This is a genomic window from Pseudomonas sp. SJZ080, assembly GCF_007828295.1.
Taxonomy (GTDB): domain Bacteria; phylum Pseudomonadota; class Gammaproteobacteria; order Pseudomonadales; family Pseudomonadaceae; genus Aquipseudomonas; species Aquipseudomonas migulae_A.
In genome coordinates this window covers 54,214-169,556 of the sequence record NZ_VIUK01000012.1, presented here as the reverse complement: position 1 = coordinate 169,556, position 115,343 = coordinate 54,214, and the positions used below count along the sequence as shown (strand labels likewise).

The window sequence follows — 115,343 nt, the reverse complement described above, 5'->3', positions numbered from 1 at the left end:
CATCGAGCGTCAACTGCGAGAAGCGCGCGGTCAGGGTCTGGGATTTTTCCAGCAGTTGAGTCAGACGTGCCACGTCCTTGTCATCGGCGTGGGCCGAGAGCGTGGTCAAAGCCAGTACCGGCAGCAACAGCATGCGGATAAGACGCATGGGAGTCCTCATAACATTCGTGGGAGTTCGGACGGTGCGTCACCGCACCATCCTTGCAAATCAAATCAGTCGCGTACCGGGCCAGGCGCCAGGACTTCACGCGAACCGTTGGTATTCATGGACGTCACGACCCCGGCCATTTCCATGGCTTCGATCATGCGTGCGGCCCGGTTGTAGCCGATTTTCAGTTTGCGCTGAACCGCAGAGATGGATGCACGACGGCTTTCCAGCACGAACTGCACCGCTTCGTCGTACAGCGCGTCGGTTTCGGCATCGTCATCACCGCCACCGCCGCCGTTCTCAAAGCCACTGCCAGCCTCTTCGACACCGGCCAGGATCTCGTCGTTGTATTCCGGCGCACCGCGCAGCTTCCAGGCTTCAACCACCCGGTGAACCTCGTCATCGGACACGAACGCACCGTGAACCCGAATCGGCAGACTGGTGCCCGGCGGCATGTAGAGCATGTCACCGTGGCCCAGCAGTTGCTCGGCGCCGCCCTGGTCGATGATGGTCCGGGAGTCGATCTTGCTCGACACCTGGAATGCCATGCGCGTCGGAATGTTCGCCTTGATCAGACCGGTGATCACGTCAACCGACGGACGCTGGGTCGCAAGGATCAAGTGGATACCGGCCGCACGGGCCTTCTGGGCGATACGGGCAATCAGCTCTTCAACCTTCTTGCCGACGATCATCATCATGTCGGCAAATTCGTCGACGACCACAACGATGGTCGGCAGCTTGGTCAGCAGCGGAGCTTCGTCGTGAATGCTTTCGCGCTTGTACAACGGGTCGGTCAGCGGCGTGCCGGCGTCCTGGGCTTCCTTGACCTTGGCATTGAAGCCGGACAGGTTTCGCACGCCCATCTTCGCCATCAGCTTGTAGCGACGCTCCATCTCCGCCACGCTCCAGCGCAGGGCGTTGGCCGCGTCCTTCATGTCGGTCACGACCGGGCACAGCAGATGCGGAATGCCTTCGTAGATAGACAGCTCAAGCATTTTCGGGTCGATCATGATCAGCTTGGCGTCTTCCGGGCCGGACTTGAACAGGATCGACAGGATCATTGCGTTCACACCCACCGACTTACCGGAACCGGTCGTACCAGCCACCAGCAAGTGGGGCATTTTCGCCAGGTCGGTGATGACCGGCTTGCCGCCGATGTCGTGGCCCAGGGCCAAAGTCACCGGGGACTTGAAGTTGTCGTATTCAGGGGTCGACAGCACTTCGGAGAAGCGCACGATCTGCCGGTCTTCGTTCGGAATCTCGATACCGACGGTGGTCTTGCCCGGAATCACTTCCACCACCCGCACGCTGGTCACGGCCAGGGAACGCGCCAGGTCTTTCGCCAGGTTGGCGATACGGCTGACCTTGACCCCGGCCGCAGGCTGGATTTCGTAACGGGTAATCACCGGCCCCGGATGAATCGAATCCACCGAGACTTCGACGCCGAATTCCTTGAGCTTGATTTCCAGCAAATGGCCAACGGCTGCCAGGGATTCAGGCGAGTAATTGAGTTGTTTCTTTTCCGCGGGATCGAGAATCGAGATCGGCGGCAAAGTGCCTTCGACGGCACTGTCGACGAACAGCGGCGCCTGTTTCTCTTTTTCCACGCGCTGGCTTGGCGCGGCGGGTTTCGACGGTGCGGGGGCAATCACCGGCGGCACCTGCTTCTCGCGATCCGACATGTGCTTGCTCAGGGCCTGCTCGCGCTCGATCAGGCGTTCCTTGACCTTGGCTTGCTCACGCTTGTCGGTAACGGTCGGCGCGACCACGTCATGCACGCGATCGTCGACTTCACGCAACTGCGCAACCAGTTGCTTGCGCTCGACACGGGCGGCCCACCAGCGATTGGCCGCGCCCTGGAACAGTTCGAACAGGTCGAGGGTGATCTTGCCGGTGACGTCCATCACCTTGAACCACGACAGGTCGGTGAATACCGTAAGGCCGAACAGGAACAGTGCGATGAACAGCAAGGTGCTGCCCTGAATGTTCAACGCGTTCCTGGCCAGGTCGCCAAGACTTTCGCCCAGCGCACCGCCCGCACCGGCCGGCAGACCGGTCGCGGCATGGAAATGGATATGCGCGAGCGCCGCGCCCGACAGCACGAGGAACACCAGACCGATCAGACGCCAGGAGAACAGCCAGCCGCTCCACTGCCACGGCTCGTGGCGTTGACGGAAGATCTGATAGGCCTTGATCGCCAGCAACAGCGGGAAGATGTAAGCGAAGTAACCCAGCACCATGAACAGGATATCGGCGCTGTAGGAGCCGACCGGTCCGCCGAAGTTTTGAACATCGTCGATCTTGCTGTTATGGCTCCAGCCCGGATCGTCCTTGCCGTAAGTCAACAAGGCCATCATCAGGAACAGGCACAAGCCGCCGATGGCGATCAATGCACCTTCCTTGAGTCGGTAGTGCAAATGCTGGCGCCAAAGCGGAACGACGGCTGGTTTAGGTGCTGCGGTGGATTTCTTCAAAACGCTTCTTTTCCTGCGCCTTTGGCGCGTCCATCTGTTGAATGACTATAAAAAACTGCCCAATCCAGGCAGGTAAAAAAGTTAACAGGCGCAACTGGGACTACTTTTAACACTGCACTCCGGTTTTTATAAACACGGCGTGCACTGAATATTCAAGTGACCGGCTCGCATTGTACGGGTTTGTTCGTACGATGCCATGCTGGCAGGCTATGGATCAGCATAGCTAACCGCGCACCACCTGCGATTCAATTTGAGCACGCATTCTCTTTTGTGACAAAGGCTTATGAGGTGTTTTATGAGCGAATCCAAGCATTGCCGCCTGATCATTCTGGGTTCCGGCCCTGCCGGTTACAGCGCGGCCGTTTATGCCGCCCGCGCCAACCTCAAACCGGTGGTCATTACCGGGATACAGGCAGGTGGCCAGCTCACCACCACCGTCGAAGTCGACAACTGGCCCGGCGATGTCGAAGGCCTGACCGGGCCGGTACTGATGGAACGCATGCAAAAACACGCCGAGCGCTTTGACACAGAGATCGTTTACGACCACATCCACACAGCCAAGTTGCAACAACGCCCGTTCGAACTTACCGGTGACGGCGGCACTTACACGTGCGATGCACTGATTATCGCCACGGGCGCTTCGGCGCAATACCTGGGCCTGCCCTCGGAAGAAGCCTTTGCCGGCAGAGGGGTTTCAGCCTGCGCGACGTGTGACGGGTTCTTCTATCGCAATCAGGTGGTCGCCGTCATCGGTGGCGGCAATACCGCCGTTGAAGAAGCGCTGTACTTGTCCAACATCGCCAAGGAAGTTCACCTGATCCATCGACGCGACAAGTTGCGCTCGGAGAAAATCCTTCAGGACAAACTCTTCGAAAAAGCCGCCAATGGCAATATTCGCCTGCACTGGAATCAAAATCTCGACGAAGTCCTGGGCGATGCCAGCGGCGTGACCGGCGCCCGCCTGCGCGACAGCCATACCGGCGAAACCAGCGAACTGTCGCTGGCCGGCGTGTTCATCGCCATCGGTCACAAGCCCAACACTGACCTGTTCATCGGTCAACTGGACATGCACGACGGCTATCTGCGCGTCAGGGGCGGCAGCGAAGGCGATGCCACGGCCACCGAGATCCCCGGCGTGTTTGCCGCCGGCGATGTAGCGGATCACGTTTATCGCCAGGCCGTCACCTCCGCCGGGGCCGGTTGCATGGCCGCGCTGGACGCCGAAAAATACCTCGACGACATTCCGACCGTTTGACGGCAAACTTCACGGTGGGCGCACCCGCCCACCATTGCCCTCCCCTTCTGTAAGCCCGGATGCCATGCTGACTTGGTTACAACGCAACACCCTGACGTTCCCGCCGCTGGAAAAAGCCATGCGCGATCCCAACGGATTGCTGGCTGCGGGCGGCGATCTGTCCGCCGATCGCCTGATTCAGGCTTATCGCCACGGCTGTTTTCCCTGGTTCTCGGAAGGCCAGCCGATTCTCTGGTGGTCGCCGGATCCGCGCACCGTGCTGTTTCCCGACGAACTGCATGTTTCGCGCAGCCTCAACAAACTGCTGCGTCAGCAACGCTATCAAGTGACCTTTGATCAGGATTTTGCCGCGGTCATTCGCGCGTGCGCTGCACCGCGCGATTATGCCGACGGGACCTGGATCACCGAAGCGATGCAAAACGCCTATCTCGCGCTGCACCAGCGGGGCTACGCGCATTCGGTGGAGGTTTGGGATCAGGGTGAACTGGTCGGCGGGCTCTACGGCCTGGCGATGGGTCAGCTGTTTTTCGGCGAATCCATGTTCAGCCGCGCCGACAACGCCTCCAAATTCGGCTTTGCCACCCTGGTCAAACATCTGAAAGACTCGGGTTTCGTACTGATCGACTGCCAGATGCCCACCGACCATTTGCACAGCCTGGGCGCCCGCGCCATTCCTCGTCGCGAGTTTGCCCGCTATCTTGCGCAGCATCTGGACCAACCCAGCCGTGCCACCTGGGTTTGCTGAGCGACTTTTGCATCAGTGGCTTACACTTAATTCAAAGCTTATCCCCGAGGGTTGATCATGACCGAGTTGGCGCGTTTGAAGTTTTATGCCACTCAGCCCCACTCTTGCAGTTATCTGCCCGAGGAGCAGGCCACAACGCTGTTCCTCGACCCTAGCCAGCCCATGGATGTGCATGTCTATGCAGACCTGTCTGAAATGGGTTTTCGTCGCAGCGGCGATCATCTTTATCGGCCACATTGCCAGAATTGCAATGCGTGCGTGCCGGCGCGTATTCCGGTGGCGCAATTTACGCCCAACCGCCAGCAGAAACGCATTTTCAAGCGCAACGCTGACTTGCAGATACGCCCTGCCAAACCCAAGTTCAGCGAAGAATACTTCGACCTGTATCAGCGCTACATCGAACAGCGCCATGCCGATGGCGACATGTACCCACCGAGTCGTGACCAGTTCTCGACGTTCCTGGTGCGTGACCTGCCGTTTTCGCGTTTTTACGAATTTCGCCTGGAAGGCCAACTGCTGGCGGTGGCCGTCACCGACTTGCTGCCGAACGGTCTGTCGGCGGTCTACACCTTCTACGAACCCTCTGAAGAACGCCGCAGCCTGGGGCGCTATGCGATCCTCTGGCAAATCGCCGAGGCGCAGCGCCTGGGGCTTGAAGCGGTCTACCTCGGATACTGGATCAAGAACTGCAAAAAAATGAGCTACAAGACCCAATATCGCCCGATCGAACTGTTGATTAATCAGCGCTGGGTCATCCTGAACTAGAACCCCTTGGCTTAAACCCCATTTTTCGGGCACAATGCACGCCGCTTTTGCCTGGCGCAGTTGCACCGGGCCATTCATTGGACACCGAGGGCTTTACTGCATGTCGAAAGAAGACAGCTTCGAAATGGAAGGCACTGTCGTCGACACCCTGCCCAACACCATGTTTCGTGTGGAGTTGGAAAATGGGCACGTCGTAACCGCGCATATCTCCGGCAAGATGCGCAAGAACTACATTCGTATTCTTACCGGTGACAAAGTGCGCGTCGAGCTGACGCCCTATGACTTGAGCAAAGGGCGCATCACTTACCGCGCTCGCTAATCAAGTCAATACAAGACGCCCGGCTTATGCCGGGCGTTTTTGTGTCTGCGTGATTTAAGGCTGCACACTCGACCAATGTGGGAGCCGGCTTGCTCGCGAAAGCGGTGTATCAGTCGACACTTGTATTGGCTGATACACCGCTTTCGCGAGCAAGCCCGCTCCCACAGGGGATCGGTATACATCCGGCATACAGCAAAAAGGCGCCTTTCGGCGCCTTTTGCTTTGTTGCGATTTAACGTCAGGCCATTTCAGCCGTGGTTTCGAACTCGAAGGTCAGCTCGCCGTCCTTCAGGTCGATGTGTACCACGCCGCCATGGTCGGCCAGTTCGCCAAAGAGAATCTCTTCCGCCAGCGGACGCTTGATCTTGTCCTGGATCAAACGCGCCATTGGTCGAGCACCCATTGCCGAGTCGTAGCCGCCCGCCGCCAGCCAGCTGCGGGCCGCGTCGGTCACTTCCAGCTGCACGCGCTTGTCTTCCAGTTGCGCCTGAAGCTCGGTAAGGAACTTGTCCACCACGCTTTTGATGACCTCATGGCTGAGGCGACCAAACTGGATAATGGTGTCCAGGCGGTTGCGGAACTCCGGCGTGAAGCTCTTCTTGATCACTTCCATCGCATCGGACGAGTGGTCCTGATGGGTGAAACCGATCGAAGCACGCGCTGCAGTCTCGGCACCGGCGTTGGTCGTCATGATGACGATCACGTTACGGAAGTCCGCCTTGCGCCCGTTGTTATCGGTCAGCGTACCGTGGTCCATGACCTGCAGCAGCAGGTTGAAGACTTCCGGATGCGCCTTCTCGATCTCATCGAGCAACAGCACGCAGTGAGGCTGCTTGGTGATGGCTTCGGTCAGCAGACCGCCCTGATCGAACCCGACATAGCCAGGAGGCGCACCGATCAGACGCGATACGGTGTGGCGCTCCATGTACTCGGACATGTCGAAGCGAACCAGCTCGATCCCCAACGCCTTGGCCAACTGACGCGCCGCTTCGGTTTTACCGACGCCGGTCGGGCCTGCGAACAGGAACGAACCGACAGGCTTGTCAGGTGACTTGAGGCCGGCACGGGACAGTTTGATCGCAGTCGACAGCGAGTCGATTGCAGCATCCTGACCAAATACCGTCAGCTTCAGGTCACGCTCGAGGTTACGCAGCAGTTCTTTATCGGAACTGGTGACATGCTTGGGCGGAATCCGCGCGATTTTCGCGACGATGTCCTCGACCTGAGGCACTTCGATGCGTTTCACGCGTTTCTCGATCGGCTGCAGACGCTGGTAAGCGCCCGCCTCGTCGATCACGTCGATGGCCTTGTCCGGCATGTGCCGGTCATTGATGTAACGCGAAGCCAGTTCGGCAGCGGCGCGCAGGGCTTCATCACTGTATTCGATATTGTGATGGAGCTCGAAACGCCCTTTCAGGCCGCGCAAGATGCCGATGGTGTCTTCCACCGACGGCTCCGACACATCCACTTTCTGGAAGCGTCGTGCCAGGGCACGATCCTTCTCGAAGATGCCGCGGAATTCCTGGAAGGTGGTCGAACCGATGCAACGGATATCACCGGACGACAGCAGCGGCTTGAGCAGGTTCGAGGCATCCATGACGCCACCGGACGCAGCACCCGCACCGATGATGGTGTGGATCTCGTCGATGAACAGGATTGCCTGCGGACGTTTTTTCAGCTCGTTGAGCAACGCCTTGAAGCGTTTCTCGAAATCGCCGCGGTATTTGGTCCCGGCCAGCAAGGCGCCCAGATCGAGGGAATACACCACGCTGTTGGCCAGCAGGTCCGGCACCTGGTTGTCGACAATGCGTTTGGCCAGGCCTTCGGCAATCGCGGTTTTACCCACGCCCGCCTCGCCCACCAGCAGCGGATTGTTTTTGCGACGGCGCGCGAGGATCTGCGCGACACGCTCCACTTCGAGCTCACGACCGACCAGCGGATCGATACGACCCTGGCGCGCGAGTTCGTTGAGGTTACTGGCATAAGCATCCAGAGGATTGCCTGAAGAAGAAGACTCACCGCCCTCGTCGTCCTGCATATCTTGCTCACCTTCAGAGTGATCGCCATGCCCCGGCACTTTGGAAATGCCGTGAGCGATGTAATTGACGACATCAATGCGTGCAACGCTCTGCTGTTTCAGCAGGAACACTGCCTGACTTTCTTGCTCACTGAAAATGGCAACCAGCACATTGGCGCCAGTCACTTCGCGTTTGCCCGAGCTCTGTACGTGGAAAACAGCACGCTGCAGAACACGCTGGAAGCCCAGGGTAGGTTGGGTCTCGCGATCCTCGTCATGAATGGGGATCAGCGGCGTGGTGGAGTCGATGAACTCCTGCAGATCATGCTTGAGTTTGTCGAGGTTGGCGCCGCAGGCACGCAAAACGGTGGCGGCAGCCTCATTGTCCAATAAGGCCAGCAGAAGATGTTCGACAGTCATGAACTCATGACGCTTCGAACGGGCCTCCTTGAAGGCAAGATTGAGGGTGACTTCGAGCTCGCGGTTTAACATAGCTTCACCTCATACCCAAGTGGTCGGCGATTAACCGTCCTTCTCGATTTCACAGAGTAGCGGATGCTGGCTTTCCCTGGCGTACTGGTTGACCTGCATGGCCTTGGTCTCGGCAATGTCGCGGGTAAACACTCCACATACTGCCCGCCCTTCTGTGTGGACGGCCAGCATGACCTTGGTCGCCAGCTCGCGATTCAGGTTAAAAAACACCTCGAGCACTTCGACGACGAAATCCATCGGTGTGTAGTCATCATTGAACAAAACCACCTTGTACATCGGCGGCGCCTGTAAAGCAGGCTTGGCCTCCTGAACAGCAATGCCTGCGGAATCGTCGTCGTGTAAATCAGGGCGATCCTGATTGAATGTTAGTCGAATCTGGCTGATTGCATGCATGGAAAGAAAGGTTCGTCAGTTGTGCGAATACAGTAGTGGGGCCTGTTGTGAACGATTTCAACACCGACTGCCCGGTCACCTTGACTATCGGCAAAACGGTGTTACAACCAATAGAGCCCACAGTGGGTAAAAAAGGTCCGCGGAGTCAATCTTATTTACAGGATTCGACTGCGGATGTACTGGATGATACTCCAGTGATGGAGTCTGTTGCAGAGGGATATGAGCATGGCGGTCGGTAAGGTGAAATGGTTCAACAATGCCAAAGGGTTCGGTTTCATTAACACCGACGCCAGAGAAGGTCGTGACGAGGATGGTAAGGATATCGATTTCTTTGCCCACTATTCGGCCATTGAGATGGACGGATACAAGACCCTCAAGGCCGGGCAAATCGTAAATTTCGAGATCATCCAGGGCCCCAAAGGCTTGCACGCCGTGAAGATCACGGCAGCGCCTGCTGAGCATGATCACGCCAAGCCCTCCCATCATGGCCACCATGAAAAGGTATCGAACTGACGCGACCGATCATCCAGTCATAAAAAAACCGCCCGAAGGCGGTTTTTTTGTGCCAACTCGCTTACATGTGCGAAATCAGCGCGTCGCCGAAGCCGGAAGAAGACACCAGTTTGGCGCCCTCCATCAGACGTTCGAAGTCATAGGTCACGGTCTTCGCGGAGATCGCACCATTGGTGCCCTTGATGATCAGGTCGGCGGCTTCGGTCCAGCCAAGGTGACGCAGCATCATCTCGGCGGAAAGAATCAGCGAACCCGGGTTGACCTGGTCCTTGCCGGCATACTTCGGCGCAGTACCGTGGGTCGCTTCGAACATGGCGATGGTGTCGGACAGGTTGGCACCCGGCGCGATACCGATACCGCCCACTTCCGCCGCCAGGGCGTCGGAGAGGTAGTCGCCGTTCAGGTTCAGGGTCGCGATCACATCGTATTCGGCCGGGCGCAGCAGGATCTGCTGGAGCATGGCGTCGGCGATGGCGTCCTTGACGATGACGTTCTTGCCGGTTTTCGGGTTTTTGAACTGCATCCACGGACCGCCATCGAGCAGGGTCGCGCCGAATTCTTCAGCCGCCACTTCGTAGGCCCATTCCTTGAAGGCACCTTCGGTGAACTTCATGATGTTGCCTTTGTGCACGATGGTCAGCGAGTCGCGATCGTTGTCGACCACGTACTGCAGAGCCTTGCGCGCCAGACGCTTGGTGCCTTGCAGGGACACCGGCTTGACGCCGATACCGCAATTTTCGTCGAAACGGATCTTGGTGACGCCCATTTCTTCTTTGAGGAACTTGATGACCTTGGTCGCTTCCGGCGAACCGGCCTTCCACTCGATACCGGCATAAATGTCTTCCGAGTTTTCGCGGAAGATGGTCATGTCGACGTCGCCTGGTTTCTTGACCGGGCTAGGCACGCCTTCGAACCAGCGCACCGGGCGCAGGCAGACATAAAGGTCGAGTTGCTGACGCAGGGCCACGTTCAGGGAACGGATGCCACCGCCGACCGGCGTGGTCAGAGGGCCCTTGATGGAAACAACGTAATCCTTGACCGCGTCCAGGGTTTCCTGAGGTAGCCAGGTGTCCTGATCGTAAACCTGAGTCGCTTTTTCCCCGGCGTAGACTTCCATCCAGGAAATTTTGCGCTCGCCGCCGTAAGCCTTCTTAACAGCAGCATCGACAACCTTGATCATGACCGGGCTGATATCAACGCCAATACCATCGCCTTCGATGAAGGGGATGATCGGGTTGTTAGGAACATTGAGAGAATGGTCCGCGTTGACGGTGATTTTGTCGCCGACTGCTGGAACCTGAATCTTCTTGTATCCCATGCTGAACTCCATTGTTTGGATTGAACATCTGGCTTCGTTCGAGCGTACCCCAGTTAAATCGGCACGCAAACCCTATGTTCCATCCATCTGCCGCAAAGCTACACAGTTCGCGACGTACAAGCCTGAATGCAAAGGGAAAAGCGCCAAACTCAAGCACGGTGCAAGACTCTACGCCCCACGCTCCCCTGCGACCTTTAGACCAATGGACGAGAATCGTTGCATATGAACCATCGGCAGATTGCCAGCTACCTATGTATAATGCCGCCCGCTGACCACAGAGTCACGACGGCCGACCTCTCTACTACGAGGCTTGGGGCCTGAAAAAGCAGGGTTGTTACCGCAGCCCACCCGCTTGACGCTTGACCGATGCACCCAACATCACAGCAACGAAACCTCGACATTCGGCTCATGGATGACTTTGAACGAACGCGCTTACCCGGCGCCCCTCGAGTTTCTGCGCACGCTTTAGCAAAGAAGAGAGAGTTAATCCGAATATGCCCACCCGCTCGAAGATCATCTATACCTTCACCGACGAAGCTCCCGCCCTCGCCACCTATTCACTGTTGCCTATCGTAGAAGCGTTCACCGCTTCGGCTGATATCGCCGTTGAAACCCGCGATATCTCTCTTGCAGGGCGCATCCTGGCCAGCTTCCCCGAGCAATTGGGTGACAAAGCCGTAGCCGACCACCTCGCCGAACTGGGCGACCTGGCCGTTACGCCTGAAGCCAACATCATCAAGCTGCCGAACATCAGCGCTTCGGTTCCGCAACTGCAGGCCGCGATCAAAGAGCTGCAAGCCCAGGGCTTCGCACTGCCGGACTACCCGGAAACCGTGACCAGCGACGCCGACAAAGAAGCCAAGTCGCGTTACGACAAGATCAAGGGCAGCGCCGTGAACCCGGTTCTGCGCGAAGGCAACTCCGATCGTCGCGCCCCGCTGTCGGTCAAGAACTACGCACGCAAGCACCCGCACAAAATGGGCGCCTGGGCTGCGGACTCCAAGTCCCACGTCGCGCACATGAGCACCGGTGATTTCTACGGCAGCGAAAAAGCTGCCCTGATCGACGCCGCTGACGCCGTCAAGATCGAACTGATCGCTCAAGACGGCACCATCACCGTCCTGAAAGAAAAGACCACCGTGCAAGCCGGTGAGATCCTCGATTGCGCGGTCATGAGCAAAAACGCGCTGCGCAGCTTCATCGCTGCCGAGATCGAAGACGCCAAAGCCAAGGGCGTGCTGCTGTCGGTTCACCTGAAAGCCACCATGATGAAGGTCTCCGACCCGATCATGTTCGGCCAGATCGTTGCCGAGTTCTATAAAGACGCACTGGCCAAGCACGCTGACGTGCTGGCACAGATCGGCTTCAACCTGAACAACGGCATCGGTGACCTGTACGCTCGCATCAAGGCTTTGCCTGCCGAGCAACAAGCGCAGATCGAAGCGGACATCCAGGCGGTCTACGCCGTTCGTCCGTCGTTGGCCATGGTCAACTCCGACAAAGGCATCACCAACCTGCACGTGCCAAGCGACGTGATCGTCGACGCCTCGATGCCGGCGATGATCCGTGACTCCGGCAAGATGTGGGGCACTGACGGTCAGCTGCACGACACCAAGGCTGTGATCCCGGATCGCTGCTACGCCACCATCTACCAGGCGGTGATCGAAGACTGCAAGCAACACGGCGCTTTCGATCCGACCACCATGGGCAGCGTGCCGAACGTTGGCCTGATGGCGAAAAAAGCCGAAGAGTACGGCTCGCACGACAAAACTTTCCAGATCAAGGCAAACGGCGTTGTTCGCGTTACCGACAGCAAAGGCAGCCTGCTGCTGGAGCAATCGGTTGAAGCCGGCGACATCTTCCGCATGTGCCAGACCAAAGACGCGCCGATCCAGGACTGGGTCAAACTGGCCGTCAACCGCGCCCGCGCAAGCAGCACTCCGGCGATTTTCTGGCTGGACCCGATGCGCGCCCACGACGGCGTAGTGATCGAGAAAGTTCAGGCTTACCTGAAGGATCACGACACTGCCGGCCTGGACATCCAGATCATGGCGCCAGTTGACGCGATGAAGTTCACTCTGGACCGTACTCGCGCAGGCAAGGACACCATCTCGGTGACCGGCAACGTATTGCGCGACTACCTGACCGACCTGTTCCCGATCATGGAACTGGGCACCAGCGCCAAGATGCTGTCGATCGTTCCGCTGATGAATGGCGGCGGTCTGTTCGAAACCGGCGCTGGCGGTTCGGCACCGAAGCACGTTCAGCAGCTGCTGGAAGAGAACTTCCTGCGCTGGGATTCCCTGGGCGAGTTCCTGGCTCTGGCCGCCTCCCTCGAGCATCTGGGTGTTACCTACAACAACCCTAAAGCGCTGGTGCTGGCCAAGACCCTGGACCAGGCCACCGGTCAGTTCCTGGACAACAACAAGTCGCCATCGCGCAAAGTCGGCAACATCGACAACCGCGGGAGCCACTTCTACCTGGCGCTGTACTGGGCTCAGGCCCTGGCCGCCCAGACTGAAGACGCGGCACTGCAAGCGCAGTTCGGCGAACTGGCCAAGACCCTGACCGAGAACGAAGCAACCATCGTTGCCGAGCTCAACGCCGTTCAGGGCAAGCCAGTGGACATCGGCGGTTACTACCACGCCAATGCCGAGCTGATCAGCAAGGCCATGCGCCCGAGCAACACCTTCAACGCCGCGATCGCTGCGCTGGTTTAAGGTTGTAAGGATGCAAAGAAGCCCCGGCCCAGTGCCGGGGTTTCTGTTTCTGCCTGCGCCCCCCCCCCCTGCAGGAGCCGGCTTGCTGGCGATAGCGGTCTACCATTCAAGATTTTTATTGATTGACACACCACTATCGCCAGCAAGCCGGCTCCTACAGAGATCAGTTTTCACAATTCAACATTTGAGGAAGCTTCATGGATTGGAAACCCCACATCACCGTCGCCACCATCGTCGAAGACAACGGCTGTTTCCTGATGGTCGAAGAAACCAAACACGGACGAACGGTACTCAACCAGCCCGCGGGTCACCTCGACCCGGACGAAACCCTGATCGAAGCCGCCGTACGCGAAACCCTTGAGGAAACCGGCTGGGACGTCGAGCCGACTGGCGTGGTGGGCATTTACCTCTACACTGCCCCAAGCAACGGCGTGACCTACCAGCGGGTCTGCTTCAGCGCAAAACCCCTCAAGCATCACCCCGACTATCAGCTGGACGACGGTATTGTCGGCGCAAAATGGCTGACACGTGACGAACTGCTGGAACAGCGCGCAAACTGGCGCAGTGAGCTGATCATCCGCTGTATCGATGATTATCTGGACGGCAAACACTTCAGTCTCGAACTGATCCGCCCTTCTCTTTAGCCTTGCGGGCTTCGGCCTGCTAGAATCGCGTCCTTTTTCAAGACACTCATTGAATCCCTATGCGTGATCCAGCCCCTTCTGACACACAAAAGAAGCGCGTCATTGTCGGCATGTCCGGCGGCGTGGACTCTTCCGTTTCCGCTCTCCTGCTGATCGAGCAGGGTTATGAGGTGGAAGGCCTGTTCATGAAGAACTGGGAAGAAGACGATGGAACGGAATACTGCACCGCCATGGATGACCTGGCGGACGCCCAGGCCGTGTGCGACAAAATTGGCATCAAGCTGCACACCGCCAACTTCGCCGCCGAGTACTGGGACAACGTGTTCGAGCACTTCCTCGCCGAATACAAGGCCGGTCGCACGCCAAACCCGGACATCCTGTGCAACCGCGAGATCAAGTTCAAGGCGTTCCTCGACTACGCCATGGTGCTGGGCGCCGACCTGATCGCCACCGGTCACTACGTGCGCCGCCGCGACATCGATGGCCGCACCGAGCTGCTCAAGGGCCTGGATCCGAACAAGGACCAGAGCTACTTCCTGCACGCCGTCGGCGGCGAACAGATCGCCAAGACGCTGTTCCCGGTCGGCGAACTGGAAAAACCCCAGGTACGCGCGATTGCCGAGAAATACGAACTGGCGACCGCAAAGAAAAAGGATTCCACCGGGATCTGCTTTATCGGCGAGCGCCGTTTCAGCGATTTCCTCAAGCAATACCTTCCGGCCCAGCCCGGCGAAATCAAGACCACCGAAGGTGACGTCATCGGCCGCCACCACGGCTTGATGTACCACACCATCGGCCAGCGCCAGGGCCTCGGCATCGGCGGTTTGAAAGACGCCAGCGACGAGCCGTGGTACGTGCTGATCAAAGACCTGGAGCACAACGAATTGATCGTTGGCCAGGGCAATGACCACCCTTACCTGTTTTCCCGCGCCCTGCTCGCCTCGGACATCTATTGGGTCAACCCGATCGACCTGACCGAGCCGCGCAAGCTGACCGCCAAAGTCCGCTATCGCCAGAGCGACCAGCCTTGCACGCTGGAAAAGACTGCCACCGGCTACCGCGCGACCTTCGATGACCCGCAACGCGCGGTCACCCCGGGTCAGTCCGTGGTGTTCTACGACGGTGAAATCTGCCTTGGTGGCGGCGTGATCGAAGTGGCGGAACCGTGGACCAGCAAAGGCACTCTTCAAGGCGCGCAGCAATGAGCCCGACTCAGGAGCAACTGACGGCGCTGGGCGGCGTGTTTCTCGCTGCCGTGCTGGTCGACAAGATCGCCAAGACCGGCCAGACCACCGAAGCCGGCCTGACGTGCATGCTCGGCAGCCTGTTGATTCGCGACCCCAAGGACACGCTGGAAGTCTACGGCGGCGACGACATCAACTTGCGCGAAGGCTACCGCGCCTTGATTGGTGCCCTTGAGCGCGACCCGAGTACCCTTCAGCGCGAACCGCTGCGTTACGCCCTGGCGATGCTCGGGCTGGAGCGCCAACTGGCCAAGCGCAGCGACATGCTGGACGTAATCGGCAAGCGCCTGCCGCAGATTCAGTCTCAGGTCGAGCACTTCGGCCCGGCCCACGAAAACGTGATCGCGGCGTGTGGTGCGCTGTATCAGGACACGCTGAGCACCTTGCGCCAACGGATTCAGGTTCACGGTGACATGCGCAACCTGCAGCAACCGAGCAACGCCTCGAAGATCCGCGCGCTGTTGCTGGCGGGGATTCGCTCGGCGCGCCTGTGGCGGCAGTTGGGCGGTCATCGCTGGCAGTTGGTGGTCAGCCGTCGCAAGTTGCTCAAAGAGCTTTACCCGCTGATGCGCAGCAGCTGAACCGCGCCCGCAACACTGCTTTAAATCTGTAACGCGTAATACGCCGGTCAGTTGGCAACGGACCGGCGGATTTTTTCATGTATGATACGCGCCCCATTTCGTTGCCCGACTGTCCGAGAACACCCCATGCAGCTTTCTTCGCTCACTGCGGTTTCCCCTGTTGACGGCCGCTACGCCGGCAAAACCCAGGCCCTGCGCCCAATTTTCAGCGAATACGGTCTGATCCGTGCTCGCGTTCTGGTTGAAGTGCGCTGGCTCCAGCGCCTGGCCGCTCACCCTGCCATCAGCGAAGTGCCGGCGTTCTCCGCCGAAGCCAACGCAGTGCTGAACACCCTGGCGGAAAACTTCTCTCTGGAGCACGCCGAACGCGTCAAAGAGATCGAGCGCACCACCAACCACGACGTCAAAGCCATCGAATACCTGCTCAAAGAGCAAGCGGCCAAGCTGCCTGAACTGGCTGCCGTCAGCGAATTCATCCACTTTGCCTGCACCAGCGAGGACATCAACAACCTGTCCCACGCCCTGATGCTGCGCGAAGGCCGTGATGACGTGATGCTGCCGCTGATGCGCCAGACCGCCGACGCCATCCGCGAACTGGCCATCCGCTTCGCCGACGTGCCAATGCTGTCGCGCACCCACGGTCAGCCGGCCTCGCCGACCACCCTGGGCAAAGAGCTGGCAAACGTGGTTTACCGTCTGGAGCGTCAAATCGCTCAGGTCGCTGCCGTTCCGCTGCTGGGCAAGATCAACGGCGCTGTCGGCAACTACAACGCTCACCTGTCGGCCTACCCTGAGATCGACTGGGAAGCCAACGCCCGCGCCTTCATCGAAGACGAACTGGGCCTGGGCTTCAACCCGTACACCACGCAGATCGAACCGCACGACTACATCGCCGAGCTGTTCGACGCGATCGCCCGTTTCAACACGATCCTGATCGACTTCGACCGCGACATCTGGGGCTACATCTCCCTGGGTTATTTCAAGCAGCGCACCATCGCTGGCGAAATCGGTTCGTCGACCATGCCGCACAAGGTCAACCCGATCGACTTCGAAAACTCCGAAGGCAACCTGGGTATCGCCAACGCACTGTTCCAGCACCTGGCGAGCAAGTTGCCGATCTCCCGCTGGCAGCGCGACCTGACCGACTCCACCGTCCTGCGTAACCTCGGCGTCGGTTTCGCCCACAGCGTGATCGCGTACGAAGCCAGCCTCAAAGGCATCAGCAAACTGGAGCTCAACGCTCAAAAGATCGCTGCTGACCTCGACGCTTGCTGGGAAGTCCTGGCCGAACCGATCCAGACCGTCATGCGTCGCTACAACATCGAAAACCCGTACGAGAAGCTGAAAGAGTTGACCCGCGGCAAGGGCATCAGCCCTGAAGCGCTGCAAACTTTCATCGATGGCCTGGACATGCCTGCCGCTGCCAAGGCCGAGCTGAAATTGCTCACCCCGGCGAACTACATCGGCAACGCTGTAGAGCAAGCCAAGCGCATCTGATCGACCGCTTTACCCGTTTGAGACGCCCGGCAGCGCCGGGCGTTTTTATTCCCGTCTGAAAAGTGCTTTTTTTCAATAGGTTACACATGAATCCTGATATTCCTCTTCAACTTCTGGGTGGCATCACGGCGCGCGAATTCCTGCGTGACTACTGGCAGAAAAAACCGCTGCTGATCCGTCAGGCGATCCCTGATTTCGAAAGCCCGATCGACGCCGACGAACTGGCCGGCCTGGCGCTGGAAGAAGAAGTTGAATCGCGCCTGATCATCGAACACGGCGAGCGTCCTTGGGAATTGCGCCGCGGCCCGTTCGCCGAAGATGAATTCAGCAAATTGCCGGAACGCGAGTGGACCCTGCTGGTTCAAGCGGTTGACCAGTTCGTGCCGGAAGTCAGCGAATTGCTGGAACAGTTCCGCTTCCTGCCGAGCTGGCGCATCGACGACGTAATGATCAGCTTCGCCGCCCCTGGTGGCAGCGTCGGTCCGCACTTCGATAACTACGACGTGTTCCTGCTGCAGGGCCACGGCAAGCGCAACTGGAAAATCGGCCAGATGTGCAACTCCGAGAGCCCGCTGCTGCAACACGCGGACCTGCGCATCCTCGCCGACTTCGAAGCCACCGATGAGTGGGTACTGGAACCGGGCGACATGCTGTACCTGCCGCCGCGCCTGGCTCATTGCGGCGTGGCCGTTGACGATTGCCTGACCTATTCCGTCGGTTTCCGTGCGCCGAGCGCCGCTGAAGTGCTGACCCACTTCACCGACTTCCTCAGCCAGTTCCTGACGGACGAAGAGCGTTACACCGACGCCGATGCCCTGCCTGCAGTCGATCCGCATCAGATCCAGCACGACGCCCTTGATCGCTTGAAAGGCCTGCTGGCCGAGCACATGAGCGATGAGCGCCTGCTGCTGACCTGGTTCGGCCAGTTCATGACCGAGCCGCGCTACCCGGAACTGGTGGTCGGCCCGGAAGAAATCGAAGAAGAAGACCTGCTCGCCAGCCTCGAGCAAGGCGCTGTGCTGATCCGCAACCCAAGTGCACGCCTGGCATGGTCCGAAGTCGATGACGACCTGCTGCTGTTCGCCAGTGGCCAGAGCCGTTACCTGCCGGGCAAGCTGCGCGAGCTGCTGAAAATGATCTGCGCCGCCGATTCGCTGCACATCGACAACCTCGGCGAGTGGCTGAGCGATGAAGACGGTCGCGGCCTGCTGTGTGAACTGATCAAGCAAGGAAGCCTGGGGTTCGCTGATGAATAAAATTCACGTACGTGTCGCAGACTGGCAAAAGGACAACGCCGAGGTCCGGCGCATTCGTGAGACGGTGTTCATCGCCGAGCAATCCGTTCCGCCCGAGCTGGAATGGGATGCCGATGACGCAACAGCGGTGCACTTTCTGGCCTTCGAAGGCGACTTTCCGATTGGCACCGCCCGCCTGTTGCCCGACGGGAATGTCGGCCGGGTGTCGGTGCTGAAAGACTGGCGTGGCTTGAAGGTAGGCGATGCGCTGATGCAAGCGGTGATCGGTGAAGCCGAGAAGCGCGGGCTGAAACAGCAGATGCTGAGCGCGCAGGTTCAGGCTACGGCGTTCTATGAGCGCCTGGGCTTCAGCCTGGTCAGTGAGGAGTTCCTGGAAGCCGGGATTCCGCATGTGGACATGGTGCGGCACTCGGCTTAAAACCGCGGCGCAGCCTTCGCGAGCAAGTCGAATCGTCGCACCATCGCTCCCACACTGGATTGATGGTGCTGCTGCAATTTGTCACAACACCCTAATCCCTGTGGGAGCAGGCTTGCCCGCGAAGAGGCCCGAAAGAACACCACAAAACGCCCCGCCATTTTCGGATGCCGGGGCGTTTTGCTGCCTGTGGTTCAACTTGCCCCACGACGGGCCGACAAACTGGCAATATCAACACACTCTGTAGGAGCGAGCTTGCTCGCGAAAAATTCACAGGCGCCGCATTTTTCCAGAGAGCACGCGCCATCGTTCACGACCATCGCGAGCAAGCTCGCTCCTACACACAAACCTCAAGGCCGGAGATAACGGATATGTCCCTACGCACCCTGCTCACCACGCTGCTACTGACCTGCAGTTTTTCGGTCATGGCCGCCACCGAGATCGTGCCGTTGAACTACCACACCAGCGCCGACATGCTGCCGATGGCCCAGGATTTCATCGGCAAGGATGGCCAGGTCAGCGCCTACGGCAATCAACTGATCGTCAATGCCGATCAGCGCAAGATCGACGAACTTAAGGCGCTTATCGCCCAACTCGACACTCAGCCAAAGCGTTTGCTGATCACCGTCGACACCAACGAAAACAACTTCCAGGACGACCAGGGTTATTCAGTCAATGGCGCCAAACCGAGCCAGACCCGAATCATCAATCGCAGCACCGAAAGCCGTGACGGCGGCATTCAGCAAGTCCAGGCCAGCGAAGGCGCACCGGCACTGATCCAGGTGGGCCAAAGCGTGCCGCTGACCAGCACGCAGATCGATGCCTATGGCGATCCTCGCAGCCAGACCGAATACCGCAACGTCACCCAGGGCTTCTACGTCACCGCGAGCGTCACCGGCGACATCGTTCACCTGTCGATCAGCACAAACCGTGACCGCATGAGCCAGGAGCATCCCGATGTAGTGAACGTGCAAAGCACCGACACAACCGTCACCGGACGCCTCGGCGAATGGATCACCCTGGCCGGCGTGAACCGCCAGACGCAGGCCGACAAACAGGGCCTGACCCGCAGCTACTCGACTCAGGGACGGGATGACATGACCCTGCGGGTGAAAGTCGATACTTTGGACTAAGCCACCGAAAACTGACTGATTAGTCGTATTAGACCAAAGATGTAGTGCTTGAAAAAAAGCACTACAAAACGTTTGACGAGCCAAAAAAGCGAAGGCATGATGGCCTCGCTCCCGCTAATCAGGGGCCCTGGCAAGGGCCTTCGAAGCGATGCTCGTATCTACCCCGCGAGCCGTTTCGTGTCTGTACCGCCCACAAGGTGTGTTTGACGAGGTTGCCGACTGGAACGAAGTTGTCCCGAGGGACGGAAGCGTATTTAGGTAAACCCGGCATCACACTGAAGTTCGTAAAAAGGCCCACGACGCCCGAATGCGCTCGCCAGTTCGCCCTTACCTGCTCACTTCCCCTCGAGCCCATCGTTCATCCCGTCGCCAACCCCGCCGAATCCGACTTGACCGCCTAAGCTTCTGGTCAGCGAGCAGCCTTTTACGCCTTTCAAATATGCGTAGCTGGCAGGAGCAGGAATTTTCCACCCAAGACCTATGCGACGAGGTTTATCTCCATGGCACTGACACGCGAACAGCAAATTGCAGCCCTCGAAAAAGACTGGGCTGAAAACCCACGCTGGAAAGGCGTGACACGCGCTTACTCCGCTGCTGACGTCGTCCGCCTGCGTGGCTCGGTTCAACCTGAGCACACCTTTGCAAAAATGGGCGCCGAGAAGCTCTGGAACCTGGTAACCCAGGGTGCCAAGCCGTCCTTCCGTCCTGAGAAAGATTTCGTCAACTGCATGGGCGCCCTGACCGGCGGCCAGGCTGTACAACAAGTCAAAGCCGGTATCCAGGCGATCTACCTGTCGGGCTGGCAAGTGGCTGCGGACAACAACTCCGCCGAATCGATGTACCCGGACCAGTCGCTGTACCCGGTGGACTCGGTTCCAACCGTGGTCAAGCGCATCAACAACTCGTTCCGTCGTGCCGACCAGATCCAGTGGAAAGCCGGCAAGAACCCGGGCGACGAAGGTTACATCGACTACTTCGCACCCATCGTGGCTGACGCCGAAGCCGGTTTCGGTGGCGTACTGAACGCTTACGAGCTGATGAAGAGCATGATCGAAGCAGGCGCCGCCGGCGTTCACTTCGAAGACCAACTGGCCTCCGTGAAAAAATGCGGCCACATGGGCGGCAAGGTACTGGTTCCTACCCAGGAAGCTGTACAGAAGCTGACCGCTGCCCGTCTGGCGGCAGACGTTGCCGGTACTCCGACCATCATCCTGGCCCGTACCGACGCTAACGCAGCTGACCTGCTGACTTCCGACTGCGACCCGTACGACCAGCCATTCGTGACTGGCGAACGTACCCAGGAAGGCTTCTACAAAGTGCGCGCCGGCCTGGACCAGGCAATCGCTCGCGGCCTGGCTTACGCACCGTACGCCGACCTGATCTGGTGCGAAACCGCCAAGCCGGATCTGGACGAGGCTCGTCGCTTCGCTGAAGCGATCAAAAAGGAATACCCGGACCAACTGCTGTCGTACAACTGCTCGCCTTCCTTCAACTGGAAGAAAAACCTGGACGACGCGACCATCGCCAAGTTCCAGCGCGAATTGTCCGCCATGGGTTACAAGCACCAGTTCATCACCCTGGCCGGCATTCACAACATGTGGCACAGCATGTTCAACCTGGCGCACGACTACGCCCGCAACGACATGACTGCCTACGTGAAACTGCAAGAGCAGGAATTCGCTGACGCCGCCAAGGGTTACACCTTCGTGGCTCACCAGCAGGAAGTGGGCACCGGCTACTTCGACGACATGACCACCGTGATTCAAGGTGGCACGTCTTCGGTAACCGCGCTGACCGGTTCGACTGAAGAAGAACAGTTCCACTGATCTGACTCACCGAAACAAACGGCCGTTGCGGACCGAATAAAAAGCTAACCGCAACGCCGCGCATCTGACGCCCCGACTGGTTCGGGGCGTTTTTTTGCCCGCGATTTACCTGCCACCACAACACCCTGTGGGAGCGGGCTTGCTCGCGAAAGCGGTTTATCATTCAACATCTCTGCTGACTGGCCTACCGCTTTCGCGAGCAAGCCCGCTCCCACAGGGGGGGGGGTGGTGATTCAGGGAAAATCCTTGATCCAGAGCAGTTTCAAGAGCAGGAAAAAAGGGTAAAAAGACCCCGCCCGCTACTTGCAGTAACGCGCATATAAGACAACTTCCCGGCCGCCCACCCGTTAAACAGTTTAAAAACCAAGCCAAACAATATTGATTATCATTTAGCAACAACTATGTTCGTTACATTCCCTACAAAACATAATTGATGAAAACCCGGCTAATGCCCGCAACGCATGGGCTGCGTGGGTCTGGAGGCTCGCTATGTCCTTATTCCGCTAAATAATTTCGCTATCTGAATTTTACTTGCACGGTGTTGTGCCATAAAATCAGCGGGATTGATTGCTGCGACATATCGTCACTGCTTTGTTTCTTTTCAAGCTCAGAGACCTTTGCTCTCTGTTAAGGATTACCAGCATGCCCGAAGCGACAGGACTCATGGCCCACAACTGGGGCTTTGCCATTTTCCTTCTAGGCGTCGTCGGCCTCTGTGCCTTCATGCTGGGTGTTTCCAGCCTCCTCGGGTCAAAAGCCTGGGGCCGCAGCAAAAACGAACCGTTCGAGTCCGGCATGCTACCTACAGGTGGCGCCCGCTTGCGGCTCTCAGCCAAATTCTATCTGGTCGCGATGCTCTTCGTGATCTTCGATATCGAAGCCCTCTTTCTCTTTGCCTGGTCTGTGTCCGTCCGCGAAAGCGGCTGGACCGGATTCGTCGAAGCTCTCGTTTTCATAGCAATTCTGTTGGCAGGCCTTGTCTACCTATTCCGAGTGGGCGCCCTTGACTGGGCTCCGGAAGCTCGTCGTAAGCGGCAAGCGAAGCTGAAACAATGAGGCTTTGGCAATGCAATACAATCTCACCAGGATCGACCCCGATGCTCCTAACGAGCAGTATCCGATTGGCGAACGGGAAACCGTTTCCGATCCGTTAGAAGATCAAGTCCACAAAAACATCTTCATGGGCAAGCTCGAAGACGTGCTTAACGGCACGATCAACTGGGGGCGCAAGAACTCCCTGTGGCCGTATAACTTCGGTCTTTCGTGCTGCTACGTGGAAATGACCACCGCCTTCACGGCGCCCCACGACATCGCGCGCTTTGGCGCCGAGGTTATCCGGGCATCGCCGCGCCAGGCGGATTTCATGGTTATCGCCGGTACCTGCTTCATCAAGATGGCGCCGATCATCCAGCGTCTCTACGAGCAAATGCTCGAACCTAAATGGGTAATCTCCATGGGTTCGTGCGCCAACTCCGGTGGCATGTACGACATCTACTCTGTCGTTCAAGGGGTGGACAAGTTCCTGCCCGTGGACGTCTACGTGCCTGGCTGCCCGCCCCGCCCTGAAGCTTTTCTGCAAGGCTTGATGCTCTTGCAAGAGTCGATTGGACAGGAGCGTCGTCCGCTTTCCTGGGTCGTTGGTGATCAAGGCGTATACCGCGCCGAGATGCCTTCCGAAAAGGAAAAGCGCCGCGAACAGCGAATCGCAGTCACCAACCTGCGCAGCCCCGACGAAGTCTGATCCAGATCTGCTTCTTTAATAGAACGAGACACTGGCTTCATTCTTTACGTTGACCGAAAGCGATAAATAACCATGACTACAGGCAGTGCTCTGTACATCCCGCCTTATAAGGCAGACGACCAGGATGTGGTCGTCGAACTGAACAACCGTTTTGGTCCCGAGGCGTTCACCGCCCAGCCTACCCGCACCGGCATGCCGGTGCTTTGGGTTGCCCGTGCCAAACTCGTCGAAGTCCTGACCTTCCTGCGCAACCTGCCCAAGCCGTATGTCATGCTCTATGACCTGCACGGCGTGGACGAGCGTCTGCGCACCAAGCGTCAAGGGCTGCCGAGCGGCGCCGACTTCACTGTGTTCTATCACCTGATGTCGATCGAACGTAACAGTGACGTGATGATCAAGGTCGCCTTGTCCGAGAGCGACCTCAGCGTACCGACCGTGACCGGCATCTGGCCGAACGCCAACTGGTACGAGCGTGAAGTGTGGGACATGTACGGCATCAACTTTGCCGGCCACCCGCACCTGACCCGCATCATGATGCCGCCGACTTGGGAAGGTCACCCGTTGCGCAAGGACTTCCCGGCCCGTGCCACCGAGTTCGACCCGTTCACCCTGAACCTGGCCAAGCAACAGCTTGAGGAAGAAGCCGCGCGCTTCAAGCCTGAAGACTGGGGCATGAAGCGTTCCGGTGCGAACGAGGACTACATGTTCCTCAACCTCGGCCCCAACCACCCTTCCGCGCACGGTGCGTTCCGCATCATCCTGCAGCTGGACGGTGAAGAGATCGTCGACTGTGTGCCGGACGTCGGTTACCACCACCGTGGTGCCGAGAAGATGGCCGAGCGTCAGTCCTGGCACAGCTTCATCCCGTACACCGACCGTATCGACTACCTCGGCGGCGTGATGAACAACCTGCCGTACGTGCTCTCGGTCGAGAAGCTGGCCGGTATCAAGGTGCCCGAGAAGGTCGACGTCATCCGCATCATGATGGCCGAGTTCTTCCGGATCACCAGCCACCTGCTGTTCCTGGGGACGTACATCCAGGACGTCGGCGCCATGACTCCGGTATTCTTCACCTTCACCGACCGCCAGAAGGCGTACACGGTGATCGAAGCCATTACCGGTTTCCGTCTGCACCCGGCCTGGTACCGCATCGGTGGCGTCGCGCACGACCTGCCGCGCGGCTGGGAAAAACTGGTGAAAGACTTCGTCGAGTGGATGCCAAAGCGTCTGGACGAGTACCAGAAAGCCGCACTGGACAACAGCATCCTGCGTGGCCGGACCATCGGCGTCGCTGCCTACAACACCAAAGAGGCCTTCGAATGGGGCGTCACCGGTGCAGGCCTGCGTTCGACCGGTTGCGATTTCGACCTGCGTAAAGCCCGCCCGTACTCCGGGTACGAGAACTTCGAATTCGAAGTGCCGCTGGCCGCCAATGGCGATGCCTACGATCGTTGCATCGTGCGCGTCGAAGAAATGCGCCAGAGCATCAAGATCATCGAGCAGTGCATGCGCAACATGCCGGAAGGCCCGTACAAGGCGGATCACCCGCTGACCACGCCGCCGCCCAAAGAGCGCACCCTGCAACACATCGAGACCCTGATCACGCACTTCCTGCAAGTTTCGTGGGGCCCGGTCATGCCGGCCAACGAATCCTTCCAGATGATCGAAGCGACCAAGGGCATCAACAGTTATTACCTGACGAGCGATGGCGGCACCATGAGCTACCGCACCCGGATTCGCACCCCAAGCTTCCCGCACCTGCAGCAGATCCCTTCGGTGATCAAAGGCAGCATGGTCGCGGACTTGATCGCGTACCTGGGTAGTATCGATTTCGTTATGGCCGACGTGGACCGCTAAGCATGAATAGCACGCTTATCCAGACAGACCGTTTCACCTTGAGTGAAACCGAGCGCTCGGCCATCGAGCACGAGCTGCATCACTACGAAGACCCGCGCGCGGCGTCGATCGAAGCCTTGAAGATCGTCCAGAAGGAACGTGGCTGGGTGCCTGACGGCGCGCTCTACGCCATCGGCGAGATCCTCGGCATCCCGGCGAGCGACGTTGAAGGCGTGGCAACGTTCTATAGCCAGATCTTCCGTCAGCCTGTCGGCCGCCACATCATTCGCGTCTGCGACAGCATGGTCTGCTACATCGGCGGCCATGAATCGGTGGTCAGCGAAATCCAGAGCAAACTCGGCATCGGCCTGGGTCAGACCACCTCCGACGGTCGTTTTACCCTGCTGCCGGTCTGCTGCCTCGGCAACTGTGACAAGGCGCCGGCGTTGATGATCGACGACGACACTTTCGGTGATGTGCAGCCTGCCGGCGTTGCCAAATTGCTCGAGGGCTACGTATGACCCTGACTTCCTTCGGTCCTGCCAACCGCATCAAGCGTTCGGCCGAGACTCACCCGCTCACCTGGCGTCTGCGTGACGACGGCGAAGCTGTCTGGCTCGACGAGTACCAGGCCAAGAACGGTTACGCCGCTGCGCGCAAGGCCTTCGCCGACATGGCTCAGGACGATATCGTCCAGACCGTGAAAGACGCCGGCCTCAAGGGTCGCGGCGGTGCAGGCTTCCCCACCGGCGTGAAGTGGGGCCTGATGCCGAAAGACGAATCCATCAACATCCGCTACCTGCTGTGCAACGCGGATGAAATGGAGCCGAACACCTGGAAAGACCGCATGCTGATGGAGCAACTGCCCCATCTGCTGATCGAAGGCATGCTGATCAGTGCCCGCGCACTGAAAACCTACCGTGGCTACATCTTCCTGCGTGGCGAATACACCACCGCCGCCAAGCACCTCAACCGTGCCGTGGAAGAAGCCAAGGCAGCCGGCCTGCTGGGCAAGAACATCCTGGGCAGCGGCTTCGATTTCGAGCTGTTCGTCCACACCGGCGCCGGACGTTACATCTGCGGTGAAGAAACCGCACTGATCAACTCCCTCGAAGGCCGCCGCGCCAACCCGCGCTCCAAGCCGCCCTTCCCTGCCGCCGTTGGCGTGTGGGGCAAGCCGACTTGCGTGAACAACGTTGAAACCCTGTGCAACGTCCCGGCGATCATCGCCGACGGCGTGGACTGGTACAAATCGTTGGCGCGCGAAGGCAGCGAAGACATGGGCACCAAGCTCATGGGCTTCTCCGGCAAGGTCAAGAACCCGGGCCTGTGGGAATTGCCATTCGGCGTCACCGGTCGCGAGCTGTTCGAAGACTACGCCGGCGGCATGCGCGACGGTTACAAGCTCAAGTGCTGGCAGCCAGGCGGCGCCGGTACCGGTTTCCTGTTGCCGGAACACCTCGACGCACAAATGTACGCCGGCGGCATCGCCAAAGTGGGCACCCGTATGGGTACCGGCCTGGCCATGGCGGTGGACGACAGCGTCAACATGGTGTCCCTGCTGCGCAACATGGAAGAGTTCTTCTCCCGTGAGTCGTGCGGTTTCTGCACCCCGTGCCGTGACGGTCTGCCGTGGAGCGTCAAGCTGCTGCGCGCAATCGAGAACGGTGAAGGGCAAGCCGGCGACATCGAGACCCTGCTGGGTCTGGTCGGTTTCCTCGGCCCAGGCAAGACCTTCTGTGCTCACGCACCGGGCGCCGTGGAGCCGTTGGGCAGCGCAATCAAATACTTCCGCCATGAGTTCGAAGCCGGCATCGCGCCTACCAGCGCCGTCGTCCCGCCTCTGGCAAGGCCGATCGTAGTCGGCGCTTAACGCTTAAAAAGGCGAAGGGTCCGTGCCCTTCGCCTTTCGTTCGATGACGCCTTTTATGGGCTGTTTGGATTCGGACGAATAACAAGATTCCATTAGCCACGCCCGCTGACACCGGGCCAACGAAGAACTTTGAACCATGGCCACTATCCACGTAGACGGCAAAGAGCTCGAAGTCGATGGGGCAGACAACCTGTTACAGGCATGTCTGTCGCTAGGCCTCGATATCCCATATTTCTGCTGGCACCCAGCCCTTGGCAGCGTTGGCGCTTGCCGCCAGTGTGCGGTCAAGCAGTACACCGACGAGAACGACAAGCGTGGTCGGATCGTCATGTCGTGCATGACGCCAGCTACCGACGGCAGCTGGATCTCCATCGACGACGAAGAAGCGAAAGTATTCCGCGCCAGCGTCGTTGAATGGCTGATGACCAACCACCCGCATGACTGCCCGGTCTGTGAGGAAGGCGGTCACTGCCACCTGCAAGACATGACGGTGATGACCGGCCACAACGAGCGCCGTTATCGCTTCACCAAGCGTACTCACCAGAACCAGCAACTGGGCCCGTTCATTTCTCACGAGATGAACCGCTGCATCGCTTGCTACCGCTGCGTGCGCTTCTATAAGGACTACGCCGGCGGCACCGACCTCGGTGTGTTTGGCGCCCACGACAACGTGTACTTCGGTCGCGTTGAAGACGGCACCCTGGAAAGCGAGTTCTCCGGCAACCTCACCGAGGTCTGCCCGACCGGTGTGTTTACCGACAAGACTCACTCCGAGCGCTATAACCGCAAGTGGGACATGCAGTTCTCGCCGAGCATCTGCCATGGCTGCTCCAGCGGTTGCAACATCTCCCCGGGCGAGCGCTACGGTGAACTGCGTCGTATCGAAAACCGCTTCAACGGTTCGGTCAACCAGTACTTCCTGTGCGACCGTGGCCGTTTCGGCTATGGCTACGTCAACCGCGAAGACCGCCCGCGTCAGCCTTTGCTGGCCAACGGCACCAAGCTGAGCCTCGACGAAGCGCTGGATAAAGCCGCTGACCTGCTGCGTGGTCGCAACATCGTCGGTATCGGGTCGCCGCGTGCCAGCCTCGAAAGCAACTACGCGTTGCGCGAGCTGGTCGGCGCCGAGCACTTCTACTCCGGTATCGAAGCCGAGGAGCTTGAGCGCATTCGCCTGGTCATGCAGGTGTTGAAAGACAGCCCGCTGCCGATCCCGAACATGCGCGACATCGAAGACCACGACGCGATCTTCGTCCTCGGTGAAGACCTGACCCAGACTGCCGCCCGCATGGCGCTGTCCCTGCGTCAATCGGTCAAGGGCAAAGCCGAAGACATGGCCGATGCCATGCGCGTTCAGCCTTGGCTCGACGCCGCGGTGAAGAACATCGGTCAGCACGAACTGAACCCGCTGTTCATCGCCAGCCTGGCTGAAACCAAGCTCGACGACATCGCCGAAGAATGCGTTCACGCAGCTCCCGACGACCTGGCCCGCATCGGTTTCGCCGTGGCTCACGCCATCGACGCCAGCGCCCCTGCCGTTGAAGGCCTGGACGCTGAAGCCGTTGAACTGGCTCAGCGCATCGCCAATGCCCTGCTGGCCGCCAAGCGTCCGCTGATCATTGCCGGTACGTCCCTGGGTTCCAAAGCGCTGATCGAAGCGGCGGCGAACATCGCCAAGGCCCTGAAGCTGCGCGAGAAGAACGGCTCCATCAGCCTGATCGTGCCAGAGGCCAACAGCCTCGGCCTGGCCATGCTCGGTGGCGAATCGGTCGATGCAGCCCTGCAAGCGGTGATCGAAGGCCGTGCCGACGCCATCGTCGTGCTGGAAAACGATCTGTACACCCGCACCGACAAAGCCAAGGTTGATGCTGCCCTGACCGCCGCGAAAGTGGTGATCGTGGCGGACCATCAGAAGACCGCTACCAGCGATCGCGCGCACCTGGTTCTGCCAGCCGCCAGCTTCGCTGAAGGCGACGGTACGCTGGTCAGCCAGGAAGGTCGTGCCCAGCGCTTCTTCCAGGTCTTCGACCCGAAATACATGGACGCGAGCATCCTGGTTCACGAAGGCTGGCGCTGGCTGCATGCCCTGCGTGCCACCCTGCTGAACCAGCCGATCGACTGGACCCAACTGGACCACGTCACCGCTGCCGTCGCTTCGAGCACACCGCAACTGGCGCGCATCGTCGATGCCGCACCGTCCGCCGCGTTCCGCATCAAGGGCATGAAACTGGCCCGCGAACCGCTGCGTTACTCGGGTCGTACCGCCATGCGCGCCGACATCAGCGTGCACGAACCGCGTACCCCGCAAGACAACGACACCGCGTTCAACTTCTCGATGGAAGGTTACTCGGGCTCGGTCGAACCGCGTCAGCAAGTACCATTTGCCTGGTCTCCGGGCTGGAACTCGCCGCAAGCCTGGAACAAGTTCCAGGACGAAGTCGGTGGTCACATCCGCGCTGGCGACCCGGGCACCCGCCTGATCGAAAGCAGCGGCGACTCGCTGAACTGGTTCGCCGCTGTTCCGCGCGCATTCAACCCGGCGCCGGGCACCTGGCAGGTCGTGCCGTTCTTCCACCTGTTCGGCAGCGAAGAGAACTCTTCGAAAGCCGCTCCGGTTCAGGAACGCATTCCGGCTGCCTACGTGGCGCTGGCCAAGTCCGAAGCCGATCGTCTGGGTGTCAATGACGGCGCCATGCTGAGCTTGAACATCGCTGGCCAGACCTTGCGTCTGCCGCTGCGCATCAACGAAGAGCTGGGCGCCGGTCTGGTTGCATTGCCTGCGGGCATCGCCGGCATTCCGCCAGCGATCTTTGGCAAATCCGTTGACGGTCTGCAGGAGGCAGCGCTATGACTTGGTTCACTCCTGAAGTGATCAGTGTGATCATCTCGGTCATCCAGGCCATTGTGATCCTGCTCGCCGTTGTGGTGTGCGGCGCGCTGCTGAGCTGGGTCGAGCGTCGTTTGCTCGCCCTCTGGCAGGACCGTTATGGTCCGAACCGCGTCGGCCCGTTCGGCGCGTTCCAGATCGCGGCCGACATGATCAAGATGTTCTTCAAGGAAGACTGGACGCCACCGTTCGCCGACAAGATGATCTTCACCCTGGCACCGGTCGTGGCCATGAGCGCCCTGCTGATTGCCTTCGCGATCATCCCGATCACCCCGACCTGGGGCGTGGCGGACCTGAACATCGGCATCCTGTTCTTCTTCGCCATGGCCGGTCTGTCGGTCTACGCGGTGCTGTTCGCCGGCTGGTCGAGCAACAACAAGTTCGCCCTGCTGGGCAGCTTGCGTGCCTCGGCGCAAACCGTGTCGTACGAAGTGTTCATGGGTCTGTCGCTGATGGGCATCGTGATCCAGGTCGGCTCGTTCAACATGCGCGACATCGTTGATTATCAAGCCCAGAACCTGTGGTTCATCATTCCGCAGATCTTCGGTTTCCTGACCTTCTTCATCGCCGGCGTCGCCGTGACTCACCGTCACCCGTTCGACCAGCCGGAAGCGGAGCAGGAACTGGCCGACGGTTACCACATTGAATACGCCGGCATGAAATGGGGCATGTTCTTCGTCGGCGAGTACATCGGTATCGTGCTGATTTCGGCGCTGCTGGTGACCTTGTTCTTCGGTGGCTGGCACGGTCCGTTCGGCATTCTGCCGCAGATCCCGTTCATCTGGTTCGCGCTGAAAACCGCGTTCTTCATCATGATCTTCATCCTGCTGCGCGCCTCGATTCCGCGCCCACGGTATGACCAAGTGATGGATTTCAGCTGGAAGTTCTGCCTGCCGCTGACCCTCGTCAACATGCTGGTGACCGCTGCGATCGTGTTGCTCAACACGCCCGCCGTCGCGGCTCAGTGAGGATAGAGAATCATGAAGTACATATTTGACATCGTGCATGGCTTCTTCACCCAGCTTCGCAGCCTGGTGATGATTTTCGGCCACGCCTTCCGCAAGCGCGACACGCTGCAGTACCCGGAAGAAGCCGTGTACCTGCCGCCGCGCTACCGTGGCCGTATCGTCCTGACCCGCGACCCTGATGGTGAAGAGCGTTGTGTAGCCTGCAACCTGTGCGCCGTGGCGTGCCCGGTCGGGTGCATCTCGCTGCAGAAAGCTGAAACCGAAGACGGTCGCTGGTACCCGGACTTCTTCCGCATCAACTTCTCGCGCTGCATTTTCTGCGGCCTCTGCGAGGAAGCCTGCCCGACCACCGCGATCCAGCTGACACCGGATTTCGAGATGGCCGAGTTCAAACGTCAGGACCTGGTTTACGAGAAAGAAGATCTGCTGATCTCCGGCCCCGGCAAAAACCCTGATTACAACTTCTATCGTGTTGCAGGTATGGCGATTGCCGGGAAGCCGAAAGGCTCCGCGCAGAATGAAGCCGAACCGATCAACGTGAAGAGCTTGCTGCCTTAAGGAAGAAAGATGGAATTCGCTTTCTATTTCGCATCGGGTATCGCTGTGGTGTCCACGCTTCGCGTGATCACCCACACCAACCCTGTGCACGCCCTGCTCTACCTGATCATTTCGCTGATCGCCGTGGCCATGACGTTCTTCGCCCTCGGCGCACCGTTTGCCGGTGTTCTGGAAGTGATTGCCTACGCTGGCGCCATCATGGTGCTGTTCGTGTTCGTGGTGATGATGCTGAACCTGGGCCCCGCCTCGGTTCAGCAAGAGCGCGTCTGGCTCAAGCCCGGCATCTGGCTCGGCCCGGTGATTCTCGGCACCCTGCTGCTGGTTGAACTGCTGTACGTGCTGTTCAGTCACCAGAGCGGCCAAGCCATCGGCCACACCACCGTAGACGCCAAGGCCGTGGGCATCAGCCTGTTCGGTCCGTATCTGCTGGTGGTCGAACTCGCCTCGATGCTGCTGCTGGCCGCAGCCGTCACGGCGTTCCACTTGGGCCGCAACGAAGCCAAGGAGCAATGACGATGCCTGCTATCCCTTTGGAGCATGGTCTGGCGGTCGCCGGCATCCTGTTCTGCCTCGGTCTGGTCGGCCTGATGGTCCGCCGCAACATTCTCTTCGTGCTGATGAGCCTGGAGGTCATGATGAATGCCTCCGCGTTGGCGTTCATCGTTGCCGGTAGCCGCTGGGCGCAGCCGGATGGACAGATCATGTTCATCCTGGTGATCAGCCTGGCAGCCGCCGAGGCCAGTATCGGCCTGGCGATCCTGCTGCAACTGTATCGCCGCTTCCACACGCTCGATATCGACGCTGCCAGTGAGATGCGCGGATGAATCTTCTCTATCTGACTTTCGTATTCCCTCTCATAGGTTTCCTGCTGCTGTCGTTCTCCCGTGGACGCCTCTCGGAAAACCTGTCGGCGCTGATCGGCGTCGGTTCCATCGGTTTGTCTGCCATCGTTACGGCCTACGTGATCTGGCAATTCAACGTCGCGCCACCTGAAGGCGGTCACTACACCCAGGTGTTGTGGCAGTGGATGGCGGTGGAAGGCTTCACGCCTAACTTCGCGCTGTACCTGGACGGCCTGTCCGTGACCATGCTCGGCGTGGTGGTCGGCGTCGGCTTCCTGATCCACCTGTTCGCGTCCTGGTACATGCGCGGTGAAGCCGGTTACTCGCGCTTCTTCGCCTACACCAACCTGTTTATCGCCAGCATGCTGTTCCTGGTGCTGGGCGATAACCTGTTGTTCCTGTACTTCGGCTGGGAAGGCGTGGGCCTGTGCTCGTACCTGTTGATCGGTTTCTACTACAGCAACCGCAACAACGGTAACGCCGCACTGAAAGCCTTTATCGTCACCCGCATCGGCGACGTGTTCATGGCCATCGGCCTGTTCATCCTGTTTGCCCAACTGGGCACGCTGAACGTCCAGGAACTGCTGGTGCTGGCACCGCAGAAATTCCAGGCCGGCGACTTCTGGATGGTCATGGCCACCCTGATGCTGCTGGGCGGCGCTGTCGGTAAATCGGCGCAACTGCCGCTGCAAACCTGGCTGGCGGATGCGATGGCCGGTCCTACCCCGGTTTCGGCACTGATCCACGCCGCGACCATGGTGACCGCCGGTGTCTACCTGATCGCCCGGACCCACGGTCTGTTCACCCTGGCGCCAGAAATCCTGCACCTGGTCGGCATCGTCGGTGGCGTGACCCTGGTTCTTGCCGGTTTTGCCGCACTGGTCCAGACCGACATCAAACGTATCCTCGCCTATTCGACCATGAGCCAGATCGGCTACATGTTCCTGGCGCTGGGCGTGGGTGCCTGGGATGGCGCGATCTTCCACCTGATGACCCACGCATTCTTCAAGGCCCTGCTGTTCCTTGCCTCCGGTGCGGTGATCGTTGCCTGCCACCACGAGCAGAACATCTTCAAGATGGGCGGCCTGTGGAAGAAACTGCCTCTGGCCTACGCCAGCTTCATCGTCGGCGGCGCGGCCCTGGCGGCCCTGCCACTGGTGACCGCAGGCTTCTACTCCAAGGACGAAATCCTCTGGGAAGCGTTCGCCAGCGGCAACAATGGTCTGCTGTACGCAGGTCTGGTCGGTGCGTTCATGACCTCGCTGTACACCTTCCGCCTGATCTTCATCGCGTTCCACGGTGAAGCGAAGACCGAAGCGCACGCCGGTCACGGCATCGCTCACTGGCTGCCACTGTCGGTGCTGATCGTATTGTCCACCGCCATTGGCGCGATGATCGTTCCGCCGCTGCACGGTGTGTTGCCGGAAAGCGTCGGCCACGCTGGCGGCGAAGCCAAGCACAGCCTGGAAATCGCCTCGGGTGCAATCGCCCTGGCCGGTATCCTGCTGGCCGCGCTGCTGTTCCTCGGCAAGCGTCGTTTCGTCACTGCAATCGCCAACAGCGGCATCGGCCGCTTCCTTTCGGCCTGGTGGTTCGCTGCCTGGGGCTTCGACTGGATCTACGACAAACTGTTCGTCAAGCCATACCTGGCGATCAGCCACGTACTGCGCAAAGACCCGCTCGACCAGACCATCGGTCTGATTCCGCGTATGGCCAAAGGCGGTCACACCGCCCTGAGCCGTACCGAAACCGGTCAACTGCGTTGGTACGCGGCATCGATGGCAGCCGGCTCCGTGCTGGTCATCGGCGCCATCGTGCTGGTAGCGGTCTGAATATGAACCTTGCGAACTTGCGAAAGGAATTGAGCCCGTCATGATTCTGCCTTGGCTAATCCTGATCCCCTTCATCGGCGGCCTGCTGTGCTGGATGGGTGAGCGCTTCGGCGCCACCCTCCCCCGCTGGATTGCGCTGATCACCATGTCCCTGTTGCTCGCCCTCGGCCTCTGGCTGTGGGCCAACGGCGACTATTCATTTGCACCAAAGCCTGGCGCCGATCCGACCTGGGTGCTTGAGTTCAAGCACATCTGGATCGAACGCTTCGGCATCAGCGTGCACCTGGCCCTCGACGGCCTGTCGCTGCTGATGATCATGCTGACCGGTCTGCTGGGTGTGCTTTCGGTACTCTGCTCGTGGAAAGAGATTCAACGTCACGTTGGCTTCTTCCACCTGAACCTGATGTGGATCCTGGGCGGTGTCGTCGGCGTATTCCTCGCCCTCGACCTGTTCATGTTCTTCTTCTTCTGGGAAATGATGCTGGTGCCGATGTACTTCCTCATCGCGCTCTGGGGTCACAGTTCTTCGGACGGCAAGAAAACCCGGATCTACGCGGCGACCAAGTTCTTCATCTTCACTCAGGCGTCCGGCCTGATCATGCTGGTGGCGATCCTGGGTCTGGTCCTGGTCAACTTCAACGACACCGGCGTGATTACCTTCAACTACGCCGACCTGTTGAAAACCAAGATGTCGCTGACCACCGAGTACATCCTGATGCTCGGCTTCTTCATCGCCTTCGCGGTGAAGCTGCCAGTGGTGCCGTTCCACTCCTGGTTGCCTGACGCTCACGCCCAGGCGCCAACCGCGGGTTCGGTCGACCTGGCCGGTATTCTGTTGAAAACCGCTGCCTACGGTCTGCTGCGTTTCGCCCTGCCGCTGTTCCCGAATGCCTCGGCCGAGTTCGCGCCGATCGCCATGACCCTCGGTCTGATCGGGATTTTCTACGGCGCGTTCCTGGCCTTCGCACAAACCGACATCAAGCGTCTGATCGCCTTCTCGTCCGTTTCCCACATGGGCTTCGTACTGATCGGCATCTACTCCGGCAGCCAACTGGCGCTGCAGGGCGCGGTGATGCAGATGCTGGCGCACGGTCTGTCGGCCGCGGCACTCTTTATCCTCAGCGGTCAGTTGTACGAACGCACCCACACCCGCGACATGCGTGAAATGGGTGGCCTGTGGTCGAAGATCGCTTACCTGCCGGCCCTCAGCCTGTTCTTTGCAGCGGCGTCCCTGGGCTTGCCGGGTACCGGTAACTTCGTCGGTGAGTTCCTGATCCTGATCGGCACCTTCCCGATCGCTCCATGGATCACCATCATCGCGACGTCGGGCCTGGTGTTCGGTTCGGTCTACTCGCTGATCATGATCCACCGTGCGTACTTCGGTCCGGCCAAATCGGACGCGGTACTGCATGGCATGGACGGTCGCGAACTGATCATGGTGGTCGGGCTTGCGGCGCTGCTGATCTACATCGGCGTGTACCCGCAACCGTTCCTCGATACCTCTGCTGCGACGATGCATGGCGTGCAGCAATGGCTCGGCACCGCCTTCACTCAACTCGCTTCGGCCCGGTAAGAGCGCTATGGAATTCACGACTCAACACTTTATCGCGCTAGCGCCGTTGTTGATCACCAGCGCCACGATCATCGTGGTGATGCTGGCGATTGCCTGGCGCCGCAACCACTCGCAGACCTTCCTGATTTCCGTGGCGGGTCTGAACCTGGCGCTGCTGTCGATCCTGCCAGCCCTGAAAGTCGCACCACTGGCGGTGACGCCACTGCTGCAGATCGATAGCTTCGCCTGCTTGTACATGGCGCTGATCCTGGTCGCCACCCTCGCCTGTGTCACCCTCGCCCACGCCTACCTCGGCGATGGCGGTTCGGGTTACCCGGGCAACCGCGAAGAACTGTACCTGCTGATCCTGATGGCCGCCGCCGGTGGCCTGGTTCTGGTCAGCGCGCAGCACCTGGCCGGGTTGTTCATCGGTCTGGAACTGTTGTCGGTGCCGGTCTACGGTCTGGTGGCTTACGCCTTCTTCAACAAGCGTTCGCTGGAAGCCGGTATCAAGTACATGGTGCTGTCGGCCGCCGGTTCCGCGTTCCTGTTGTTCGGTATGGCCCTGCTCTACGCCGACTCCGGCAGCCTGAGCTTCGTCGGCATCGGCCAGGCCCTCGCGGCCACCGGCCTGCCAAGCTCCCTGGCGCAACTGGGCCTGGGCATGATGCTGATCGGTCTGGCGTTCAAACTGTCGCTGGTACCGTTCCACCTCTGGACCCCGGACGTTTACGAAGGTGCTCCGGCACCGGTGGCGGCGTTCCTGGCGACTGCTTCCAAAGTCGCTGTGTTCGCGGTGATGGTGCGTCTGTTCCAGATCTCGCCGGCGGCGAGCAGCGGTGTACTCAGCGACGTGCTGACCATCATCGCCATTGCGTCGATCCTGTTCGGTAACCTGCTGGCACTGACCCAGAGCAACCTCAAGCGTCTGCTGGGTTACTCGTCCATCGCTCACTTCGGTTACCTGCTGATCGCCTTGGTGGCGAGCAAGGGTCTGGCCGTGGAAGCCATCGGCGTGTACCTGGTCACTTACGTGATCACCAGCCTTGGCGCGTTCGGCGTGATCACCCTGATGTCCTCGCCGTACAACGGCCGTGACGCCGATGCGCTGTACGAATACCGCGGCCTGTTCTGGCGCCGTCCGTACCTGACCGCCGTCCTGACCGTGATGATGCTGTCCCTGGCCGGTATCCCGCTGACCGCGGGCTTCATCGGCAAGTTCTACATCATCGCCACCGGTGTCGAGTCGCACCAATGGTGGCTGGTCGGTTCCCTGGTACTGGGCAGCGCCATCGGCGTCTTCTACTACCTGCGCGTCATGGTCACGCTGTACCTGATCGAACCGAACCTGCGTCGCCACGATGCGCAACTGCACTGGGAACAACGTGCAGGCGGCGTGATGCTGCTGGCCATCGCCGTCCTGGCGTTCTTCCTCGGGCTGTATCCGCAGCCGTTGCTGGTACTGGTTCAGCAGTCGGGGTTGGCGGGTTGATCGCTTAGCGATACCCGGTAGAAAACAGAAACGGCACCTTCGGGTGCCGTTTTTGTTATTGAGTCAACATCAAAAGATCGCAGCCTTCGGCAGCTCCTACTTTGGAACGAGGTACACCCTGTAGGAGCTGCCGAAGGCTGCGATCTTCTAACCTTCATACATTTGACCGTCCATTAGATATCGATTGCCAGAGACGGCCTCTTCGCGGGCAAGCCCGCTCCCACAGTTGATCTGCAGTGACCACAAAACTTGAGTCCGACGCCGATCTAATGTGGGAGCGGGCTTGCTCGCGAAGAGGGCTTAACAGGCACAAACAAAAACGGCACCTTCCGGTGCCGTTCGCCTTTCACAGTACAAACAGGTTACTTACGTGCCGCCTCCCACGACTTCAGCAACTCTGCATAGCTCACGGTTTCACCCTGCGGCTTCTCGTTCGCCAGTTTCGGTTTCGGTGCACCCGGCTGATCGAACCAGTATTGCGCGTCGCGTTCAGGGTTCATCTTCGGTGCGCAGGTGGCTTGTGCCTTCGAGCGTTCCAGACGGGTCATGATCGCGTCCTGATCCTTGGCCAGACCATCAAGTGCCTGTTGCGGGGTTTTCTCGCCACTCGCGGCTTCGGCGATGTGGCTCCACCACAGTTGCGCCAGACGCGGATAGTCCGGCACGTTGGTCCCGGTCGGGGTCCACTGCACACGGGCCGGGCTGCGATAGAACTCCACCAGGCCACCGAGTTTCGGTGCCAGGTCGGTCATGGCTTGCGAGTTGATGTCCGACTCGCGGATCGGGGTCAGGCCGACGATGGTTTTCTTCAGCGAAACGGTTTTCGACGTCACAAACTGCGCGTAGAGCCAGGCGGCGAGTTTCTGTTTCTCAGGCGTGGATTTCATGAACGTCCAGGAACCCACGTCCTGATACCCCAGCTTCATGCCCTCCTCCCAGTACGGTCCACGTGGAGATGGCGCCATGCGCCATTTTGGCGTGCCATCAGCGTTCATCACCGCCAGGCCCGGTTTGGTCATATCGGCAGTGAACGCGGTGTACCAGAAGATCTGCTGGGCGATGTTGCCCTGGGACGGCACCGGACCGGATTCGGAGAAGGTCATGCCTGCCGCTTCCGGTGGCGCGTACTTCTTCAGCCAGTCGACGTATTTGGTGGTGGCAAACACTGCCGCCGGGCCGTTGGTGTCGCCGCCGCGGGTTACGCTGGAGCCGACCGGATGGCAGTCCTCCACGCGGATGCCCCACTCGTCCACCGGCAAACCGTTGGGGATGCCTTTGTCGCCAGCACCGGCCATGGAGAACCAGGCATCGGTGAAGCGCCAGCCCAGGGAGGGGTCTTTCTTGCCGTAGTCCATGTGCCCGTAAACGCGCTTGCCGTCGATTTCCTTGACGTCTTCGCTGAAGAATTTGGCGATGTCTTCATAGGCCGACCAGTTCACCGGTACGCCCAACTCGTAACCGTATTTTTCCTTGAACTTGGCTTTCAGGTCCGCGCGTTCGAACCAGTCGGCGCGGAACCAGTACAGGTTGGCGAACTGCTGGTCGGGCAACTGATAGATCTTGCCGTCCGGCGCGGTGGTGAAGGAGATACCGATGAAATCCTTGATGTCCAGGGTCGGCGAGGTGAAGTTCTTGCCCTCATTGGCCATCAGATCGGTGATCGACTCGGTCTTGCCGTAGCGAAAGTGCGTACCGATCAGGTCCGAGTCGTTGACCCAGCCGTCATAGATGTTTTTGTCCGATTGCATCTGGGTCTGCAGCTTTTCCACCACGTCGCCTTCCTGCAGCAGGTCGTGGGTCAGCTTGATCCCGGTGATTTCGGTGAACGCCTTGGCCAGCGTTTTGGATTCATATTCGTGGGTGGCGATGGTTTCCGACACCACCTTGATGCTCATCCCGCGAAACGGCTCGGCCGCCTTGATGAACCACTTCAACTCTTCGAGTTGTTGTTCGGCCGTCAGCGTAGACGGTTTGAACTCACTGCCGATCCATTTCTTCGCGGCGTCTTCGTAGGCATCGGCCCAGGCCGAAGCGCTCAAACCGCTGAGTGCCAGCATGGCTGCCAATGAAATGCTATGTCGCAGCTTATTGTTTTTGTCGAACATAAGACCTCCTTATTGGTTTTCGGAGCAGGCTCTGTACGAGAGCTGCCTGCGCGTCGATCAGGCTGCGTTAAAAACAGGCTCGGTATGCTCATTGACTGACGTCAACTCCGCTACCTCGCCTGTTTTTGCCTTGCCTGATCGCCGCTCGGCGAGCTCTCGTACAGACCCTAACCCCAACGCATCACAGCCAACAGCCACACCAGGGACAACGCGGACGCTACCCAGATGCTCCAGTCGGTGACGCCGATTACCAGCAAATGCAGGTAGGCGCTGCCGAGAAGACCGATAAACAGCCGATCGCCACGGGTGGTGGCAATCGGCAAAAAACCACGCCGAAGAATGCTCGGCGAACGCAATTCCCAGGTCGTCATGCCGACCAGGATCAAGGCTATGACACAGAAAAACGTTGCCGTCGGGACGGTCCAGCTCATCCATTCCATCATCAGTTCCTCATACCCGGCCCAGGGCAAAGCCCTTGGCCACGTGGTTACGGACAAACCAGATCACCAGCATGCCCGGCAGGATGGTCAACACCCCTGCCGCCGCCAGCACGCCCCAGTCGATGCCGGATGCCGAGACGGTGCGGGTCATCACCGCCGCAATCGGCTTGGCATTCACCGACGTCAGCGTTCGCGCCAGCAGCAGCTCGACCCAGGAAAACATGAAGCAGAAAAACGCCGTCACACCGATCCCCGAGCCAATCAGCGGCACGAAAATCTTCACGAAGAACTTGGGAAAACTGTAGCCATCAATGTAGGCGGTTTCGTCGATTTCTTTCGGAACGCCGGACATGAAGCCTTCGAGAATCCACACCGCCAACGGTACGTTGAACAGGCAATGCGCCAATGCCACCGCGATGTGCGTGTCGAACAGACCGATCGAGGAATACAGCTGGAAGAACGGCAACAGGAACACCGCCGGCGGCGCCATACGGTTGGTCAGCAGCCAGAAGAACAGGTGCTTGTCGCCCAGAAAGCGATAGCGCGAGAACGCATATGCCGCCGGCAACGCCACGCTCAGCGAGATCACCGTGTTCAGACTCACGTAGTACAGCGAGTTGAGGTAACCGGTGTACCAGGCCGGATCGGTGAAGATCACCTTGTAGTTGGCGAACGTGAAATCCTGCGGAAACAGCGTCAGGCCGCTGAGGATTTCGGTGTTGCTCTTGAAGGACATGTTCAGCAGCCAGTAGATCGGCACCAGCAGGAACAGGATGTAGATCAGCAATGGGATCAGCTTTCTCTTGCTCATGATGGGCCTCAGCGGTTGGCGTCAGAGTGAGTCATGGCGGTGTAGAACAGCCAGGACACCAACAGGATGATCAGGAAGTACACCAGCGAGAAAGCCGCCGCCGGGCCCAGGTCGAACTGCCCGATGGCCATCTGCGTCAGGGTCTGGCTGAGGAAGGTCGTGGCATTCCCCGGCCCGCCGCCCGTGAGCACGAACGGCTCGGTGTAGATCATGAAACTGTCCATGAACCGCAGCATCACCGCGATCAACAACACGCTCTTGAGCTTGGGCAACTGGATGTGTCGAAAAACCGCCCAGGCGGATGCCCGATCAATCCGCGCGGCCTGGTAGTACACGTCCGGAATCGCCCGCAAACCCGAGAAACACAACAGCGCCACCAACGACGTCCAGTGCCAGACGTCCATCACCAGCACCGTCACCCAGGCGTCCATGGTATTGGCCGCATAGTTGTAGCTGATGCCCATGGCATTGAGGCTCGACCCGAGCAAACCAATGTCGGCCCGACCGAAAATCTGCCAGATCGTCCCGACCACGTTCCACGGAATCAGCAGCGGAATCGCCAGAATGATCAGCACCAGCGACGACCAGCGCCCCTTGGTCGGCATGGTCAGGGCGATGGCGATACCCAGCGGGATTTCGATCAACAGCACACAGCCGGAATAGATGAACTGACGGAGCAGCGAGTCGTGCAATCGGGGATCGAGCAGCACCTGTTTGTACCAGTCGGCACCGACGAAGTAGCGGCTGGACTGGTCGAAGATGTCCTGCACCGAATAGTTGACCACGGTCATCATCGGGATCACCGCACTGAACGCCACCAGCAAAAACACCGGCAGGACCAGCCACCAGGCCTTGTTGTTCTGCACCTTGTTCATGGCAGTACCTCCAGCAGGTATTCGTCGGCATAAACCATCAGCCACTGCGCCGGGAAGCTGATATACGCGGTGCCTTCCGGCACCGGTTTGTCCTCGGCCAGGCGCACTTTCAACGGCGCGCCGTCGAGGTTCAGGGTCATGATCTTGTAGGTGCCAAGGTCTTCGACGTGTATGACCTGTGCCTGCATCGCGTCATCAAACGGCTCGTCCCACACATGCACGAACTCCGGACGGATGCCGACCTTCAAGGTCTTCCACTCGGACTCAGCGATGCGTTGCTGCTGCGCGTCGGACAACGGCAGGTGCGTCGAGGCGAATCCGACGCCACCCGGTTGCGGCTGCACCTCGATCAGGTTCATCCCCGGGCTGCCGATGAAGTAGCCGACAAACGTGTGGCTCGGCCGCTCGAACAATTCTCGCGGCGTACCGAATTGCACGATCTGCCCGCCGTACATCACCGCAATCTTGTCGGCAAAGGTCGAGGCCTCCAGCTGATCGTGGGTGACGTAGACCATGGTGATGTTGAACTGCTCGTGGATCTGCTTGAGCTTGCGCCGCAGCTTCCACTTCAGGTGCGGGTCGATCACCGTCAGCGGTTCATCGAACAGGATCGCCGACACGTCATCACGCACCAATCCGCGGCCCATGGAAACTTTCTGTTTTTCGTCGGCAGTGAGGTTGCGCGCCTTTTTGCTCAGCAGCGCCTGGAGGTCGAGGACCTCGGCAATTTCCTGCACCTTGCTGTGAATTTTCGCTTCAGCCATGCCCTGATTGCGCAGCGGGAAGGCCAGGTTGTCGAACACCGTCATGGTGTCGTAGACCACCGGAAACTGAAAAACCTGGGCGATGTTGCGCTTCTCCGGGGTCAGGTCGTTGACCGCTTTACCGTCGAACAGGACATGGCCCTGGGACGGACTGAGCAACCCGGAAATGATGTTGAGCAAGGTCGACTTGCCGCAGCCCGAAGGCCCGAGCAAGGCATAGGCTCCGCCCTGCTCCCAGATGTGGTCCATTTCGCGGATCGCGTAATCCTCGGGACTGCTCGGCGTGCGTGTGTAACTGTGGGCGAGGTTCTGCAAACGGATTTCGGCCATCAGGCAACCCTCGCGATACGGCGACCGGGCGCCTGGACCAGTCGTCCCTGCGCGTCGAACACAAACAGTTTATGGGTCGGGATATAGATGCGAATCGGCGCATCGACGTCGTACTCGTGGACCCCGGGCAAATGCAGCACCAGCAGGAAATGCTCGTTGCGCACATGCAGGAAGGTTTCCGAACCGCTGATCTCGGCGACCTCGACGGTCACCGCCAGTTCGAGGTCATCGTCGTTGCTCGGCACCAGCGAGATATGGCTGGGGCGCACGCCAAAGCGAAACTCGCCCTCGCCCACCGGGCGCAAATCCACGTTCAGCGGGAAGTGCACGAAGTTGGCGAAGCTGACTTCGTTACCCGCGATGCGCCCCGGCATCAGGTTGATCGGCGGTTCGGAAAACAGCTCCGCCGCCAGCACGGATTGCGGCTGGTGATAGACCTCGGAGGACTTGCCGCTCTGGATCACCCGGCCTTCATGAAGAATGGTCGTGGTGCCGCCCAGCGCCAGCGCTTCGTTAGGCTCGGTGGTGGCGTAGATGGCGATGGTGTGCCGCGCCTTGAACAGCTCGCGCATTTCCTGGCGCAGCTCTTCGCGCAGTTTGTAGTCGAGGTTGACCAGCGGCTCGTCGAACAGGATCAGCTCGGCGTCCTTGACCAATGCGCGGGCCATGGCCGTGCGCTGTTGCTGGCCGCCGGAGAGTTCCAGCGGGTAGCGCTGCAGAAACTTCTCGATGCGCAGCATCTTCGCGGTTTCCAGCACTTTGCTCTGGATCAGCTCGTTGGAAACGCCGCCCTGGCGCAACGGCGAGGCGATGTTCTCGAACACCGTCATGGTCGGGTAATTGATGAACTGCTGATAGACCATCGACACGTTGCGCAACCGCACCGGGCGTTGGGTGACGTCGACGCCGTTCATCAGGATGCGCCCGCTGTCGGGCTTGTCCAACCCGGCCATCAGGCGCATGAGGCTGGTTTTGCCGGACAGCGTGCGGCCGAGCAAAACGTTGAAGGATCCGGGTTCAAAACTTAGGCACGCATCGTCGATCCAGGTCTGACCCTCGACGGTGCGGCTGACGTGCTCCAGAGTGAGTGACATGGCTCGGCCTTTTTATTATTGGAGTCAAGCGACCGGAGCTACAGAGCGACTTTCGTGCCAGAAATTGCAAGTGATTGATGTGGCTTGGAATTCCTTCAACAAGAGAAAAAACAGGGTTCGTTGCTGAACAGAAATGAACAACCGCGGCTGAACAATTGAACAGTTCAACGGTTGACAATGAACAATAGTGAACAACACTCTACGGACTGTTCACGGTCCCTGCAGGAGCCGGCTTGCTGGCGATGGCGATTTCGATTTCGATGACGCCATCGCCAGCAAGCCGGCTCCTACAAAGACGTGGCGCGTCTGAACCATCACGTGCGAAATTCAATGTGATGTGCAAAAAACCATAAAAACAATAAAAGCTTGCTCAGAGATCGACTGCCATGGCCGCACCCGCCTCGCCGCTCTCCCACGACGCCATCATCCAGGACTCCTGGTCCCGTTGCCGCGCGTTCGGTCTCGATCACCAAAGCCCCCCCGCCTTCGATCAACTGCCGGCCGAAGGCATTGCGCAGTTGCTGGAAAGCCAGCATTCACTGGTGCAAACCACCCATCAGGAAGTCCTGCCCTACTACGAGAACATCCTGAGCAATTCCAATTGCCTGATCATGCTCGCCGACAATCAGGGCCAGGTCCTGACTTCCTGGGGCACCCAGCGGTTTATCGAGCCGAGCCTGACCCGCGGTTTCAGCGCTGGCGCGAGCTGGATGGAACGCTGCAGCGGCACCAATGCGATCGGCACCGCACTGGCCTGCGAGCAGGCGGTGCACATCGAGCACGACGAACATTTCCTCAAGGCCAACCGTTTCATGACCGGTTCCGCCGCACCGATTTTCGATGCCGAACGCAAGGTCATCGCTGTGCTGGATGTGTCCAGCGACAGCTACCTGCCGCCGTCCCACACGCTCGGCATGGTCAAGATGATGAGTCAGACCGTGGAAAACCGGCTGATCCTCAACCTGTTCCATGGCCAGCATTTCCAGCTGACCTTCAACACCGGTTTGAACAACCTCGACAGCCAATGGGCGGGGTTGCTGATTTTCGATGAGAGCGGCCAGGTGCTCTCAGCGAATCGCCGGGCCGACAACTTGCTCGGCATCAGTCTGTCGCGGGTCAGTGTCGAGAGCCTGTTCAAGGTGTCGCTGCTGGAACTGCTGAATCAGCCGGATGGTTTGCCCTTCTCCCTTCAGGCCTCGGGACGTAACCGCTTCCAGTGCCTGTTGAAGCGTCCGAAACAGGCACCGATTCAGGCGCGGCTGTTCTCAGAAACAAAGAGCGTGCAAACCAAGAGCGCTGAACCGGCCACGATCAGCCTCAATACGCTGCACTTCGGTGACAGTCGCGTGGAAAAAGCCGTGCGCCAGGCCGAGCGCTTGCTGGAGAAAGACATTCCACTGTTGATCCACGGCGAAACCGGCGTCGGCAAGGAGGTCTTCGTCAAAGCCCTGCATCAGGCCAGCTCTCGCAGCAAGCAACCGTTCATTGCCGTCAACTGTGCAGCGATCCCCGCCGAACTGGTGGAATCCGAGCTGTTTGGCTACGAGAAAGGTGCGTTCACCGGTGCGAATCAGAAAGGCAGCATCGGGCTGATCCGCAAGGCTGACAAAGGCACGCTGTTTCTTGATGAAATTGGCGACATGCCACTGCCGACTCAGGCGCGGCTGCTAAGGGTTTTGCAGGAACGTTGCGTTCAACCGGTGGGCAGCAGCGAGTTGTTCCCGGTGGATATCCGGATCATTTCGGCCACCAACCGCTCGTTGCGCGAGCAGGTCCAGTTGGGCCGGTTTCGCGAAGACCTTTATTACCGGATCGGCGGCTTGACCCTCGAATTGCCACCGCTACGCGAACGCAGCGACAAGCAGGCGCTGTTCAAGCGTCTGTGGGAACAGCATCGCGAGCCATCGCAGTGGGCCGGGTTGAGCCGCGAGGTGCTCGAACTGTTCGATCGTCATCCGTGGCCGGGGAATTTGCGGCAGGTCAGCAGCGTGATGCAGGTGGCGCTGGCCATGGCCGAGGAACAACCGGTGCGGCCGGAGCATTTGCCGGATGACTTTTTTGTCGACCTGGAGATGGAGCCGGTGGAAACAACGGAGCCGTTGGCAGTGGATTTGAATGATGTGGAGGATTTGAATCGGCAGTTGCAGGCGGCTGGGGGGAATATCTCCCATTTGGCCCGCAGGCTCGGGGTTAGCCGAAATACTCTCTACAAGCGATTGCGCCAATCGGAAAGCTGACTGCTGCGCAGTCAATCGCCAGCAAGCCGGCTCCTACAGGGTCGTGTCGTTCGACATTTACGACGCCTTCCCTGTAGGAGCCGGCTTGCTGGCGAAAACGTCAACCCAAACGCCGCCCCTCTCAAGCCGGCCCCAAAAACAAAAACCCGCACAAGGCGGGTTTTGTTTTGCAGCAATCACAGCAATCAGTCAGCCAGACGCCAGGTCGTTCCGCCCTTGCCGTCTTCCAGCACCACGCCCATGGCGGTGAGCTGGTCGCGGATACGGTCGGATTCGGCCCAGTCTTTAGCCGCACGAGCCGCCAGACGCGCCGCAATCAGCGCATCAACCTCAGCCGCATCGACCCGCCCTTCAGCGCCGGCCTGCAGGAAGTCATCCGCCTCGAGCTGCAACACGCCCAGCACACTGGCCAGTTCCTTCAAGCGCGCCGCCAGACCGGCTGCCGCATCAAGATCGCTCTCGCGCAGACGGTTGATCTCGCGAACCATCTCGAACAGCACCGCACAGGCCTCCGGCGTGCCGAAGTCGTCGTTCATCACCTGGGTGAAACGCTCGACAAAAGCTTCGCCGCCAGCCGGCGCCACGCTCGGCAGGCCTTTCAACGCATGGTAGAAACGCTCGAGTGCGCCTTTGGCGTCCTTGAGGTTGTCTTCCGAATAGTTGATCGCGCTGCGGTAATGGCTCGACACCAGCAGGTAACGCACGACTTCCGGGTGGTACTTTTCCAGCACGTCGCGAATGGTGAAGAAGTTGTTCAAGGACTTGGACATCTTCTCGCCATTGATGCGAATCATGCCGCAATGCATCCACGCGTTGGCGTAGGTCTTGCCGGTGGCCGCTTCGCTCTGGGCGATTTCGTTTTCGTGGTGCGGGAACTCCAGATCGCTGCCGCCGCCATGAATGTCGAAGGTCTCGCCGAGGCAGCAGGTCGACATCACCGAGCATTCGATGTGCCAGCCCGGACGCCCGTCGCCCCACGGCGACGGCCAGCTCGGTTCACCCGGCTTGGCGCCTTTCCACAGCACGAAGTCGAGCGGGTCCTGCTTGGACTCGTCGACTTCGATCCGCGCGCCGATGCGCAGGTCTTCGATCTTCTTGCGCGACAGCTTGCCGTAGCCCATGAACTTGGCGACGCGGTAGTACACGTCGCCATTGCCTGGAGCGTAGGCATAACCCTTGTCGATCAGGGTCTGGATCATGGTCTGCATGCCAGCGATATGATCGGTGGCCCGCGGTTCCATGTCAGGCTTGAGGATATTGAGGCGCGCCTCGTCCTCGTGCATTGCGGTGATCATGCGCTCGGTCAGCACGTCGAACGGCTCGCCGTTCTCCTTGGCCCGATTGATGATCTTGTCTTCAATGTCGGTGATGTTGCGCACATACGTCAGGTTATAACCGCTGAACCGCAACCAGCGGGTCACCAGGTCGAACGCAACCATGCTGCGGCCATGGCCAATGTGGCAATAGTCGTACACGGTCATCCCGCAGACGTACATGCGCACATTGTTGCCATCCAGCGGCTTGAAGACTTCTTTGCTCTTGGTGAGCGTGTTGTAGATCGAAAGCACGTTAGAGGTTCCTTGAATCACTGGCCCCACGAATCACGCAAGGTCACGGTACGGTTGAACACCGGACGACCGGGTTTCGAGTCCTTGATATCCGCGCAGAAGTAACCTTCGCGCTCGAACTGGAAACGGTCTTCCGGCTGTGCATCGCCAAGCGAAGGCTCAGCACGACAACCGGTCAGCACTTGCAGCGAGTCAGGGTTGATGTTGTCCAGGAAACTGGCGCTGTCTTCGGCCTTCTCAGGATTCGGAGAGCGGAACAGGCGATCGTACAGACGCACTTCGCATTCAATGCTGGCCGCGGCCGGCACCCAGTGAATCACGCCTTTGACCTTGCGGCCTTCAGGGTTCTTGCCGAGGGTTTCCGGGTCGTAGGAGCAACGCAGTTCGACGATGTTGCCATCGGCGTCCTTGATCGCTTCGTCGGCACGGATCACGTAGCTGCCGCGCAGGCGCACTTCGCCGTTCGGCTCCAGGCGCTTGTAGCCTTTTGGCGGCTCTTCCATGAAGTCATCGCGGTCGATGTAGATTTCACGGGAGAACGGAAGCTTGCGCACGCCCAGTTCTTCTTTTTGCGGATGACGCGGCAGCTCGAGGTGATCGACCTTGTCTTCCGGATAGTTGGTAATCACGACCTTCAGCGGACGCAGCACGCACATGGCGCGCGGAGCGTTCTGGTCCAGATCCTGACGGATGCTGAACTCAAGCATGCCGAAGTCGACCACGCCGTCGGAACGGTTGGTGCCGACCATGTCGCAGAAATTGCGGATCGACGCCGGCGTGTAGCCACGGCGGCGGAAGCCGGACAGCGTGGACATGCGCGGATCGTCCCAACCGTGAACGTGCTTTTCATCAACCAGTTGCTTGAGCTTGCGCTTGCTGGTGATGGTGTAGTTCAGGTTCAGGCGGCTGAACTCGTACTGACGCGGTTTCGCCGGGACGGGCAGGTTCTCGAGGAACCATTCGTACAGCGGACGGTGGCTTTCGAACTCCAGGGTGCAGATCGAGTGGGTGATGCCTTCGATAGCGTCCGACTGACCGTGGGTGAAGTCGTAGTTTGGATAAATGCACCACTTGTCGCCGGTCTGGTGGTGATGCGCGTGACGGATGCGGTACATGATCGGGTCGCGCAGGTTCATGTTCGGCGAGGCCATGTCGATCTTGGCCCGCAGCACGCGTGCGCCGTCAGGGAATTCACCGGCACGCATGCGGGCGAACCAGTCGAGGTTTTCTTCCACGGAGCGATCACGGAACGGGCTGTTCTTGCCCGGCTCGGTCAGGCTGCCACGGTATTCCTTGGCCTGTTCCGGGCTCAAGTCATCGACGTAGGCCTTGCCGGCCTTGATCAGCTCGACGGCCCAGTCGTGCAGCTGGTCGAAATACTGCGAGGCGTAGCGCACTTCGCCGGACCATTCGAAGCCCAGCCATTTGACGTCGCTTTCGATCGCGTCGATGTATTCCTGGTCTTCCTTGGCCGGGTTCGTGTCGTCGAAACGCAGGTGGGTGACGCCGCCAAACTCCTGGGCCAGGCCGAAGTTCACACAGATCGACTTGGCGTGACCGATGTGCAGGTAACCGTTGGGCTCAGGCGGGAAACGGGTGACGATCTGCGTGTGCTTACCCGAGTCCAGGTCCGCCTGGATGATCGGGCGCAGGAAATTGACCGGCACGGCAGGGCCGGTCTTGGAATTCGAGGTAGGGTCGACAGTGGGCTTGCTCATAGGATCCTTGAACGTACAAGTGCGCGGCCAGTTGGCCAAATCAAAGCGGCGGTTAAATCAAAGGGGCTTATCATAGCCGATGCCGTCAAGTCGCTGACAGAGCAGGCCCGAAAACGGCTGCATTTAATCGGATGCAGATGAAAAACAGCCTCGAAATTCGCGCCCGGCACGCTAAACTGCGCACCTTGGCCGAATCTGGCCGGACCGGTTGAGGGCTTCAATGCCTCGAAACCCACGAATTCATTGATAGAGTACCGATCATGACCCAAGTCAAACTGACCACCAACCATGGCGACATCGTCCTGGAACTGAACGCTGAAAAGGCACCGCTGACCGTTGCCAACTTCATCGAGTACGTTAAAGCCGGTCACTACGAAAACACCGTTTTCCACCGCGTCATCGGTAACTTCATGATCCAGGGCGGCGGTTTCGAGCCAGGCATGAAAGAAAAGAAAGACAAGCGCCCAAGCATCCAGAACGAAGCCGACAACGGCCTGCCGAACGAAAAATACACCGTCGCCATGGCCCGCACCATGGAGCCGCATTCGGCTTCCGCCCAGTTCTTCATCAACGTCGCTGACAACAGCTTCCTGAACCACAGCGCCAAGACCGTTCAGGGCTGGGGCTACGCAGTATTCGGTAAAGTCGTTGCCGGCACCGACGTTGTCGACAAGATCAAAGGTGTTTCCACCACCATGAAATCCGGCCACCAGGACGTGCCAGCAGAAGACGTGATCATCGAGAAAGCCGAGATCATCGAAGCGTGATACTGCTGATTTCAGACTTGCATCTGGAAGAGGAGCGCCCGGACATCACCCGGGCGTTTCTGGATTTGCTCGCCGGACGCGCCCGCTCGGCGAGTGCGTTGTACATCCTGGGCGACTTTTTCGAGGCGTGGATTGGCGACGATGCCATGACGCCCTTTCAGCGTTCCATCTGCCAGGCCCTGCGCGACCTCAGCGACAGCGGCACGGCCATTTTTCTGATGCACGGCAATCGCGACTTCATGCTGGGCCAGGCCTTTTGCAAACAGGCCGGCTGCACATTGCTGAAGGACCCGAGTGTCGTGCAGTTTTACGGCGAGCCGGTGCTGTTGATGCACGGCGACAGCCTCTGCACCCGCGACGAGGCTTACATGAAGCTGCGTCGCTACCTGCGCAACCCGATCACCCTGTTCATCCTGCGCCACCTGCCCCTTGGCACCCGGCAAAAACTCGCACGCAAGCTGCGCAGTGAAAGCCGTGCGCAAACGCGGATGAAAGCCAACGACATCGTCGATGTCACCCCGGAAGAAGTGCCGCGGATCATGCAGGCCAATGGCGTGAAGACGTTGATCCATGGACACACTCATCGCCCGGCGATTCACAAGTTGCAGATTGGCGAGCAAGCGGCCAAGCGCATTGTGTTGGGGGATTGGGATCGTCAGGGCTGGGCGCTGCAGGTGGATGAGCACGGCTTTGCGCTGGCGCCGTTCGATTTCGCCCCGCCGCCGCAACTTCCGGCCCTGTCGAACACAAAACCCTTGTAGGAGCCGGCTTGCTGGCGATAGCGGCTTATCATTCAACAACTTCATTGACTGAAAAACCGCTATCGCCAGCAAGCCGGCTCCTACAGAATTGTGTTGCGCTTAATGGCCGGAGGCCGCAGGCCCCGCCTTCGCTGCAAACGGCGGCTTCGCCAACCACACAATCACGATCAACCCCATGAACGCCCACCCCAGCAACGTGAAGTAATCCACGGTGGAGAGCATGTACGCCTGACTGGTCAGCACATGATCGAGCTGCGCATACGCCGGGTTGCTCGCACCGCCCAGGCTGTTCAACGCCTCGCGGGTCGCGGGTTCATAAGTGCTGATGCTTTCGCTCATGTAGGCATGATGCTGATCCGCCCGGCGAATCCAGATCCAGGTCGTCAACGACGCCGCAAAACTGCCGCCCAACGTCCGCAGGAATGTCGCCAGGCCCGCGCCGTCGGCGATCTGGCTTGGTGGCAGGTCCGACATCAGAATGCTCAAGGTCGGCATGAAGAAAAGCGCCACGCCAATGCCCATGAACAGTTGCACCAGAGCGATGTGCTGGAAGTCCACTTCGTTGGTGAACCCGGCACGCATGAAGCAGCTCAGGCCAATCGCCAGGAACGCCAGGCCCGCCAATAACCGCAGGTCGAACTTATGCGCGTACTTGCCGACAAATGGCGACATCAGTACCGGCAGAATCCCGATCGGCGCCACCGCCAGTCCGGCCCACGTTGCCGTGTAGCCCATCTGGGTTTGCAGCCATTGCGGCAGGATCAGGTTGATCCCGAAGAACCCGGCGTAACCCAACACCAGCACAATCGTGCCGATGCGAAAGTTGCGGTAAGCGAACAGCCGCAGATTGACCACCGGGTGTTTATCGGTCATTTCCCAGATCACGAACACCGCCAGCGCTATCACTGAAATGGCGGCGCCGATGAGGATGAAGCTCGATTCGAACCAATCCAGATCGTTACCCTTGTCGAGGATCACCTGCAACGCGCCGACGCCAATGATCAGCGTAATCAAACCGACGTAATCCATCGGTTGGTAACTGGTTTCCACCGGCCGTGCCTTGAGTTGCTGGCGCACCACCATCACCGCGAAAACGCCGATCGGCACGTTGATAAAGAAGATCCACGGCCAGCTATAACTGTCGGTAATCCAGCCGCCAAGAATCGGCCCGGCAATCGGCGCGACCACCGTAACCATTGCCAGCAATGCCAGGGCCATGCCGCGCCTGGCGGGCGGATAGACCGCGATCAGCAGCGTCTGGGTCATCGGGTACAACGGCCCGGCCACCAGGCCCTGCAGCACCCGAAAGCCGATCAGCTCCGGCATCGAGGTCGAGATACCGCACAGAAACGAAGCGAGCACGAACAGAATCGTCGCCCAGAGAAACAGCTTCACCTCACCGAAACGTCGGCTCAGCCAACCGGTCAGCGGCAACGCGATGGCATTGCTCACCGCAAACGAAGTGATCACCCAGGTGCCCTGCTCCGAACTCACGCCGAGGTTGCCGGAAATCGTCGGCAACGCCACGTTGGCGATGGTGGTGTCGAGCACTTGCATGAAGGTCGCCAGCGACAGGCCAATGGTGCTGAGCAGCAGGCTGGGCGGCGTGAAAGACGCGTTATTGCTCATCGCGAATCCTTTGAGACCTGATAGGCGCTGCGCCCGTTAAAGACACAGCTGGACCCTTGTGGGAGCGGGCTTGCTCCGGGCGGCGTTCCGACGAAGCGGTTTTCTATTCAACATCTCTATTGACTGAACCACCGCTTTCGTCGGAACGCCGCCCGGAGCAAGCCCGCTCCCACAGGGTCGGTGTCAGCGTTGGGCGGTTTTGCTGACCGCTGCGCTGTTGTCGTGGATCAATTGCGTGATCATCGCGTCGGCCTCGGCCAACTGACGGTCGTAGACGCTGGTGCTGAACGAAGCCTTTTGCGGCGGCTGTTGCGCCAGCACCGGGCCGCTCTGGTCGCGCAGGTTCACATCGACCTGAGTGGACAGACCAACGCGCAACGGGTGTTTGGCCAGTTGTTCGGCGTTGATGTGGATCCGCACCGGTACGCGCTGCACGATCTTGATCCAGTTACCGGTGGCGTTCTGCGCCGGCAGCAGGGCAAACGCGCTGCCGGTGCCGGCGCCGAGGCTGTCGATGGTGCCGCTGAACTTCACGTCGCTGCCGTAGAGGTCGGCCTGGATATCGACCGGCTGGCCGATACGCATGTCGCGCAGCTGGGTTTCCTTGAAGTTGGCGTCGATCCACAGCTGATCCAGCGGAATCACCGCCATCAGCGCGGTGCCCGGCTGAACCCGTTGACCCAGTTGCACAGAGCGCTTGGCGACGTAACCGGTCACCGGTGCAATCAAGGTGCTGCGGGAATTGTTCAGGTACGCCTGACGCAATTGCGCGGCGGCCGCCATCACGTCCGGGTGCGACGACACCACAGTGTCATCCACCAGGGCGCTGGTGGTTTTCAGTTGCTGCTTCGCATTGGCGAGGGCGTTTTGCGCCGAGGTCAGGTCATCGCGAGCGTGGGACAGTTCCTCCTGGGAAATCGCCCCGCCAGCGGCGAGATTTTTCCGGCGATTGAAGTTGTCCTGGGCCTTTTGCACTTCCGCCTGCTGGGCGTTGACCTGGGCTTTCATGCCGTCGACATTGCTGTACAAACCGCGCACCTGACGCACGGTGCGGGCCAGATTGGCCTGGGCACTTTGCAGGCCGACCTGTGCGTCGTTCGGGTCGAAGTTGATCAGCACCTGGCCTTCATGGACCAGGTCGCCATCGTCGGCGCCAATGCTGACCACGGTGCCGGTGACCAGCGGCGTGATTTCCACCACGTTACCGTTCACATAAGCGTCGTCGGTGCTCTCGTTCCAGCGCCCGTAGAATTCGTGATAACCCCAGACGCCGACACCGGCGAGGATCACCACGATAGCCAGAACGACCAGCATGACCTTGCGTTTGCGCGGGTTACCGGTGTCTTGCGCGTTGCCAGGGGTTTGGGTGTTTTCTGCAGTGGCCATGACCATTACCTTGAATTAGTTGTGCTGCGTGGCTGGGGATGCGTTGGCCGCGGTCAGGGTTTCGCCCTGAAAACCGCCGCCCAGCGCTTGCATCAGTTGGATCGACAGATCGATCTGCTCGGCATTCAGGTTGGCCAGCTGACGCTGGGCCTGGAGCAATTGCTGCTCGATGCTGAGCACGTCCAGGTAGTTGCCGATGCCGGAGCCGTAACGCTGGACCACGGTGTTGTAAGAATCCTGGGCAATGTCGGTGGCGTGCTGTTGAGCACCGATTTGCCGGCCGATATCGCGCAACTGGTTGATGGTGTCGCTGACATCACCCAGCGCTCTCACCAGGCTTTTGTTGTACTGCGCCACCGCGAGGTCGTAATCGGCGTCGCGGGAATCGAGGTCGGCGCGCAGTCGGCCGCCGTCGAAAATCGGCACCGAGATCGTCGGCGCGATGTTGAAGAAACGACTGGCGGAACCGAACATCGCGTCGCCCAGCAACGATTCGGCACCGGCCGCCGCGCTAAGGTTGAGGTTGGGATAGAAGCGGGTTTTGCTGGCGTCGATGTTCTTGCTCGCGGCCTCGACCCGCCAGCGTGCGGCAACCAGATCCGGGCGACGACCGAGCAACTCGGCGGGCAGGACCGACGGCAACGCGACAGCGCTGGCCTGAAGGATCTTCGGCCGGGCGATGTCGTTGCCACGATCCGGACCTTTGCCGAGCAACACCGCCAAGGCGATTTTCGCGCTTTGCAGGCGTTTCTCAGCGTCGATCAGGCTGGCTTCGGACGTGGCTTCGAGGCTTTCGGTTTGCTGGAACTGGTACTGACTGTCAATGCCGGAGCTCAGGCGACGCTGGCTCAGGTCGAGCATTTGTTTGGTGCGCTTGAGGTCTTCCTGGGCCAGGTCATGGACGATATGCGCCTGCCCCAGATCGCTATAAGCGCGGGCAACGTCGGCGGACAATGTCAGTTGCGCCGCTTGCTGATCGACTTCGGCAGCGCGGGCCTGGCCCAACGCAGCTTCCCAGGCGTCACGCTGACCGCCCCAAAGGTCGAAGTTGTAATTGAAACTGGCACCGATGTTGCGCACGGTGGAGTACGCATCGCCCTCGCCTCGCGGGTCTTGATCACGCGCCAGCCGCGAACGGCTGACGCCGGCGCTGGCATCGAGGGTCGGCATCCGCGCGGCGTCGGCGGCGTACGCAGCCGCACTGGCCTGATGGGCGCGGGCATCGGCGATCTGCATGTCGGGGCTGTCGTGCAGGGCTTCGCGAATCAGACCGTCGAGCTGTGGGTCGCCGAGGCTTTTCCACCAGTCGCTTTTCGGCCAGGCCGCGGGCGACAGGGTCACGCCACTGAGGGATTGCCCGGCCTTGAGGGTTTTCGCATCGAGGCTTTTGCCTTCGGTGGTCAGGCCGCTGTAGCTGGCGCAACCGGCCAGGGTCATGGCCGCCAGTACCAGGCTGAGGCCGGCACGCAAGGTTTTGCTGCTCATTTGTCACCTACCCGCAGCAGCGTGATCGAGTCACCCGCTGCCACCAACATTTTCTTCAGGATCCGCTCCAGGGTTTTCAACTCTTCCGGGGTGATCGCGCCGGCCAGTTCGTTCATGGCGTCGGCGCCGATTTCCGGCAGGCGATCGGTCAACTGCTGGCCTTGCTCAGTTAACACAAGCTGCACCTGACGGCGATCCGCCGCGGAACGCTGGCGGGCGAGAAAACCTTTCTGTTCCAGACGATCGAGCATGCGGGTCATCGAACCACTGTCGAGCGACAGGTGGCGGCACAGCTCGGCCGGGGTATCAACACCGAACTGAGCCATGATGATCAGCACTTTGAACTGCGCGGCGGTGATGCCGTGGGGTTCCATGTGCGTATCGATGATCCGGTCCTTGAGCAGCGCAGCGCGCCCGAGCAAGAGGCCGAGATGGCATGTGTGGAATTCGTCCGGAGTGAAATGTTTCATCTGACCACCAATTAGCTGCCTAGGCAGAGAATGTATGTCGAGATGTTACTGCCTAGGCAGCGAATGTCCAAGCATTAGTTAGCTAGCTTTTTATTTAATTGACAGAAGGTGATCTCCAGGCATGCGGTAATCCCTGCAGGAGCGGGTTTGCCCGCGATGGAGGCCAACGATGACGCGGGCTGCCTGGATGTGCGTGTTGTTCGGGCGCTTTTCGCGAGCAGGTTCGCTGTTCTGTGCAGAGGGCACCGCGCAAGGGATGCCGCGGCAGCCGCCCCGGCCATGGATGGCCGACGGCGGCGGGTTCACGGAGCAGGATCGGAGAGTGGAAACCCTGCCCAGACGAAGGGCCGGACGTCAGGGGCGAGGCCTGTTGGTTACCTTTGGGCCGCAAAGTGACCCGCCGTAAGCGAGGAAACCTTAGCGACCGTAACCGCAGGAATGGATATGTACACCAGCAAGAGCAGGGTCGGCTGCCTGGCCGCCATCGAGAAGGCTCACCCCCACGGGGTTCGCCTTTTCGGTGGGGGTCGGGTTACAACAACGGAATCGAATAACTCACGAACAATCGATTCTGGTCCTGATCACGTGCAACCTCGCTTCGGGATAAGCCGTTACGCCAGCCAAAGCCCACGTTCTTCAACGGACCACTTTGAATCACATAGTCCAGCGAGATATCGCGCTCCCACTCGCTCGCATCTTGTCCTCGGGCGGTTTTGATGTTGTCGCCTTTGAGGTACATGACCGACGCCTTCAACCCGGGAATACCCAATCCCGCAAAGTCGTAGGCGTATTGCGCGAAGGCCGTGCGCTCGCCGGCCTGGATGAAGGTCTGCACGGTTCGGTCGGTGTACAAGTAAAGACTGGCACCGCCCTCGCCTTTGCCGACCAGCCCACCCTGATTGAGTTGGGTGAAGTTACTGTCATCGGAAACACTTTGATAACCCGCCGTGATGGCATGGCCACCCAATGAATAGATGAACGCCGCACTCCAAGTGTCGTTATCGATTTCACCGGTTCCGCCCTTGGTGTAACCGCCAAGCTTGTAACCACTGGCGCGACCGGCAGCACTGCCGTTCTTGCCATCAGACGTGGTCTTGAAATAGCGCAAGTCTGTTTTCAGCGAGCCGTATTCACCCAGCGGCAAGACATGCAACAACCCGGCGAAGTGTTGCTGGTAATAATCTTCCAGGTTCGCATAGTAATACTGCGCAGTCAGGTCCTTGGTAAGTTTGTAATCACCACCGGCAAACATGAACTTGTTGCTTTCCTGGGTGCCCCCCGCGACTGCCAGGCCGGAACGGTCGCTGGAACCACGACCAGTGGCATGTTCCAGTTGGCCGGCAGTCAAGGTCAGGTTATCGAGTTCGTTGCTGGTGATCTGCCCTCCCTCGAAGGTTTGCGGCAGCAATCGACCGTCGTTCGCCACCAGAATCGGCAACTTCGGCTGCAAGGTGCCGTAGCGCAACTCGGTTTTGGAGAAGCGCGCCTTGGCCGTCGCACCGAGACGGCTCCATTGGTCAGCAGCCTCGGCGCCATCGCTGGGGATCATCGAACTGCCGACATGCCGCCCTTCGCCGCTGTCGAGGGTAATACCCAGCAAACCGATGGCATCCAGACCGAAGCCCACCGTTCCCTCGGTGAACCCCGACTGGTAGTTGAGCATGAATCCCTGACCCCACTCTTCGGTTTTCGACGGCGCGGCGGTCCCGTCACGGTTGTCGTTGTTGAAATAGAAATTACGCATATTCAAGCTGGCTTTGCTGTCATTAATGAAATCAGCAGACGCCAATGGGCTCAAGGCCATGCTCAAACCACCGGTCAAAACACTTAATACTTGAAACGGAACTTTCATCAGGGCGAACTCCAGCGCAGAAGCCATGTTCTGTGCGCAGTAAAAAAAAACAGCAGGAAGCAACCGACCAACTCAAGGATTGGCCAGTGCGGATAAGTCATCGTTGAACTAAACGTCGTGTAACTGCGTTAAGCGTCTGTCGTTAATATTTCCCCAGTTTTACAAAGACAGTCCCGGTGGTATCAGTCGATCAATCCATGAGCGTCATAAAACGGATAAGGCCCGGCGTATTCGCCGAACACGGCGGTGTGGGTTACCAGACCTTGTTGCGGATGCCAGCGATGCAACAGATACCCTGCCGGTTCCAGATTGAAATGGGCCGGCGCCGACTCCTGCAGGTCCAGCACGATCTGATGGGACGTGCCTGGACACACACAACTGAGCGTACCGCCGAAGCGGCGCTGCATCGGCCGATGCAAATGCCCGCAGAGCAAGCGCTCGATCTGCGGGTGTCGAGCGACGACCGCCTGCAGCGCGGCCACGTTGATAAAAGGCTCGCGGTCCATGTGGCCGATCCCGGTAATGAAGGGCGGATGGTGCAGAATCAACAGCGTCGGTGTATCGGGACGACGGGACAATTGCTCATCGAGCCACAGCAACTGGCTGTCCAGCACCTGACCGCCATGGCGACCCGGAATGGTCGAGTCCAGGCCGATCAGTCGCACCGGATGCTCCTCGACCACCCAATCGAGCGGCACATTGGCGTTGGTTGGCAGATAAGCATGATGGGGAAACGCGGCCAGTAAATGTTCGCGGTCATCATGATTGCCCGGCACCAGATAGAAAGGTATGTGCAACCGTGCCAGTTCCGCCCTGAGCACGGCGTACTCGTCCGGACGGCCAAAATCCACCAGATCGCCGCTGATCACCACGATGTCGGGGCGCGGCTGACTGGCATTCAAGTGTTCCACTGCACGACGCAACGCGCCCAGGCTATCGACTACACCGTAGGTCAGATTGTGATCGGCTTTAAGGTGCAGATCGCTGATCTGCGCAACAAGAAACGGACTGTTCAAAATAGAGGCTCTAAAAAAGACTTTACGAATGCAGGGTGAACAACACTTGGGGTTCGACGGACAGGGCAATCAGCGCGCCCGTGGCATGTACGACGTTCTCGGTGCTATCGACCAGCAACGGCTGCGCGCCCCCCACATCCACCAGCAAACGACTTTGCGCGCCCTGGAAAAACTGCCCGACCAGCCTTCCGCGCAGATGTCCACCGTCGTCCATCACCCGCAGATGCTCGGGTCGGCAATACACCGTCGTCGGCGCCTGGATGCCCTTCCACGGCAACTCCCCACCGCTGACCTTCAAGCCATGGGCCGTCGGTTCGATAACCGGGAACGCATTGAGGTTTCCGACAAAACTGGCGACAAAGGCATTGGCCGGCTGCTGGTAGATATCCCGCGGCGTGGCCAGTTGCGCGACGCGCCCGCGATCCATGACCAGGATTCGATCGCCCAGCGCCATGGCCTCGCCCTGGTCGTGGGTGACAAACACCGAAGTGATGCGCAGGCTGCGCAGCAGTTGGTCCAACTCGCTGCGCAGACGTTCACGCAACTGTGCATCCAGCGCCGCCAGCGGCTCGTCGAGCAGCAACACCCGCGGCCTGGGTGCAAGGGCGCGCGCCAATGCCACGCGTTGGCGCTGACCACCGGACAACTCATGAATGTGCCGTTGGCCGTGATCCTGCAATCCGACCAGTTCCAGCAACTCGGCGCAGCGCTTGTTGCGCTCGGCGGGCGACAGGCCGCGGATCTTCAGGCCGTAGATAATGTTGCCGGCCACATTCAGGTTCGGAAACAACGCATAGTTCTGGAACACCATGCCCACATCGCGACGCTCGATGGGCAGGCGGGTGACGTTGCTGTCGCCGAAGAACACTTGCCCGGTATCCGGGCGCTCAAAGCCGGCGATCATGCGCAGCGTGGTGGTTTTGCCACAACCGGACGGGCCGAGGATCACCAGGGTTTCCCCCGCCTCGATAGTCAGGTTCAGATTGTCTACTGCAACGGTGCCGTCAGTGAATGCCTTGCGGCAGCCCTGCAGGCGAATGGTGGTTCCACTCATCGACGCTCTCCACGAGAAAGACGGGCGCTGATGGCCTGCAACGCAATCAACAGCGGCACGATCATCAACAGAAATATCAGGGTGTAGGCGCTGGCCACTTCCAGCCGTGCCGAGGCGTAGCTGTCGGCCAGGCCCACCGGCAAGGTCTTGGTCATCGGCGTGTGGAGCATCCAGGTCAGGTTGAACTCACCCAGCGACAGGGTGACGACCATGAGCACACCCGCCAGTATCCCGGCTCGACAATTAGGAACCACGACACTGAAAAAGCGCTTGATCGGCCCCGCGCCGAGGCTGGCCGCCGCTTCCTCGAGCGTCGGCAATTGCTGGCGCTGCATCACCGCCATCACCGGGCGCACCAGAAACGGCAAGGTGAACAGCACGTGGCCCACGAGGATAAACAGCCAGCTGCGGCGCAATTCGCCGAACTGCCCATAGGTCAACAGCAAGGCCAAGGCGCTGGCCAGGCCCGGCATGGCCACCGGCAGGACCATCAGTTCCTCGAAGGCGCGACTGAATCGATTGTTCATCCGCACCAGAGCATACGCCGCAGGTACGCCTATCACGCAGACGCACACGGCGCAGGACACGGCCAATTGCAGCGACAACCAGACCGTCGGCGAGTAGGCCTGCCAGACCTGGACCAACCAGTCGAACGTCAGGCCGCCGGACACGCCCACGAAGTAATTACGCGTCAGCCCGGCCAGCAACGACAGCAACACCGGCACCAACATGAAGGCACAGACCAGCAGGGTAAAAACCAGCTGAGCGAAAAACAGTGTTGAGCGCTTCACAGAACCGTCCCCGATTGTCCGGCCAGCCGTCTCGCCAGCAACAACACCGCCCACGTGACGGCGCCAAGGATGACAGACAGCGCCGCAGCCACGGTGAAATTGGCGTAGTTGGTGAACACGTTATAGATCGCCACAGGCGTAACATTCAGCCGCGTGCCCAGGGTGAACGCGGTGCCGAACGCGCCCATCGACGTCGCGAAACAGATCGCGCCGCATGACACCAGCGCTGGCGCCAGCCCCGGTACGATCACATCGCACACCACCCGCCAATGCCCGGCCCCCAGCGAGCGTGCGGCTTCTTCCAGGCTGCGATCGAGGCTTTCGCAGGCCGCCATCACGGTCAGAATCACCCGCGGGATCGAGAAGTACAGATAGCCCAGAAACAACCCCATCAGCGAATAGGCGAAAACCCAGCGCTCACCAGCCAGCTCCATGCCCAGGGCGGCGAACAGGCCTTGCCGACCCGCCAGCAGAATCACCAGGAAGCCGACCACCACGCCGGGAAAGGCCAGCGGAAACGTCAGCAACGCGACCAGCGCCGAGCGGCCGAAAAACTGCTGCCGCGCCAGAAATACCCCGCTGATCCCCCCGACCAGCAACGCCGCGCCTGTAACCACCGCTGCCAGCACACAGGTCTGCGCCAGGCTGCCGAGGTATTGCGCGCTGTTCAGCACCTGCCAATAGCCGCTGTCGCCGCCGTCACGGTGCTGCCCGCCAAGCACCATCAACTGCGCCAGCGGCAGCAGCCAGAACGCGAGCAGCACCGCCGCGGCCGGGGCCAGCGCCCAGGCCGCAGTCGGTCGCAGGCGATGCAAAATATCGCGACGTGACGAAACACTCAGCGCATTGAACCGCACAGTGGTCACTTACTTGACCTCGTTCAGGTAACGAGCAGCGAAGGCTTCCTGCACCGCGGCCATTTTTTCGTAATCGACCACGCCCGCGCGGGCATAGTCGCTGTCAGGCAGGAACTGTGCGGCGACGTCAGCCGGCATCTTCATCTGGCGAACCGGACGCAGGTACGCCTTGGCCCACAATGCCTGGCCCTCATCAGAGAGGACGAAATCCAGAACCTTCTCGGCGTTGGCGCGATGCGGCGCATTGCCCACCAGACTCATCACGTAAGGCACGCTGACGCTGCCTTCCTGAGGGATCACGAAAGCGACGTTGGCCTTGTCCTTGTAGCGCGCCCGGTAAGCGTTGAAGTCATAGTCGACCAGGATCGGCAGCTCGCCGGACAGCACCCGTGCGTACGCGGTCTGCTTCGGCACGATGGGGGCGTTTTTCGCCAGTTTGCGGAAGTAATCGATGGCCGGCGCGAAGTTATCCAGATCCCCGCCCATGGCCCGGTTGATTGCCACCGCCGAGACGTAGCCGACGAAGGCGCTGGATGGATCGAGGTAACCGACCATGCCTTTGTACTCGGGCTTGAGCAGGTCGGCCCAGCTCTGTGGAACCGGCAAGCCGCCCAGCGCGTCGACATTGACCATGATCCCGAGAGTGCCGGAATGAATCGCGAACCAGTGCCCCTGCGGGTCCTTCAACCCGGTCGGGATCTGATCCCAGCCTTTGGGCTTGTAAGTCCCGACGACCCCGGCCTTCTGTGCCTGCAAACCGAACGTCACGCCGTAATACACCACGTCAGCCACCGGCGCCGCCTGCTCGGCCACCAACTGCGCCAGGGCCTGGCCGGAGTTCTTGTTGTCAAGTGGCACTTGCACGCCGGTGCTGTCGGCAATCGCCTTGAGCTGGGTGCCCCAGTCCGCCCATTCCGGTGGGCAGTTGTAGCAAATCGCGGTTTCAGCAGCCTGGGCCAGACTGGCTGCCGCGCACAGGCCTAACGCCGCCAGGGTTTTAGTGAAGCGGATCATCGAGCGACTCCTCGTAGGGTTGAGTACTTTCACCCGGCCGGACATGGCAGGGCAGACAATGGGAAACCGGATCGGCACCGGCAATTTGCGCCAGCAACTGCTCTATCACGGTGCTTGCCAGGGTGGCGATCGGCTGTACCACCGTGCACAGCGTGGGATGCATTTGCGTGCCCAGAGCGATGCCATCAAAACCGATCACTGACAGTTGCCCCGGCACGCTCCAGCCGTGCCGACGCAGTTCGGCGATCAGGCTGATCGCCAACAGATCGTTGGAGCAGACCAGCGCACTGGGCGCCTGCGGTCCGGACAAATAGGGTTCCAGCGCTGCGAAATCGGCCTGGGTATGGGCAGGCATTTCAATCACCGGCAGGCTGTCCTGGCCGTGCGCTGCCATCGCCTCGCAATAACCGGCGTAACGCAACCGTGCGCGGTCCGACTGCAACGCCGGACCGGCGACCATGCCGATCCGTCGATGCCCCGCGTCCAGCAGGTAACGCGTGGCCAGGGCCATCCCGGCACGGTTATCCACCGATACGGCGCTGTAATCCGGATTGCCCGGCTGGTGATAGGCCAGCACGAAAGGCGTGTCTTCGCTGGCGAGGCTTTGCAGCACGCGATTGCTCTCGGCATCCGTGACCGTCAACACCAGCCCGTCGACCCGCTGGCGCAATAATTCTTCGACCACGACGCTTTCGCGCTCGCTGTCGTAGTCGGTGGTCGCCAGCAACAAGTTGTAGCCACGCAAGCGCGCCGCCTGCTCCATGGCCTGGAACTGTTCGGCGAACACCGGGTTAAGCAGATTGGGTACCACCACACCGATCAGGTTGGTGGTTTGCAGGCGCAGTTGGCGGCCGAGACGATTGGGACGGAAACCCAATTCGCGAGCAGCGGCAAACACCTGTTCGCGGGTCGCCGGGCGCACCACTTCAGGGGAGGCAAAGGTCCGCGCGGCGGTGGCCCGCGAGACACCGGCCAGTCGTGCAACTTCTTTTAAATCGGTCATTGTCACTCGCTTGAGATCGATCTCATTGGCGAGGACATTACTCAGCGAACATGGCGTTCACGCGATAAAATAGTGACATTTTGATGTCAGGCGAACCACGACGCTACATTGGACGCCGCGGTCTGATTGACGAAACGGGGTCTAGAAATCCCGCTTGTAGAAGATATCCAGCGAACTGGCCACGCCACCCGCCGCTTCGAGGTAAACCTTCTTGCTCAGCTTGTAGCGCAAGGCAATGGTGTTGGCCGGCTCGAACACGCCTACGCCATAACGCAGGCTGAGCTTCTCGGAGATATTGCCGCTGGCGACCACGCTGGTCGTGTTGCCGCTGCCTTCGGTATCGAGCTGGAAATCCTGAATCCCCAGATTGCTGGCCAGTTTGCCGGTCAACCCGGAACTGCCCATCAAACCCAGACCGAGCGCGGCCTGCGCCAGCATGTTGTTGTCTTCACCGGTGGTGCTCAGCGGACGCCCCAGCACCAGATAGGACAAGGCCTGTTCCTGACTCATCGCCGGTTCGGAGAAAATCTGCGTGGTCGGCTGCTCGGCGCTGCCGCTCAGGCGAATACCGGCGATGACGTCGTCGGTCTGGCGAATCGCCTCGATGTCCAGATACGGCTGATCGATCGGGCCGGCAAACAGCAAGCGCGCCCGGCGCACCGTCAACCGCTGGCCGTAGGCGCGATAACGCCCGTCGTTGAGCCAGAGCTCGCCGCGGGTGTCCATGTTGTCGCCGATGTGCACATGCCCTTGCAGGTTGGCGGTAAGGCCAAATCCGGCAAAGCTCAGTTTGTCCTCGCCGACCGCCACATCGATGTCCATTTTCATCGCCAGCGGCGGTTTGCCCTCTTCGGTTTGCTGACCGATGATCACTGTGTCATCGGACACTTTGACCGTCGATGGCGGCAACTCGCGCACAGTGATTTCACCCCGCGGCACCAGCACTTTGCCGGCGATGGCCAGCTCGTCGCCCTTCATCGAGATCTTCAGGTCCGGCGCCACTTCAAGCTTGGCGTACGGCTCGACCGTGACCGGCAATTGCGTGCCCTTGAGCGCCAGATCCACCACCAGTGCCTGACCCCAGCCGATATTGCCGTTCAGGCTGCCCTGCCCGCTCTTGCCGCTTTTCCAGCCACCGTTCAATTGCACGGTTTCGCCGGCGATCACCGCTTGAAGCTGCAAGGCTTCAATATCCATCGGCAGCTCGGGCCCGGAGATTTCACCCTCGCTGAGCAGCAGGTTGCCGTTTACCAGAGGCGCCATCAGCGTGCCCGCGATCGTGCCGCTGCCATTCAGGCGCCCGCTCAGTTTCTCGACCATCGGCACAAACGGTCGCGCCACGGACAAGTCGAGGCCATTGAGACGGAACGCGCCGGTCAGCGGTTTGTTCTTTGCCAGCGGATTGATCTGCGCCTGCACACTCAACTCGCCGAGCTTGCCGCCGACGAAACTGAGGTCGGTGTCGATGCGCTTGGGCGTGAGTTTGCTGGTGAGTTTCAGGGTCTGGTACGGAAAGTCCAGCCACTGATCCTTGTCCTTGATGCGCAAGGTGCCACCGCTGGCATCGAGGCTGATCTGGCCGTTCGGGCCGCTGGCCGGCAGGTCCAGTTGCAGGTCGGCGTTGAGCCGGCCCTTCCAGGCGAAATCCTTTGGCAACCACTGCGCCAGGCTGTCGATCGGGAATTGCTTGAGGTGGTAACGCAGCTTCGGCTCCGGCATCAGGCGCTGGTCTTCACCGCACAGACTGGCCGGCCCGGACGTCCAGCAATGGGCGCCGAAGTTGATTTTGCCGTCCGCCAGCCGTTCGAGTTTCGCCGGCCCCTGCAGCTTCCAGTCCTGACCGCCGGCCTGGATACCGCCATTGGCCAGGCGACCACGCCAGTTGCCTTTGTCCAGATTACCGTCGAAGCCAAGGGCCAGTTTCAGCTGCGGACCTTGCAGATCGAGCGTCAGCTTCTGGTTTTTGATATCCCCGCTGCCGCTGGCGGTCAGCGTCCCCAGTGACGTATCGCCGGCCTGAATGCCGCTGCCCTTGAGGTCGATTTTCGCCCGTTGCGCGCTGTCGAGGGTGGCGTCGAGGTTCAGGCTTTGCAGGCGATTGTCTTCGAAGGCCAATTGCGTGCCCTGCAACCCGAGCTTGCCTTGCGGCGCCTTGAGCGTGCCGGCGACATCGACGCGGCCGTTGAGTTGACCACGCAGTTGCGGCCAGAGCTGGGCCAGGCGCGACAGCTTGACGTCGATCTGGCCGGTGAGTTTCTGTTGCAGGCTGCCCTTGCCGGTGATGCTGTTATCGCCCAGGCGGATTTGCAGCGCGCTGAGGCTCCATAGCTCACCGGCGCCATCGGCCTTGGCTTGCAGAATGGCCGGCTGGCCACGCAACTTGCCCTTCAGGTCGAGGTCTGCGTTCAGGCTGAGTTTTTCATTCTTCATTTCGCCTTTGCTGCGCAACGGTCCGGCCAGGGTGCCCGGCAATTCCGCGACCCAATACGCCGGATTGATCGCGGAGAGGTCGAGCGCGGTGTCCCAGGCAATGCCATCGGCAAATTGCAGGTTCAGGTGCCCATCGGCCTTGCCCTGCCCGGCTTCGAGCTGGATTTGTTGCAGGTAGATTTTCGTCAGGTCACCGGCGAACGGGCTGCTCAGGTTGAACGCCCCGGCCGGGCCATCCAGCGCAGCCTTGAAGTTGCCGAGGTATTTGCCGTCGGTGTAAGAGACTTCGCCGTTGAAGCTGCGCAACGCCACTTCAGGTTCGTCGATCAGCGGATAAAGCCGATGCCAGGGGAAATCCAGCCAGTCGATTTTCGCCGTGGCGTTCAGGCCTTTGCTCCAGTCCAGTACGCCGGTGAGCTTGAGGCTTTGCTTGTCGTTGGCGGTCAGGTCCAGCGCGGCGATCTGCGCGCCGTTGGCGTCGACCTTGCCTTGCAGCGACAACGCGACCGGGCCTTGCTCGGCGGGCAACGTGGCGTTGCCGCGCAACTGGTAGCCGTTTTTCAGGTCGCCGTCGCCGGTGAGCTCAACCTGATTGAGTTGCAGCGTATCCGGCAGATCGGCGCTCGGTTTGAAGCCATCAGCGGTGATCCGCACCTTGGCTGGCAGGTTGTCCACCAGCGGCTGAAACTCGCCGGTCAGTTGGCCGTTCAGGTAACCGCTGCTGTCGGCTTTCAGGTGCAGGGTTTTCAGCAGGTCGCCGTCAATCTTCAGGGCTAGCGCCCAAGGCTCGGGGGCCGGCAGGGTCAGTTTGCCCTCGGCCTCGAGCGGCCAGTTGCCGCCGGGTTGCAGCACACCGGACAGGTTCAGGCTCAGGGCGTCGCGTTGCAGTTGCACGGCGTCGATCTGCAACCCTTGTTCGGTCCAGTGCGCCGCCAGTTGCAAGCCTTTGAGTTCTTCGCTGCCGTTGTACAGCAGACTGCCGATCTGCACGTCGCCCAGCTCGATCGCCAATGGCAACTTCAGGTCCGGCAGACTGATCGGGCCGCTGCTGTCTTCTTCGGTGCCCGGCGGAAATTGCAGGCTGACCTGATCGGCTTTCAACTGCTCGATACACAATGTCATGCGCGTCAGGCACAACGGCGACCAGGCGAAAATCACTTTATCCAGCTCAACCCGGCTGGTGTCGTGCTGCCAAACCACATGGTCGGCGCTCCACTGCCCGCCCAGACGTCCCTGGAAATTTTCGACGTTCAGCCCCGGCACAAACCCGAGCGCCCAGCGGCTGCCGGTCGCCGTGCCCAGCACCGTGGTCACGGTCAGCAGCACCAGCATCAGCAGCGCCAGAGTCGCCAGCAGCGTTACTTTCAAACCACGCTTCACAGCTCAGGCCCCATGGAAAAGTGCAGTCGAATGCCGCCGTCGTCGTCCATCGCGTGGGCCAGGTCGAGGCGAATCGGCCCCACCGGTGATACCCAGCGCACGCCGATACCGACGCCAGTCTTGAGGTCGGGCAGTTCGAGTTTGTTGAAGGAGTTGCCCTGGTCAATGAAGGTCGCGACCCGCCATTTTTCGGCGATGGAATATTGATACTCGACGCTGCCGGCAATCATGTAGCGGCCACCGATGCGGTCACCGTCGGAGTTTTCCGGGGACAGGCTCTGATAGTCGTAACCGCGCACGCTCTGATCGCCACCGGCAAAGAAGCGCAGCGACGGCGGCACCGATTTGTAGCCGTTGGTGGCGCTGCCGCCCACCTGCACCCGACCGAGGAAGCGGTGTTTATCGAACACCGTGGTCAAGCCTTTTACCAACGCCGTGCCGTACAGCAGGTTGGTATCGGAACCCAACCCTTCCTTGGCGACTTTGGTTTCGAATTGCAGGCGATAGCCGTTGTGCGGATCGATGCGGTTGTCGCTTTTAAGGTACGAATAGCTGACGCCGGGCATCAGTAGAGTGCTGAGCCCCGAGTCGTCGCCGAGTCGGTATTCCTCACGCTGCCATTTCAGTGACACCACCCGCTGCCAGCCGCTGGGCAACTTGCTGTGCCACTCGGGACCGAGGGTCAGCAACTTGCTCAGGCTGTCCTTGTCGGCAATTTCTTCACTTTGATAGCCGCCGGCGAAGCGCAGCTTGTCGGTCAACGGCGGGTCGAGCGGAATGTCGTAGAACAGCCCGACGTTCTGCCGTGGCGCCGAGACTTCGGTTTCCCAGCCATAGCTGTGGCCTTGGGGGTTGACCCAGTGCCGGGTCCAGTTGGCCTTGACCCGAGGGCCGACGTCGGTGGAAAAACCCAGACCGAGACCCATCGTCCGTGGCTTTCGGGTTTCGAGTTTGACGTCCACCGGGATCACGTCGTTCTTGGACGCCGTTGGCGCAGCATCAACGCGCACGCCTTCGAAATAACCGCTCGATTGCAGATTCTGATTCAGCTCGGCAATCAGTTCGGAGTCATAAGGCGCACCCGCCTTGAACGGCACCATGCGTTGCAGCAGCTCTTCGTCGAACGGCGTATCGCCTTCGAAACTGACTTTGCCAAGGGCATAACGCGGGCCGCTTTCATAGATCAGTTCGATGTCCGCAACACCCGCTCGCGGATCGACCGAGAGCTTCTGTCGAGTGAAGTAGCCACTGAAAAAGCCGAAACGCGAAGCCTGGTTCTGGATCAGCCGCTTGGCGTCTTCGTAGCGCCCATGATTGAGCACCGCGCCGGTTTTCAGCGCGTCGCTTTTCGGTACACGAAAGGATTTGAGGGAAGCGGCCGGGCCGTCTATGCGAATAGTGACGTTGCGCAAATGCACCGGCTCGCCGGGATCGATGTTCATGACCAGGCGTGGCGTCTTGCCGCCCTTCACGTCCGTGTCGATCTGCGGCTGGTAATAACCCAGGGCCTGGGCGGCCTTGCGCGCCTGTTCTTCGGCGCCACGACTGAAGCGCAACAAGGCTTCTTCATCACGATCGCCGAGGCTGCCGATATAGCCTTCTATATTGGCTTTCAGTTCGTCGTTGGACGGTTTGATCCGCACATCCAATTCACTTTGCGCCAGCGCCGCGCAGCTGGTAATCAGCATCAGCACGCCGCTGGTAATTCTTCCTGGAAACTTCATAGGCGCGGATGCTATCACGAGCTTGGGAGCGTGATAGAGCCTCGCGTCCCGCAAAAGTTCTGCCGTTTAAGCCGAGGCGGTTTGCAACACCTGCGGATTGGCGTGGAAAAACACGTGCTCGCGGATCGGTCCTACGGCGACCTCACCGATTTCTTCATAGCCCTGACGCTTGTAGAACTCCAGATAACGCGGATTCCCGGTATCCAGCACCACCCCTTCCGAGTGCTCATCGACCGCACACCAGTTATGCACCGCTTGCAACAACTGCTCGCCGAAGTGCTTGCCCTGGAATTGCGGATGAATCCCCAGCAACGGCAGCAAGTGCACCGAGTCGGACGGCACGCACGCCATCACCGCATCGTGGTACTCAAGGTAGCGGCGCGTGCAGCGAAACCCGGTGCTGAGCACCATCCGCAGGCGCCAGGCCCAGCTTTCGGTAATGCCCAGGCGTCGTTGCGGCGGCGCGATCAGGGCGATGCCGATCAAGCGGTCGTTGACCAGCAGGCCGATGGCCGGCAAATCCTGCACAAAGTGTTGCTTGACCAGTTCGCGCACGGTGGCGCGGACCCGCTGTTCATAGCCGGGGCGCTCGGCTTCGAAGAGGTAGCCGAAGGTCGGTTCGTGCCGGTAAGCCTGGTACAACAGGGAACGGGCTTCGCGGGAATAGCCGCTGTCGAGCATGTGGATATCGGCGATGGCGGTCGAGGTTTCGGGCATAACGGTAGATCTCCCCGGGGCGCAGGTCAGATGACTGCACTCTTATTGGTACGAGCCTATAAGCGTCGGCACAGTTCCTTGCTGATCCGAAATCAGTATCGGGGCCTAAGCCGTCTTCGCGAGCAAGTCGGATCGCCGCACCGCCGCTCCCACAAGTTATAGACCAGTCACAAAAACTTCGGTGTGACATCAATCAATGTGGGAGCGGCGGTGCGGCGATCCGACTTGCTCGCGAAGAGGCCGGCACTGCCAGTAGAGATCTGACAGAACACAGTAATTCGCCCCACCCCACCCTAGCCCCAATCCCACAGGTCAGCTAGCATCGCCCTTTTGCCAGGACTGCCGACCATGAAGATCGTCTCCTTCAACATCAACGGGCTGCGCGCTCGCCCCCATCAGCTGGCGGCGCTGATCGAAAAGCATCAACCCGACGTCATCGGCCTGCAGGAAACCAAGGTGCATGACGACCAGTTCCCGCTGGCAGAGGTTCAGGCGCTGGGCTATCACGTGTATTTCCACGGGCAAAAGGGTCACTACGGTGTTGCCCTGCTCTCTCGCCAGGAACCGCTGGCGCTGCACAAAGGTTTCGCCACCGATGAAGAAGACGCTCAGCGCCGCTTCATCTGGGGCTCCTTCGCCGACGCCAATGGCGTGCCGGTGACCATCATGAACGGCTATTTCCCACAGGGCGAAAGCCGCGACCATCCGACCAAATTCCCGGCCAAGGAACGTTTCTACAACGATCTGCAGCACTTGCTGGAAAGCCAGTTCAACAACGAACAGCCGCTGGTGGTGATGGGCGACGTGAACATTTCCCCGGAAGACTGCGACATCGGCATCGGCCCGGACAACATGAAACGCTGGCTGAAAACCGGAAAATGCAGCTTCCTCCCGGAAGAACGCGAGTGGATGGCCCGCCTGAAGAACTGGGGCCTGGTGGACAGCTTCCGTCACCTGAACCCGGATGTGTCCGACCGTTTCAGCTGGTTCGACTACCGCAGCCGCGGTTTTGAAGATGAACCCAAGCGCGGGCTGCGAATCGACGTGATCATGGCGTCCCACGGCTTGTTGCCACGGGTGAAGGATGCCGGCGTGGATTACGAACTGCGCGGGATGGAAAAACCTTCGGACCATGCGCCGATCTGGCTTGAGTTGAGCTAACAAGCAAAAGATCGCAGCCTGCGGCAGCTCCTACGGGGAAATGCATTCCAAAGTTGGAGCTGCCGCAGGCTGCGATCTTTTTATCTGTCATCTTTCGGAAACCTAACTGACTTAATCTCCCGGCACTTTCTTTGGCTTTACAAGGTGCCGGCATGACGCTGCGCGTTTTATTCCTGTTAATGCTGTGCGCCGGGCTGCCAGTCACCGTATCGGCCAGTGACTTGCCGACGCCCAAACAGGGGCCGGTGCTGCGCATCCAGGGTTCCAACACCATAGGCGCGGCATTGGGTCCGGCGCTGGTCGAGGGTTTGATGCGCGAGCAAGGCTTGCTCAAGGTCCACAGCGAAGCGCCGGACACCGCCAACGAATTGCGCGTAGTCGGCGAAACCGCACAGGGGCGCAGGGTCGAGGTGGAAGTCGCGGCCCACGGCTCCAGCACCGGCTTCAACGCGCTGAAAAATGCCACTGCGGACCTTGCCGCCTCTTCGCGCCCGATCAAAGACAGCGAACTGCTGGCCCTGCAATCCCTCGGCGATCTGAAGAGTCCCGGCGCCGAGCAGGTCATCGCCATCGACGGCCTGGCAATCATCCTTCATCCGCAAAACCCGCTGAATCAACTCGACACCGAGCAACTGGCGCGCATCTTCAGCGGCGAAGCCCGCACCTGGGAAGAACTCGGCGGCAGCGGCGGAGCCATTCACCTGTACGCGCGGGATGACCAATCGGGCACTTACGACACGTTTAAGGAAGTGGTCCTCAGCCGTCGTGGGAAAACGCTGAACAGCGCAGCGAAACGTTTCGAATCCAGCGAGCAATTGTCCGACGCCGTCAGCCTCGACCCGCAAGGCATCGGTTTCATCGGCCTGCCCTACGTGCGCCAGGCCAAAGCCGTGGCCATTGTCGATGGCCAGTCCCAAGCGATGTTGCCGCTCAACAGCCTGATCGCCACCGAAGACTATCCGCTGTCGCGCCGACTGTTCTTTTACCTGCCGCCCAATGGCAAAAATCCCTGGGCGGATGCTTTGGTGGCGTTCGCCCAAAGCAGCAAAGGCCAAGCCATCGTCGCGGCCAACGGGTTTATTGCCCAGACCGTCCAGGCCATGGCCGTCACACCGAATGCGCTGATGCCCGAGGGCTATCAGGCACTCAGCCGCCACGCCCAGCGCTTGACCGTGAATTTCCGTTTCGAAGAAGGCAGCGCGACACTGGATAACAAGGCCCGGCAGGACCTGACGCGGGTGCTCGATTACATCCGGCAGAACGAGAAGACCAACCGGCAGGTGACGCTGGTGGGGTTTGGCGATGCCAAAAGCGATCCGGCGCGGGCCGACCTGCTGTCGAAACTGCGGGCCATGGCGGTGCGGCGGGAGCTGGTGAAAAGCGGCGTGGTGTTTCGCGAGATTCGCGGCTTTGGCGCCGAGATGCCGGTGGCGGCCAACAGCGCGGATGAAGGGCGGATCAAGAATCGGCGGGTTGAGGTTTGGGTGTATTGACATCACGACACTTGGAATGTGTAACAACCCTGTGGCGAGCGAGCTTGCTCGCGCTTGAGTGCGCAGCACTCACAAAAATCTGCAATTCATGAAAGATTTTGGGGCCGCTTCGCGACCCAGCGGGAGCAAGCTCCCTCGCCACAGGGTATTGCAAAATCAGCCGAGCAATTTCTCAAGCTGCGCCGTGGTATCCACCGCGCCCAGCGTTTTAGCGGCATCCAGCGCAGACACGCCATTGGCATCCTTGGCTTTCGGATCGGCGCCTTTGCTGATCAGGTAATCGACGATCTCAACGCGGTTGAACATCGCCGCCATCATCAACGCCGTACGGCCATCGAACGACGAGCCTTCCACTTGCGCGCCACCTTCGACCAGCGCCTTGACCACGGCCAGGTCACCCTTGAACGCCGCGCCGGCAATCGGGCTCTGGCCGTTGTCGTTGCGGATCTCCGGGTCGGCCTTGTGCTCGAGCAGCACTTTCACGGTATCCACATGGCCGTGGTAAGCGGCCAGCATCAACAAGGTGTCACCCTTGTGGTTGCGCAGGTTCGGCGGCAGGCCTTTGGTCAGCAGCGCAGCCATCATGGCCGCATCGCCCTCGCGCGCCTTGTTGAAGACCTGTTCGGCAAACTCGGCGGCTTCTTCGGGGGTCATCTGGCGGCTTTGATCGGACATTGGAGACTCCACTCACAGTTATTCGCAAAGCCGACAGTTTCCCGAGCGGCCCCGACACTGTCACTTCTTTTTTCTCAAGGCAGGCCATAGCCACATTCAATAGCGGTACTTGCCACCGTGAATGTCCGCCAGCAATTGTTCAGTGACCTGCACGTAAGTCTCGGTTCCCGGCAACCAGGCGTAGATCGGATCATCTCCGGTTTTGCCAGGGTCGAAGGCTTCGTCCTTGAGCCGGGTCTTCTGGTATTTGAAGGTGCCGGTGGTCTCCATTTTCACTTTCACCCGCAAAAACAACGGCACCGCATACGCCGGCATGTGCTCGCGGGCGAAGGCCAGCAGTTCACTGAAATCCAGGGTCGCCAGGGATTCGGCAGGCGTGATCGCCGCCATTCCGGCGCGCCCATTGGTATTGCGCACTTCCACGCCATAGGCCACGGCTTCGGAAATGTTCGGGTGCTGCAGCAGGATGTTCTCGACCTCGGTGGTCGAGACGTTTTCACCCTTCCAGCGGTAGGTGTCACCGAGGCGATCGACGAATTGCGCGTGGCCAAACCCGATGTTGCGCAGCAGGTCGCCGGTGTTGAAGTAACGGTCGCCCTTTTCGAACACGTCGTGGAGCACGACTTTTTCGGTCTTCTGTGGATCGGTGTAGCCGTCCAGCGGCGCCTTGTCGTCGATCTTCGCCAGCAACAACCCCTGCTCGCCCTTGGCCACCTTGCGCATGAAACCCGTGGCGTCCCGCGTCGGCGCACCGCTGTCGTGGTCGTAGGCCGCCAGCTCCCAGGACATCAGGGAAAAACCGACGGTGTTGTCGAAGTTGAGGATGTTGGTAAAACCGATATTGCCGTCGCTGGCGGCGTACAACTCGCAGATGTGGTCCACGCCAAAGCGCGTCTTGAATTCGCGCCATGCGCCGGGACGCAGGCCATTGCCGATCATTTTCGTCACGCCGTGCTGGTTGTCGTCGACGCTCGGTGGCTGATCGACGAGGTAACGGCACAATTCGCCGACGTAACCGAGGGTGGTCGCGCGGTAGTTGCGCACATCGCTCCAGAACTGACTGGCGCTGAACTTGCGGCGAATGGCAAACCCCGACGCGCCGCTGATGGCCGAGCCCCAGCACACGCACAGCCCGGTGGCGTGATAAAGCGGCAAGGTGCAATAGACGATGTCCTCGGGGCGCATGTCCAGCGCGATCAAGCCGAAGCTCGCGGAGCTGCGCATCCAGCGACCATGCTTGAACACGCCGGCCTTGGGCAACCCCGTGGTGCCCGAGGTGTAGATGTAAAAACACGGGTCGTCGAGAAAAACCTGCTGGCTGCTGGCGGGGTTGTCGCTGGGGCTGTCCACCGTTGCCGACATCAGGTTGATGAAGCCGTCGGGCGCAATGCCCGGCTGGTTGTAAGTGTCTCGGTCGGCAACAAACCAGGTGCGCGCCGCGGCGATTGAAACCCGCTCGCGCACCGCCGAAAACGCCGGCACCAGCTCCTCACCGACGACGATCGCCGCCGGTGCCACCAGATTCAGGCTATGGGCCAGGGTATCGCGAGTCTGCGAGGTGTTGAGCAAGGCGCTGATTGCGCCGACCTTGGCCACCGCCAGGATCGTCACCAGCAATTCCGGGCGGTTCTCGATGAAGACTGCCACCACGTCGCCCTTGTGGATGCCTTGGGCAATCAAGTGATGGGCAATGCGGTTGGCCCACTGATTGACCTGCGAATAGCTGAGCTTCACGGCGCCCTGCAGCAATGCCGGCCCCTCGGGATTGCGCAGCGTTGCCTGCTCGAAGCTCCAGCCCAGGCCACACGGTTGGGTCGGATCCTTGACGTTGGCGGCCTTCATGCCCTTCACCACCCGCGGGATGGCCTTGGCTATCGTAGGCAGCTTGCGGAGCATCATACCCCAGGTGATCGTGTCGTTCGTCGTGCGGCTCATGGTGATTCCCGTGCGATTTTTTATTGTCGGGCGACGGTGATTGAGCCCGAAAATACGTCAACGGTTCTTGAGCTGTACACGCGGTTTTTGAAATGTTTTGTATCCGCACCGACAGCGTGATCGCCGCCGCCTGAATTGGTTCCATGCAATCGACGCGAACCTCGCAAAATGCAGGATGCACGATGGCCATTCATGCAGATTGCACGAAAACAAAAAACCGACAAAAAATTAACTTATTGATTTACAAGTACTTTTAAAAATATCGGTGCTGGCACAATCACTGCAACTACCTCTGCATGCTTGCCATTCAAGAGCTTACGGAGCTGATAGACATGAACCTGATACAAGAAAAATTTTCGTCCCTGTTCTCCAACTTCGAAGTCACCACCCAGCCTCGTCCGGACGGTGGCATTCTGCTGACCTTGCGCAGCACCGAAGGCAAAGTGTTCAAACGCTCGATTTCCTACCAGCAATTGCATGCCGGTGATCAGCTGTCGTGGGTGATCAGCGCCATCCGCCGTGACCTGGCTGAACAAGCCAGCGAACTGCCGCAGATTTCCATGCTGCAAAGCCAGCAGCGGTTTGCATTGCCGACTTATCATTCGGCATAAACCGTTTCAACGCCGCAAACAAACAGGCCGTGAAAGCTCTCGCTTCACGGCCTGAGTTGTTTTGACGGAACGCACATCGATGTAGGAGCCGGCTTGCTGGCGATGCGTCTATGAAACCGCCATCGCCAGCAAGCCGGCTCCTACAAGGGGTGTGTTTCGACAGTTAGAACGTTGAGGGATCGATCCGCGCAAAGCTGTCGACGGTCGCGTGCCCTGCCAACTCCCCGCCCTCTCTGGCCAGCCCACAGGTCGCCATACCCGCCGTGCGCGCCGCGTCCAGTTCCTCGACGATATCGGACAGAAACAGAATCTGCGCCGCTTCAAGGCCAATCGCCTGGGTAATGCGCTGGTAAGACTGCGCCTCACGCTTGGGGCCCGACGTGGTGTCGAAATAGCCACTGAACAGCGGCGACAAATCCCCCGCCTCCGAGCAGCCGAAAATCAGTTTCTGCGCCTGGATCGAACCGGAGGAATAAACAAACAGTTTGAACCCCTCCTGATGCCAGCGCTTCAATGCTTCGACGGCGTCCGGGTACACGTGACCTTTCAACTGCCCGGCCTGATAGCCCTGCGCCCATACCATGCCTTGCAAGGCCTTGAGCGGCGTGGCTTTGCGGTCTTCGGCGATCCAGCCCAGGAGGATCTCGATAACACGCTCGAAGTCCGCGCCCGGCTCATTGTTGTCCCGGCGAACGGCGGCCAGTTGCTCGGCGACATCGGTGCGCGTGGCGTGCTGGCGAACGAAGTCCGGCAGGTGTTTCGCGGCGTACGGAAACAGCACGTCGAATACAAAACTCACCGCGCTGGTGGTGCCTTCGATGTCGGTGAGAATCGCTTTGATCGGCATCGGCTCAGTCCTCCAGACGCGGGAAACGGCTGGCGATGTCTTCGCCGGTAAAATTCGCCACCCAGCCTTCAGGATTGTTGAACAGACGAATGGCGACGAAATGCGGATGCTCGCCCATGTCGAACCAATGCGGCGTGCCGGCCGGCACGGAGATGAGGTCGTTCTTCTCGCACAGCACGGCGTACACGTAATCGTCGATGTGCAGGGTGAACAAGCCACGACCGGCGACGAAAAACCGTACTTCGTCTTCGCCATGACGGTGTTCATCGAGGAACTTGGCGCGCAATTCGGCTTTTTGCGGATGGTCGCTGTTCAGGCTGATCACATCGACGGTGATGTAGCCCCGTTCGGTCATGAGTTTGTCGATTTGCTCCTGATACGCGGCGATCACCTCTTCCTGGCTGGCGCCCGGCAGGATTTTCGCGGCCGCTTGCCAACGGTCGAAGCGCACGCCCTGCTCGGCCAGGGTCGAGGCGATGTCTTCGAAATGGGTCAGCACCTTGTTCGGAATGTCAGGGCTTGAGACGTGGTAGACGGACAGGCTGCTCATCAGGGCAACTCCTTAACGGTTCAAGAGTGAGCGCGTCTTCAACTCGCACTCGAACAAAAATTCAAAGGCCTCGATCTGCCGCAGCGCATCGCTCATGCGCGCACCCCAGGTATAGAGGCCATGACCGCGGATCAGATAGCCGACGCAATCGGGATGGACTTCCAGCCAAGGCTGCACCTTGGCGGCGAGTCGTGCAATGTCCTGATCGTTGTCGAAAATCGGCACACGCACCCGGGATTCATGGGTGGAGACACCGCTGAAGGCTTTTTGCAGTTCGTAGTCTTCGAACTCGATGAAATCTTCAGGCGTCAGGCGCGACAGCACCGTGGCGTTCACCGAATGAGTGTGCAGCACCGCGCCGATTTCCGGGCGCCAGCTGTAGAGCTGGGTGTGCAGCAAGGTTTCGGCGGACGGTTTCTTGCCCGGCTCCAGGCTGTTGCCCGACAGATCCGTGGCCAGCACATCATCAAGGCCCAACTGGCCTTTGTGCTTGCCGGACACGGTCAGCAAGGCTTCGGTCGGCGACAGCCGGGTCGAATAGTTGCTGCTGGTGGCGGGCGACCAACCGCGGCCATACAGAAAACGCCCGGCGTCGATGATTTCCTGGGCGAGGTGTTCACGGGTAAGGCTCATGGCCTGTCCTCTTGCATACGTGTGGCAATGATAACGGCAGCGGCGAAGGCTGCGAGACTGGCAATACTAAAGGTGAACGTGGCCCCAAGGGCATTCCAGCTGTAGCCGGAGTACAACGCGCCCAGTGCGCCGCCGGTGCCGGCCAGCGCGGCATACAACGCCTGGCCCTGCCCTTGCTGGCGCGCACCGAAGCTACGTTGCACGAACTGGATGGCAGCCGCGTGAAAGCTGCCGAACGTCGCCGCGTGCAGCACCTGGGCAAACAGCAGCACCCAGACAAATTCGGCAAACGAACCCAGCAACAACCAGCGCAGCGCCGCCAGCAGGAAACTCGCCAGCAATACGCGGCGTACGGAGAAGCGCGCAAGAATCTTGCTCATGGCCAGAAACATCAAGACTTCGGCGACCACGCCGAGCGCCCAGAGCATGCCGATCAAGCCACGGCTGTAACCCAATCGCTCGAGGTGCAAGGTCAGAAAGGTGTAATACGGGCCGTGGCTCATCTGCATCAGCGCCACGCAACCATAGAACGCCAACACCCCGGGATTGCGCAATTGCTTGAGAAAGCCGTCACCGGCAATCCGTTCGCCCTGAACCGGCTGGGCATTTGGCACCCACAGGCTGCTGACCACGATCCCGGCCATGATCAGCACCAGCGCCACCGGGTAAATGTCGAGGCTGAGCCATTCGAACAACCGCCCCAGCGCCACCACGGTGATGATGAAACCGATGGAGCCCCACAAACGAATCTGACTGTAGCGCTGCGTCTGGCCCTTCAAATGCGCGAGCGTGATGACTTCGAACTGCGGCAACACCGCGTGCCAGAAAAACGCATGCAACGCCATGACCATCGCCAGCCAGGCGTAGGACTTGCTGACGAAAATCAGCGAAAACGTCAGCAACGTGCAGACCGCGCCGAAACGCACGATGGCCAGGCGTCGGCCGGTGTAGTCACCGAGCCAGCCCCAGATGTTCGGCGCGACACAACGCATCAGCATCGGGATCGCCACCAGCTCGCCGATGCGCGCACTGGAAAAACCCAGGTGATCGAAGTACAGCGCCAGAAACGGCGCTGTCGAACCGAGCAAGGCGAAATAGAACAGATAGAAACTGGAGAGCCGCCAGTATGGGAGCGCCGCCACGGTCATCAGGCCGCAGCGACTGAGAGGTCAGCCATTAAAGCTGACCCAGCACCGGCGTGCTCACGCGCACATCGGCATTCTGCCCACGGTGACGCAGCAGGTGATCCATCAGCACGATGGCCATCATCGCTTCGGCAATCGGCGTGGCGCGGATGCCGACACATGGATCGTGGCGGCCCTTGGTGATCACATCCACCGGGTTGCCATGGATATCGATGGAACGGCCCGGCGTGGTGATGCTCGATGTCGGCTTCAACGCCAGATGCGCAACGATCGGTTGACCGGATGAGATCCCGCCCAAAATGCCACCCGCGTTGTTGCTGAGAAAACCTTCCGGGGTCATTTCATCGCGATGTTCGGTGCCGCGCTGGGAAACACTGGCGAAACCGGCGCCGATTTCCACCCCCTTGACCGCGTTGATGCTCATCAGCGCATGGGCCAGTTCGGCGTCGAGGCGGTCGAAGATCGGCTCGCCGAGTCCTGGCATCACGCCTTCGGCGACCACGGTGATCTTTGCGCCGACCGAATCCTGGTCGCGGCGCAGCTGGTCCATATAGGCTTCCAGTTCTGGCACCTTGTCCGGATCAGGGCTGAAAAACGCGTTCTCTTCCACCGAATCCCAGGTCTTGAACGGGATTTCGATCGGGCCGAGCTGGCTCATGTAACCGCGAATGACGATGCCTTGGGTGGCCAGGTATTTCTTGGCAATCGCGCCGGCCGCCACGCGCATGGCGGTTTCCCGCGCCGAACTGCGACCGCCGCCGCGATAATCGCGTTCGCCGTACTTGTGGTGATAGGTATAGTCGGCGTGGGCCGGGCGGAACAGATCCTTGATCGCCGAATAGTCCTTGGACTTCTGGTCGGTGTTGCGGATCAACAGGCCGATCGAGCAACCAGTGGTGCGGCCTTCGAAAATGCCGGAGAGGATTTCGACCTCGTCCGCTTCCTGGCGCTGGGTGGTGTGGCGGCTGGTGCCGGGCTTGCGGCGGTCGAGGTCGCGCTGCAAATCCTCCAGGGAAATCTCCAGACCCGGCGGGCAGCCGTCGACAATGGCGACCAACGCCGGACCATGGCTTTCGCCTGCGGTGGTGACAGTGAACAGCTTGCCGTAGGTATTGCCGGACATGCAGGACGCTCCGTGAAATGAACCTGAATACGTAATGCGCGCCAGTATACGCAGGCTACCCAAGTAGTTCATCCTCGAACCTTATGGGTGCCCGCGAGTCGAACCGGCACCTTTGTGAATGATGGCGTGATGATGCTGCGAGTTTTAGCCTTGAGCCTTACCTTGTTTACCGGTTTTGTACAGGCCACCGTCCTGCAACGGCCGATCACCCTGGATACCGGCACCGGAGAGCTTTTCGGCTCGTTGTTGCTGCCAAAATCCGACAAACCCGTGCCGGTTGTCCTGATCATTTCCGGCTCCGGCCCTACGGATCGTGACGGCAATAACCCTGACGGCGGGCGCAACGACAGCCTCAAGCGCCTCGCCTGGGTGCTGGCCAAACACAACATCGCCAGCGTGCGTTATGACAAGCGCGGCGTGGCGGCGAGCCTTGCGGCGACCCCGGACGAACGCAATCTGTCGGTGGAGGCCTATGTGGCCGACGCCGAAGCCTGGGGCCGGAAGCTCAAAGCCGATCCGCGTTTCGGCCAACTGATTCTGCTGGGCCACAGCGAAGGCGCACTGATCGCCAGCCTCGCCGCGCCGAGCGTCGATGCCACGGCAGTGATTTCCATGTCCGGCAGCGCCCGCCCCATCGATCAAGTGTTGCGCCAACAGCTGAGCAATCGCCTGCCGCCACCGCTGATGTTGCGCAGCAACGAGCTGCTCGACAGCCTCAAGGCCGGGAAAACCGACGACAACGTGCCGCCGCAGTTGCAGGTGATCTTCCGCCCGAGCGTGCAGCCGTACCTGATTTCGCTGTTCCGCCAGGACCCGGCAGCGGCATTCGCCCAATTGAAGATGCCGGCGTTGATCATTCAGGGCAGCAACGACATTCAGGTCGGGGTCGATGACGCCAGGCTGCTCAAGGCCGCCAAACCCGACGCCGAACTGGCGTTGATCGACGGCATGAACCACGTCATGCGCATCGTGCCCAACGACGTCAAACGGCAATTGGCCTCCTATAAAGATCCGCAATTGCCGCTGGCGGCTGAGCTCGGCACTCGAATCCTCGGGTTTATTGACGGACTTCGCTCCAGTTAAGCTCTGTAGGGGGCGTTCTCAACTAGTTTTCACGCGAAAACTAGTTGAGAACGCCCCCTGGCCCTCCAGTCCTGAAAAAAACGGCCGATAAGCCTTTGTCGCCAGCACCAAGACTGGCGACAAGCTGAGCTTGGACAGGATCTCGCCGTTATGACTGATACCCCGACTTCACCCGACACCACCGCTGAAAAAGACGCACCGCCAGCGGTTGAGCTGCCGTGGGCGGACGTCCACGTCGAGCACCACAAGATGCTCCGTCTGGCGCCGTTGCAGACCGATCGCAACACCGGCGGGCGACCATTGCGCTTTGTTGAATTCGGCTATGCCGAACGCAACGACAAGCAGCGCAGCCTGTTGCGCATGACCATTTCGCTGCCCGGCCAGCGGGTGCGCAAGGAACAGAATCACCTCGACGTGTGGGTCGATCACGCCACCAAACGCGTGCATTTCGGGCCGGACAGCGGTTTGCAGATCGAACCGATGAACCGTGGCATCGGGCGCTATATGGCAGCCCAGGGCATTAGCTGGGCTAAAAAGCGCTGGCCTGGCTACACCGTCGACGGCACGGACCTGAACAATAAGGATGCGCTGAACGAAGACACGCGCCTGCGCCGCGATCGTTTTCTGAAAGCGCATGGTTTTGAGGTGGCGTATGCCGATGCCCAGCATTTGAAGGGCAGCGTCAAAGAGGTGCAGGTCGGCGACCTGCTGGCCGACTGGAACAGCGAGAAACTGCAACAGGTTGAAATTCTCGAAGCGGCGCAGATGCTCCAGCAGGCCGAGCAGAATCTGGCCGAGCAGGAAGTAAAACTGAAGAAGCACGAGGAAAAGGTCAGCAAGTACAAACGTGAAGACGCGGGGCTGCGTTTCACCATTACGTGCCTGGTGGCGTTTGCGGTGTTTCAGGCGGGGCTGTTGATCTGGATTGCAACGCACCGTTGAAGGCTTGAGACCGCGGCGCGACCATTCGCGAGCAAGCCCGCTCCCACAGGGGATGTGTGAACAACGCAAATCCTGTGTGGAAGCGGGCTTACTCGCGAAGCTTTAGACGATTAAACGCGGGACGCGAACAACGCCTGATGCTCCCGGCACTGCTGCGCCGTCAACATGAACACGCCATGCCCGCCGCGCTCGAAATCGAGCCAGGCGAAATCGACTTCCGGGTACAACGCGTCAACGTGAACCTGGCTGTTGCCCACTTCGACAATCAACAAGCCCTTCTCGGTCAGATGATCCGCCGCTTCGGCCAGCATGCGGCGCACCAGGTTCAAGCCATCGTCGCCACAGGCCAGGCCCAACTCGGGTTCGTGCTGGTACTCCTGCGGCATGTCGGCGAAATCTTCCGCATCGACGTAAGGCGGGTTCGACACGATCAGGTCGAAACGCTGCCCTGGCAAACCGTCGAAACCATCGCCCTGAACCGTGTACACACGCTCATCGACGCCATGACGCTCGATATTCTTGTTGGCCACTTCCAGCGCTTCGAACGACAGGTCGGCCAGCACCACTTCGGCGTTCTGGAACTCATAGGCACAGGCAATACCAATGCAGCCGGAGCCGGTGCACAGGTCGAGAATGCGCGCCGGTTCGGCGCCGAGCCACGGTTCGAAACGCTTTTCGATCAGCTCGCCAATCGGTGAACGCGGGATCAACACACGCTCGTCGACAATGAACGACATGCCGCAGAACCAGGCCTCGCCCAGCAAGTAAGCGGTCGGGATGCGTTCTTCGATACGGCGCTTGAGCATGCGCTGCAGTTTGACGACCTCGTCCTCTTCGAGGTTGCAGTCGAGGTAACTGTCAGCAATTTCCCACGGCAGGTGCAGCGCGCCCAACACCAGTTGACGGGCTTCGTCCCAGGCGTTGTCGGTCCCATGGCCGAAAAACAGATCCTCCCCATGGAAGTGGCTGACGGCCCAACGGATATGGTCGCGCAGGGTACGAAGTCGGGAAGTGATCACGGGGGCAAACTCCAGAAAAAACGACTGGCGATTCTACCAGCCAAAACGCGTGACGACGACGCAGGAAAAACACCGGCCCAAATGTAGGCCCCTTCCTTTTTTTGCGCTGGCTATTGAACAAAACGAGTATCTTGACAACGCTGCGGGCCAGCAACGACGGCCTCTGCGATAGTAGCGATTCACAGAAGCGCTCAGCCAGAGGACAATGTCGCAAAAGCCCCACCCGAAGGAGCCCCAGAATGTCCGTTCCAAAAACGATGTTTCAACTCAGCGGCCGCGGTTATGCAGCAGCCAATCTGAGCCATGCGACCCTTGTCATCATCGATGCCCAGAAAGAATACCTCAGCGGCCCCCTGGCGCTGGTCGGCATGGATGCTGCTGTCGCGAACATCAAGCAACTGGTGAGCGCTGCCCGCGCAGCCGGTCGGCCCATCGTGCATGTGCGCCACCTCGGCACCGTCGGCGGGTTGTTCGACCCGCAAGGCGAACGCGGCGAGTTCATCCCGGGCCTGGAACCACAGGCCGACGAAACCATCATCGGCAAACTGCTGCCGAGTGCGTTCCACGGCACCGAACTGCTGGAGCGCCTGCAGAATCTCGGTTCGCTGGACCTGATCGTGTGCGGTTTCATGAGCCATTCCAGCGTCAGCACCACTGTACGCGCCGCGAAAAACCTGGGCTTTCGTTGCACCCTGGTTGAAGACGCCTGCGCAACGCGGGATTTGCCTTACAAGGGCGGTGTGTTAAGCGCAGACCACGTTCAACAGACCGAAATGGCGATCATGGCGGACAACTTCGCCACCCTCGCCCTGACCCACGATCTGATCTGATTGACGCTTGATGAGCGGTTCATGCCGCCGCTCATCCGCAAAAGCCTCTCATTAGCTGTAAATGTCATAGCCTCAGGAACATCCCGGTCAACTCCCGGTCGAAGGGCCGATACCCATTGAGGAAGGTCGGAATGAAGTTATCCGATGGTTTTGACGCACGCCGCTTGCGGCCCAAAGGCCAAAGCAACTGGCGTTTTCGATTCGGCGCAGCGTTCGCTGCCTTGCTGGCAACCTGCGGTGTGTTACTGGCCATGGCCGGCGCCGCCAGCCTGCTGGGTCGCCCGCCGGCACTCGGCGAACTGAACGCCAGCCCGCTGGGCTCGGCAATCATTCTGGCGGTTGGCCTGTTCCTGCTCTACCTGGGCGTTTGGCTGTGGCGGCGTTGCCGTCGCCGTGCACGCCAGTCGCGAGAGCTGAACATGTCCCCGCACTTGATGAAAAAACACGACTGAATTGACGGCCTGGCGTTTTAGCAGGCCCCAATTGTTATCGATCGTGTCTCGACTTGGGTAAACTGGCCGCCCTTCGCGGAGGCTGACATGCAAGACGACGATTTTTCCCTGTTCAAAAGCGCGATCCAAGGCGTCAAGCCGATCAAGCACGACCGCGCCGAAACCGGCAAACCCAAGGCTGACCGCGCGCAGATCGCCAAGCTGCGTCAAGCCGCCACCGTGCGCACCGATGCCACCACCGTCGACGGCCTGTCCGATCAGTTCGTGATCGACGTCGGCCCGGAAGACGAGTTGATGTGGGCGCGCGACGGCGTGCAGGAAAGCCAGATGCGCAAGCTCAAGATCGGACAGATTCCGTTCGAAGGCAGCCTCGACCTGCACGGCATGAGCGTGGAGAAAGCCCGGGAAACCCTCTGGGCGTTCCTGGCCGAAGCGACCAAATTCGAAATCCGCTGCGTGCGCGTCACCCACGGCAAAGCCGTGCGCCTGGACGGCAAGCGGCCAATGATCAAAAGCCATGTCAACACCTGGCTGCGCCAGCATTCACAGGTGCTTGGCTTCACCTCGTGCCAGGCCAGACACGGCGGCGCCGGAGCGGTTTATGTGATGCTCAAACGCACCATGATGGAAGGTCGCGACGAGTAAAGGCGTTGCGCCACGCTGATTTGGCTAAGGCTGACCACTCAGTACAGGCATCCCGGCTTGCAATGATATGGGAGCTCCCGTAATACTTCGCAGATGGAATTCAAAGACAGACTCAAAACAGCCCGCCAACACGCCAGGCTCAATCAGACCGAGCTTGCCGAGCGCGCAGGGCTGACGCAAACCTCAATCTCCGACCTCGAGCGCGGGAAATCGAAGGCAACAGCCTTTGTTGCCCAGATTGCTTCAGTGTGTGGCGTTTCACCGATGTGGCTGGCTGAAGGTGTCGGTGACATGCTTAAAGGGGTGTCCGATGCCGCTCCGTTGAATCGCCCCCCTCCTGGCATTTCAATGTCAGACATCGAGCCTTGGGACGACAGCACTCCCCTGGATGACGATGAGGTTTATGTCCCCTTCCTGCGTGAAGTTGAGCTGGCGGCTGGTTCAGGCCGTTTCGTGATCGCAGAGAACGACAGCGCCAGGCTGCGCTTCTTCAAGAAAGACCTGCGTCACAATAACGTGCAGTTCGACAACGCCAAGTGCGTGGTGGTGAGCGGGAACAGCATGCTCCCGGTTCTGCGCGACGGCGCCACCGTTGGGATGAACATCGGTAAGAACTCATTGGGCGACATCGTCGACGGCGACATGTATGCGATCAACCACAACGGCCAACTGCGCGTGAAACAAGTCTACCGACTGCCCACTGGCATCCGCCTGCGCAGCTTCAACCGTGACGAGCATCCGGACGAGGACTACACCTTCGCCGAGATCCAGGAACAGCAGATTGCGATCCTGGGCCATGTCTTTTGGTGGGCAATGTATTCGCGGTGAACTGAGTTGCGGTGATGCGTGACGTTCAGTGCCATGACGTTCAATACGGCAAATCGACGCCAACCCTAGAGTAGCCCGCCAAGCGCGGGCTTTTTTTGCACCTGAAATATAGGCACGGAATAAAATATGGGAATACCCGTTTACTTAAAATATGGGAGAGCCTATATTTGTTTTCAAGCCGACGGGAAATCGATCGGAAGCTGCCAACCATCACTTCTGCCCATTCACTGAGTGGGCAGTGGGATGTAGGCCTGCATCAAACGCAAGGCTCACCAGAGCAAAAAGCGACATCAATGGACTGAGGCAAAAACCATGACTGTAGACATCAGCAACTTCACCATCGCTACCCCGCTTCCAATCTCCGACACCAACCCGATTGCACTTGAGCTCATCGGCTGGCGCGCGCTGATCGAATGCCCCGACGTCATCTCGATGCTTGATGATGGTTCGCTGCAGATGACGGCGCCGACACTTGGAGCCTCCAGCAAGAGCACGCATCGAACTCGCTGTGAATGGAAGGAGCCAGGTTACTGGCTGTTCTCCAGCGCGGCGGACCACTGGAACCGCCAGGAAATGCGACTGACCAAAGTCAACTCGCTGCAGAAAGTCGTGATTGGCCAGATTCATGTGAAGGGTTCAGAACGACCTCCGGTAAAGGTGTTCTGGAACAAAGGAAAAATCACCATGGGGTTCCGATCAAGCTACCTCCAGGACGATCCGGTCAACTCGACGGTGTTGGAGAACGTACCGCTCGGGGCAGTTTTCAAAATCAACATTCACGCCAACTCGAGTGGCGCCGTCTCTGTATCGGCTAGCTGTAACGGCGTCAAATCCACTTCCGCGATCATGCGTCTGGACAACACCTGGGACACGAAAACACTCGCCTTTCATGGCGGCGTGTATAACCAGATCGATTACTCCGACACCACTGACCCGCTAGACGGTTCTGTCTGCATCATCAGCGATCTGTCGATCACCCACGCCTGATACCACCTGCTCGGCCTGATGAGCAAAACAGGTTCAGGGAATCATCACTGCTGCAGCCTGGCGACAGGCTGTAGCGGGATGCGGATAAAATCCGACAGGCCCGCTTGACCGACAAAACACATACGGAACGCAATGACCGATTTTGGGCTTCGCGCCCGCTGGCAATACAACTGCCGTCACACATACGCTACCATGTGCCTCATGTCGGGAATGAACCCTGCGTTTATTGCCACTCAGCTCGGTCTTGGCGTTCAGATATTGCTATCGACCTGCCCCCGATGGAGCAACTCCAGCAGCGATTGGAGTGAACCCGGGAAGCCTGAAAAGAGCTTGATTGGCACACAATTGGTACAGACAGAAACAGTACCCCTCCTCTGAAACCCTTATGGAATCAGCCTCTGTGACACTGGAACAGAATTACACCGCGATTCTCGGCCAACTGGGCGAGGACGTCTCCCGCGAGGGCCTGCTCGACACGCCCAAGCGTGCCGCCAAAGCCATGCAGTACCTCTGCCGCGGTTATGAACAGACACTCGAAGAAGTCACCAACGGTGCCTTGTTCAGCTCCGACAACAGCGAAATGGTGCTGGTGAAAGACATCGAGCTGTACTCGTTGTGCGAACACCACCTGCTGCCGTTCATCGGCAAGGCGCACGTTGCCTACATCCCGAGCGGCAAGGTGCTGGGGCTGTCGAAAGTCGCGCGGATCGTCGATATGTACGCTCGCCGCCTGCAGATCCAGGAAAACCTCAGCCGCCAGATCGCCGATGCGGTCCAGCAAGTCACCGGCGCCCTGGGCGTTGCGGTGGTGATCGAGGCCAAGCACATGTGCATGATGATGCGCGGTGTGGAGAAGCAGAACTCGTCGATGATCACCTCGGTGATGCTCGGTGAGTTCCGTGAAAACGCGGCCACTCGCAGCGAATTCCTCAGTCTGATCAAATAATTTGCAACACGAAGAAAACCGGCATTCATCGCCGGTTTTTTTTCGTCTGTGAAAAATCAGGTAAGCTGCGCGCCTTCTTTCGCCCCGTGAGGCTTATACCGTGTTCGTTAAAGCGCTTCGTGTCGGCCTTGGCCAACTGATCATCTTCATCGACTTCATCACCCGCCCCGGCAAGAAGCAGCGCCCCGCCGCCGCTCAGGCTCAGGTCGAAACGGCCGCCAAGGGCCTGACCCTGTATCAGTTCCACGCCTGCCCGTTTTGCGTGAAAACCCGCCGCACCTTGCGCCGGTTGAACGTGCCGGTGGCGCTGCGAGATGCGAAGAACAACGAGCAGGATCGCCAGACGCTGCTGGAACATGGTGGCAAGATCAAGGTGCCGTGCCTGCGCATTGAAGAAAACGGGCAGACCACCTGGATGTATGAGTCCAAGGTGATTATTGATTATCTGGATAAGCGGTTTGCGGCAGCCTGAGGTTTTGGCGGTGTCCTGAAGGACGCCATCGCCAGCAAGCCCGCTCCTACAAATAGGCGGCGCACACTGGATTCGTGAGCGCCACACCCCTTGTAGGAGCCGGCTTGCTGGCGATGAAGCCCGCTCGAACACCACAAAACCCAGACCAAATAAACCGGCCCTCGAGCCGGTTTATTTGTTTCTACCCTCCCCTCAAGCCGCTTTCGCCGCCTGCGCCTGACGCACCACCGCCGCCAATCGCTTCAACCCTTCATCCAGCCGCGCCGGATCGATATGGCTGAAGTTCAGTCGCAAATGCCCCGGATGGCTATCCGGTTCAGGGAAAAACGGCTCACCCGGCATGAACGCCACATCCGCCGCCAGCGCCGCCTTGAGCAATGCCCGCGTATCCAGCGGTTGCTTCAATGTCAGCCAGAAAAACAGCCCGCCCTGCGGTATGTTCCAGTCGGCCAGATCAGAGAAATGGGTTTCCAGCGCCGACTGAAATGCGTCCCGCCGAACCCGGTAGAAGTCCCGCAGTTCACTCAGGTGATGCTGGAATTTCTCTGTGCCGATCCATTGCAACGCCTGCCACTGGCCGACGCGATTGGTGTGCAGGTCGGCGGATTGCTTGAGCTTCAGCAAGTGCGGGAACAGGTCCGGACTCGCAATCAGGTAACCGACGCGCAACCCCGGCAACAGAGTTTTCGACACGGTGCCGGTGTAAATCCAGCTGGCTTTTTTTAAGCGACTGACAATCGGCGTCGCACTGCCACCGTCGAAAGTCAGCTCGCGGTACGGCTCGTCTTCAATCAGCGTGACGCCGAACTCATCCAGCAAGGCTGCCACAGCGTCGCGCTTGGCTTCGCTGTAGCGCACGGCCGACGGGTTCTGGAAGGTCGGGATCAGGTAGATGAACGCCGGGCGGTGTTTTTCCAGACGTGCCCGCAGTTGCGTCAGGTTCGGACCATCGGCCTCCAGCGGGACGGTAATGCAGTCGGCACCGAACAGTTGAAAGATCTGCAATGCGGCCAGGTAAGTCGGTGCTTCAAGCAGGATTTCGGTGCCTTTGTCGATGTAGAGCTTCGCTGCCAGATCGAGAGTTTGCTGGGAACCGCTGACCACCAACACTTGGCTCGCCTCACATGGCACGCCCAATGCTCGCGCCTGCGCCGCCAACGCTTCACGCAGCGCCGGCTCGCCTTCGCTCATACCGTATTGGCCCATGGACAGCGGCATGTCGGCCCATTCGACTTTCGGCAACATGGCTTCGGCGGGCAGGCCGCCGGCGAACGACATCACTTCCGGTCGTTGGGCCGCTGCAAGGATTTCACGGATCAGAGAACTTTTAAGGCGCGAGACACGTTCGGAAAAAGCCATAGGGGTCACCTGTAGCGAGGCCTGAGGAAAATGAGTCAAACTGGTTGACCGAAATTACGACAACCCGAACGGATACGTCAACATGCTTGACCTTAAAAATCCCGCCTCCCAACAGCAGGCCATGGAAGCGTTTTTCTTCGGCTACCAGGCATTCACCGCCAAGGCCGACGAAATGCTCGAGCGACGCGGCTTGAGCCGGGTGCATCAACGCATTGTGTTTTTCATCGCCCGTTACCCACACCTGAGCGTCAAGGAATTGCTGGCGTTGCTGGGTGTGAGCAAGCAGGCGTTGAACATTCCGCTGCGCCAGTTGGTGGAAATGCATCTGGTGGACAGCGTTGCGTCGGAGACTGACAAGCGTAAACGGCTGCTGGAACTGACCGCGGAGGGTGCACGGTTCGAACAGTCGTTACGGCGTGAGCAGGTGAAATTGCTGGAGCGGGTGTTTGCCGAGGCTGGGGAGACGGCGGTGGATGGGTGGTTGGCGGTAAATAAAGCGTTGGGGCAATCCCAGGCGCTCGTGGACTGAGTGTTCCGTCTGCCAAATCTTTATTAGCCGATCCGGCCCCTTCGCGAGCAAGCCCGCTCCCACGGGTGACCGTATTCTCCTGAGAGAACTCGGTCACCCGTGGGAGCGGGCTTGCTCGCGAAGGCGTCTTCACAGGCGATATATCTCTATTGCCAAACTTTTCGTCTACAAAACCAAAAACATTATTTGCATTATTTGTATACAAAAGCATAATCCACTGCGTGCGAGTTCCTGACCAATAGGTCAACAAATTCGCGAATGCCTCAAAGGGCCGCTGCCACCCTCATGGGTCCGGCCCTGGAAATAACAATAAAACTCTTGAGGAGTACTCGCTGTGGAAAGCCGCAAATCCGAAGCCCCGACGCTGGAACTCTCGCCGCCGTTACGCAATGGCTGGCTGGAGCGCATCTTCAAACTCAGCTTGCATGGCACCACGGTGAAGACCGAGCTGATTGCCGGTCTGACAACCTTTATCACCATGGCTTACATCATCTTCGTCAACCCTAACATCATGGCTGACGCCGGGATCGATCACGGGGCCGCGTTCGTCGCCACTTGCATCGCCGCCGCGCTGGGCTGCCTGTTGATGGGTCTGTACGCCAACTGGCCAGTCGGCCTCGCGCCGGGCATGGGCCTGAACGCTTTCTTTACCTACACCGTGGTCGGCACCATGGGCTACAACTGGGAAACCGCCCTTGGCGCGGTGTTTGTTTCCGGCGTGTTGTTCATGATTCTGACCTTTTCCAAGATCCGCGAATGGCTGCTCAACAGCATTCCGGTGAGCCTGCGCTTTGCGATGGGCGCGGGGGTCGGTCTGTTTCTCGGGCTGATCGGCTTGAAAACCGCTGGTATCGTCGTCGATAGCCCGGCCACCCTGATCAAGCTGGGTTCGTTGCGCGAACCTGGCCCACTGCTGGCCGCCATCTGCTTCCTGATGATCGCCGTACTCAGCTATCACAAGGTTTTCGGTGCGATCCTCATCAGCATTATCACTGTGACGCTGGCTGGCTGGGGCCTGGGCCTGGTGCATTACGAAGGGATCATGTCGGCACCGCCGAGCCTGGCACCGACCTGGATGGCCATGAACGTCGCCGGCGTGTTCAACATCAGCATGATCAGCGTGGTGCTGGCCTTCCTCTTCGTGCACATGTTCGACACCGCCGGCACCCTGATGGGCGTTGCCCAGCGCGCCAATCTGGTGAACGCGGACGGGCGGATCGAAAACCTTTCTCGTGCCATGAAAGCCGATAGCGCCTCCAGCGTATTCGGAGCCGTGGTGGGTGTTCCTCCGGTAACAAGCTATGTGGAAAGTGCCGCGGGCGTCGCCGCGGGTGGTCGGACTGGTCTTACCGCAGTGACCGTAGGTGTGCTATTTATTGCAGCCATGTTTTTCGCACCGCTCGCTGGCATGATCCCTGCCTATGCCACCGCCGGCGCGCTGATATATGTAGCAATGCTGATGATGGGCGGCATGGCGCACATCGAATGGGACGAAGCGACCGACAGCATTCCGGCGATCGTCACCGCGATCATGATGCCGCTGACCTTCTCGGTCGCCGATGGTATCGCGCTGGGCTTCATCACCTACGTGGCGCTGAAGGCCGGCACCGGCAAGTACAAGGAAATTTCCGTCAGTCTGTGGGTGCTTTGCGCGATCTTCATCGCGAAGTTCATTTTCTTGTAAGCGGTACACAGTTCAAAACAGCCTCACCCCGTCGGGTGAGGCTTTTGTGCAAATGGAGGAAAGTGATGAGTCTGGAAACCTGGCTGCTGTTCAGCGGCGCTGCGCTGGTGGTGATCCTGATCCCGGGGCCCTTGTCTTTGCTGATGATCAGCAACAGTCTGAATTACGGTTTGCGTCGTTCGTACCCGGCGTTTCTGGGAGGCGTGTTTGCTTCGATCTGCTTGCTCAGCGCATCGGCCCTGGGTCTGGGTGCGTTGTTGCTGGCGTCGGAACAACTGTTCAGCGTGCTGAAAATCGTCGGTGCGTTGTACCTGTTCTACCTCGCCTGGCAGAGCTGGCAGCAATCGCGGCTGCCCTCGGTCGGCGCCGAAGTGCCTCAGGCAGCCCCGGCCCCCCGCTTTCGTGCCCTGTTCGGACGCGCCTTTGTACTGGGTGCGAGCAATCCGAAAGACATCCTGTTCTTTGCCGCGTTCCTGCCGCAGTTCTTGAGTGCGGGGCAACCGTTCCTGCCGCAGTTGCTGGTGATGATCGCGACGTGGACCGTGCTGGATCTGCTGTGCAAATTGGCTTACGGGCTGGGTGCGCATGGGGCGGCGCGGTATTTGCGTAGTGGCAAGGGGCAGAGTTGGTTCAACCGGGTGAGTGCCGGGTTGTTCAGTGGTGCAGGCGCTGCATCTCTGTTGAGCCGCTAAGAGCAAAAGATCGCAGCCTTCGGCAGCTCCTACATTTGGAATGCGTTCCCCTGTAGGAGCTGCCGAAGGCTGCGATCTTTTGACTTTCGACGGGCAAAAAAAAGCCCGCAGTGTGAGCGGGCGAAAGACCAAAGAAGCTATATGCGCAGTCGCTTCTCGGAGGAGGCAGCTGCTTGGGGGATCAGCTGCCGCGGTACGTGGAATAGCTGTAGGGCGAAATCAGCAGCGGCACGTGATAGTGATCCTGTTCCGCAGAGATGCCGAAACGCAGCACCACCACATCCAGGAACGCAGGCTCCGGCAGTTGAACGCCCCGGGCGCGGTAGTAATCACCCGCATGGAACTGGACCTGATAGACCCCGGTACGGTAGTCATCGCCCTGCAGCAGCGGTGCATCGACACGGCCGTCGTTGTTGGTGATGGCACTGGCGACCAATTCCAGTTGCGAACCTTCAACGCGGTACAGCTCGACCTTGATCGAACTGCCCGGGCAACCGTGTGCAGCGTCCAAAACGTGTGTAGTCAAACGTCCCATTGATTCTGCGCGCCTGCCTGCGTGGAGCAGTCAGACCTCGCGCCTCCTGAAGTCAGTTGAAAAGGAGACCGCACCGATTCGGAGCACGAAAAGCTGCGGCGAGCGACTGATTAAGACACTTCTCAAAAAAATTGTACACAATAAAAACGACATTTTTAGCACCACCGCCGCCATTCGTGATTTGCCAACGAATCCGTCGGTAAACCATACGATCTCTGGACCTTCCATCCATTAGCTGACCAATCAGGCAGGTTTCTTGCAATACCATGTGAAGATGACAGCTGATGAAAAATGCGAAAATTCAGGCTTACAAAGTGGATATAAAGTTGTATACAATCAGTCCATCACTGTGACGCCAGCCTGACTTCCCACTTGCAGGCACGCCACACAAACTGTCAACGAACAAGAAGGAAGACTGCAGTGAGCGCTGACTACCCACGCGACCTGATCGGTTACGGCAGTAACCCTCCTCACCCACACTGGCCGGGCAACGCTCGCATCGCCCTGTCCTTCGTGCTCAATTACGAAGAAGGCGGCGAACGCAACATCCTGCACGGCGATAAAGAATCCGAAGCCTTCCTCTCTGAAATGGTCTCGGCGCAGCCGCTGCAAGGCGAGCGCAACATGAGCATGGAATCCCTTTACGAGTATGGCAGCCGCGCCGGCGTCTGGCGGGTTCTGAAACTGTTCAAGGAATCCGACATTCCGCTGACCATCTTCGCCGTGGCCATGGCCGCCCAGCGTCACCCGGACGTGATCCGCGCGATGGTCGATGCTGGCCACGAAATCTGCAGCCACGGCTACCGCTGGATCGACTACCAGTACATGGACGAAGCCCAGGAACGCGAGCACATGCTCGAAGCGATCCGCGTGCTCACCGAAATCACCGGCGAACGCCCGCTGGGCTGGTACACCGGCCGCACCGGTCCGAACACCCGTCGCCTGGTGATGGAAGAAGGCGGTTTCCTCTACGACAGCGACACCTACGACGACGACCTGCCCTATTGGGAACCGAACAATCCGACCGGCAAGCCGCACCTGGTGATCCCGTACACACTGGACACCAACGACATGCGCTTCACCCAGGTCCAGGGGTTCAACAAGGGGGACGATTTCTTCGAATACCTCAAAGATGCGTTCGACGTGCTGTACGCCGAAGGCGCCGAAGCTCCGAAGATGCTTTCGATCGGCCTGCACTGCCGCCTGATCGGCCGTCCGGCGCGCCTGGCCTCGCTCAAGCGCTTTATCGAATACGCTAAAAGTCATGAACAGGTGTGGTTCAGCCGCCGTGTCGACATCGCTCGCCACTGGCACGAAACCCACCCGTACCAAGGGGCTGCAAAATGAGCCACTTCCAGACACTGAAGCCCTCGACCCTGAGCCGCGACGCGTTTGTCGCCGCCTTCGCCGACATCTACGAACATTCGCCATGGGTGGCCGAAAAGGCCTTCGACCTGGGCCTGGACGCGTCGATCGACGAGATCGAAACCCTGCACCAGCGCATGAGCGACATCCTGTTGAGTGCTGATCACGAAAGCCAACTGGCCCTGATCAACGCTCACCCGGACCTGGCCGGCAAAGCCGCCGTCCAGGGCCAACTGACCGAAGCCAGCACCCATGAACAGGCTGGCGCCGGTATTCACCAATGCACGGCCGAAGAGTTTTCTCGCTTCACCGAGCTGAACGACGCCTACAAAACCAAGTTCAAGTTTCCCTTCATCATGGCGGTAAAAGGCAGCAACCGGCATCAGATCCTCGCGGCGTTCGAAACGCGCATTCACAACCCGGCAGACACCGAATTCAAATGCGCGCTGGCGGAGATCAACAAGATCGCCCTGTTCCGTTTACTGACCCTATAGCGAGCCTTGCCCGAGTGTTCTTAAACGCGAATAGCACCCAGGGCACTGCAAGCATCCCAAGCCAACTTATTAAAGGCAGACAAGAAGAATGAAAGCTTACGCTGTACCTTTCGAGAAGTTCGTCAACCTGGCCGACGCCCGCCTGGGCACCAAAATCATCTCGGTCACCGATGACTGGTTCGCAGACGCCAACCGTCTGTTCCAACCGACCCCGGCCGTGTGGAAGGAGGGCGTGTTCGATGACAACGGCAAGTGGATGGACGGCTGGGAGTCGCGCCGCAAGCGCTTCGAAGGCTACGACAGCGCGGTGATCCGCCTGGGCGTACCGGGCTCGATCAAAGGCGTGGACATCGACACTTCATTCTTCACCGGCAACTTCCCGCCGTCGGCTTCGCTGGAAGCCTGCTTCATCGCTTCGGGCGAGCCGGACGACAACACCCAGTGGACTGAAGTGCTGTCGGCCGTCGAGCTGCAAGGCAACAGCCACCACTATCACGAAATCAATAACGACCAGGCCTTCAGCCACCTGCGCTTCAACATCTACCCGGATGGTGGCGTGGCCCGTCTGCGTGTGTACGGCATTCCGTTCCGCGACTGGTCCGCTGTCGGCGACAACGAGCAAGTCGACCTGGCGGCAGCCCTGAACGGTGGCCGCGCCCTCGCCTGCTCCGACGAACACTTCGGCCGCATGAGCAACATCCTCAACCCGGGACGTGGCATCAACATGGGCGACGGCTGGGAAACCGCACGTCGTCGTACACCGGGCAATGACTGGGTCATCGTTGCGCTGGGTCATGCCGGCGAAATCGAGAAAGTCATCGTCGACACGCTGCACTTCAAGGGCAACTACCCGGACACCTGCTCGATTCAGGGCGCGTTCGTGAAGGGCGGCACCGACAGCCAGATCGAAACCCAATCGCTGTTCTGGCGTGAACTGCTGCCGGCGCAGAAACTGGAAATGCACGCCGAACACACCTTCGCCGAGCAGATCAAGGCACTGGGCCCGATCACCCACATCCGCCTGAACGTGTTCCCGGATGGTGGTGTGAGCCGCTTGCGCGTCCTTGGCAAGGTCGCTAAATAAGCGCTGAGGCCATTCGCGAGCAAGCCCGCTCCCACATTTGAAATGCATTCCCCTGTGGGAGCGGGCTTGCTCGCGAAGGCGTCAGATCAAACAACACAAATTTTGGATAAGAAGACCAGCATGCGCACACTGACGATTGAACCGCTGACCAAAGAAGCCTTCGCCCCATTCGGTGACGTGATCGAAACCGACGGCAGCGATCACTTCATGATCAACAACGGTTCGACCATGCGCTTTCACAAACTGGCGACGGTGGAAACCGCCACGCCAGAGGACAAGGCGATCATCAGCATCTTCCGCGCCGACGCGCAGGACATGCCGCTGACCGTCTGCATGCTGGAGCGTCACCCGCTGGGCAGCCAGGCTTTCATTCCGCTGCTCGGCAACCCCTTTCTGATCGTGGTCGCGCCACTTGGCGATGAACCTGTATCAGGCTTGGTCCGCGCCTTCGTCACCAACGGCAGGCAGGGCATTAATTACCATCGCGGCGTCTGGCACCACCCGGTGCTGACGATCGAAAAGCGGGATGACTTCCTGGTGGTTGATCGCAGTGGCACAGGCAATAACTGCGATGAGCATTTTTTCAAAGAGGATGAGCGTTTGATCCTTGCCCCCCACCAATAAGAGAAGGTCCGATCACTCGACAACAGAGTGACGGGCGAGAGGTAAAGACTGTGGAAGCACATCTGTTGGAATGGCTGAACCTGAGCGTGCGCTGGGTTCACATGATTACTGGCGTGGCCTGGATCGGTGCGTCGTTCTACTTCGTCTGGCTGGAGAACAACCTCAATCGGGTCAACCCGAAAAGCGGTCTGGCCGGTGATTTGTGGGCGATCCACGGCGGCGGCATCTACCACCTGGAAAAATACAAACTGGCCCCACCGACCATGCCGGACAACCTGCACTGGTTCAAATGGGAAGCCTACTTCACCTGGCTGTCGGGGATCGCGCTGCTGTGCGTGGTGTTCTACTCCAACCCGACGCTATACCTCCTGGCACCAGGCAGCAGCCTGACCGGCCCTGAAGGTGTTGCCCTGGGCATCGCTTCGTTGTTCGTCGGCTGGTTCGTCTACTCCTTCCTCTGCGACTCGGCGCTGGGCAAACGCCCTGCCCTGCTCGGCTTCATCCTGTTCGTGCTGATCATTGGCGCCGCCTACGGCTTCAGCAAAGTGTTCAGCGGTCGTGGTGCGTACCTGCACGTCGGCGCGATCATCGGCACCATCATGGTCGGCAACGTGTTCCGCATCATCATGCCGGCGCAGCGTGCACTGGTGGCGGCGATCGCCGAGAACCGCACGCCGGATCCGGCGCTGCCGGCCAAAGGCTTGCTGCGTTCACGTCACAACAACTACTTCACCTTGCCGGTGCTGTTCATCATGATCAGCAACCACTTCCCGAGCACCTACGGCAGCCAGTACAACTGGCTCATCCTGGCCGGGATCGCGGTGCTGGCGGTGTTGGTGCGGCACTATTTCAACACCCGTCATGACAGCCACAAGTTCGCCTGGACCTTGCCTGTCGCGGCTGTTGGCATGATCTGCCTGGCTTACGTGACCGGCCCGGCACAAATGCCGAGCGCACCTGAAGTGGCCAAGGCCCCTGGCACCATCGAGTACCAGCCGCTGCCGGAAACTGCCCTGGGTGGCGGTGCCAAACCTGCCGCCGCGAAACCTGCTGAAGCACCGGCACAGGCGTCAAACGCCGGGCCGAGTTTCGACAAAGTGCACAGCGTGATCCAGGAACGCTGCTCGGTTTGTCATTCGGCCAAACCCACCAGCCCGCTGTTCAGCGCGGCACCGGCCGGGGTGATGTTCGACACGCCCGAGCAGATCCGCCAGAACGCGGCGCGCATCCAGGCTCAAGCCGTCACCAGCCAGATCATGCCACTGGGCAACATCACCCAGATGACTCAGCAGGAACGTGACCTGATCGGCGCGTGGATTGTTCAGGGAGCTCCGACCAACTAATCGTTGAAAAGCATCGCCAGCAAGCCGGCTCCTACGGATCAGTGTCGTTCACAAATGATGCGACCGACCCAAAACCTGTAGGAGCCGGCTTGCTGGCGATTGGCCGCAACGCGGCCTCCCCTGATGCACAAAATCACAAGAATAAAAAAGATCCGAGGTGTTGCATGTCCGAGCTATCCGAAGCGCGCATCCCCGACGCACCCGCCATTCAGCGTTTGCCCCTTTTGCAACTGATCCTGGTCGGTCTGCAACATGTTTTGCTGATGTACGGCGGAGCCATCGCGGTGCCGCTGATCATCGGACAGGCCGCAGGCCTGAGTCGTGAAGAAATCGCCTTCCTGATCAATGCCGACCTGCTGGTGGCCGGCATCGCCACCATCGTCCAGTCGCTGGGCATCGGCCCGATGGGCATCCGCATGCCGGTGATGATGGGCGCCAGTTTCGCCGCCGTCGGCAGCATGGTCGCCATGGCCGGCATGCCCGGCATCGGTCTGCAGGGGATCTTCGGCGCGACCATCGCCGCCGGATTCTTCGGCATGCTCATCGCGCCGTTCATGTCCAAAGTCGTTCGCTTCTTCCCGCCGCTGGTGACCGGCACCGTGATCACCTCGATCGGTTTGTCGCTGTTCCCCGTGGCCGTCAACTGGGCGGGCGGCGGTGCGGGGGCCGCTCAGTTCGGTTCACCGATTTACCTGGCCATCGCCGCGCTGGTGCTGGCCACCATTCTGTTGGTCCATCGCTTCATGCGCGGTTTCTGGGTCAACATTTCAGTATTGATCGGCATGTGCCTCGGTTATGCGATCTGCGGTGTGATCGGCATGGTCGACCTCAGCGGCATGGCTCAGGCGCCATGGGTGCAGATCGTCACACCGCTGCATTTCGGCATGCCGAAGTTTGAACTCGCACCGATCCTTTCGATGTGCCTGGTGGTGGTGATCATCTTCGTCGAGTCCACCGGGATGTTCCTCGCCCTGGGCAAAATCACCGGCCAGGAAGTCTGCCCGCGGATGCTGCGTCGCGGCTTGTTGTGTGATGCCGGCGCGTCGTTTTTCGCCGGTTTCTTCAACACCTTCACCCACTCCTCGTTCGCGCAGAACATCGGCCTGGTGCAGATGACCGGTGTGCGCTGCCGCTCGGTGACCATCGTTGCCGGTGGTTTGCTGGTGGGGCTGAGCCTGCTGCCGAAAGCGGCGTTCCTGGTGGCGTCGATTCCGCCGGCGGTACTGGGCGGCGCGGCGATTGCGATGTTCGGCATGGTGGCCGCGACCGGGATCAAGATTCTTCAAGAAGCCGATATCGGTGATCGTCGAAACCAGTTGCTGGTCGCGGTGAGCATTGGCATGGGATTGATTCCCGTGGTGCGTCCGGAGTTTTTTGCGCACCTGCCATTGTGGATGAGCCCGATCACCCACAGCGGTATCGCCATGGCAACGTTGAGTGCCCTGGCGTTGAACCTGCTGTTCAACATTCTCGGCGGCAAGGAACGCGCCGCGATCAACGACTGCCACGCCCACTCGCACTAAGTCAGCAACACACGAACCCTGTAGGAGCCGGCTTGCTGGCGAAGGCGGCGTGTCAGACGACATCAATGCTGGATGTTCTGACCTCATCGCCAGCAAGCCGGCTCCTACAAGGGCCGGGACCGCCTGCGCCTCGCAAAAATAAAAACAAGAGGGAGCAACAGATGATTCGGACTCAGACAAACCTGCTGTTAGGCAGTGGCCTGCTGGCTGCCAGCCAAGCCATGGCCGGCGATTTATTGCTGTGGCAGACCAACAGCCTGAGCTATTTGTACGGCAAGAATTTCGCGATCAACCCGTCGATCCAGCAGACGGTGACGTTCGAGCACGCCGACAAGTGGAAATACGGCGACAACTTCCTGTTCGTCGACAAGATCTTCTACAACGGTGAAGAAGATCGCAACAAAGGCCCGCGCGCCTTCTACGGCGAGTTCAGCCCACGCCTCTCCTTCGGCAAGATCCTTGACCGCCGCTTCGAATACGGCCCGATCAAGGACGTGCTGCTGGCCATGACCTACGAATATGGCGAGGGCGACAGCGAGGCCTACCTGATCGGCCCCGGTTTCGACCTCGCAGTGCCGGGCTTCAACTACTTCACCTTGAACTTCTATCGTCGCCAGACCGAAGGCCCGCGCCCCGGCGATGGTGTCTGGCAGATCACGCCCGCCTGGTCCTACAGCATTCCGCTGGGCAACTCGGACCTGTTGATCGACGGTTATCTGGACTGGGTGGTGGACAACGATCAGAACGCTCGCGGCACTTACCACGCCAACCTGCACATCAATCCGCAGATCAAATATGACCTCGGCAAAGCCTTGGGCTGGAGTCAGAAACAGTTCTACGTCGGCACCGAATACAGCTACTGGAAGAACAAGTACGGCGTCGAAAACAGCGCCAGCCTCGATACCCACCAAAACACCGCCAGCCTGCTGGTGAAGGTGCACTTTTAAGATGGCCCGCAACTGTGCTCAAAACCTGTCGTCGGTGCGCTGTTGCGGGGCGCTTGAGAACGGGCCTTGGAGTCAGTATTCTCCGCGGCCGCCCGAATCCGCTTTAAAAAAAAGCCCGGATTTAATTCCTGACCAGAAAGCCAACTTATCCCGGCCCTGGACGGTAACAAGGCATTCCAACCCCCCTCTCAATCGACGGCTCTTGAGCCGCCGAACGGGAGTTTTTTTGCTTTTCGAAAGCCTTGGCGCAGCGCTTGCCGACAGCACTGAAGCTCGCCGATTGGATGATTTTTTACCGCTACAGAAAAAGGCGCCACACCAGAGTGCCGATCTTAAAAAAACAACGTGAAACACCTACTTTTTGGGAGCAACCGAATGAAACGTACGTGCACTAGCCTGATGCTGGCGGGGTCCTTGCTGGCCGGGGGCCAGGCCATGGCCGGCGACTTGCTGCAATGGCAGAACAACAGCCTGACCTACCTGTATGGCAAAGACTTCCAGGTCAACCCGCGCATTCAGCAGACCGTGACGTTCGAACACGCCGATGGATGGAAATACGGGGATAACTTCTTCTTCGTCGACAAGATCTTCTACAACGGCGAAAAGGATTTCAACGTCGGCCCGAACACCTATTACGGGGAATTCAGCCCACGTATTTCCCTGGGCAAGGTCCTTGATCAGAAGGTCGAATTCGGCCCGGTCAAAGACGTGCTGCTGGCCATGACGTACGAGTTCGGTGAAGGCGATACCGAGTCCTACCTGATCGGTCCGGGCTTCGACCTGGCGATCCCCGGTTTCGATTACTTCCAGCTGAACTTCTACCAGCGTCACACCGAAGGCCCACGTGCCGGTGACAACGTCTGGCAGATCACTCCGGTGTGGTCCTACACCATTCCTGTTGGCGATTCGAACATCCTGATCGACGGGTTCATGGACTGGGTAGTCGACAACGACTCGAACTCCAAAGGCGATTACCACGCCAACCTGCACTTCAACCCGCAGGTTAAATATGACCTGGGTAAGGCGTTGAATTTTGGTGAGAAGCAGTTGTATGTGGGTGTGGAGTATGACTACTGGTCGGATAAGTATGGGATTAAGGATAGCCAGTACTTCAAGACTGATCAGAGCACGACGAGCTTTTTGGTGAAGTTGCACTTCTGACATTTACCAAAAACCAACCTGCGCAAATAGGCAGGTTGGTTTACTTATGCGACTGACGCTCTACGACCCGGAGTCACCTTTACCCAAGCGCCCCCTTCGTCAATATTTCGGCGATACCCGCCAAAAAGCATACTGGACATATCACGTTCCTCCAACTGCTGACCTTCAGGCCGAGCAGCATTGCCAAAAAACATGCCACTGGAAACCGCGTATTGGCTAGTATCAATCGCGGGTCCGTTTATCCGCCCCTGAACAAATTCGGCAATCATTGCGGGCCCTGACATAAACAGGGTTAACTTGAGGCGATTGAACATTCCTTCTTCTGCTGCGCTTCGTTTCTGACTCCATCCGAAATTCTCCCTTCCAAAACGAGCCGCGGACTCGTCAGAGTATTCATAGAGAACCCTATCCAATAGCTGTTCTCCAATTGACGATTCCGGGATGGCCGCAATAACGGCATTTGAAGTCATAGGCCCCTCAATATGGGCTAAAAAGCCATTTATAGCATTCAGTCTCCCAATCGGTCCCGCAACAGCAATGTCAACATCCATGTAAACGCCACCTTTTACGTAGGTTGCCGCCAACTCCACAACGTCACTGGCTGCTGCCAAATTTTTGTAGGGACCATTACTCTCACGCGAGTAAATCCCTTCGATATGGGCGGCGCCCGCATAAACTTCCGCCAACTCTCTAAACAACTCCTGGGGCGAAGCTATATTCAGGGCGTGCCCTTCGCGATAAGCCAATTCACGATCAACTGGATCCATACCCTCTTTCATATCATCTAACGTATCAAAAATGTACGAGTCCTTATGCGTCCACACGTGCACCTGATATTCCGAGTTCAGATTTTTGAACATTAGTATGTTACGTAGAAACAAGGACGGAATATTTCCGCCATCCCAATAGAAATGAGCAATGGTGGGTACTGCATTCTTGCCTAACGAATCCACCCAATTAATCGGATTATTGAAGGTCATCATGAATACATTAAGACCATCAACAAATCCGGCCGGATCCGGGCTCACCCAACGCTGCAACCACGGCGCATAACACCGATACCCATAATAATAAAGCCCCGTCGCATCCCGCTCTTTACCCGAATAACGAATCGTCTTGTACTTGCCTTCAGTCTCGCTGGCACCCGCCCACAACGCCGTTCCGCCAAACGCGTAATAAACCTCCCGACTCAGTACGGCTCCCCGTTCATCCAACTCCAGCGTGCTGGAATTCAGATGATTGCTCAGGCAAAAACGCAGTTGATCGTTACGAACGTCACGAGGCCATTTCGTGACCCAGTGCAAGGCGCGCACCTGACTGCGCCCGGCCTCGACACTGATGACATGCCGCTCTTCGCCCGTCGCCGCATCACGGTGGATTTCCACCCCCGGCAAGTAGCGAACTTCGGCCCGCAACGTACGACTCGCCGCCTGGGTCAGTCGGACCTTTCGCAAACGATGCCCCGGACTGTCGTAGCAATAACACTCGGTATCGTCAGGGCCGTCTTCACGCCTGACCAGCGTGACCCGGCTCAGCTGATTGCGGATGTCCCAGCTCATCTTTTGGCCGCGCAACAACTCCAGTTGATTGCCATTGGCGTCGAATCCGTCTGCAAGACATTCTTTATCCGCGACGCTGCGATTGCTGTCTGGCGAAGTAAACATCTCGAAGGTTTCTGTGCCGCTGTGATGGCGGGTTTGCAGATTGCCTGCTGCGTCGTAGTTGAACGTCTGGATGTAATTGCGCAACCGGCCGGGATCCAGCGGCGTGGTTTGCCACGACGGCAACGCTGGGCCGTAGCTCGGCTGACTGACTTCGCTGCCGGTGGCTTCGATCAACTGGTAAAGGCTGTCGTAGGCATAGCAACAGACCGGATCGATTCGCTGATTGTTGAAGTAACGGGTCAGTTGAGCCTGGTCTTCGATGCTGGTGATGTTGCCCACCGGATCGTATGCATAATTGAAATCCTGAAGCGTCTGGCCATCGGCATCGCAAGACTGCAGTTGCAGTAAACGCCCGTTTTCTTCGGCGTATCGCGCGCGGGTGGACGCGCCGTTTCCCGCCCGTTCGCTGACGCCCCTGCCCAAGGCGTCGTAGCGGATGTCACTGACCAGCAAACGCGGCTCTTCCAAGGATCCTGACAGCTTCAGTCGGACGTCAAGCAACTGACCGGCCCGGTCGTAAGCGAACGATCTGACGTTATCCATCGCGTCAGTCTGACGATGCATTGCTCCCAAAGGACCGTACTGCTGCGTCGTCTCGAACATCTCGTCTTCCAGCCCGGCCTCGGCGAATGCAGACGACCAATCCGGCGGTTCCAGATCGCGCAGGAAACGCAATCGCTCCGACAGCAGCAAACCACCCACACCGTATTCGCAGAGGCGCCGGCTGCCGACCGGATGGTCATGGCGGATCAGTTGTCCGCATTGGTTATGGATGGCGAGCTCGTCACCGCCAGCACCATACGTAAATCGATCGGAAACCCGCGCCGGTTCCCCCGCCATCTGCTCCGTAACGGTTATCGGACGCTGAAGCTCATCAAATTCGGTGTGACGCTGACTACCGCGCCCGTCCCAGAACGAACAGGTCGTCTCCGCCTGATCCAGCAAACTCAGCTGCCAACCGGCGTCCACGCTCTTCACCAACAGAGCCCGGCCTTGCAAATCAAAGGTGTTTTCAAGATTAGGCTTCGTTCCCCACAAACGTGGGTCCCAGGAAGCAAAAAGCCGACCGGCAGGATCGAAGCGATTGCGGGTAATGCGGATCTCAAGGGAAGGGTTCAGCGGATGACGACAATAAGCGACATTTCGCACAGCCAGCCCGCGCGAATCCACCACCGACAGCGTCGGCGTATGAGCGTCAATCCATCGCGCAGCCGCCATCTTCCAACCCTCTGCCTGAGGGTTTCAATCTGATCGAATAAATACTTGAACGTCTACTGTCACAACTGACAGGTCAAGCCGTTTCAGGCACCGAAAGCCCAAGAAACCGACACAACTCCTCGCGTTTGGCCAATGCATCCCGCCGCCCCAGATCAATCAACTCGCTGCAATACCCCGCCTCGAACAGCAGGTAACTCAACACCCCTGCCCCGCTCGTCTTGGTCGCCCCCGGCCCGCGCAGGAACAGACGCAACGCCGCCGGCAATTCCTGACGGTGACGCGCAGCAATTTCATCGATCGGCTGGCTCGGCGAAATCACCAGCACCTCCACCGGCGCTACGCCGAGCATGCGGGTCGGCGTGCCGGCGGGCATCAGATGGCTGAACTGATTCAAGCGCTGCAGCAACTCGATGTCGCTTTCCAGGCTGTCAATGAACGTACTGTTGAGCATGTGCCCGCCAATTTGCGCGAGCGTCGGCTGCTGACCGGTGTAGGCGCGTTGCAATGGTCGCTCCGGGTCGACGCCACGCGGGTTGCCGCTGACGCCCACCACCAGCACGCGACTGGCGCCCAGGTGCAGGGCCGGGCTGATCGGTGCCGATTGGCGTACCGCGCCGTCACCGAAGTACTCCTCGCCGATTTTTATCGGGGCGAACAGCAGTGGGATGGCGGAACTGGCGAGCAAGTGCTCGACGGTCAACTGCGTGGGAACACCGATTCGTCGATGGCGCAACCAGGACTCAATCGTGGTGCCGCCTTGGTAGAAGGTGACCGCCTGCCCCGACTCGTAACCGAATGCGGTGACCGCCACGGCCTGCAACTGCTTTTGCGCGATGGCGTCGGCAATGCCGGTCATGTGCAGTTTGTCGTTGAGCAACCCTCGCAGCGGCGAGCTGTTGAGCAAGGCGACCGGTACCTGAGCACCAATGCCGAGCAAACTGTGGGTGACAAACCGGCTAGCCTGATGGATCACGCCCGGCCAATCACTGCGCAACACCAGATGGCTGCGAAACCCCTGCCAGAAAGCGGTCAGACGTTCGATGGCATTGCGAAAGTCCATCGCCCCGCTGGCCAGGCTGACAGCGTTGATCGCCCCGGCCGAGGTACCGACGATCACCGGAAACGGATTGTTTGCCCCCACCGGCAGCAGTTCGGCAATGGCAGCCAGCACGCCCACCTGATAGGCCGCCCGGGCCCCACCGCCGGAAAGAATCAACCCTGTAACCGGTTCAGCAGGACTCATCGCAACGCTCCATGGTGCTTGATGGGATTTCATTGCTCCAACCCTGTCTGCACGAGACTGTAGGAGCGAGCTTGATTGCGAAGGTCGTCAACGATGACATTGGCAGCCTGATACCCCGCGGTGGATTCAAGTTTCTCGCGAGCAAGCTCGCGCCTACAGAGGATCGTGGTTCACCCGCGTTTGGCGTACAGCTTGGGTTCGCCCGGCGGACGGCTCTTGAAGCGGCGATGGGCCCAGAGGTATTGCTCAGGACAGTCGCGCAGCACGCCTTCGATCCATTGGTTGATCCGCAGGCAATCGGCCTCCTCGGTCTCGCCGGGGAAACCTTCGAGCGGCGCATGAATCACCAATCGATAACCGCTACCGTCCGCCAGGCGCTCCTGGGTGAACGGCACCACCAGCGCCTTGCCCAGCCGCGCAAATTTGCTGGTGGCGGTGACGGTCGCCGCCTGAATCCCGAACAGCGGCACGAAAATGCTTTGCTTGGCGCCGTAGTCCTGATCCGGTGCGTACCAGATCGCCCGGCCGGCCCGCAGAAGCTTGAGCATGCCGCGCACGTCCTCGCGCTCCACGGCCAGCGAATCGAGGTTATGTCGCTCGCGGCCACAGCGCTGGATGTAATCGAACAGCGGGTTCTTGTGCTCGCGGTACATGCCGTCGATGGTGTGCTGCTGACCGAGCAACGCCGCGCCGATTTCCAGCGTGGTGAAATGCACGGCCATCAGAATCACGCCCTTGCCGTCGCTCTGGGCTTTCTTGAGATGCTCCAGCCCTTCGACGTGGGCCAGTTTCGCCAGGCGCTCCCGGGACCACCACCAGCTCATGGCCATTTCAAAGAAGGCGATGCCGGTTGAGGCAAAGTTTTCCTTGAGCAGGCGTTTGCGTTCGGCAGCGGATTTTTCCGGGAAGCACAGTTCCAGATTGCGCTTGGCGATACGCCGTCGGTCGCCCGCCGCACGATACATCAATGCACCAAGGGCGCGACCGATAGACAGCAACGCCGGATACGGCAATTGAACAATCAGCCACAACAGCCCCAGCCCACACCACAGCGGCCAGAAACGCGGCATAAGAAATGTTTTTCGAAAACGCGGGCGATCCATTAAAGCTTCCGGAAAGACGATGGCCGCGCATTCTACATCGTTCGACCCGGCTTGCGGCTGGCGAGCGTTCTCGTTATAAGTCTCGGCACTTTTAGTGACAAGCCGTTGTATGCCGACCATGAGCCAAACCGACCCGCTAGACCAAGATCCCGTGTTCCAGTTGAAGGGCAGCATGCTCGCCATTACGGTGCTGGAGCTGGCCCGCAACGACCTCGAGAGCCTCGATCGGCAACTGGCCGCCAAAGTCGCCCAGGCCCCTGGCTTCTTCAGTAACGCGCCGCTGGTATTGGCGTTGGACAAGCTTCCGGCCAGCGAAGGCGCGGTCGATCTGCCAGGCTTGATGCGCGTTTGTCGCCAGCACGGCCTGCGTACGTTGGCAATCCGCGCCAGCCGCATCGAAGACATCGCCGCCGCCATCGCGGTCGACCTGCCGGTGCTGCCACCGTCCGGCGCCCGTGAGCGGCCGCTGGACCCGCTTGAAGGGGTTGTTGCGAAAAAACCGGAAAAACCGGCGGAACCGACGATCAAACCGACGAAAATCATTACCTCGCCGGTACGCGGCGGCCAGCAGATTTATGCCCAGGGTTGCGACCTCGTCGTGATCTCCTCGGTCAGCCCGGGGGCGGAACTTCTCGCCGACGGGAACATCCATGTATACGGCCCGATGCGCGGTCGTGTATTGGCCGGGGTCAAAGGCGACACGAAAGCCAGGATTTTCTGTCAGCAAATGAGCGCTGAACTGGTCTCCATCGCCGGCCACTACAAGGTTTCGGAAGATCTGCGGCGCGACCCTTTATGGGGTGCGGGCGTGCAGGTCAGCCTGTCGGGCGATGTGTTGAACATCATTCGGCTTTAACGGATACTGCCGCATTTTCCAAGCATCTCTAAAACGTAGCGAAAACGGCTCAAACGAAGTAGGAAAAAGGCCAAAAGCAGTGTTTACCGGAGGTAAACGCCGTTCAGGGCCGGATTCCAGCCAAGGCTGTCCGACTGCAGTCGTTTTTCCAGAGATGTTTTTCAGGGGCTAAATGTCCTTTTTCCTTAGGGGTGAAACACCTTGGCCAAGATTCTAGTGGTTACATCCGGCAAGGGTGGTGTGGGTAAGACCACCACCAGTGCTGCTATCGGTACCGGCCTCGCACTGCGCGGCCACAAAACAGTTATCGTCGATTTCGACGTCGGTTTGCGTAACCTCGACCTGATCATGGGTTGCGAGCGTCGTGTCGTGTATGACTTCGTCAACGTGGTCAACGGCGAAGCCAACCTGCAACAGGCCCTGATCAAAGACAAACGCCTGGAAAACCTCTACGTACTGGCCGCCAGTCAGACTCGCGACAAAGACGCGCTGACCGTCGAAGGCGTGGAAAAAGTCCTGATGGCGTTGAAGGAAGACTTCGAATTCGTGGTTTGCGACTCCCCGGCAGGCATCGAGAAAGGTGCTCACCTGGCCATGTACTTCGCCGATGAAGCGATCGTCGTGACCAACCCGGAAGTCTCTTCAGTACGTGACTCGGACCGCATGCTGGGCCTGCTGGCCAGCAAATCGCGTCGCGCCGAGAATGGCGAAGACCCGATCAAGGAACACTTGCTGCTGACCCGCTACAACCCGCAACGCGTCAGCGACGGCGAAATGCTCGGCGTCGAAGACGTGAAAGAGATTCTGGCCGTGACCCTGCTGGGCGTCATTCCGGAATCCCAAGCGGTACTCAAGGCTTCCAACTCCGGTGTACCCGTAATTCTTGACGACCAGAGCGACGCCGGTCAGGCGTACAGCGATGCAGTCGATCGTCTGCTGGGTAAAACCGTAGAGCATCGATTCCTCGATGTGCAGAAGAAAGGATTCTTTGCGAGTTTGTTTGGAGGTCGGTAATGAACATTTTTGACTTCTTTCGCGCCAACAAGAAGCCAAGTACCGCGTCGGTAGCGAAAGAGCGTCTACAGATCATCGTGGCGCATGAACGCGGCCAACGCAGTACACCGGATTACTTGCCCGCCTTGCAGAAGGAACTGGTCGAGGTGATCCGCAAGTACGTCAATATCGGGTCCGATGACGTGCACGTCGCCCTGGAAAACCAGGGTAGCTGCTCGATTCTGGAACTCAATATCACCCTGCCAGATCGCTGAGTCGATCCGGCAGGAGCCACGGCGGCTCGATTATTTGGGTGCCCTCGTGTGTAGGAGCCGGCTTGCTGGCGATGCAGACAACGCGGTGTAACAAATACACCGCGTTGATGCTATCGCCAGCAAGCCGGCTCCTACGCAAAGGGGTACGCAAGTGGACGAGCCGCCGTTGGCGTTTGTTACGAGGCTGTTTTAATGCCGCTGTCCAACATCCGCATCATCCATCAGGACGCCGCCGTACTGGTGGTGGATAAACCGACCCTGTTGCTTTCCGTCCCTGGCCGGGCCGATGACAACAAGGATTGCCTGATCACCCGCCTGCAAGAAAACGGCTACCCGGAAGCACGCATCGTCCATCGCCTGGACTGGGAAACGTCCGGCATCATTCTTCTGGCCCGCGACCCGGACACCCATCGCGAATTGTCTCGGCAATTTCACGACCGCGAAACCGAAAAGGCCTACACCGCACTCTGCTGGGGACAACCGGAACTGGACAGTGGCAGCATCGACCTGCCGTTGCGCTACGATCCGCCGACCAAGCCACGTCACGTGGTGGACCACGAGTTCGGCAAAAACGCCCTGACCTTCTGGCGCGTACTCGAACGTTGCGGCGACTGGTGCCGGGTTGAATTGACACCGATCACCGGCCGCTCCCATCAGTTGCGCGTGCATATGCTCTCCATCGGCCATCCGCTTTTGGGCGACGGTCTCTATGCCCATGAGCAAGCGCTGGCCGCCTGGCCACGGTTGTGCCTGCACGCAAGCATGCTCAGCTTCACTCATCCCCAGACCGGTGAACGCTTGCGCTTCGAGTGCCCGGCACCGTTCTGACAGTTGAATCGCAAATTGCAGGAGCCGGCGTACTGGCGATTGCGGCGGGCCAGTCAACATCAATGTTGCCTGACGTTTCACTATCGCCAGCAAGCCGGCTCCTGCAAGGGATCCCTTCACCAGGCCAAATCTGCAGGGCTACTCCCTCAGCAGCCCACCGCCAATTCTCTGACCAATACGTTAAACTGGCGCCATTGCTGTCTGGAGCTACTTATGCGCGAAGAGTTGAACCAAGGCCTGATCGATTTCCTCAAGGCCTCCCCTACCCCGTTCCATGCCACTGCCAGCCTTGTTCAGCGCCTGGAAGCGGCGGGTTATCAGCGTCTCGATGAGCGCGAGCCCTGGTCCACCGAGGCCAACGGCCGTTACTACGTCACCCGCAACGACTCTTCGATCGTCGCAGTCAAGATGGGCCGTCACTCGCCGCTGCACGGCGGTATTCGCCTGGTCGGGGCCCACACCGACAGCCCGTGCCTGCGGGTCAAACCTCAGCCGGAACTGCAACGCCAGGGTTTCTGGCAACTGGGCGTCGAAGTCTATGGCGGCGCGCTGCTGGCGCCCTGGTTCGACCGTGACCTGTCCCTGGCCGGCCGCGTGACCTTCCGCCGTGACGGCAAGGTCGAGAGCCAGCTGATCGACTTCAAGGCGCCGATTGCGATCATCCCCAACCTGGCCATTCACCTCAATCGTGAAGCCAACATGGGCTGGGCCATCAACGCCCAGACCGAACTGCCGCCGATCCTTGCGCAGTTTGCCGGTGATGAGCGTGTGGACTTCCGCGCCGTGCTCACCAACCAACTGGCGCTGGAACATGGCCTGAACGCCGACGTGGTGCTCGATTACGAGCTGAGCTTCTACGACACCCAAAGCGCTGCGGTCATTGGCCTGCATGGCGACTTCATCGCCGGCGCGCGCCTGGACAACCTGCTATCGTGCTATGCCGGCCTGCAGGCTTTGCTGACGGCTGAAACCGACGAAACCTGCGTGCTGGTCTGCAATGACCACGAAGAAGTCGGCTCCTGCTCCGCGTGCGGCGCTGACGGCCCGATGCTTGAGCAGACCCTGCGTCGACTGCTGCCTGAAGGTGATGAATTCGTCCGCACCATTCAGAAATCCCTGCTGGTCTCGGCCGACAATGCCCACGGCGTACACCCCAACTACGCCGACAAGCACGACGCCAATCACGGCCCGAAACTCAACGCAGGCCCGGTGATCAAGGTCAACAGCAACCAGCGCTACGCCACCAACAGCGAAACCGCCGGGTTCTTCCGCCATCTGTGCATGGCCGAGGAAGTGCCTGTGCAAAGCTTCGTGGTGCGCAGCGACATGGGCTGCGGCTCGACCATCGGCCCGATCACCGCCAGCCACCTGGGCGTGCGCACCGTGGACATCGGCTTGCCGACGTTCGCCATGCACTCGATCCGCGAGCTGTGCGGCAGCCACGATCTGGCGCACCTGGTGAAAGTGTTGAGCGCGTTTTACGCCTGCCAGGAATTGCCGTAATCCCTGTAGGAGCCGGCTTGCTGGCGATCCAGGCGACGCGGTGTAACTGACGCACCGCGCCGATCCTATCGCCAGCAAGCCGGCTCCTACCTGAGTGAAAACCGCTAGAATTAAATTATCCCTTCCGACAAGGCAGTCGCCCATGATCTCAATGTCTTCATTCCACGCCATGCTGATCCCGATTCTTGCCGGGATGATCCTGCTGGCCATCGGCTTCAATTTCCGCGACAAGAATGCCGGCGTGTTCGCGATGTGGATCGGCATGCTGACCATCCTCGCCACCGTCGTCTTCAAGATCCTCGCCAAACTCAACGAATAAATCCCTCCCCTTGGCTCGCATTGATTTTGGCGGGCTCGTACACTCGGTCGATCTGCTCTTTTCAAGGTTGACCGCCTAGTGTTCGTTCGTCTTTTTGCCCTGCCCTGTTTTTTCCTCGTCTGCCTCATGGCGCTGCTGCCGATCATGCCCGCCCAGGCCGCCGGCCTGCCAAGCCTGCTCAACGGCTCCGCGAAAACCCAGCCAGAAGCGCAGGAGCCTCTGGGGCAATCCCTCGACGAAGTCATCAAATCGCTGGAGAACGATCAACAACGCAGCAAGTTGCTGGCCGACCTGAAGAAGCTGCGCGACGCCACCAAAAAAGCCCAGCCGGCCACCGAAGAAGGCGTACTCGGCCTGATTGGCGGCACGCTGGCCAATTTCGAAAAACAGTTCTCCGGCGCCGACAGCCCGCTCACGCGCTGGTCCGAAGAATTCAATCTGGCCAAAGACGAACTGATAGCGCTAGCGTTGCCGGCCAATGAATGGCTGCCGATGATTTTTGCCTTCGCCATGATTCTGATGGTCTGGAGCCTGCTGGCCGCCGCGCTGATCTGGCTCGGCCATCGGGTGCGGATGCGCTTCGGCCTGACCGAGGAATTGCCGCAACACCCCAAGGCCCTCGACATGCTGCGTTTTGCCCTGCGCAAACTCGGCCCTTGGCTGATTGCGTTGGTCATCACGGTGTACATGAGTTATGCCTTGCCCTCGTCGCTGGGCAAAAGCCTGGCCATGGTGCTGGCCTACGCGCTGGTGGTCGGCACGTGTTTTTCGGCGATCTGCGTGATCGCCTTTTCCCTGCTCGACGGCCCGCACCGTCACCGCGCGTTATACATCCTGCGGCACCAGGCCTTTCGGCCGCTGTGGCTGATCGGCAGTTTCGCCGCCTTCGGTGAGGCCTTGAACGATCCGCGGCTGGTGACCAGCCTCGGCAGCCACCTGGCGCACACTGCAGCCACCATCGCGAACGTGCTGGCGGCGCTGTCCACCGGCCTGTTCATCCTGCGCTTCCGTCGCCCCATCGCCCATTTGATCCGCAACCAGCCACTGTCCCGGCGCCTGACCCGCCGAGCCCTCAGCGACACCATCGATATTCTCGGGACCTTCTGGTTCGTGCCGGCGCTGGTACTGGTGGCCATCTCACTGTTCGCCACCTTCGTCTCGGCCGGCGACACCAGCACCGCACTGCGTCAGTCGCTGATCTGCACCGTGCTGCTGGTGTTGTGCATGGTCATCAATGGGCTGGTGCGGCGCCATGCGCTGAAACCGCAACGCGGCGTGAAGCGTCATGCGTTGTATTCCGAACGCCTGAAAAGCTTCTTCTATACCCTCGCCCATTTGCTGGTGTGGCTGGCGTTCATCGAACTCGGCCTGCGCGTCTGGGGCATGTCGTTGATTGCGTTCACCGAAGGCGAAGGCCATGAAGTCAGCGTCAAACTGTTCAGCCTCGGTGGCACGCTGATCTTTGCCTGGCTGATCTGGATTCTCAGCGACACCGCGGTGCACCACGCCCTCACCCGCTCACGCAAAGGCCTGGCCAATGCGCGCGCGCAGACGATGATGCCGCTGATTCGCAACGTGCTGTTCGTGACGATCTTCATCGTGGCGCTGATCGTCGCCCTGGCCAACATGGGCATGAACGTCACGCCGCTGCTGGCCGGTGCCGGCGTGATCGGTCTGGCCATCGGTTTCGGTGCACAGTCACTGGTCGCCGACCTGATCACCGGGCTGTTCATCATTATCGAAGACTCCCTGGCCATCGACGACTACGTGGATGTCGGCGGTCACCTCGGCACTGTCGAAGGCCTGACCATTCGCACCGTGCGCCTGCGAGACATCGACGGCATCGTCCACACGATTCCGTTCAGCGAGATCAAAAGCATCAAGAACTACTCACGGGAGTTCGGCTACGCAATCTTCCGCGTGGCGATCCCCTCGAACATGGACATCGATAACGCGATCAAACTGATGCGCGATGTCGGCCAGAAGATGCGCACCGATCCGCTGCAGCGGCGCAATATCTGGTCGCCGCTGGAGATTCAAGGGGTCGAGAGTTTCGAGTCCGGCAACGCGATCCTGCGGGCCCGCTTCAAGACCGCGCCGATCAAGCAGTGGGAGGTTTCCCGGGCGTTCAACCTGTCCCTGAAACGCCACATGGACGAAGCCGGGCTCGATCTGGCGACGCCACGCATGAGTGTGCAGGTGGTGACGGCGGGTGGCGGGCCAGCAACGGAAGAACCCCGCACCCTGTAGGACCCGGCTTGCTGGCGATGGACGCACAGGCACCGCGTTCATTCAGGCCGCAAGCGTAATCGTTCACGTCCATCGCCAGCAAGTCGGCTCCTACAGGGTTCGCGGCCAAACGCAGGATCGGCAGCGACTGACAAATCGCAGGCAAAAAAAATCCCCGAACCAGTCGGGGATTTTTTATGTTCGATCAATCAGCCCGAAAGCGGATCAATCTTCGCGATAGCGACGCAGCTTCAACTGCTTACCGGCAACGCGAGTGTCCTTCAGTTTGGTCAGGAGTTTTTCCAGACCATCTTCCGGCAGCTCGACGAGGCTGAAGCTGTCACGCACCTGGATGCGACCGATCGCTTCACGTGCCAGGCCACCTTCGTTGAGGATGGCGCCCAGCAGGTTCTTGGCAGCGATACCGTCACGCGCGCCCAGCGCGGTACGGCAACGGGCACGACCTTCGGCCAATGGAACCGGAGCGCGACGCTCACGATCACCACGGTCCGGACGATCACCGGTACGCTCTGGACGATCGCCACGCGGTGCGTTGTTCGGCACCAGTGGACGTTCTTTCTCGATCGCAGCCAGGGTCAACGCCTGAGCGTTGGTGGCCTTGCGCAGCAGAGCGGCAGCCAGTGCACGCGGGGTGCAACCGATGTCAGCGGTCAGGCGATCCAGCAGATCACCGTGAGTCGACTCGGCGTCGCCAACCAACGGCGACAGGCTGTTGGTCAGTTTCTTGATGCGGGCATCGAGAACAGCCTGAGCGTCCGGCAGGCGGACTTCGGCAACTTTCTGACCGGTTACACGCTCGATCACTTGCAGCATGCGGCGCTCACGCGGAGTCACCAGCAGCAGTGCACGACCTTCGCGACCGGCACGGCCGGTACGGCCGATACGGTGAACGTAGGACTCTGGGTCGTACGGCATGTCAACGTTGAACACGTGAGTGATGCGCGGAACGTCCAGGCCACGAGCAGCAACGTCGGTCGCCACAACGATGTCCAGACGGCCATCCTTGAGGGAGTCGATCACGCGCTCACGCTGGTTCTGGGCAATGTCACCGTTCAGCGCAGCGGCTTTGTAGCCTTTGGCTTCCAGGGCGCTGGCCAGGTCCAGGGTCGCTTGCTTGGTGCGCACGAACATGATCAGGGCGTCGAAGTCTTCGACTTCCAGCAGGCTCAATACAGCCGAGGTCTTCTGGTCAGCGTGAACCAACAGGTGAGCCTGTTCGATCGCGGTAACGGTCTGAGTCTTGGTCTGAATTTTCACGTGTTGCGGATCGCGCAGGTGGCGTTCGGCAATGGCACGGATCGACTGTGGCAGGGTGGCCGAGAACAGTACGGTCTGACGGGTTGCTGGCAGAGCCTTGAAGATGACTTCCAGGTCGTCCATGAAGCCCAGCTTGAGCATTTCGTCAGCTTCGTCGAGAACCAGGTGGTTCACGGTCGACAGGACTTTTTCGTCGCGACGCAGGTGGTCGCACAGACGGCCCGGGGTGGCGACAACGATCTGTGCGCCGTTACGGATTGCTTTCAGTTGTGGGCCCATAGGCGCGCCGCCGTAAACGGCCACAACGGTAACGCCCGGCATTTGCTTGGCGTAGGTTTCGAAAGCGGTTGCTACTTGCAGCGCCAACTCACGGGTTGGCGCCAGGATCAGGGCTTGCGGCTCGCGCTTGGCAGGATCGATGCAATGCAGAATAGGCAGGGCGAACGCAGCGGTTTTACCCGTACCGGTTTGCGCCTGACCAATCATGTCGTGACCGGCCATGA

Annotated in this window: 100 protein-coding genes and 1 pseudogene (2 of these 101 only partly in view); 60 read left to right on the top strand and 41 right to left on the bottom strand. The window is 59.7% G+C overall.

Going from position 1 to position 115,343, the window contains the following annotated elements; translation table 11 throughout:
• Positions 1–148, bottom strand: the start of a protein-coding gene (gene lolA / locus FBY04_RS17540) for an outer membrane lipoprotein chaperone LolA (protein ID WP_084321282.1). It extends 476 nt beyond the left edge of the window; 148 of the gene's 624 nt are visible here — the first part of the coding sequence; the start codon lies at positions 146–148; its stop codon lies off the left edge, out of view.
• Between the two features lie 65 nt (positions 149–213).
• Positions 214–2,622, bottom strand: a complete 2,409-nt coding sequence (locus tag FBY04_RS17535; RefSeq protein ID WP_145315907.1) for a DNA translocase FtsK — start codon at positions 2,620–2,622, stop codon at positions 214–216.
• Positions 2,623–2,917: 295 nt separating this feature from the next.
• Between FBY04_RS17535 and trxB the strand changes: the two genes are divergently transcribed.
• The 4 genes from trxB to infA all read left to right on the top strand — a co-directional run bounded on the left by trxB (position 2,918) and on the right by infA (position 5,706).
• Positions 2,918–3,877: a thioredoxin-disulfide reductase gene (gene trxB / locus FBY04_RS17530; protein ID WP_084321286.1), complete on the top strand. Its 960-nt coding sequence runs from the start codon at positions 2,918–2,920 to the stop codon at positions 3,875–3,877.
• 64 nt (positions 3,878–3,941) lie between these two features.
• Entirely contained in the window at positions 3,942–4,622 is a 681-nt protein-coding gene (aat, locus tag FBY04_RS17525; RefSeq protein ID WP_084321288.1) for a leucyl/phenylalanyl-tRNA--protein transferase, read from the top strand.
• Positions 4,623–4,679: 57 nt separating this feature from the next.
• Positions 4,680–5,387 (top strand): arginyltransferase, encoded by a 708-nt coding sequence (locus FBY04_RS17520; RefSeq protein WP_145315905.1) that lies wholly within the window; start codon positions 4,680–4,682, stop codon positions 5,385–5,387.
• A gap of 100 nt (positions 5,388–5,487) precedes the next feature.
• Positions 5,488–5,706 carry a translation initiation factor IF-1 gene (infA, locus tag FBY04_RS17515; RefSeq protein ID WP_002553999.1) on the top strand — a complete coding sequence of 73 codons (219 nt, stop codon included), beginning with the start codon at positions 5,488–5,490 and terminating at the stop codon, positions 5,704–5,706.
• A gap of 238 nt (positions 5,707–5,944) precedes the next feature.
• On the opposite strand, the gene clpA is transcribed toward infA, so the two are convergent.
• Together clpA and clpS are read right to left on the bottom strand one after the other, a co-directional pair.
• Positions 5,945–8,215, bottom strand: a complete 2,271-nt coding sequence (gene clpA / locus FBY04_RS17510; protein WP_008033994.1) for an ATP-dependent Clp protease ATP-binding subunit ClpA — start codon at positions 8,213–8,215, stop codon at positions 5,945–5,947.
• Between the two features lie 30 nt (positions 8,216–8,245).
• Positions 8,246–8,608, bottom strand: a complete 363-nt coding sequence (clpS, locus tag FBY04_RS17505; RefSeq protein ID WP_015094394.1) for an ATP-dependent Clp protease adapter ClpS — start codon at positions 8,606–8,608, stop codon at positions 8,246–8,248.
• Positions 8,609–8,833: 225 nt separating this feature from the next.
• Between clpS and FBY04_RS17500 the strand changes: the two genes are divergently transcribed.
• The gene (locus FBY04_RS17500) at positions 8,834–9,121 is read left to right on the top strand and encodes a cold shock domain-containing protein (protein ID WP_084321388.1); all 288 of its coding nucleotides are present in this window, start codon (positions 8,834–8,836) and stop codon (positions 9,119–9,121) included.
• A 61-nt stretch (positions 9,122–9,182) separates the two neighbouring features.
• Here the strand turns inward: FBY04_RS17500 and icd are convergent, their stop codons facing one another.
• Positions 9,183–10,439: an NADP-dependent isocitrate dehydrogenase gene (gene icd, locus FBY04_RS17495; protein ID WP_084321292.1), complete on the bottom strand. Its 1,257-nt coding sequence runs from the start codon at positions 10,437–10,439 to the stop codon at positions 9,183–9,185.
• Positions 10,440–10,933: 494 nt separating this feature from the next.
• On the opposite strand from icd, the gene FBY04_RS17485 reads away from it, so the two are divergent.
• From FBY04_RS17485 to nuoN, 22 genes are all read left to right on the top strand, one after another.
• Positions 10,934–13,159 carry an NADP-dependent isocitrate dehydrogenase gene (locus FBY04_RS17485; RefSeq protein ID WP_084321296.1) on the top strand — a complete coding sequence of 742 codons (2,226 nt, stop codon included), beginning with the start codon at positions 10,934–10,936 and terminating at the stop codon, positions 13,157–13,159.
• Positions 13,160–13,356: 197 nt separating this feature from the next.
• A complete protein-coding gene (locus tag FBY04_RS17480) occupies positions 13,357–13,803 on the top strand; it encodes an NUDIX hydrolase (protein WP_084321298.1) in 447 nt (148 codons plus the stop codon).
• Positions 13,804–13,862: 59 nt separating this feature from the next.
• Positions 13,863–15,008, top strand: coding sequence for a tRNA 2-thiouridine(34) synthase MnmA (mnmA, locus tag FBY04_RS17475; protein ID WP_145315901.1), 1,146 nt, complete (start codon positions 13,863–13,865; stop codon positions 15,006–15,008).
• Entirely contained in the window at positions 15,005–15,628 is a 624-nt protein-coding gene (gene hflD, locus FBY04_RS17470) for a high frequency lysogenization protein HflD (RefSeq protein ID WP_084321302.1), read from the top strand. Before mnmA ends, hflD begins: the two co-directional genes overlap by 4 nt.
• A gap of 126 nt (positions 15,629–15,754) precedes the next feature.
• Positions 15,755–17,125, top strand: coding sequence for an adenylosuccinate lyase (gene purB / locus FBY04_RS17465; RefSeq protein ID WP_084321304.1), 1,371 nt, complete (start codon positions 15,755–15,757; stop codon positions 17,123–17,125).
• A gap of 86 nt (positions 17,126–17,211) precedes the next feature.
• Positions 17,212–18,381, top strand: coding sequence for a cupin domain-containing protein (locus tag FBY04_RS17460; RefSeq protein ID WP_084321306.1), 1,170 nt, complete (start codon positions 17,212–17,214; stop codon positions 18,379–18,381).
• The gene (locus FBY04_RS17455; RefSeq protein ID WP_084321308.1) at positions 18,374–18,799 is read left to right on the top strand and encodes a GNAT family N-acetyltransferase; all 426 of its coding nucleotides are present in this window, start codon (positions 18,374–18,376) and stop codon (positions 18,797–18,799) included. The genes FBY04_RS17460 and FBY04_RS17455 overlap by 8 nt, the downstream gene beginning before the upstream one ends.
• Positions 18,800–19,167: 368 nt before the next feature.
• Positions 19,168–19,929, top strand: coding sequence for a secretin N-terminal domain-containing protein (locus FBY04_RS17450; RefSeq protein WP_145315899.1), 762 nt, complete (start codon positions 19,168–19,170; stop codon positions 19,927–19,929).
• A gap of 500 nt (positions 19,930–20,429) precedes the next feature.
• Positions 20,430–21,755, top strand: coding sequence for an isocitrate lyase (aceA, locus tag FBY04_RS17440; RefSeq protein WP_084321312.1), 1,326 nt, complete (start codon positions 20,430–20,432; stop codon positions 21,753–21,755).
• Positions 21,756–22,397: 642 nt separating this feature from the next.
• Positions 22,398–22,811 (top strand): NADH-quinone oxidoreductase subunit A, encoded by a 414-nt coding sequence (locus tag FBY04_RS17435; protein ID WP_003223812.1) that lies wholly within the window; start codon positions 22,398–22,400, stop codon positions 22,809–22,811.
• A gap of 10 nt (positions 22,812–22,821) precedes the next feature.
• Complete coding sequence (locus tag FBY04_RS17430) at positions 22,822–23,496, top strand: NADH-quinone oxidoreductase subunit B family protein (RefSeq protein ID WP_007946424.1); 675 nt, start codon at positions 22,822–22,824, stop codon at positions 23,494–23,496.
• A gap of 72 nt (positions 23,497–23,568) precedes the next feature.
• The gene (nuoC, locus tag FBY04_RS17425) at positions 23,569–25,353 is read left to right on the top strand and encodes an NADH-quinone oxidoreductase subunit C/D (protein ID WP_084321316.1); all 1,785 of its coding nucleotides are present in this window, start codon (positions 23,569–23,571) and stop codon (positions 25,351–25,353) included.
• A 2-nt stretch (positions 25,354–25,355) separates the two neighbouring features.
• Positions 25,356–25,853: an NADH-quinone oxidoreductase subunit NuoE gene (gene nuoE / locus FBY04_RS17420; protein WP_145315895.1), complete on the top strand. Its 498-nt coding sequence runs from the start codon at positions 25,356–25,358 to the stop codon at positions 25,851–25,853.
• On the top strand, positions 25,850–27,205 hold the full coding sequence (gene nuoF, locus FBY04_RS17415) for an NADH-quinone oxidoreductase subunit NuoF (RefSeq protein WP_017339604.1): 1,356 nt from the start codon (positions 25,850–25,852) through the stop codon (positions 27,203–27,205). The genes nuoE and nuoF overlap by 4 nt, the downstream gene beginning before the upstream one ends.
• Before the next feature lie 136 nt (positions 27,206–27,341).
• The gene (gene nuoG / locus FBY04_RS17410; protein WP_145315893.1) at positions 27,342–30,056 is read left to right on the top strand and encodes an NADH-quinone oxidoreductase subunit NuoG; all 2,715 of its coding nucleotides are present in this window, start codon (positions 27,342–27,344) and stop codon (positions 30,054–30,056) included.
• A complete protein-coding gene (gene nuoH / locus FBY04_RS17405; RefSeq protein WP_084321322.1) occupies positions 30,053–31,060 on the top strand; it encodes an NADH-quinone oxidoreductase subunit NuoH in 1,008 nt (335 codons plus the stop codon). The genes nuoG and nuoH overlap by 4 nt, the downstream gene beginning before the upstream one ends.
• 12 nt (positions 31,061–31,072) lie before the next feature.
• Complete coding sequence (gene nuoI, locus FBY04_RS17400) at positions 31,073–31,618, top strand: NADH-quinone oxidoreductase subunit NuoI (protein ID WP_157712570.1); 546 nt, start codon at positions 31,073–31,075, stop codon at positions 31,616–31,618.
• Between the two features lie 9 nt (positions 31,619–31,627).
• A complete protein-coding gene (gene nuoJ, locus FBY04_RS17395) occupies positions 31,628–32,131 on the top strand; it encodes an NADH-quinone oxidoreductase subunit J (protein ID WP_084321326.1) in 504 nt (167 codons plus the stop codon).
• 2 nt (positions 32,132–32,133) lie between these two features.
• Positions 32,134–32,442 carry an NADH-quinone oxidoreductase subunit NuoK gene (nuoK, locus tag FBY04_RS17390; protein WP_007940879.1) on the top strand — a complete coding sequence of 103 codons (309 nt, stop codon included), beginning with the start codon at positions 32,134–32,136 and terminating at the stop codon, positions 32,440–32,442.
• Positions 32,439–34,292, top strand: coding sequence for an NADH-quinone oxidoreductase subunit L (gene nuoL, locus FBY04_RS17385; protein WP_084321328.1), 1,854 nt, complete (start codon positions 32,439–32,441; stop codon positions 34,290–34,292). The genes nuoK and nuoL overlap by 4 nt, the downstream gene beginning before the upstream one ends.
• Before the next feature lie 40 nt (positions 34,293–34,332).
• A complete protein-coding gene (nuoM, locus tag FBY04_RS17380; protein WP_084321330.1) occupies positions 34,333–35,865 on the top strand; it encodes an NADH-quinone oxidoreductase subunit M in 1,533 nt (510 codons plus the stop codon).
• 7 nt (positions 35,866–35,872) lie between these two features.
• The gene (gene nuoN / locus FBY04_RS17375; protein ID WP_084321332.1) at positions 35,873–37,336 is read left to right on the top strand and encodes an NADH-quinone oxidoreductase subunit NuoN; all 1,464 of its coding nucleotides are present in this window, start codon (positions 35,873–35,875) and stop codon (positions 37,334–37,336) included.
• 362 nt (positions 37,337–37,698) lie between these two features.
• On the opposite strand, the gene FBY04_RS17370 is transcribed toward nuoN, so the two are convergent.
• The 6 genes from FBY04_RS17370 to FBY04_RS17340 form a co-directional block, all read right to left on the bottom strand.
• On the bottom strand, positions 37,699–39,441 hold the full coding sequence (locus FBY04_RS17370; protein ID WP_145315891.1) for an ABC transporter substrate-binding protein: 1,743 nt from the start codon (positions 39,439–39,441) through the stop codon (positions 37,699–37,701).
• Between the two features lie 167 nt (positions 39,442–39,608).
• A complete protein-coding gene (locus FBY04_RS17360; RefSeq protein WP_031319023.1) occupies positions 39,609–39,881 on the bottom strand; it encodes a DUF2160 domain-containing protein in 273 nt (90 codons plus the stop codon).
• 10 nt (positions 39,882–39,891) lie between these two features.
• Positions 39,892–40,692 carry a carbohydrate ABC transporter permease gene (locus FBY04_RS17355; RefSeq protein WP_017339615.1) on the bottom strand — a complete coding sequence of 267 codons (801 nt, stop codon included), beginning with the start codon at positions 40,690–40,692 and terminating at the stop codon, positions 39,892–39,894.
• An 8-nt stretch (positions 40,693–40,700) separates the two neighbouring features.
• A complete protein-coding gene (locus FBY04_RS17350; RefSeq protein ID WP_033057091.1) occupies positions 40,701–41,567 on the bottom strand; it encodes a carbohydrate ABC transporter permease in 867 nt (288 codons plus the stop codon).
• Positions 41,564–42,661 carry an ABC transporter ATP-binding protein gene (locus FBY04_RS17345; RefSeq protein ID WP_145315889.1) on the bottom strand — a complete coding sequence of 366 codons (1,098 nt, stop codon included), beginning with the start codon at positions 42,659–42,661 and terminating at the stop codon, positions 41,564–41,566. Before FBY04_RS17345 ends, FBY04_RS17350 begins: the two co-directional genes overlap by 4 nt.
• A complete protein-coding gene (locus FBY04_RS17340; RefSeq protein ID WP_084321340.1) occupies positions 42,661–43,755 on the bottom strand; it encodes an ABC transporter ATP-binding protein in 1,095 nt (364 codons plus the stop codon). The genes FBY04_RS17345 and FBY04_RS17340 overlap by 1 nt, the downstream gene beginning before the upstream one ends.
• A 386-nt stretch (positions 43,756–44,141) precedes the next feature.
• Here FBY04_RS17340 and FBY04_RS17335 point away from each other — a divergent pair, with 386 nt between their 5' ends.
• Positions 44,142–45,992: a sigma-54-dependent Fis family transcriptional regulator gene (locus tag FBY04_RS17335; protein WP_145315887.1), complete on the top strand. Its 1,851-nt coding sequence runs from the start codon at positions 44,142–44,144 to the stop codon at positions 45,990–45,992.
• 185 nt (positions 45,993–46,177) lie between these two features.
• On the opposite strand, the gene cysS is transcribed toward FBY04_RS17335, so the two are convergent.
• Both cysS and FBY04_RS17325 read right to left on the bottom strand, forming a co-directional pair.
• On the bottom strand, positions 46,178–47,560 hold the full coding sequence (gene cysS / locus FBY04_RS17330) for a cysteine--tRNA ligase (protein ID WP_084321348.1): 1,383 nt from the start codon (positions 47,558–47,560) through the stop codon (positions 46,178–46,180).
• Between the two features lie 17 nt (positions 47,561–47,577).
• Positions 47,578–49,278, bottom strand: coding sequence for a glutamine--tRNA ligase/YqeY domain fusion protein (locus FBY04_RS17325; protein WP_084321350.1), 1,701 nt, complete (start codon positions 49,276–49,278; stop codon positions 47,578–47,580).
• Positions 49,279–49,538: 260 nt separating this feature from the next.
• On the opposite strand from FBY04_RS17325, the gene FBY04_RS17320 reads away from it, so the two are divergent.
• Together FBY04_RS17320 and lpxH are read left to right on the top strand one after the other, a co-directional pair.
• A complete protein-coding gene (locus tag FBY04_RS17320) occupies positions 49,539–50,045 on the top strand; it encodes a peptidylprolyl isomerase (protein WP_084321352.1) in 507 nt (168 codons plus the stop codon).
• On the top strand, positions 50,042–50,806 hold the full coding sequence (lpxH, locus tag FBY04_RS17315) for a UDP-2,3-diacylglucosamine diphosphatase (protein WP_084321354.1): 765 nt from the start codon (positions 50,042–50,044) through the stop codon (positions 50,804–50,806). The genes FBY04_RS17320 and lpxH overlap by 4 nt, the downstream gene beginning before the upstream one ends.
• A gap of 99 nt (positions 50,807–50,905) precedes the next feature.
• Here the strand turns inward: lpxH and FBY04_RS17310 are convergent, their stop codons facing one another.
• The 14 genes from FBY04_RS17310 to FBY04_RS17240 all read right to left on the bottom strand — a co-directional run bounded on the left by FBY04_RS17310 (position 50,906) and on the right by FBY04_RS17240 (position 69,614).
• Positions 50,906–52,435, bottom strand: a complete 1,530-nt coding sequence (locus tag FBY04_RS17310) for a DHA2 family efflux MFS transporter permease subunit (protein WP_084321356.1) — start codon at positions 52,433–52,435, stop codon at positions 50,906–50,908.
• A gap of 183 nt (positions 52,436–52,618) precedes the next feature.
• A complete protein-coding gene (locus FBY04_RS17305) occupies positions 52,619–53,821 on the bottom strand; it encodes an efflux RND transporter periplasmic adaptor subunit (RefSeq protein ID WP_084321358.1) in 1,203 nt (400 codons plus the stop codon).
• Between the two features lie 15 nt (positions 53,822–53,836).
• Complete coding sequence (locus FBY04_RS17300; protein ID WP_145315885.1) at positions 53,837–55,306, bottom strand: efflux transporter outer membrane subunit; 1,470 nt, start codon at positions 55,304–55,306, stop codon at positions 53,837–53,839.
• Positions 55,303–55,776, bottom strand: a complete 474-nt coding sequence (locus tag FBY04_RS17295; RefSeq protein ID WP_084321362.1) for a MarR family winged helix-turn-helix transcriptional regulator — start codon at positions 55,774–55,776, stop codon at positions 55,303–55,305. The genes FBY04_RS17300 and FBY04_RS17295 overlap by 4 nt, the downstream gene beginning before the upstream one ends.
• Positions 55,777–56,308: 532 nt before the next feature.
• Positions 56,309–57,628, bottom strand: a complete 1,320-nt coding sequence (locus FBY04_RS17285; protein WP_084321389.1) for an OprD family porin — start codon at positions 57,626–57,628, stop codon at positions 56,309–56,311.
• Positions 57,629–57,810: 182 nt separating this feature from the next.
• The gene (locus tag FBY04_RS17280; protein ID WP_084321366.1) at positions 57,811–58,644 is read right to left on the bottom strand and encodes a phosphodiesterase; all 834 of its coding nucleotides are present in this window, start codon (positions 58,642–58,644) and stop codon (positions 57,811–57,813) included.
• Between the two features lie 22 nt (positions 58,645–58,666).
• A complete protein-coding gene (locus tag FBY04_RS17275; RefSeq protein ID WP_145315883.1) occupies positions 58,667–59,698 on the bottom strand; it encodes an ABC transporter ATP-binding protein in 1,032 nt (343 codons plus the stop codon).
• Positions 59,695–60,489 carry an ABC transporter permease gene (locus tag FBY04_RS17270; protein ID WP_145315881.1) on the bottom strand — a complete coding sequence of 265 codons (795 nt, stop codon included), beginning with the start codon at positions 60,487–60,489 and terminating at the stop codon, positions 59,695–59,697. Before FBY04_RS17270 ends, FBY04_RS17275 begins: the two co-directional genes overlap by 4 nt.
• Positions 60,486–61,346, bottom strand: a complete 861-nt coding sequence (locus FBY04_RS17265; protein WP_256667026.1) for an iron ABC transporter permease — start codon at positions 61,344–61,346, stop codon at positions 60,486–60,488. Before FBY04_RS17265 ends, FBY04_RS17270 begins: the two co-directional genes overlap by 4 nt.
• A gap of 9 nt (positions 61,347–61,355) precedes the next feature.
• Complete coding sequence (locus FBY04_RS17260; protein ID WP_084321370.1) at positions 61,356–62,360, bottom strand: ABC transporter substrate-binding protein; 1,005 nt, start codon at positions 62,358–62,360, stop codon at positions 61,356–61,358.
• Positions 62,344–63,363: a substrate-binding domain-containing protein gene (locus FBY04_RS17255; protein ID WP_084321372.1), complete on the bottom strand. Its 1,020-nt coding sequence runs from the start codon at positions 63,361–63,363 to the stop codon at positions 62,344–62,346. Before FBY04_RS17255 ends, FBY04_RS17260 begins: the two co-directional genes overlap by 17 nt.
• 141 nt (positions 63,364–63,504) lie before the next feature.
• Positions 63,505–67,173 (bottom strand): translocation/assembly module TamB domain-containing protein, encoded by a 3,669-nt coding sequence (locus tag FBY04_RS17250; protein ID WP_145315877.1) that lies wholly within the window; start codon positions 67,171–67,173, stop codon positions 63,505–63,507.
• Positions 67,170–68,897, bottom strand: a complete 1,728-nt coding sequence (locus FBY04_RS17245; protein ID WP_145315875.1) for an autotransporter assembly complex family protein — start codon at positions 68,895–68,897, stop codon at positions 67,170–67,172. The genes FBY04_RS17250 and FBY04_RS17245 overlap by 4 nt, the downstream gene beginning before the upstream one ends.
• 66 nt (positions 68,898–68,963) lie before the next feature.
• A complete protein-coding gene (locus FBY04_RS17240) occupies positions 68,964–69,614 on the bottom strand; it encodes an N-acetyltransferase (RefSeq protein ID WP_084321378.1) in 651 nt (216 codons plus the stop codon).
• A gap of 348 nt (positions 69,615–69,962) precedes the next feature.
• On the opposite strand from FBY04_RS17240, the gene xthA reads away from it, so the two are divergent.
• Entirely contained in the window at positions 69,963–70,775 is an 813-nt protein-coding gene (gene xthA / locus FBY04_RS17235; RefSeq protein WP_084321380.1) for an exodeoxyribonuclease III, read from the top strand.
• Between the two features lie 152 nt (positions 70,776–70,927).
• Complete coding sequence (locus FBY04_RS17230; protein ID WP_145315873.1) at positions 70,928–72,268, top strand: substrate-binding domain-containing protein; 1,341 nt, start codon at positions 70,928–70,930, stop codon at positions 72,266–72,268.
• A 156-nt stretch (positions 72,269–72,424) separates the two neighbouring features.
• Here the strand turns inward: FBY04_RS17230 and FBY04_RS17225 are convergent, their stop codons facing one another.
• Positions 72,425–72,943 carry an ankyrin repeat domain-containing protein gene (locus FBY04_RS17225; protein WP_084321384.1) on the bottom strand — a complete coding sequence of 173 codons (519 nt, stop codon included), beginning with the start codon at positions 72,941–72,943 and terminating at the stop codon, positions 72,425–72,427.
• A 96-nt stretch (positions 72,944–73,039) separates the two neighbouring features.
• Positions 73,040–74,878 carry a long-chain-acyl-CoA synthetase gene (locus FBY04_RS17220; protein WP_145315871.1) on the bottom strand — a complete coding sequence of 613 codons (1,839 nt, stop codon included), beginning with the start codon at positions 74,876–74,878 and terminating at the stop codon, positions 73,040–73,042.
• A 332-nt stretch (positions 74,879–75,210) separates the two neighbouring features.
• Here FBY04_RS17220 and FBY04_RS17215 point away from each other — a divergent pair, with 332 nt between their 5' ends.
• On the top strand, positions 75,211–75,489 hold the full coding sequence (locus FBY04_RS17215; RefSeq protein ID WP_017339634.1) for a DUF3509 domain-containing protein: 279 nt from the start codon (positions 75,211–75,213) through the stop codon (positions 75,487–75,489).
• A gap of 163 nt (positions 75,490–75,652) precedes the next feature.
• Here FBY04_RS17215 and mtnC read toward each other — a convergent pair whose 3' ends face one another.
• The 5 genes from mtnC to aroC are packed head-to-tail and all read right to left on the bottom strand — an operon-like array spanning position 75,653 to position 79,787.
• A complete protein-coding gene (mtnC, locus tag FBY04_RS17210) occupies positions 75,653–76,336 on the bottom strand; it encodes an acireductone synthase (RefSeq protein ID WP_145315869.1) in 684 nt (227 codons plus the stop codon).
• Positions 76,337–76,340: 4 nt separating this feature from the next.
• Complete coding sequence (locus FBY04_RS17205) at positions 76,341–76,886, bottom strand: acireductone dioxygenase (protein ID WP_145315867.1); 546 nt, start codon at positions 76,884–76,886, stop codon at positions 76,341–76,343.
• 12 nt (positions 76,887–76,898) lie between these two features.
• The gene (locus FBY04_RS17200) at positions 76,899–77,519 is read right to left on the bottom strand and encodes a methylthioribulose 1-phosphate dehydratase (RefSeq protein WP_145315865.1); all 621 of its coding nucleotides are present in this window, start codon (positions 77,517–77,519) and stop codon (positions 76,899–76,901) included.
• Positions 77,516–78,667 (bottom strand): MFS transporter, encoded by a 1,152-nt coding sequence (locus FBY04_RS17195; protein ID WP_167362932.1) that lies wholly within the window; start codon positions 78,665–78,667, stop codon positions 77,516–77,518. The genes FBY04_RS17200 and FBY04_RS17195 overlap by 4 nt, the downstream gene beginning before the upstream one ends.
• A 28-nt stretch (positions 78,668–78,695) precedes the next feature.
• Positions 78,696–79,787 carry a chorismate synthase gene (gene aroC, locus FBY04_RS17190; RefSeq protein WP_145315863.1) on the bottom strand — a complete coding sequence of 364 codons (1,092 nt, stop codon included), beginning with the start codon at positions 79,785–79,787 and terminating at the stop codon, positions 78,696–78,698.
• An 83-nt stretch (positions 79,788–79,870) separates the two neighbouring features.
• Here aroC and FBY04_RS17185 point away from each other — a divergent pair.
• Together FBY04_RS17185 and FBY04_RS17180 are read left to right on the top strand one after the other, a co-directional pair.
• A pseudogene (locus tag FBY04_RS17185) lies at positions 79,871–80,870 on the top strand (alpha/beta hydrolase).
• A gap of 150 nt (positions 80,871–81,020) precedes the next feature.
• A complete protein-coding gene (locus tag FBY04_RS17180; protein WP_084323852.1) occupies positions 81,021–81,812 on the top strand; it encodes a hypothetical protein in 792 nt (263 codons plus the stop codon).
• A 110-nt stretch (positions 81,813–81,922) separates the two neighbouring features.
• On the opposite strand, the gene prmB is transcribed toward FBY04_RS17180, so the two are convergent.
• A complete protein-coding gene (gene prmB / locus FBY04_RS17175; RefSeq protein ID WP_084323851.1) occupies positions 81,923–82,831 on the bottom strand; it encodes a 50S ribosomal protein L3 N(5)-glutamine methyltransferase in 909 nt (302 codons plus the stop codon).
• A gap of 239 nt (positions 82,832–83,070) precedes the next feature.
• Between prmB and FBY04_RS17170 the strand changes: the two genes are divergently transcribed.
• From FBY04_RS17170 to FBY04_RS17135, 7 genes are all read left to right on the top strand, one after another.
• Positions 83,071–83,661, top strand: a complete 591-nt coding sequence (locus tag FBY04_RS17170; RefSeq protein ID WP_084323850.1) for a cysteine hydrolase family protein — start codon at positions 83,071–83,073, stop codon at positions 83,659–83,661.
• A 131-nt stretch (positions 83,662–83,792) separates the two neighbouring features.
• Positions 83,793–84,113: a hypothetical protein gene (locus FBY04_RS17165; RefSeq protein ID WP_017339763.1), complete on the top strand. Its 321-nt coding sequence runs from the start codon at positions 83,793–83,795 to the stop codon at positions 84,111–84,113.
• A gap of 87 nt (positions 84,114–84,200) precedes the next feature.
• Positions 84,201–84,758 carry a Smr/MutS family protein gene (locus FBY04_RS17160; RefSeq protein WP_017339764.1) on the top strand — a complete coding sequence of 186 codons (558 nt, stop codon included), beginning with the start codon at positions 84,201–84,203 and terminating at the stop codon, positions 84,756–84,758.
• 93 nt (positions 84,759–84,851) lie between these two features.
• Positions 84,852–85,586 (top strand): helix-turn-helix transcriptional regulator, encoded by a 735-nt coding sequence (locus FBY04_RS17155; RefSeq protein WP_084323849.1) that lies wholly within the window; start codon positions 84,852–84,854, stop codon positions 85,584–85,586.
• Positions 85,587–85,898: 312 nt separating this feature from the next.
• On the top strand, positions 85,899–86,573 hold the full coding sequence (locus tag FBY04_RS17150; protein WP_145315861.1) for a polysaccharide lyase family 7 protein: 675 nt from the start codon (positions 85,899–85,901) through the stop codon (positions 86,571–86,573).
• A 400-nt stretch (positions 86,574–86,973) separates the two neighbouring features.
• Entirely contained in the window at positions 86,974–87,519 is a 546-nt protein-coding gene (folE, locus tag FBY04_RS17140) for a GTP cyclohydrolase I FolE (protein WP_010456659.1), read from the top strand.
• A 100-nt stretch (positions 87,520–87,619) separates the two neighbouring features.
• Positions 87,620–87,991 carry a glutathione S-transferase N-terminal domain-containing protein gene (locus tag FBY04_RS17135; protein ID WP_090473934.1) on the top strand — a complete coding sequence of 124 codons (372 nt, stop codon included), beginning with the start codon at positions 87,620–87,622 and terminating at the stop codon, positions 87,989–87,991.
• Positions 87,992–88,183: 192 nt separating this feature from the next.
• On the opposite strand, the gene FBY04_RS17130 is transcribed toward FBY04_RS17135, so the two are convergent.
• A complete protein-coding gene (locus FBY04_RS17130) occupies positions 88,184–89,350 on the bottom strand; it encodes a PLP-dependent aminotransferase family protein (RefSeq protein ID WP_084319960.1) in 1,167 nt (388 codons plus the stop codon).
• Between the two features lie 82 nt (positions 89,351–89,432).
• Between FBY04_RS17130 and FBY04_RS17125 the strand changes: the two genes are divergently transcribed.
• From FBY04_RS17125 to FBY04_RS17115, 3 genes are all read left to right on the top strand, one after another.
• On the top strand, positions 89,433–89,879 hold the full coding sequence (locus FBY04_RS17125) for a MarR family winged helix-turn-helix transcriptional regulator (protein ID WP_084319958.1): 447 nt from the start codon (positions 89,433–89,435) through the stop codon (positions 89,877–89,879).
• A gap of 334 nt (positions 89,880–90,213) precedes the next feature.
• Positions 90,214–91,563, top strand: coding sequence for an NCS2 family permease (locus tag FBY04_RS17120; protein WP_145315859.1), 1,350 nt, complete (start codon positions 90,214–90,216; stop codon positions 91,561–91,563).
• 65 nt (positions 91,564–91,628) lie between these two features.
• Positions 91,629–92,255, top strand: a complete 627-nt coding sequence (locus tag FBY04_RS17115) for a LysE family translocator (protein ID WP_084319957.1) — start codon at positions 91,629–91,631, stop codon at positions 92,253–92,255.
• 181 nt (positions 92,256–92,436) lie between these two features.
• On the opposite strand, the gene uraH is transcribed toward FBY04_RS17115, so the two are convergent.
• Positions 92,437–92,790, bottom strand: coding sequence for a hydroxyisourate hydrolase (uraH, locus tag FBY04_RS17110; RefSeq protein ID WP_084319956.1), 354 nt, complete (start codon positions 92,788–92,790; stop codon positions 92,437–92,439).
• A 420-nt stretch (positions 92,791–93,210) separates the two neighbouring features.
• Here uraH and puuE point away from each other — a divergent pair, with 420 nt between their 5' ends.
• From puuE to FBY04_RS17065, 8 genes are all read left to right on the top strand, one after another.
• The gene (puuE, locus tag FBY04_RS17100; RefSeq protein WP_084319954.1) at positions 93,211–94,137 is read left to right on the top strand and encodes an allantoinase PuuE; all 927 of its coding nucleotides are present in this window, start codon (positions 93,211–93,213) and stop codon (positions 94,135–94,137) included.
• Positions 94,134–94,649, top strand: a complete 516-nt coding sequence (gene uraD / locus FBY04_RS17095; protein WP_084319952.1) for a 2-oxo-4-hydroxy-4-carboxy-5-ureidoimidazoline decarboxylase — start codon at positions 94,134–94,136, stop codon at positions 94,647–94,649. The genes puuE and uraD overlap by 4 nt, the downstream gene beginning before the upstream one ends.
• 88 nt (positions 94,650–94,737) lie before the next feature.
• On the top strand, positions 94,738–95,733 hold the full coding sequence (alc, locus tag FBY04_RS17090; RefSeq protein WP_145315857.1) for an allantoicase: 996 nt from the start codon (positions 94,738–94,740) through the stop codon (positions 95,731–95,733).
• A 120-nt stretch (positions 95,734–95,853) separates the two neighbouring features.
• On the top strand, positions 95,854–96,357 hold the full coding sequence (locus tag FBY04_RS17085) for an ureidoglycolate lyase (protein ID WP_007898831.1): 504 nt from the start codon (positions 95,854–95,856) through the stop codon (positions 96,355–96,357).
• Positions 96,358–96,407: 50 nt separating this feature from the next.
• On the top strand, positions 96,408–97,700 hold the full coding sequence (locus FBY04_RS17080; RefSeq protein ID WP_084319948.1) for a urate hydroxylase PuuD: 1,293 nt from the start codon (positions 96,408–96,410) through the stop codon (positions 97,698–97,700).
• A 164-nt stretch (positions 97,701–97,864) separates the two neighbouring features.
• Complete coding sequence (locus tag FBY04_RS17075) at positions 97,865–99,223, top strand: nucleobase:cation symporter-2 family protein (protein WP_145315856.1); 1,359 nt, start codon at positions 97,865–97,867, stop codon at positions 99,221–99,223.
• Between the two features lie 161 nt (positions 99,224–99,384).
• Positions 99,385–100,170: an outer membrane protein OmpK gene (locus FBY04_RS17070; protein WP_084319944.1), complete on the top strand. Its 786-nt coding sequence runs from the start codon at positions 99,385–99,387 to the stop codon at positions 100,168–100,170.
• Positions 100,171–100,545: 375 nt separating this feature from the next.
• On the top strand, positions 100,546–101,331 hold the full coding sequence (locus FBY04_RS17065; protein ID WP_084319942.1) for an outer membrane protein OmpK: 786 nt from the start codon (positions 100,546–100,548) through the stop codon (positions 101,329–101,331).
• A gap of 44 nt (positions 101,332–101,375) precedes the next feature.
• On the opposite strand, the gene FBY04_RS17060 is transcribed toward FBY04_RS17065, so the two are convergent.
• The 3 genes from FBY04_RS17060 to FBY04_RS17050 all read right to left on the bottom strand — a co-directional run bounded on the left by FBY04_RS17060 (position 101,376) and on the right by FBY04_RS17050 (position 106,559).
• On the bottom strand, positions 101,376–104,213 hold the full coding sequence (locus FBY04_RS17060; protein ID WP_145315855.1) for an RHS repeat-associated core domain-containing protein: 2,838 nt from the start codon (positions 104,211–104,213) through the stop codon (positions 101,376–101,378).
• A gap of 73 nt (positions 104,214–104,286) precedes the next feature.
• The gene (locus tag FBY04_RS17055) at positions 104,287–105,456 is read right to left on the bottom strand and encodes a patatin-like phospholipase family protein (RefSeq protein ID WP_084319938.1); all 1,170 of its coding nucleotides are present in this window, start codon (positions 105,454–105,456) and stop codon (positions 104,287–104,289) included.
• Positions 105,457–105,626: 170 nt separating this feature from the next.
• Complete coding sequence (locus tag FBY04_RS17050; RefSeq protein WP_084319936.1) at positions 105,627–106,559, bottom strand: lipid A biosynthesis lauroyl acyltransferase; 933 nt, start codon at positions 106,557–106,559, stop codon at positions 105,627–105,629.
• Between the two features lie 118 nt (positions 106,560–106,677).
• Here FBY04_RS17050 and minC point away from each other — a divergent pair, with 118 nt between their 5' ends.
• The 7 genes from minC to FBY04_RS17020 all read left to right on the top strand — a co-directional run bounded on the left by minC (position 106,678) and on the right by FBY04_RS17020 (position 113,583).
• The gene (gene minC / locus FBY04_RS17045) at positions 106,678–107,415 is read left to right on the top strand and encodes a septum site-determining protein MinC (protein WP_084319971.1); all 738 of its coding nucleotides are present in this window, start codon (positions 106,678–106,680) and stop codon (positions 107,413–107,415) included.
• A gap of 201 nt (positions 107,416–107,616) precedes the next feature.
• Positions 107,617–108,429, top strand: coding sequence for a septum site-determining protein MinD (minD, locus tag FBY04_RS17040; RefSeq protein ID WP_084319934.1), 813 nt, complete (start codon positions 107,617–107,619; stop codon positions 108,427–108,429).
• Positions 108,429–108,683: a cell division topological specificity factor MinE gene (gene minE / locus FBY04_RS17035; RefSeq protein ID WP_007944431.1), complete on the top strand. Its 255-nt coding sequence runs from the start codon at positions 108,429–108,431 to the stop codon at positions 108,681–108,683. Before minD ends, minE begins: the two co-directional genes overlap by 1 nt.
• Positions 108,684–108,875: 192 nt before the next feature.
• A complete protein-coding gene (locus FBY04_RS17030; RefSeq protein ID WP_084319932.1) occupies positions 108,876–109,511 on the top strand; it encodes an RluA family pseudouridine synthase in 636 nt (211 codons plus the stop codon).
• Positions 109,512–109,724: 213 nt separating this feature from the next.
• Positions 109,725–111,014, top strand: coding sequence for a M18 family aminopeptidase (locus FBY04_RS17025; RefSeq protein ID WP_084319930.1), 1,290 nt, complete (start codon positions 109,725–109,727; stop codon positions 111,012–111,014).
• Positions 111,015–111,156: 142 nt separating this feature from the next.
• Positions 111,157–111,333, top strand: coding sequence for a hypothetical protein (locus FBY04_RS32385; RefSeq protein WP_008031437.1), 177 nt, complete (start codon positions 111,157–111,159; stop codon positions 111,331–111,333).
• A 78-nt stretch (positions 111,334–111,411) separates the two neighbouring features.
• Entirely contained in the window at positions 111,412–113,583 is a 2,172-nt protein-coding gene (locus FBY04_RS17020; RefSeq protein WP_145315854.1) for a mechanosensitive ion channel family protein, read from the top strand.
• 204 nt (positions 113,584–113,787) lie between these two features.
• Here FBY04_RS17020 and FBY04_RS17015 read toward each other — a convergent pair whose 3' ends face one another.
• Positions 113,788–115,343, bottom strand: the 3' portion of a protein-coding gene (locus FBY04_RS17015; RefSeq protein WP_084319926.1) for a DEAD/DEAH box helicase. The gene runs 118 nt beyond the window's last position; the window shows 1,556 of its 1,674 coding nt (coding positions 119–1,674); its start codon lies off the right edge, out of view; it ends in the stop codon at positions 113,788–113,790.

Excerpts from the sequence above, each read along its gene's own strand:
- nuoI (WP_157712570.1), top strand. The coding sequence starts at position 31,073 with ATGAAGTACATATTTGACATCGTGCATGGCTTCTTCACCCAGCTTCGC.
- FBY04_RS17370 (WP_145315891.1), bottom strand. The coding sequence starts at position 39,441 with ATGTTCGACAAAAACAATAAGCTGCGACATAGCATTTCATTGGCAGCC.
- FBY04_RS17305 (WP_084321358.1), bottom strand. The coding sequence starts at position 53,821 with ATGGCCACTGCAGAAAACACCCAAACCCCTGGCAACGCGCAAGACACC.
- FBY04_RS17075 (WP_145315856.1), top strand. The coding sequence starts at position 97,865 with ATGTCCGAGCTATCCGAAGCGCGCATCCCCGACGCACCCGCCATTCAG.
- FBY04_RS17070 (WP_084319944.1), top strand. The coding sequence starts at position 99,385 with ATGATTCGGACTCAGACAAACCTGCTGTTAGGCAGTGGCCTGCTGGCT.
- FBY04_RS17455 (WP_084321308.1), top strand. The coding sequence starts at position 18,374 with ATGAATAAAATTCACGTACGTGTCGCAGACTGGCAAAAGGACAACGCC.
- FBY04_RS17025 (WP_084319930.1), top strand. The coding sequence starts at position 109,725 with ATGCGCGAAGAGTTGAACCAAGGCCTGATCGATTTCCTCAAGGCCTCC.
- xthA (WP_084321380.1), top strand. The coding sequence starts at position 69,963 with ATGAAGATCGTCTCCTTCAACATCAACGGGCTGCGCGCTCGCCCCCAT.
- FBY04_RS17335 (WP_145315887.1), top strand. The coding sequence starts at position 44,142 with ATGGCCGCACCCGCCTCGCCGCTCTCCCACGACGCCATCATCCAGGAC.
- FBY04_RS17300 (WP_145315885.1), bottom strand. The coding sequence starts at position 55,306 with ATGAGCAGCAAAACCTTGCGTGCCGGCCTCAGCCTGGTACTGGCGGCC.
- FBY04_RS17520 (WP_145315905.1), top strand. The coding sequence starts at position 4,680 with ATGACCGAGTTGGCGCGTTTGAAGTTTTATGCCACTCAGCCCCACTCT.
- FBY04_RS17115 (WP_084319957.1), top strand. The coding sequence starts at position 91,629 with ATGAGTCTGGAAACCTGGCTGCTGTTCAGCGGCGCTGCGCTGGTGGTG.
- FBY04_RS17160 (WP_017339764.1), top strand. The coding sequence starts at position 84,201 with ATGCAAGACGACGATTTTTCCCTGTTCAAAAGCGCGATCCAAGGCGTC.
- FBY04_RS17275 (WP_145315883.1), bottom strand. The coding sequence starts at position 59,698 with ATGAGTGGAACCACCATTCGCCTGCAGGGCTGCCGCAAGGCATTCACT.
- FBY04_RS17125 (WP_084319958.1), top strand. The coding sequence starts at position 89,433 with ATGCTTGACCTTAAAAATCCCGCCTCCCAACAGCAGGCCATGGAAGCG.
- FBY04_RS17325 (WP_084321350.1), bottom strand. The coding sequence starts at position 49,278 with ATGAGCAAGCCCACTGTCGACCCTACCTCGAATTCCAAGACCGGCCCT.
- FBY04_RS17215 (WP_017339634.1), top strand. The coding sequence starts at position 75,211 with ATGAACCTGATACAAGAAAAATTTTCGTCCCTGTTCTCCAACTTCGAA.
- trxB (WP_084321286.1), top strand. The coding sequence starts at position 2,918 with ATGAGCGAATCCAAGCATTGCCGCCTGATCATTCTGGGTTCCGGCCCT.
- nuoJ (WP_084321326.1), top strand. The coding sequence starts at position 31,628 with ATGGAATTCGCTTTCTATTTCGCATCGGGTATCGCTGTGGTGTCCACG.
- purB (WP_084321304.1), top strand. The coding sequence starts at position 15,755 with ATGCAGCTTTCTTCGCTCACTGCGGTTTCCCCTGTTGACGGCCGCTAC.
- FBY04_RS17480 (WP_084321298.1), top strand. The coding sequence starts at position 13,357 with ATGGATTGGAAACCCCACATCACCGTCGCCACCATCGTCGAAGACAAC.
- FBY04_RS17500 (WP_084321388.1), top strand. The coding sequence starts at position 8,834 with ATGGCGGTCGGTAAGGTGAAATGGTTCAACAATGCCAAAGGGTTCGGT.
- nuoG (WP_145315893.1), top strand. The coding sequence starts at position 27,342 with ATGGCCACTATCCACGTAGACGGCAAAGAGCTCGAAGTCGATGGGGCA.
- FBY04_RS17165 (WP_017339763.1), top strand. The coding sequence starts at position 83,793 with ATGAAGTTATCCGATGGTTTTGACGCACGCCGCTTGCGGCCCAAAGGC.
- FBY04_RS17320 (WP_084321352.1), top strand. The coding sequence starts at position 49,539 with ATGACCCAAGTCAAACTGACCACCAACCATGGCGACATCGTCCTGGAA.
- FBY04_RS17150 (WP_145315861.1), top strand. The coding sequence starts at position 85,899 with ATGACTGTAGACATCAGCAACTTCACCATCGCTACCCCGCTTCCAATC.
- aceA (WP_084321312.1), top strand. The coding sequence starts at position 20,430 with ATGGCACTGACACGCGAACAGCAAATTGCAGCCCTCGAAAAAGACTGG.
- FBY04_RS17200 (WP_145315865.1), bottom strand. The coding sequence starts at position 77,519 with ATGAGCCTTACCCGTGAACACCTCGCCCAGGAAATCATCGACGCCGGG.
- nuoL (WP_084321328.1), top strand. The coding sequence starts at position 32,439 with ATGAATCTTCTCTATCTGACTTTCGTATTCCCTCTCATAGGTTTCCTG.
- FBY04_RS17285 (WP_084321389.1), bottom strand. The coding sequence starts at position 57,628 with ATGAAAGTTCCGTTTCAAGTATTAAGTGTTTTGACCGGTGGTTTGAGC.
- FBY04_RS17450 (WP_145315899.1), top strand. The coding sequence starts at position 19,168 with ATGTCCCTACGCACCCTGCTCACCACGCTGCTACTGACCTGCAGTTTT.
- FBY04_RS17060 (WP_145315855.1), bottom strand. The coding sequence starts at position 104,213 with ATGGCGGCTGCGCGATGGATTGACGCTCATACGCCGACGCTGTCGGTG.
- nuoH (WP_084321322.1), top strand. The coding sequence starts at position 30,053 with ATGACTTGGTTCACTCCTGAAGTGATCAGTGTGATCATCTCGGTCATC.
- FBY04_RS17155 (WP_084323849.1), top strand. The coding sequence starts at position 84,852 with ATGGAATTCAAAGACAGACTCAAAACAGCCCGCCAACACGCCAGGCTC.
- nuoN (WP_084321332.1), top strand. The coding sequence starts at position 35,873 with ATGGAATTCACGACTCAACACTTTATCGCGCTAGCGCCGTTGTTGATC.
- uraD (WP_084319952.1), top strand. The coding sequence starts at position 94,134 with ATGAGCCACTTCCAGACACTGAAGCCCTCGACCCTGAGCCGCGACGCG.
- minE (WP_007944431.1), top strand. The coding sequence starts at position 108,429 with ATGAACATTTTTGACTTCTTTCGCGCCAACAAGAAGCCAAGTACCGCG.
- infA (WP_002553999.1), top strand. The coding sequence starts at position 5,488 with ATGTCGAAAGAAGACAGCTTCGAAATGGAAGGCACTGTCGTCGACACC.
- FBY04_RS17130 (WP_084319960.1), bottom strand. The coding sequence starts at position 89,350 with ATGGCTTTTTCCGAACGTGTCTCGCGCCTTAAAAGTTCTCTGATCCGT.
- FBY04_RS17055 (WP_084319938.1), bottom strand. The coding sequence starts at position 105,456 with ATGAGTCCTGCTGAACCGGTTACAGGGTTGATTCTTTCCGGCGGTGGG.
- uraH (WP_084319956.1), bottom strand. The coding sequence starts at position 92,790 with ATGGGACGTTTGACTACACACGTTTTGGACGCTGCACACGGTTGCCCG.
- clpA (WP_008033994.1), bottom strand. The coding sequence starts at position 8,215 with ATGTTAAACCGCGAGCTCGAAGTCACCCTCAATCTTGCCTTCAAGGAG.
- nuoK (WP_007940879.1), top strand. The coding sequence starts at position 32,134 with ATGCCTGCTATCCCTTTGGAGCATGGTCTGGCGGTCGCCGGCATCCTG.
- FBY04_RS17295 (WP_084321362.1), bottom strand. The coding sequence starts at position 55,776 with ATGAAACATTTCACTCCGGACGAATTCCACACATGCCATCTCGGCCTC.
- FBY04_RS17460 (WP_084321306.1), top strand. The coding sequence starts at position 17,212 with ATGAATCCTGATATTCCTCTTCAACTTCTGGGTGGCATCACGGCGCGC.
- FBY04_RS17355 (WP_017339615.1), bottom strand. The coding sequence starts at position 40,692 with ATGAGCAAGAGAAAGCTGATCCCATTGCTGATCTACATCCTGTTCCTG.
- FBY04_RS17245 (WP_145315875.1), bottom strand. The coding sequence starts at position 68,897 with ATGAAGTTTCCAGGAAGAATTACCAGCGGCGTGCTGATGCTGATTACC.
- FBY04_RS17085 (WP_007898831.1), top strand. The coding sequence starts at position 95,854 with ATGCGCACACTGACGATTGAACCGCTGACCAAAGAAGCCTTCGCCCCA.
- clpS (WP_015094394.1), bottom strand. The coding sequence starts at position 8,608 with ATGCATGCAATCAGCCAGATTCGACTAACATTCAATCAGGATCGCCCT.
- aat (WP_084321288.1), top strand. The coding sequence starts at position 3,942 with ATGCTGACTTGGTTACAACGCAACACCCTGACGTTCCCGCCGCTGGAA.
- FBY04_RS17340 (WP_084321340.1), bottom strand. The coding sequence starts at position 43,755 with ATGTCACTCACTCTGGAGCACGTCAGCCGCACCGTCGAGGGTCAGACC.
- icd (WP_084321292.1), bottom strand. The coding sequence starts at position 10,439 with ATGGGATACAAGAAGATTCAGGTTCCAGCAGTCGGCGACAAAATCACC.
- FBY04_RS17260 (WP_084321370.1), bottom strand. The coding sequence starts at position 62,360 with ATGATCCGCTTCACTAAAACCCTGGCGGCGTTAGGCCTGTGCGCGGCA.
- nuoC (WP_084321316.1), top strand. The coding sequence starts at position 23,569 with ATGACTACAGGCAGTGCTCTGTACATCCCGCCTTATAAGGCAGACGAC.
- nuoF (WP_017339604.1), top strand. The coding sequence starts at position 25,850 with ATGACCCTGACTTCCTTCGGTCCTGCCAACCGCATCAAGCGTTCGGCC.
- FBY04_RS17180 (WP_084323852.1), top strand. The coding sequence starts at position 81,021 with ATGACTGATACCCCGACTTCACCCGACACCACCGCTGAAAAAGACGCA.
- FBY04_RS17350 (WP_033057091.1), bottom strand. The coding sequence starts at position 41,567 with ATGAACAAGGTGCAGAACAACAAGGCCTGGTGGCTGGTCCTGCCGGTG.
- FBY04_RS17485 (WP_084321296.1), top strand. The coding sequence starts at position 10,934 with ATGCCCACCCGCTCGAAGATCATCTATACCTTCACCGACGAAGCTCCC.
- mnmA (WP_145315901.1), top strand. The coding sequence starts at position 13,863 with ATGCGTGATCCAGCCCCTTCTGACACACAAAAGAAGCGCGTCATTGTC.
- FBY04_RS17255 (WP_084321372.1), bottom strand. The coding sequence starts at position 63,363 with ATGACCGATTTAAAAGAAGTTGCACGACTGGCCGGTGTCTCGCGGGCC.
- FBY04_RS17345 (WP_145315889.1), bottom strand. The coding sequence starts at position 42,661 with ATGGCCGAAATCCGTTTGCAGAACCTCGCCCACAGTTACACACGCACG.
- nuoE (WP_145315895.1), top strand. The coding sequence starts at position 25,356 with ATGAATAGCACGCTTATCCAGACAGACCGTTTCACCTTGAGTGAAACC.
- FBY04_RS17170 (WP_084323850.1), top strand. The coding sequence starts at position 83,071 with ATGTCCGTTCCAAAAACGATGTTTCAACTCAGCGGCCGCGGTTATGCA.
- alc (WP_145315857.1), top strand. The coding sequence starts at position 94,738 with ATGAAAGCTTACGCTGTACCTTTCGAGAAGTTCGTCAACCTGGCCGAC.
- FBY04_RS17220 (WP_145315871.1), bottom strand. The coding sequence starts at position 74,878 with ATGAGCCGCACGACGAACGACACGATCACCTGGGGTATGATGCTCCGC.
- FBY04_RS17050 (WP_084319936.1), bottom strand. The coding sequence starts at position 106,559 with ATGGATCGCCCGCGTTTTCGAAAAACATTTCTTATGCCGCGTTTCTGG.
- hflD (WP_084321302.1), top strand. The coding sequence starts at position 15,005 with ATGAGCCCGACTCAGGAGCAACTGACGGCGCTGGGCGGCGTGTTTCTC.
- FBY04_RS17205 (WP_145315867.1), bottom strand. The coding sequence starts at position 76,886 with ATGAGCAGCCTGTCCGTCTACCACGTCTCAAGCCCTGACATTCCGAAC.
- FBY04_RS17310 (WP_084321356.1), bottom strand. The coding sequence starts at position 52,435 with ATGAGCAATAACGCGTCTTTCACGCCGCCCAGCCTGCTGCTCAGCACC.
- FBY04_RS17230 (WP_145315873.1), top strand. The coding sequence starts at position 70,928 with ATGACGCTGCGCGTTTTATTCCTGTTAATGCTGTGCGCCGGGCTGCCA.
- FBY04_RS17065 (WP_084319942.1), top strand. The coding sequence starts at position 100,546 with ATGAAACGTACGTGCACTAGCCTGATGCTGGCGGGGTCCTTGCTGGCC.
- FBY04_RS17360 (WP_031319023.1), bottom strand. The coding sequence starts at position 39,881 with ATGGAATGGATGAGCTGGACCGTCCCGACGGCAACGTTTTTCTGTGTC.
- FBY04_RS32385 (WP_008031437.1), top strand. The coding sequence starts at position 111,157 with ATGATCTCAATGTCTTCATTCCACGCCATGCTGATCCCGATTCTTGCC.
- FBY04_RS17195 (WP_167362932.1), bottom strand. The coding sequence starts at position 78,667 with ATGACCGTGGCGGCGCTCCCATACTGGCGGCTCTCCAGTTTCTATCTG.
- FBY04_RS17435 (WP_003223812.1), top strand. The coding sequence starts at position 22,398 with ATGCCCGAAGCGACAGGACTCATGGCCCACAACTGGGGCTTTGCCATT.
- FBY04_RS17225 (WP_084321384.1), bottom strand. The coding sequence starts at position 72,943 with ATGTCCGATCAAAGCCGCCAGATGACCCCCGAAGAAGCCGCCGAGTTT.
- FBY04_RS17030 (WP_084319932.1), top strand. The coding sequence starts at position 108,876 with ATGCCGCTGTCCAACATCCGCATCATCCATCAGGACGCCGCCGTACTG.
- minC (WP_084319971.1), top strand. The coding sequence starts at position 106,678 with ATGAGCCAAACCGACCCGCTAGACCAAGATCCCGTGTTCCAGTTGAAG.
- FBY04_RS17430 (WP_007946424.1), top strand. The coding sequence starts at position 22,822 with ATGCAATACAATCTCACCAGGATCGACCCCGATGCTCCTAACGAGCAG.
- nuoM (WP_084321330.1), top strand. The coding sequence starts at position 34,333 with ATGATTCTGCCTTGGCTAATCCTGATCCCCTTCATCGGCGGCCTGCTG.
- mtnC (WP_145315869.1), bottom strand. The coding sequence starts at position 76,336 with ATGCCGATCAAAGCGATTCTCACCGACATCGAAGGCACCACCAGCGCG.
- FBY04_RS17240 (WP_084321378.1), bottom strand. The coding sequence starts at position 69,614 with ATGCCCGAAACCTCGACCGCCATCGCCGATATCCACATGCTCGACAGC.
- aroC (WP_145315863.1), bottom strand. The coding sequence starts at position 79,787 with ATGTCCGGCAATACCTACGGCAAGCTGTTCACTGTCACCACCGCAGGC.